Annotated in this window: 114 protein-coding genes, 3 tRNA genes and 1 other RNA gene (2 of these 118 running past the window's edge); 56 read left to right on the top strand and 62 right to left on the bottom strand. The window is 58.0% G+C overall.

All coding sequences use genetic code 11. The features are described 5' to 3' along the window. The 9 genes from ACR0C6_RS05105 to ACR0C6_RS05145 form a co-directional block, all read left to right on the top strand. On the top strand, window positions 1–83 hold the final stretch of the coding sequence (locus tag ACR0C6_RS05105) for a selenium-binding protein SBP56-related protein (RefSeq protein ID WP_480618516.1). 1,318 nt of this gene lie to the left of the window's left edge; 83 of the gene's 1,401 nt are visible here — the last part of the coding sequence; its start codon lies beyond the left edge, outside the window; it ends in the stop codon at window positions 81–83. Between the two features lie 13 nt (window positions 84–96). Next, the gene (locus tag ACR0C6_RS05110) at window positions 97–750 is read left to right on the top strand and encodes a hypothetical protein (RefSeq protein ID WP_172978476.1); all 654 of its coding nucleotides are present in this window, start codon (window positions 97–99) and stop codon (window positions 748–750) included. A gap of 59 nt (window positions 751–809) precedes the next feature. Continuing rightward, on the top strand, window positions 810–1,460 hold the full coding sequence (locus ACR0C6_RS05115; protein ID WP_480618519.1) for a TenA family protein: 651 nt from the start codon (window positions 810–812) through the stop codon (window positions 1,458–1,460). Window positions 1,461–1,477: 17 nt separating this feature from the next. Then, complete coding sequence (locus ACR0C6_RS05120; protein WP_480618520.1) at window positions 1,478–1,840, top strand: DUF4345 family protein; 363 nt, start codon at window positions 1,478–1,480, stop codon at window positions 1,838–1,840. Window positions 1,841–1,876: 36 nt separating this feature from the next. Next, window positions 1,877–2,224: a transfer-messenger RNA gene (ssrA, locus tag ACR0C6_RS05125) on the top strand. Between the two features lie 100 nt (window positions 2,225–2,324). After that, window positions 2,325–2,756 (top strand): ester cyclase, encoded by a 432-nt coding sequence (locus ACR0C6_RS05130; RefSeq protein ID WP_480618522.1) that lies wholly within the window; start codon window positions 2,325–2,327, stop codon window positions 2,754–2,756. Window positions 2,757–2,881: 125 nt separating this feature from the next. Next, entirely contained in the window at window positions 2,882–3,700 is an 819-nt protein-coding gene (locus ACR0C6_RS05135; protein WP_480618524.1) for a chromate resistance protein ChrB domain-containing protein, read from the top strand. Continuing rightward, entirely contained in the window at window positions 3,697–4,950 is a 1,254-nt protein-coding gene (chrA, locus tag ACR0C6_RS05140; RefSeq protein ID WP_480618526.1) for a chromate efflux transporter, read from the top strand. The genes ACR0C6_RS05135 and chrA overlap by 4 nt, the downstream gene beginning before the upstream one ends. Window positions 4,951–5,026: 76 nt before the next feature. Next, a complete protein-coding gene (locus tag ACR0C6_RS05145; protein ID WP_152457909.1) occupies window positions 5,027–5,485 on the top strand; it encodes an SspB family protein in 459 nt (152 codons plus the stop codon). Between the two features lie 27 nt (window positions 5,486–5,512). On the opposite strand, the gene ACR0C6_RS05150 is transcribed toward ACR0C6_RS05145, so the two are convergent. After that, window positions 5,513–6,076: a hypothetical protein gene (locus ACR0C6_RS05150; RefSeq protein WP_171328498.1), complete on the bottom strand. Its 564-nt coding sequence runs from the start codon at window positions 6,074–6,076 to the stop codon at window positions 5,513–5,515. 205 nt (window positions 6,077–6,281) lie between these two features. On the opposite strand from ACR0C6_RS05150, the gene fumC reads away from it, so the two are divergent. Genes fumC through ACR0C6_RS05170 form a run of 4 tightly spaced genes read left to right on the top strand, consistent with a single transcriptional unit; the run spans window position 6,282 to window position 8,731 of the window. Continuing rightward, window positions 6,282–7,676 (top strand): class II fumarate hydratase, encoded by a 1,395-nt coding sequence (fumC, locus tag ACR0C6_RS05155; protein WP_480618528.1) that lies wholly within the window; start codon window positions 6,282–6,284, stop codon window positions 7,674–7,676. Continuing rightward, window positions 7,676–7,852, top strand: a complete 177-nt coding sequence (locus ACR0C6_RS05160) for a DUF4169 family protein (protein ID WP_480445058.1) — start codon at window positions 7,676–7,678, stop codon at window positions 7,850–7,852. The genes fumC and ACR0C6_RS05160 overlap by 1 nt, the downstream gene beginning before the upstream one ends. Next, window positions 7,849–8,070 (top strand): ribbon-helix-helix domain-containing protein, encoded by a 222-nt coding sequence (locus ACR0C6_RS05165; RefSeq protein ID WP_152457905.1) that lies wholly within the window; start codon window positions 7,849–7,851, stop codon window positions 8,068–8,070. Before ACR0C6_RS05160 ends, ACR0C6_RS05165 begins: the two co-directional genes overlap by 4 nt. 58 nt (window positions 8,071–8,128) lie before the next feature. Continuing rightward, complete coding sequence (locus tag ACR0C6_RS05170; RefSeq protein WP_480445057.1) at window positions 8,129–8,731, top strand: DNA-3-methyladenine glycosylase I; 603 nt, start codon at window positions 8,129–8,131, stop codon at window positions 8,729–8,731. Between the two features lie 4 nt (window positions 8,732–8,735). Here the strand turns inward: ACR0C6_RS05170 and ACR0C6_RS05175 are convergent, their stop codons facing one another. The 4 genes from ACR0C6_RS05175 to ACR0C6_RS05190 form a co-directional block, all read right to left on the bottom strand. Beyond that, window positions 8,736–9,617 (bottom strand): fructose bisphosphate aldolase, encoded by an 882-nt coding sequence (locus ACR0C6_RS05175; RefSeq protein ID WP_480445056.1) that lies wholly within the window; start codon window positions 9,615–9,617, stop codon window positions 8,736–8,738. Between the two features lie 73 nt (window positions 9,618–9,690). Then, window positions 9,691–11,046: a cytochrome P450 gene (locus ACR0C6_RS05180; protein WP_480618530.1), complete on the bottom strand. Its 1,356-nt coding sequence runs from the start codon at window positions 11,044–11,046 to the stop codon at window positions 9,691–9,693. Further along, window positions 11,043–12,245 carry a hypothetical protein gene (locus ACR0C6_RS05185; RefSeq protein WP_480618532.1) on the bottom strand — a complete coding sequence of 401 codons (1,203 nt, stop codon included), beginning with the start codon at window positions 12,243–12,245 and terminating at the stop codon, window positions 11,043–11,045. Before ACR0C6_RS05185 ends, ACR0C6_RS05180 begins: the two co-directional genes overlap by 4 nt. A 62-nt stretch (window positions 12,246–12,307) precedes the next feature. After that, complete coding sequence (locus ACR0C6_RS05190) at window positions 12,308–13,060, bottom strand: cytochrome c biogenesis CcdA family protein (RefSeq protein ID WP_171228704.1); 753 nt, start codon at window positions 13,058–13,060, stop codon at window positions 12,308–12,310. 106 nt (window positions 13,061–13,166) lie between these two features. Here ACR0C6_RS05190 and ACR0C6_RS05195 point away from each other — a divergent pair, with 106 nt between their 5' ends. Beyond that, window positions 13,167–13,400, top strand: coding sequence for a sulfurtransferase TusA family protein (locus ACR0C6_RS05195; RefSeq protein WP_171228703.1), 234 nt, complete (start codon window positions 13,167–13,169; stop codon window positions 13,398–13,400). A 49-nt stretch (window positions 13,401–13,449) separates the two neighbouring features. Here the strand turns inward: ACR0C6_RS05195 and ACR0C6_RS05200 are convergent, their stop codons facing one another. From ACR0C6_RS05200 to purC, 8 genes are all read right to left on the bottom strand, one after another. Then, window positions 13,450–16,320: an Rne/Rng family ribonuclease gene (locus ACR0C6_RS05200; RefSeq protein ID WP_480618534.1), complete on the bottom strand. Its 2,871-nt coding sequence runs from the start codon at window positions 16,318–16,320 to the stop codon at window positions 13,450–13,452. A 508-nt stretch (window positions 16,321–16,828) separates the two neighbouring features. Continuing rightward, on the bottom strand, window positions 16,829–18,163 hold the full coding sequence (locus ACR0C6_RS05205) for a sigma-54-dependent transcriptional regulator (RefSeq protein WP_050603452.1): 1,335 nt from the start codon (window positions 18,161–18,163) through the stop codon (window positions 16,829–16,831). A gap of 12 nt (window positions 18,164–18,175) precedes the next feature. Continuing rightward, on the bottom strand, window positions 18,176–19,858 hold the full coding sequence (locus tag ACR0C6_RS05210) for a sensor histidine kinase (RefSeq protein ID WP_371807735.1): 1,683 nt from the start codon (window positions 19,856–19,858) through the stop codon (window positions 18,176–18,178). A gap of 132 nt (window positions 19,859–19,990) precedes the next feature. Next, complete coding sequence (gene purQ, locus ACR0C6_RS05215; protein ID WP_171116059.1) at window positions 19,991–20,659, bottom strand: phosphoribosylformylglycinamidine synthase subunit PurQ; 669 nt, start codon at window positions 20,657–20,659, stop codon at window positions 19,991–19,993. 11 nt (window positions 20,660–20,670) lie between these two features. Beyond that, complete coding sequence (locus ACR0C6_RS05220) at window positions 20,671–21,714, bottom strand: zinc-dependent alcohol dehydrogenase family protein (RefSeq protein ID WP_480445050.1); 1,044 nt, start codon at window positions 21,712–21,714, stop codon at window positions 20,671–20,673. A 4-nt stretch (window positions 21,715–21,718) separates the two neighbouring features. Continuing rightward, window positions 21,719–21,949 carry a phosphoribosylformylglycinamidine synthase subunit PurS gene (purS, locus tag ACR0C6_RS05225; RefSeq protein ID WP_117872765.1) on the bottom strand — a complete coding sequence of 77 codons (231 nt, stop codon included), beginning with the start codon at window positions 21,947–21,949 and terminating at the stop codon, window positions 21,719–21,721. A 115-nt stretch (window positions 21,950–22,064) separates the two neighbouring features. Further along, window positions 22,065–22,730: a MarC family protein gene (locus ACR0C6_RS05230; protein ID WP_480445048.1), complete on the bottom strand. Its 666-nt coding sequence runs from the start codon at window positions 22,728–22,730 to the stop codon at window positions 22,065–22,067. A gap of 139 nt (window positions 22,731–22,869) precedes the next feature. Continuing rightward, on the bottom strand, window positions 22,870–23,625 hold the full coding sequence (gene purC, locus ACR0C6_RS05235; RefSeq protein ID WP_117869044.1) for a phosphoribosylaminoimidazolesuccinocarboxamide synthase: 756 nt from the start codon (window positions 23,623–23,625) through the stop codon (window positions 22,870–22,872). A gap of 187 nt (window positions 23,626–23,812) precedes the next feature. Between purC and ACR0C6_RS05240 the strand changes: the two genes are divergently transcribed. After that, window positions 23,813–24,130, top strand: coding sequence for a DUF1476 domain-containing protein (locus ACR0C6_RS05240; RefSeq protein ID WP_152457893.1), 318 nt, complete (start codon window positions 23,813–23,815; stop codon window positions 24,128–24,130). Between the two features lie 122 nt (window positions 24,131–24,252). Beyond that, a complete protein-coding gene (gene bmt, locus ACR0C6_RS05245) occupies window positions 24,253–25,266 on the top strand; it encodes a betaine--homocysteine S-methyltransferase (protein ID WP_480618537.1) in 1,014 nt (337 codons plus the stop codon). Between the two features lie 11 nt (window positions 25,267–25,277). Here bmt and ACR0C6_RS05250 read toward each other — a convergent pair whose 3' ends face one another. From ACR0C6_RS05250 to ACR0C6_RS05295, 10 genes are all read right to left on the bottom strand, one after another. Further along, window positions 25,278–26,054: an enoyl-CoA hydratase-related protein gene (locus tag ACR0C6_RS05250; protein ID WP_480618539.1), complete on the bottom strand. Its 777-nt coding sequence runs from the start codon at window positions 26,052–26,054 to the stop codon at window positions 25,278–25,280. Window positions 26,055–26,129: 75 nt separating this feature from the next. Then, entirely contained in the window at window positions 26,130–26,585 is a 456-nt protein-coding gene (locus ACR0C6_RS05255) for a cytochrome c-type biogenesis protein (protein WP_480618541.1), read from the bottom strand. Beyond that, the gene (locus ACR0C6_RS05260) at window positions 26,582–28,546 is read right to left on the bottom strand and encodes a heme lyase CcmF/NrfE family subunit (protein WP_480618542.1); all 1,965 of its coding nucleotides are present in this window, start codon (window positions 28,544–28,546) and stop codon (window positions 26,582–26,584) included. Before ACR0C6_RS05260 ends, ACR0C6_RS05255 begins: the two co-directional genes overlap by 4 nt. Before the next feature lie 75 nt (window positions 28,547–28,621). Further along, on the bottom strand, window positions 28,622–29,200 hold the full coding sequence (locus ACR0C6_RS05265) for a holin family protein (protein ID WP_480445042.1): 579 nt from the start codon (window positions 29,198–29,200) through the stop codon (window positions 28,622–28,624). Continuing rightward, on the bottom strand, window positions 29,191–29,802 hold the full coding sequence (locus tag ACR0C6_RS05270) for a holin-associated N-acetylmuramidase (protein WP_480618544.1): 612 nt from the start codon (window positions 29,800–29,802) through the stop codon (window positions 29,191–29,193). Before ACR0C6_RS05270 ends, ACR0C6_RS05265 begins: the two co-directional genes overlap by 10 nt. A 118-nt stretch (window positions 29,803–29,920) precedes the next feature. Beyond that, window positions 29,921–30,367, bottom strand: a complete 447-nt coding sequence (ccmE, locus tag ACR0C6_RS05275; protein ID WP_171116077.1) for a cytochrome c maturation protein CcmE — start codon at window positions 30,365–30,367, stop codon at window positions 29,921–29,923. Between the two features lie 7 nt (window positions 30,368–30,374). Then, window positions 30,375–31,403 carry an N-acetyl-gamma-glutamyl-phosphate reductase gene (gene argC, locus ACR0C6_RS05280; RefSeq protein WP_480445040.1) on the bottom strand — a complete coding sequence of 343 codons (1,029 nt, stop codon included), beginning with the start codon at window positions 31,401–31,403 and terminating at the stop codon, window positions 30,375–30,377. A 94-nt stretch (window positions 31,404–31,497) separates the two neighbouring features. Continuing rightward, window positions 31,498–32,307, bottom strand: a complete 810-nt coding sequence (locus ACR0C6_RS05285) for a glutamate racemase (protein ID WP_171168294.1) — start codon at window positions 32,305–32,307, stop codon at window positions 31,498–31,500. An 8-nt stretch (window positions 32,308–32,315) separates the two neighbouring features. Next, on the bottom strand, window positions 32,316–33,194 hold the full coding sequence (locus ACR0C6_RS05290; protein WP_480445038.1) for a lysophospholipid acyltransferase family protein: 879 nt from the start codon (window positions 33,192–33,194) through the stop codon (window positions 32,316–32,318). Window positions 33,195–33,272: 78 nt separating this feature from the next. Next, entirely contained in the window at window positions 33,273–36,692 is a 3,420-nt protein-coding gene (locus ACR0C6_RS05295; RefSeq protein WP_480618546.1) for an indolepyruvate ferredoxin oxidoreductase family protein, read from the bottom strand. A gap of 169 nt (window positions 36,693–36,861) precedes the next feature. Between ACR0C6_RS05295 and ACR0C6_RS05300 the strand changes: the two genes are divergently transcribed. The 5 genes from ACR0C6_RS05300 to grxD all read left to right on the top strand — a co-directional run bounded on the left by ACR0C6_RS05300 (window position 36,862) and on the right by grxD (window position 43,427). Beyond that, window positions 36,862–37,770 (top strand): LysR family transcriptional regulator, encoded by a 909-nt coding sequence (locus ACR0C6_RS05300; RefSeq protein WP_171228688.1) that lies wholly within the window; start codon window positions 36,862–36,864, stop codon window positions 37,768–37,770. A 269-nt stretch (window positions 37,771–38,039) separates the two neighbouring features. After that, the gene (locus ACR0C6_RS05305) at window positions 38,040–40,286 is read left to right on the top strand and encodes a mechanosensitive ion channel domain-containing protein (RefSeq protein WP_480618549.1); all 2,247 of its coding nucleotides are present in this window, start codon (window positions 38,040–38,042) and stop codon (window positions 40,284–40,286) included. Between the two features lie 180 nt (window positions 40,287–40,466). Continuing rightward, a complete protein-coding gene (gene purL / locus ACR0C6_RS05310; RefSeq protein ID WP_480618551.1) occupies window positions 40,467–42,626 on the top strand; it encodes a phosphoribosylformylglycinamidine synthase subunit PurL in 2,160 nt (719 codons plus the stop codon). A gap of 135 nt (window positions 42,627–42,761) precedes the next feature. Beyond that, window positions 42,762–42,998 (top strand): BolA/IbaG family iron-sulfur metabolism protein, encoded by a 237-nt coding sequence (locus ACR0C6_RS05315; protein WP_152457878.1) that lies wholly within the window; start codon window positions 42,762–42,764, stop codon window positions 42,996–42,998. A 66-nt stretch (window positions 42,999–43,064) separates the two neighbouring features. Beyond that, a complete protein-coding gene (gene grxD, locus ACR0C6_RS05320) occupies window positions 43,065–43,427 on the top strand; it encodes a Grx4 family monothiol glutaredoxin (RefSeq protein WP_171116094.1) in 363 nt (120 codons plus the stop codon). A 6-nt stretch (window positions 43,428–43,433) separates the two neighbouring features. Here the strand turns inward: grxD and ACR0C6_RS05325 are convergent, their stop codons facing one another. From ACR0C6_RS05325 to ACR0C6_RS05335, 3 genes are read right to left on the bottom strand one after another with little or no spacing between them, the layout of a single operon-like run. Then, window positions 43,434–43,781 carry an MliC family protein gene (locus ACR0C6_RS05325; protein WP_480618553.1) on the bottom strand — a complete coding sequence of 116 codons (348 nt, stop codon included), beginning with the start codon at window positions 43,779–43,781 and terminating at the stop codon, window positions 43,434–43,436. After that, a complete protein-coding gene (locus ACR0C6_RS05330; RefSeq protein WP_171116096.1) occupies window positions 43,778–44,173 on the bottom strand; it encodes a cell division protein ZapA in 396 nt (131 codons plus the stop codon). Before ACR0C6_RS05330 ends, ACR0C6_RS05325 begins: the two co-directional genes overlap by 4 nt. Beyond that, on the bottom strand, window positions 44,173–45,027 hold the full coding sequence (locus tag ACR0C6_RS05335) for a hypothetical protein (protein ID WP_171204700.1): 855 nt from the start codon (window positions 45,025–45,027) through the stop codon (window positions 44,173–44,175). Before ACR0C6_RS05335 ends, ACR0C6_RS05330 begins: the two co-directional genes overlap by 1 nt. A 236-nt stretch (window positions 45,028–45,263) precedes the next feature. Between ACR0C6_RS05335 and tkt the strand changes: the two genes are divergently transcribed. Beyond that, complete coding sequence (gene tkt, locus ACR0C6_RS05340) at window positions 45,264–47,288, top strand: transketolase (RefSeq protein WP_480618555.1); 2,025 nt, start codon at window positions 45,264–45,266, stop codon at window positions 47,286–47,288. 56 nt (window positions 47,289–47,344) lie between these two features. Here the strand turns inward: tkt and ACR0C6_RS05345 are convergent, their stop codons facing one another. Next, a complete protein-coding gene (locus tag ACR0C6_RS05345; RefSeq protein ID WP_480445024.1) occupies window positions 47,345–48,304 on the bottom strand; it encodes a DUF808 domain-containing protein in 960 nt (319 codons plus the stop codon). A gap of 181 nt (window positions 48,305–48,485) precedes the next feature. On the opposite strand from ACR0C6_RS05345, the gene gap (ACR0C6_RS05350) reads away from it, so the two are divergent. The 3 genes from gap (ACR0C6_RS05350) to gap (ACR0C6_RS05360) all read left to right on the top strand — a co-directional run bounded on the left by gap (ACR0C6_RS05350) (window position 48,486) and on the right by gap (ACR0C6_RS05360) (window position 50,790). Further along, window positions 48,486–49,487, top strand: a complete 1,002-nt coding sequence (gene gap, locus ACR0C6_RS05350) for a type I glyceraldehyde-3-phosphate dehydrogenase (RefSeq protein ID WP_152457871.1) — start codon at window positions 48,486–48,488, stop codon at window positions 49,485–49,487. Between the two features lie 72 nt (window positions 49,488–49,559). Beyond that, entirely contained in the window at window positions 49,560–49,703 is a 144-nt protein-coding gene (locus tag ACR0C6_RS05355) for a hypothetical protein (protein ID WP_171116107.1), read from the top strand. Between the two features lie 82 nt (window positions 49,704–49,785). After that, window positions 49,786–50,790: a type I glyceraldehyde-3-phosphate dehydrogenase gene (gap, locus tag ACR0C6_RS05360; RefSeq protein ID WP_480618557.1), complete on the top strand. Its 1,005-nt coding sequence runs from the start codon at window positions 49,786–49,788 to the stop codon at window positions 50,788–50,790. Here gap (ACR0C6_RS05360) and coaD read toward each other — a convergent pair. From coaD to ACR0C6_RS05375, 3 genes are all read right to left on the bottom strand, one after another. After that, entirely contained in the window at window positions 50,782–51,273 is a 492-nt protein-coding gene (gene coaD, locus ACR0C6_RS05365; protein WP_152457869.1) for a pantetheine-phosphate adenylyltransferase, read from the bottom strand. The genes gap (ACR0C6_RS05360) and coaD overlap by 9 nt on opposite strands. An 85-nt stretch (window positions 51,274–51,358) precedes the next feature. Then, a complete protein-coding gene (locus ACR0C6_RS05370) occupies window positions 51,359–51,796 on the bottom strand; it encodes a CBS domain-containing protein (protein WP_171116112.1) in 438 nt (145 codons plus the stop codon). A 60-nt stretch (window positions 51,797–51,856) separates the two neighbouring features. Next, a complete protein-coding gene (locus tag ACR0C6_RS05375; protein ID WP_171168314.1) occupies window positions 51,857–52,759 on the bottom strand; it encodes a LysR family transcriptional regulator in 903 nt (300 codons plus the stop codon). A gap of 104 nt (window positions 52,760–52,863) precedes the next feature. On the opposite strand from ACR0C6_RS05375, the gene ACR0C6_RS05380 reads away from it, so the two are divergent. Next, window positions 52,864–54,363 carry a CoA-acylating methylmalonate-semialdehyde dehydrogenase gene (locus ACR0C6_RS05380; protein ID WP_152457866.1) on the top strand — a complete coding sequence of 500 codons (1,500 nt, stop codon included), beginning with the start codon at window positions 52,864–52,866 and terminating at the stop codon, window positions 54,361–54,363. Between the two features lie 203 nt (window positions 54,364–54,566). Then, window positions 54,567–55,151 (top strand): L,D-transpeptidase, encoded by a 585-nt coding sequence (locus ACR0C6_RS05385; RefSeq protein ID WP_480618819.1) that lies wholly within the window; start codon window positions 54,567–54,569, stop codon window positions 55,149–55,151. 68 nt (window positions 55,152–55,219) lie between these two features. Here ACR0C6_RS05385 and ACR0C6_RS05390 read toward each other — a convergent pair whose 3' ends face one another. Both ACR0C6_RS05390 and ACR0C6_RS05395 read right to left on the bottom strand, forming a co-directional pair. Then, on the bottom strand, window positions 55,220–55,696 hold the full coding sequence (locus ACR0C6_RS05390) for a fasciclin domain-containing protein (RefSeq protein WP_152457864.1): 477 nt from the start codon (window positions 55,694–55,696) through the stop codon (window positions 55,220–55,222). A 71-nt stretch (window positions 55,697–55,767) separates the two neighbouring features. Next, the gene (locus tag ACR0C6_RS05395; RefSeq protein WP_480618560.1) at window positions 55,768–56,619 is read right to left on the bottom strand and encodes a class I SAM-dependent methyltransferase; all 852 of its coding nucleotides are present in this window, start codon (window positions 56,617–56,619) and stop codon (window positions 55,768–55,770) included. A 137-nt stretch (window positions 56,620–56,756) separates the two neighbouring features. Here ACR0C6_RS05395 and ACR0C6_RS05400 point away from each other — a divergent pair, with 137 nt between their 5' ends. The 5 genes from ACR0C6_RS05400 to ACR0C6_RS05420 all read left to right on the top strand — a co-directional run bounded on the left by ACR0C6_RS05400 (window position 56,757) and on the right by ACR0C6_RS05420 (window position 61,315). Then, window positions 56,757–57,872: a carboxylate-amine ligase gene (locus ACR0C6_RS05400; protein WP_171204695.1), complete on the top strand. Its 1,116-nt coding sequence runs from the start codon at window positions 56,757–56,759 to the stop codon at window positions 57,870–57,872. Between the two features lie 112 nt (window positions 57,873–57,984). Further along, the gene (locus tag ACR0C6_RS05405) at window positions 57,985–59,127 is read left to right on the top strand and encodes an acyl-CoA dehydrogenase family protein (protein ID WP_171328540.1); all 1,143 of its coding nucleotides are present in this window, start codon (window positions 57,985–57,987) and stop codon (window positions 59,125–59,127) included. A gap of 7 nt (window positions 59,128–59,134) precedes the next feature. Further along, window positions 59,135–60,175 carry an enoyl-CoA hydratase/isomerase family protein gene (locus ACR0C6_RS05410; protein WP_480445012.1) on the top strand — a complete coding sequence of 347 codons (1,041 nt, stop codon included), beginning with the start codon at window positions 59,135–59,137 and terminating at the stop codon, window positions 60,173–60,175. 3 nt (window positions 60,176–60,178) lie between these two features. Next, window positions 60,179–61,051 carry a 3-hydroxyisobutyrate dehydrogenase gene (mmsB, locus tag ACR0C6_RS05415; RefSeq protein WP_480618562.1) on the top strand — a complete coding sequence of 291 codons (873 nt, stop codon included), beginning with the start codon at window positions 60,179–60,181 and terminating at the stop codon, window positions 61,049–61,051. A gap of 72 nt (window positions 61,052–61,123) precedes the next feature. Further along, window positions 61,124–61,315 carry a YgaP family membrane protein gene (locus tag ACR0C6_RS05420; RefSeq protein WP_171116124.1) on the top strand — a complete coding sequence of 64 codons (192 nt, stop codon included), beginning with the start codon at window positions 61,124–61,126 and terminating at the stop codon, window positions 61,313–61,315. Between the two features lie 38 nt (window positions 61,316–61,353). Here ACR0C6_RS05420 and uvrA read toward each other — a convergent pair whose 3' ends face one another. The 3 genes from uvrA to ACR0C6_RS05435 form a co-directional block, all read right to left on the bottom strand. Continuing rightward, complete coding sequence (gene uvrA / locus ACR0C6_RS05425; protein ID WP_480618564.1) at window positions 61,354–64,212, bottom strand: excinuclease ABC subunit UvrA; 2,859 nt, start codon at window positions 64,210–64,212, stop codon at window positions 61,354–61,356. A 177-nt stretch (window positions 64,213–64,389) separates the two neighbouring features. Beyond that, a tRNA-Asp gene (locus tag ACR0C6_RS05430) sits at window positions 64,390–64,466 on the bottom strand. A gap of 44 nt (window positions 64,467–64,510) precedes the next feature. Continuing rightward, a tRNA-Asp gene (locus ACR0C6_RS05435) sits at window positions 64,511–64,587 on the bottom strand. A gap of 180 nt (window positions 64,588–64,767) precedes the next feature. Between ACR0C6_RS05435 and ACR0C6_RS05440 the strand changes: the two genes are divergently transcribed. Next, window positions 64,768–64,842 (top strand) — tRNA-Val (locus ACR0C6_RS05440). A 112-nt stretch (window positions 64,843–64,954) separates the two neighbouring features. After that, on the top strand, window positions 64,955–66,541 hold the full coding sequence (locus tag ACR0C6_RS05445; protein ID WP_480618566.1) for an APC family permease: 1,587 nt from the start codon (window positions 64,955–64,957) through the stop codon (window positions 66,539–66,541). Between the two features lie 45 nt (window positions 66,542–66,586). On the opposite strand, the gene lon is transcribed toward ACR0C6_RS05445, so the two are convergent. The 4 genes from lon to ACR0C6_RS05465 all read right to left on the bottom strand — a co-directional run bounded on the left by lon (window position 66,587) and on the right by ACR0C6_RS05465 (window position 71,823). After that, window positions 66,587–68,995, bottom strand: a complete 2,409-nt coding sequence (gene lon / locus ACR0C6_RS05450; protein ID WP_480618568.1) for an endopeptidase La — start codon at window positions 68,993–68,995, stop codon at window positions 66,587–66,589. Window positions 68,996–69,218: 223 nt separating this feature from the next. Then, complete coding sequence (locus tag ACR0C6_RS05455; protein ID WP_152457854.1) at window positions 69,219–69,626, bottom strand: DUF6636 domain-containing protein; 408 nt, start codon at window positions 69,624–69,626, stop codon at window positions 69,219–69,221. A 91-nt stretch (window positions 69,627–69,717) separates the two neighbouring features. Beyond that, the gene (gene tgt / locus ACR0C6_RS05460; protein WP_480618570.1) at window positions 69,718–70,848 is read right to left on the bottom strand and encodes a tRNA guanosine(34) transglycosylase Tgt; all 1,131 of its coding nucleotides are present in this window, start codon (window positions 70,846–70,848) and stop codon (window positions 69,718–69,720) included. A 63-nt stretch (window positions 70,849–70,911) separates the two neighbouring features. Next, entirely contained in the window at window positions 70,912–71,823 is a 912-nt protein-coding gene (locus tag ACR0C6_RS05465; RefSeq protein WP_480618572.1) for a nucleoside hydrolase, read from the bottom strand. Between the two features lie 175 nt (window positions 71,824–71,998). Here ACR0C6_RS05465 and ACR0C6_RS05470 point away from each other — a divergent pair, with 175 nt between their 5' ends. The 3 genes from ACR0C6_RS05470 to ACR0C6_RS05480 all read left to right on the top strand — a co-directional run bounded on the left by ACR0C6_RS05470 (window position 71,999) and on the right by ACR0C6_RS05480 (window position 73,624). Then, window positions 71,999–72,889 (top strand): SPFH domain-containing protein, encoded by an 891-nt coding sequence (locus tag ACR0C6_RS05470; RefSeq protein WP_171168338.1) that lies wholly within the window; start codon window positions 71,999–72,001, stop codon window positions 72,887–72,889. Beyond that, window positions 72,889–73,167: an NfeD family protein gene (locus ACR0C6_RS05475; protein ID WP_480445001.1), complete on the top strand. Its 279-nt coding sequence runs from the start codon at window positions 72,889–72,891 to the stop codon at window positions 73,165–73,167. Before ACR0C6_RS05470 ends, ACR0C6_RS05475 begins: the two co-directional genes overlap by 1 nt. 94 nt (window positions 73,168–73,261) lie before the next feature. After that, window positions 73,262–73,624, top strand: a complete 363-nt coding sequence (locus ACR0C6_RS05480) for an SUF system Fe-S cluster assembly protein (RefSeq protein ID WP_152457849.1) — start codon at window positions 73,262–73,264, stop codon at window positions 73,622–73,624. Window positions 73,625–73,842: 218 nt separating this feature from the next. Here ACR0C6_RS05480 and ACR0C6_RS05485 read toward each other — a convergent pair whose 3' ends face one another. Further along, window positions 73,843–74,112: a hypothetical protein gene (locus ACR0C6_RS05485; protein WP_480445000.1), complete on the bottom strand. Its 270-nt coding sequence runs from the start codon at window positions 74,110–74,112 to the stop codon at window positions 73,843–73,845. Window positions 74,113–74,402: 290 nt separating this feature from the next. Between ACR0C6_RS05485 and ACR0C6_RS05490 the strand changes: the two genes are divergently transcribed. Together ACR0C6_RS05490 and tpiA are read left to right on the top strand one after the other, a co-directional pair. Beyond that, entirely contained in the window at window positions 74,403–74,768 is a 366-nt protein-coding gene (locus ACR0C6_RS05490; RefSeq protein WP_171362933.1) for a HesB/IscA family protein, read from the top strand. A gap of 148 nt (window positions 74,769–74,916) precedes the next feature. Then, window positions 74,917–75,666 (top strand): triose-phosphate isomerase, encoded by a 750-nt coding sequence (gene tpiA, locus ACR0C6_RS05495; RefSeq protein ID WP_480444998.1) that lies wholly within the window; start codon window positions 74,917–74,919, stop codon window positions 75,664–75,666. Window positions 75,667–75,707: 41 nt separating this feature from the next. Here tpiA and ACR0C6_RS05500 read toward each other — a convergent pair whose 3' ends face one another. The 7 genes from ACR0C6_RS05500 to ACR0C6_RS05530 form a co-directional block, all read right to left on the bottom strand. Then, window positions 75,708–76,064, bottom strand: coding sequence for a tRNA-specific adenosine deaminase (locus ACR0C6_RS05500; RefSeq protein ID WP_480618575.1), 357 nt, complete (start codon window positions 76,062–76,064; stop codon window positions 75,708–75,710). Between the two features lie 97 nt (window positions 76,065–76,161). Then, window positions 76,162–76,473 carry a DMT family transporter gene (locus ACR0C6_RS05505; protein ID WP_171328559.1) on the bottom strand — a complete coding sequence of 104 codons (312 nt, stop codon included), beginning with the start codon at window positions 76,471–76,473 and terminating at the stop codon, window positions 76,162–76,164. A 154-nt stretch (window positions 76,474–76,627) separates the two neighbouring features. Further along, complete coding sequence (locus ACR0C6_RS05510) at window positions 76,628–78,004, bottom strand: TRAP transporter large permease (protein ID WP_171228667.1); 1,377 nt, start codon at window positions 78,002–78,004, stop codon at window positions 76,628–76,630. Next, entirely contained in the window at window positions 78,004–78,681 is a 678-nt protein-coding gene (locus tag ACR0C6_RS05515) for a TRAP transporter small permease (protein ID WP_152457843.1), read from the bottom strand. Before ACR0C6_RS05515 ends, ACR0C6_RS05510 begins: the two co-directional genes overlap by 1 nt. Window positions 78,682–78,794: 113 nt before the next feature. Beyond that, on the bottom strand, window positions 78,795–79,796 hold the full coding sequence (locus tag ACR0C6_RS05520; RefSeq protein ID WP_171116152.1) for a DctP family TRAP transporter solute-binding subunit: 1,002 nt from the start codon (window positions 79,794–79,796) through the stop codon (window positions 78,795–78,797). Window positions 79,797–80,158: 362 nt separating this feature from the next. Beyond that, window positions 80,159–81,388 carry a sigma-54-dependent transcriptional regulator gene (locus ACR0C6_RS05525; RefSeq protein WP_480618578.1) on the bottom strand — a complete coding sequence of 410 codons (1,230 nt, stop codon included), beginning with the start codon at window positions 81,386–81,388 and terminating at the stop codon, window positions 80,159–80,161. Further along, a complete protein-coding gene (locus tag ACR0C6_RS05530) occupies window positions 81,385–83,166 on the bottom strand; it encodes a sensor histidine kinase (RefSeq protein ID WP_480618579.1) in 1,782 nt (593 codons plus the stop codon). Before ACR0C6_RS05530 ends, ACR0C6_RS05525 begins: the two co-directional genes overlap by 4 nt. On the opposite strand from ACR0C6_RS05530, the gene ACR0C6_RS05535 reads away from it, so the two are divergent. After that, window positions 83,165–84,346, top strand: coding sequence for a cytochrome P450 (locus tag ACR0C6_RS05535; RefSeq protein ID WP_480618581.1), 1,182 nt, complete (start codon window positions 83,165–83,167; stop codon window positions 84,344–84,346). The two genes, ACR0C6_RS05530 and ACR0C6_RS05535, sit on opposite strands and share 2 nt — an antisense overlap. A gap of 127 nt (window positions 84,347–84,473) precedes the next feature. Here ACR0C6_RS05535 and ACR0C6_RS05540 read toward each other — a convergent pair whose 3' ends face one another. Further along, window positions 84,474–84,956 (bottom strand): Lrp/AsnC family transcriptional regulator, encoded by a 483-nt coding sequence (locus ACR0C6_RS05540; RefSeq protein ID WP_117869097.1) that lies wholly within the window; start codon window positions 84,954–84,956, stop codon window positions 84,474–84,476. A 144-nt stretch (window positions 84,957–85,100) separates the two neighbouring features. On the opposite strand from ACR0C6_RS05540, the gene cobA reads away from it, so the two are divergent. The 7 genes from cobA (at window position 85,101) to infC (ending at window position 90,726) form a co-directional block, all read left to right on the top strand. Continuing rightward, window positions 85,101–85,877, top strand: coding sequence for a uroporphyrinogen-III C-methyltransferase (gene cobA, locus ACR0C6_RS05545; RefSeq protein ID WP_480618583.1), 777 nt, complete (start codon window positions 85,101–85,103; stop codon window positions 85,875–85,877). Further along, window positions 85,877–86,191: a DUF2849 domain-containing protein gene (locus ACR0C6_RS05550; RefSeq protein WP_152457837.1), complete on the top strand. Its 315-nt coding sequence runs from the start codon at window positions 85,877–85,879 to the stop codon at window positions 86,189–86,191. The genes cobA and ACR0C6_RS05550 overlap by 1 nt, the downstream gene beginning before the upstream one ends. A gap of 65 nt (window positions 86,192–86,256) precedes the next feature. Next, window positions 86,257–87,921, top strand: coding sequence for a nitrite/sulfite reductase (locus ACR0C6_RS05555; RefSeq protein ID WP_480618585.1), 1,665 nt, complete (start codon window positions 86,257–86,259; stop codon window positions 87,919–87,921). Beyond that, window positions 87,911–88,672 carry a phosphoadenylyl-sulfate reductase gene (locus tag ACR0C6_RS05560; protein ID WP_171116163.1) on the top strand — a complete coding sequence of 254 codons (762 nt, stop codon included), beginning with the start codon at window positions 87,911–87,913 and terminating at the stop codon, window positions 88,670–88,672. Before ACR0C6_RS05555 ends, ACR0C6_RS05560 begins: the two co-directional genes overlap by 11 nt. Next, window positions 88,669–89,076, top strand: a complete 408-nt coding sequence (locus ACR0C6_RS05565) for a DUF934 domain-containing protein (RefSeq protein WP_480444985.1) — start codon at window positions 88,669–88,671, stop codon at window positions 89,074–89,076. Before ACR0C6_RS05560 ends, ACR0C6_RS05565 begins: the two co-directional genes overlap by 4 nt. A gap of 109 nt (window positions 89,077–89,185) precedes the next feature. Next, a complete protein-coding gene (locus tag ACR0C6_RS05570) occupies window positions 89,186–90,019 on the top strand; it encodes a ferredoxin--NADP reductase (RefSeq protein WP_480618587.1) in 834 nt (277 codons plus the stop codon). A 245-nt stretch (window positions 90,020–90,264) separates the two neighbouring features. Then, window positions 90,265–90,726 carry a translation initiation factor IF-3 gene (gene infC / locus ACR0C6_RS05575; protein ID WP_437181686.1) on the top strand — a complete coding sequence of 154 codons (462 nt, stop codon included), beginning with the start codon at window positions 90,265–90,267 and terminating at the stop codon, window positions 90,724–90,726. Between the two features lie 58 nt (window positions 90,727–90,784). Here the strand turns inward: infC and ACR0C6_RS05580 are convergent, their stop codons facing one another. The 3 genes from ACR0C6_RS05580 to ACR0C6_RS05590 all read right to left on the bottom strand — a co-directional run bounded on the left by ACR0C6_RS05580 (window position 90,785) and on the right by ACR0C6_RS05590 (window position 93,339). After that, window positions 90,785–91,174 (bottom strand): hypothetical protein, encoded by a 390-nt coding sequence (locus ACR0C6_RS05580; RefSeq protein WP_480618589.1) that lies wholly within the window; start codon window positions 91,172–91,174, stop codon window positions 90,785–90,787. Window positions 91,175–91,252: 78 nt separating this feature from the next. Beyond that, window positions 91,253–92,569, bottom strand: a complete 1,317-nt coding sequence (locus tag ACR0C6_RS05585; RefSeq protein WP_480618591.1) for an aspartate aminotransferase family protein — start codon at window positions 92,567–92,569, stop codon at window positions 91,253–91,255. Further along, on the bottom strand, window positions 92,566–93,339 hold the full coding sequence (locus tag ACR0C6_RS05590; protein WP_480618593.1) for a beta-keto acid cleavage family enzyme: 774 nt from the start codon (window positions 93,337–93,339) through the stop codon (window positions 92,566–92,568). Before ACR0C6_RS05590 ends, ACR0C6_RS05585 begins: the two co-directional genes overlap by 4 nt. Before the next feature lie 88 nt (window positions 93,340–93,427). Here ACR0C6_RS05590 and ACR0C6_RS05595 point away from each other — a divergent pair, with 88 nt between their 5' ends. Beyond that, window positions 93,428–94,327, top strand: coding sequence for a MurR/RpiR family transcriptional regulator (locus ACR0C6_RS05595; RefSeq protein WP_480618595.1), 900 nt, complete (start codon window positions 93,428–93,430; stop codon window positions 94,325–94,327). A 65-nt stretch (window positions 94,328–94,392) separates the two neighbouring features. Here ACR0C6_RS05595 and ACR0C6_RS05600 read toward each other — a convergent pair whose 3' ends face one another. After that, entirely contained in the window at window positions 94,393–95,394 is a 1,002-nt protein-coding gene (locus ACR0C6_RS05600) for a molybdopterin-binding protein (protein ID WP_171231722.1), read from the bottom strand. Next, window positions 95,391–96,359 (bottom strand): XdhC family protein, encoded by a 969-nt coding sequence (locus tag ACR0C6_RS05605; protein ID WP_152457826.1) that lies wholly within the window; start codon window positions 96,357–96,359, stop codon window positions 95,391–95,393. The genes ACR0C6_RS05600 and ACR0C6_RS05605 overlap by 4 nt, the downstream gene beginning before the upstream one ends. Before the next feature lie 228 nt (window positions 96,360–96,587). Here ACR0C6_RS05605 and ACR0C6_RS05610 point away from each other — a divergent pair, with 228 nt between their 5' ends. Next, entirely contained in the window at window positions 96,588–97,088 is a 501-nt protein-coding gene (locus ACR0C6_RS05610; protein WP_171725295.1) for a hypothetical protein, read from the top strand. Window positions 97,089–97,092: 4 nt separating this feature from the next. Here ACR0C6_RS05610 and ACR0C6_RS05615 read toward each other — a convergent pair whose 3' ends face one another. After that, window positions 97,093–98,352, bottom strand: a complete 1,260-nt coding sequence (locus ACR0C6_RS05615) for a vWA domain-containing protein (RefSeq protein WP_480618598.1) — start codon at window positions 98,350–98,352, stop codon at window positions 97,093–97,095. Between the two features lie 6 nt (window positions 98,353–98,358). After that, window positions 98,359–99,267, bottom strand: a complete 909-nt coding sequence (locus tag ACR0C6_RS05620) for an AAA family ATPase (protein ID WP_480618600.1) — start codon at window positions 99,265–99,267, stop codon at window positions 98,359–98,361. A gap of 162 nt (window positions 99,268–99,429) precedes the next feature. Between ACR0C6_RS05620 and pyrC the strand changes: the two genes are divergently transcribed. Next, window positions 99,430–100,467, top strand: coding sequence for a dihydroorotase (pyrC, locus tag ACR0C6_RS05625; protein ID WP_480618602.1), 1,038 nt, complete (start codon window positions 99,430–99,432; stop codon window positions 100,465–100,467). Here the strand turns inward: pyrC and ACR0C6_RS05630 are convergent. After that, on the bottom strand, window positions 100,464–101,756 hold the full coding sequence (locus ACR0C6_RS05630) for an MmgE/PrpD family protein (RefSeq protein WP_480618604.1): 1,293 nt from the start codon (window positions 101,754–101,756) through the stop codon (window positions 100,464–100,466). The genes pyrC and ACR0C6_RS05630 overlap by 4 nt on opposite strands. Before the next feature lie 37 nt (window positions 101,757–101,793). Then, a complete protein-coding gene (locus ACR0C6_RS05635) occupies window positions 101,794–102,240 on the bottom strand; it encodes a type II toxin-antitoxin system RatA family toxin (RefSeq protein WP_171232045.1) in 447 nt (148 codons plus the stop codon). Between the two features lie 72 nt (window positions 102,241–102,312). Here ACR0C6_RS05635 and hpt point away from each other — a divergent pair, with 72 nt between their 5' ends. Both hpt and ACR0C6_RS05645 read left to right on the top strand, forming a co-directional pair. Beyond that, the gene (gene hpt, locus ACR0C6_RS05640; RefSeq protein ID WP_480618606.1) at window positions 102,313–102,855 is read left to right on the top strand and encodes a hypoxanthine phosphoribosyltransferase; all 543 of its coding nucleotides are present in this window, start codon (window positions 102,313–102,315) and stop codon (window positions 102,853–102,855) included. Between the two features lie 24 nt (window positions 102,856–102,879). After that, complete coding sequence (locus ACR0C6_RS05645) at window positions 102,880–103,332, top strand: hypothetical protein (RefSeq protein ID WP_480618608.1); 453 nt, start codon at window positions 102,880–102,882, stop codon at window positions 103,330–103,332. A gap of 11 nt (window positions 103,333–103,343) precedes the next feature. Here ACR0C6_RS05645 and ACR0C6_RS05650 read toward each other — a convergent pair whose 3' ends face one another. Then, complete coding sequence (locus ACR0C6_RS05650; protein ID WP_480618610.1) at window positions 103,344–104,495, bottom strand: amidohydrolase; 1,152 nt, start codon at window positions 104,493–104,495, stop codon at window positions 103,344–103,346. Then, window positions 104,492–105,442: a lipoyl synthase gene (gene lipA / locus ACR0C6_RS05655; protein ID WP_171228645.1), complete on the bottom strand. Its 951-nt coding sequence runs from the start codon at window positions 105,440–105,442 to the stop codon at window positions 104,492–104,494. The genes ACR0C6_RS05650 and lipA overlap by 4 nt, the downstream gene beginning before the upstream one ends. 263 nt (window positions 105,443–105,705) lie before the next feature. Here lipA and ACR0C6_RS05660 point away from each other — a divergent pair, with 263 nt between their 5' ends. After that, window positions 105,706–106,254: a redoxin family protein gene (locus ACR0C6_RS05660; protein WP_480618612.1), complete on the top strand. Its 549-nt coding sequence runs from the start codon at window positions 105,706–105,708 to the stop codon at window positions 106,252–106,254. A 48-nt stretch (window positions 106,255–106,302) separates the two neighbouring features. Here ACR0C6_RS05660 and ACR0C6_RS05665 read toward each other — a convergent pair whose 3' ends face one another. Further along, window positions 106,303–107,382 carry a DUF6456 domain-containing protein gene (locus ACR0C6_RS05665; RefSeq protein ID WP_480618614.1) on the bottom strand — a complete coding sequence of 360 codons (1,080 nt, stop codon included), beginning with the start codon at window positions 107,380–107,382 and terminating at the stop codon, window positions 106,303–106,305. A 240-nt stretch (window positions 107,383–107,622) separates the two neighbouring features. Between ACR0C6_RS05665 and ACR0C6_RS05670 the strand changes: the two genes are divergently transcribed. Beyond that, window positions 107,623–107,922, top strand: coding sequence for a DUF6477 family protein (locus tag ACR0C6_RS05670; RefSeq protein WP_152457814.1), 300 nt, complete (start codon window positions 107,623–107,625; stop codon window positions 107,920–107,922). Here the strand turns inward: ACR0C6_RS05670 and ACR0C6_RS05675 are convergent, their stop codons facing one another. Both ACR0C6_RS05675 and ACR0C6_RS05680 read right to left on the bottom strand, forming a co-directional pair. After that, a complete protein-coding gene (locus ACR0C6_RS05675; protein ID WP_152457813.1) occupies window positions 107,923–109,467 on the bottom strand; it encodes a trimethylamine methyltransferase family protein in 1,545 nt (514 codons plus the stop codon). Between the two features lie 123 nt (window positions 109,468–109,590). Beyond that, complete coding sequence (locus ACR0C6_RS05680) at window positions 109,591–110,040, bottom strand: GNAT family N-acetyltransferase (RefSeq protein ID WP_480444964.1); 450 nt, start codon at window positions 110,038–110,040, stop codon at window positions 109,591–109,593. A gap of 93 nt (window positions 110,041–110,133) precedes the next feature. Here ACR0C6_RS05680 and guaA point away from each other — a divergent pair, with 93 nt between their 5' ends. Both guaA and ACR0C6_RS05690 read left to right on the top strand, forming a co-directional pair. Continuing rightward, complete coding sequence (guaA, locus tag ACR0C6_RS05685; protein WP_171639596.1) at window positions 110,134–111,693, top strand: glutamine-hydrolyzing GMP synthase; 1,560 nt, start codon at window positions 110,134–110,136, stop codon at window positions 111,691–111,693. 204 nt (window positions 111,694–111,897) lie between these two features. Next, window positions 111,898–111,973, top strand: partial view of a DMT family transporter gene (locus tag ACR0C6_RS05690; protein ID WP_480618617.1) — the start only. 830 nt of this gene lie beyond the right edge of the window; the window shows 76 of its 906 coding nt (coding positions 1–76); its start codon is at window positions 111,898–111,900; the stop codon falls past the right edge of the window.

The following is a 111,973-nucleotide window of genomic DNA, read 5'->3' on the forward strand; positions in this document are numbered from 1 at the left end:
TTCCTATGGGCTATCGCAGCCACCAGATCCGGTTGGAGGGCGGAGACTGTTCAACCGACAGCTTCTGCTATCCGTCGGTCTGAGTTGGAATTTTTGATGTCATCAACGGCTGGCCTGTGGCTGGCCGTTGTTCTGAGCGGAGCCTATCACGGCCTGAACCCAGGCATGGGCTGGCCACTGGCGGTGTCTTCGGCTTTGATGGAACAACGCCAATCCGCGCTTTGGGGTGCACTCGCGGCTTTGGCTGGCGGGCATTTCGTAGCCATGCTCGGCGTACTTCTTCCTTTTGCCCTGATGGCCGTACTGGTCGATTATCAAAATGAAATCCGCATCGGCGCGGCTCTGGTCGTGATTGGCATGGGCCTGTACATCGCGATAACCCGCCGTCATCCCCGCTTTCTTTCGCGGATCCCGCCAAGCAGGCTCGCGCTGTGGTCTTTTCTTGTGGCGCTTGCCCACGGGGCCGCCCTGATGCTGGTTCCAATCTATCTGGGCCTGTGTGCCGTGGATGAACTGGACGCGGGCCATCAAGCGATTTCTCAGATCATGACCACGAACACCCTTTTGGTTCTGGGCGTCGCCGCGCTGCATACGGCCGCCATGGTTCTGGGTGGCGGTTTTTTGGCCTATGCGGTCTATCGTTGGCTCGGACTGCAATTCCTGTCGCGCAGCTGGTTCAACCTGGAGCTCATCTGGGCCCTGAGCCTCATTCTGGTCGGTGGTCTGGGTCTCTGGTCCGCACTTGGCTGACCTTGTACTTTGTTTTGAAACGCGCTTTGTCTGCATCGAAACAAAACTGGAGCTTCCGAATGCAGGACCAATCCCGCCCAACCGAAGTGCTGCGTCAAGGCAAAATCGACGACTGGACGGCCGCCACAACCCATGCTTTCCCCCGCGAGTTGTCTGACGGCACCCTGCCCGAGAACAAGATGCGATGGTATCTGCAACAGGATTATCAGTTCGTCGACGGTTTCGTGCGTCTTTTGGCCAGCGCCATCGCGCATGCGCCGACCCTTGCTGACAGCGTACCGGCCGCGCAGTTTCTCGCGGTGATCACTGGCCCCGAGAACACCTATTTCCTGCGCGCGATGGACGCTTTGGGCACTGAACCCAGCACCGAGCCCGCGCCCGCCACACGCGCCTTTCAGGATCTGATGGCCGAAGCCGCAGCCTCTGGCCGTTATCAGAACATGCTGGCGGTACTCGTCGTGGCGGAATGGGTTTACCTGAGCTGGGCCAGCCCGGAAAACCCGCCCAAAGACGGCTTGCCGTTCTGGTTTGCGGAATGGATCACGCTACATGCGGGAGAAGGGTTCGAAAGCGTCGTGGAATATCTGCGCAGTCAGCTGGACAACGTCTGGCCGACGCTGGATGCGGCCGAACAGGCCGAGGTCACGCGACTGTTCCATCGCGCTGTCGAACTGGAACGGGATTTCTTTGACGCCGCCTACGCGGCCTGAACCATAAGGGGGCCGGAATGGTCGCAACTGTGAACGTCATCGCGGCATTGCTGACCATCGGGTTCGGCGCATTCGGGTTTCTGGCCCCGGCCCACACCGCGTCGGCCCTGGATCTGGCCCCGACCAACAGCACGATGGGGTTGTCCGAGATGCGCGCCTCGGTCGGTGGTTTGTTTGTTGTGACGGGGATCGCCGTTATCTGGCTGAACAACCCAATGGCCTATGTCATGCTGGGCATTGTCTATTCCGGTGCAGCGCTGGGTCGGTTTGTGTCGGTCGCGCTGGACAATCCCCCCTTGGCCAAGGCGTTGATCTTTGGGGGAATCGAACTGGTTCTGGCCGTCTGGTTGATTGCTGCAAACTTCAACAAAACCACCTAACAGATTGGAAATGTTAAACACGGTTGCGTTCATTCTGAGTTTGCATCCCCCCATCACCTCACCTATATAAGAGTCGTCCTTCGGGACTATGGACATAAATGCGCTCGTAATAAGCGGATCGGACCCGGGGGCGGTACCCGGCGGCTCCACCAACCATCCTTCGTTTGGGGATTTTGGGGCCGAAACAGGATCGACGAACGTCTAAAGGGGTTAGCTTTGTCTCGGTTGTCTGCCACCGTTACCGGCGAAAACAGTACAATTGCAAACGACAATCGTGCTCCGGTTGCAGTTGCTGCGTAAGCAGTAGCAAGACCGAAACTTAAGCCCTTGCGCCTAGCCGCGTAAGGCGGGGTTCGCAGGTACCTGGCAACAGAAACCTGCATTAACCCCCACATGTCTGGTTTTAATTACCCACCCCTAGGCGGATTCAGAGTTTATTCATTCCTTTTTGCCATCTTGCCAGTACTTGGACAGGAGAACTGGGATGACGAATTCAGAGATACTCAGAAAGTGGTACTCCGAAGTTTGGGAAAACGGAAACACCAAAGCAATTGATCAGTTCTTCGCACCCGAAACGATGGCCGAGGGGCTGATTCCGGAAATGCAGGTCGGTGCGGACGATTTCCGGGATCTGGTCATGGCGTTCCGCCATATTCTGGGGGACATCAAGGTCGAATTGCCCAAGATCATCGAAAACGGCGACTGGGTGTCCGCCATTCTGCATGTGCGTACTTTTCGGGCTGACAATGGCGCGCCAATGGAAGTCACCGGCCAGGTCATGGCGCGGTTCAAGGACGAAAAGATGGTTGAAGCCTACAACCATTTTGACTTCATCTCGTTTTTTGAAGAACTGGGCCAGTTTCCATCGGACACCCTGCCCGTATGTATGACCGGGCAACGTCTGGACTGGGCGTGAACCCAAAGCAATCTTGACCCCCATGACCCTTGCGCGCTAGCAAGTGCCATGGGGTAAGATTGCGAACGCCCCGTGAGGCGACAGCCCAAGTTTCGCATGTATCCGCGGTCACAAGGAAACATGCCATGGCATCGCCCAACTCTATTTCTCCCAAACAGCTCCTGCGACTGATCGGTACTCCGAACGCGCCCGTTCTATTCGACGTCTGCCTGAATGACGATTTTGAAGAAGATCCCTATCTGATCCCCGCATCAATCCGGCACCCGGCCGCGGATCTTCGGGGGCTTTCGTGCAAGATCTCCGGCCGTTCAACCGTGATTATCTGTCAGAAAGGCAAAAAGCTGAGCCAGGGCGTTGTCTCCTGGTTGCGCAGCGAAGGGCATCAAGCCGAATATCTGGAAGGTGGAATGCATGCCTGGCGCCACATGGCCGATGATGCACCACGTGTGCCCGCAGCACGCATTCCTGATCGAATTGGTGGCCATACGCTGTGGGTCACGCGTCACCGACCCAAGATCGACAGAATCGCATGTCCCTGGCTGATACGCAGGTTTGTTGATCCCGACGCCAAGTTCCTGTTTGTGGCACCCGGCGAAGTCGAAAGCGTTGCGACTGTTTTCGGGGCGTCACCTTTTGATATCGAGAACACGTTCTGGAGCCACCGAGGGGACAATTGCACGTTTGACACCATGCTGGATGAATTCGGGCTTCACTCCCCTGCACTGGACCGGTTGGCGACAGTCATCCGGGCGGCGGACACGAACCGGCACGCGCTTGCGCCTGAAGCGGCGGGATTGTTGGCGGTGTCCGTCGGGCTTTCAAGGCAGTATCGCGATGACCATGAAAACCTGAAAGCCGGGATGAACCTTTACGACGCGATGTATCGCTGGGCGCGCGATGGATTTGACGAAAGCCATGACTGGCCCGCCGGGCGAACGTCATGACACCGACACTGGCCGAGATTTTCAAGATTTTTGGCAGGATCGGTCTGCTGTCTTTCGGCGGTCCTGCGGCTCAGATCTCCTTGATGCATCAGGAATTGGTCGAACGCCGACCCTGGCTGGATGAACAGACTTACCTGCGCGCCCTGTCTCTGTGCATGTTGCTGCCGGGCCCCGAGGCGATGCAGCTGGCAACCTATGCGGGGTGGCGTCTGCGCGGCGTTGCTGGCGGGCTGATTGCCGGCAGCTTGTTCGTTTTGCCCGGCGCGTTGGTGATTGCGGTTCTGGTCGCGCTCTATTCAGCATTTGGCGATGTCCCCTTGGTGCAATCGGCCTTCACGGGCATCAAGGCAACCGTCATCGTCATCGTTTTGCAGGCGCTCCGCAATCTTTCGCGCAAGGCATTGAATGATCGCGAGCATCGAACAATCGCAATCCTGTCCTTCCTGGCCATTTTTCTGCTGAACCTTCCTTTTCCGGCGATCATATTCGTTGCCGCAGCCTGGGGGTACGTGACCTTCAAAGGACCCGTAGAAACTCCCCCGCGAGAAGGAACACCACATCTGGCGCGGTCTCTGCGAACGATTGCTGTCTGGTTGCCCCTTTGGTTGGGCCCGCTCGTCGCTCTGAGCGTCACAGGCTATCAACTGCTGAGCGATCTGGGGTGGTTCTTTGCCCGACTCGCCGTTGTGACCTTTGGCGGCGCATATGCCGTATTAGCCTATATGACCCAAACGGTTGTCGGTCAGTACCACTGGATCAGCACGGATCAGATGATTGATGGGCTGGGGCTGGCGGAAACGACTCCGGGGCCGCTCATACTTGTCACACAGTTCGTCGCCATGCTGACCGGGCAACTGACCGGCGGGTTCACGCTGGCACTTGCAGCCGGTGCGGTTGCATTGTGGGCGACGTTCGTTCCGTGCTTTCTTTGGATTTTTCTTGCGGCCCCATATCTCGACCGTCTGGCCGCGCGTCCCCGCCTGTCTGCGGCCCTGCATGGAATCACCGCGGCCGTCGTCGGAGTGATTCTCAACCTTTCCGTGTGGTTCGCCCTGAATGTTCTTTTCGAATCGGTGTCTGAAAAATCATGGGGTCCTCTGGCAATCCCCACGCCGCAGATTTCCGCGTTGAATTTTACCGCATTCGGTCTGACTATCCTTGCTGGGGCCTTGATTTTTCGACTGAAATTAGGGATGGGAACCGTGCTTGCCCTGATGTCGATTGCCGGCCTGGCTGCACACAATATCTGATCAATCCGGTCGTACCCGCCCTTTCGTTTCCGAACAAAACCCCTATGCTGAGCATAACCACTTTTGAGGATCACACATGTCGCAAGGCATCGATTATGGAAACCTGATGCACACCGCCATGCGCGGCCTGATCAAAACAGTGCTGAAGGAAGTTTCTGAAACCGGTTTACCCGGGGCGCATCACTTTTTCATCACTTTCGACACACGTGAAGATGGTGTGGAAATCGCCGACTGGCTGCGTGAACGCTATCCCGAAGAAATGACCATCGTCATGCAGCACTGGTTCGAGAACCTCGAAGTTGGTGACCTCGGCTTTGGCATCACTTTGAACTTTGGCGATGCCCCAGAACCGCTGTACGTCCCCTATTCCGCAATCAAGACTTTCGTCGATCCTTCCGTGGAATTCGGCCTTCGCTTCGAAAGCCCGGAAGACGAAATCGAAGAAGATCAGATCATCGAAGACGACATCGAAGTCGAGGAAGAAGAAATACATCACGATGCGGATATCGTGTCGCTGGACAGCTTCCGGAAATGAACCTTCAAACCCCGCCCGGCGCGGGGTTTATCGTTTCATTAGGAAAGTCTCGACCGACCGTGATTTTTGACCATCTATGAATCGTGAAAACGCGAGGTTCAGCCCGCCTTCGGCAAGCGTGCGGTCGAATTGCTGCAACTCATATCCTCCGTCCTCGTCAATGAACAAAGAAAACACGGTCAGCGTTTCGTCGACGATGCGGCCCCATACAAATGGCTCGCCCTTCATCGGGTCCAGCGGGACTTCGTGACCAAAAACATTGCGCTTCATCGCCGCCGAAAACACATCCGGGCGGTCTGACGGAACAAAATCAATCGAGAACTTCTGTTCCTTTACGCGTCCATCCAGCTTGTATGTCGTCGTCCGCCAACTGACGTTGAAACCGTTCTTGGTCTCGACGATGGAAACGCTCATGTCGCGGGGCGTTGTCGTGCCATCCGCGTCCACGACTTCGGCTGAACCGATATAATCTCCTATGAACGGTGTAATGTCTGCCGCGCGAGCCGCTGCGCTCAGAACCGACAGCCACAAAGCGCAAACTGCAAGTATCGCGACTGCTTTTTCAAGCGTAAAGCGATGGAAATTTGGCATTTTGTCCTCCATGGCGTCTATTGCTCCATTGTAGCCCAGAGGTATCGGCAAACAATGCACATTCCCCGCCAATAACGATTAAAGTGACGCACCCCGCGCCTATACCTTTGACGCCCTTAAGTTTAAGGTGCGCGCAACTGGCCGATTGCGTCACGGCGTGGCTGCGGCTAAACGGCATACAACTGCATACCAGACGGAGTGACCGATGTCTCAAACCCGCACAGAATCCGACAGCTTTGGCCCGCTCGAGGTTCCTGCCGACAAGTATTGGGGCGCCCAAACGCAGCGCTCGATCATGAATTTTCCCATCGGCTGGGAAAAACAGCCGGTCGCCGTCGTGCGCGCGCTGGGCGTGATCAAGAAAGCCTGCGCCATGGAAAACAAGGCAACGGGCAAGCTGGACGCAAAGATAGCAGATGCGATCATCCAGGCCGCAGGCGAGGTGATCGAGGGCAAGTTCGACGACAACTTTCCGTTGGTCGTGTGGCAGACGGGTTCCGGCACCCAGTCGAACATGAATGCGAACGAGGTCATCGCCAACCGAGCCATCGAGATTCTGGGCGGCAAGATCGGATCCAAAGACCCGGTACACCCGAATGACCACTGCAACATGGGGCAATCGTCGAACGATACTTTCCCAACCGCCATGCATATCGCAACAGCGATGAGCGTACGCGACGTGCTGCTTCCCGGCCTTGAAAAACTGGCGTCCGGTCTCGAGCAGAAGGCCGAGGAGTTCAAGGACATCATCAAGATCGGCCGAACCCATACGCAGGACGCGACACCGCTGACCTTGGGTCAGGAGTTCAGTGGCTATGCCCACCAGATTCGTCAGGGGATCGCACGCGTGCATGCGGCGATGCCGGGGATTTACGAACTGGCCCAGGGCGGAACGGCCGTTGGCACCGGCCTGAACACCCAGCACGGCTGGGACAAAGCCGTCGCAGGCCATATGGCCCAGATCACCGACCTGCCCTTCGTGACGGCGCCGAACAAGTTCGAGGCGCTGGCCGCCCATGATGCCATGGTCTTCCTTTCGGGCGCTTTGGCGACGATTGCCGGCAGCTGCTACAAGATCGCAAACGACATTCGTTTACTGGGCTCCGGGCCTCGTTCCGGCCTGGGTGAGCTGATTCTGCCGGAAAATGAGCCCGGCTCGTCGATCATGCCCGGCAAGGTAAACCCGACGCAGGCCGAAGCGCTGACGCAGGTCGCCGCGCATGTGATGGGCAACAACGCGGCGATGAATTTCGCCGGATCGCAAGGCCATTTCGAATTGAACGTCTACAATCCGATGATGTCCTACAACCTGCTGCAATCGATCCAGCTGTTGGGGGATGCCACCGACAGCTTTACCGAGCGGATGCTGTTGGGCATCAAAGCGAACGAACCGCGCATCGACAAGCTGATGAAGGAATCGCTGATGCTGGTCACGGCGCTTGCCCCTACCATCGGTTATGACAATGCGACCACCGTTGCGAAAACCGCCCACAAGAACGGTACCACGCTCAAGGAAGAAGCCATCGCGCTGGGCTTTGTGGACGAAGCGACCTTTGATGCCGTCGTCCGTCCCGAACAGATGATCGGCCCAAAAGACTGATGGGCAAGCCGGTCAATCTGAACCGGTATCGAAAGGAAAAAGCGCGGGCCGAAAGAAAGGCCCGCGCTGACCGGAACGCCGTCGCGTTTGGGCGAACAAAAGCTGAAAAAGAAGTCGTGAAGCTTCAACAGAAAAAACAAAAGCGCGACCTCGACGATCATGAGCTGGACGAATGAGCGGCCGTCCCGTCAAACGCTCTCTGACCCTGAAAGGACACCGAACCTCGGTATCACTCGAGGATGAATTCTGGCGTGCTTTTCGCGAGATCGCTCAGGAACAAGGTAAGCCAATCAATGTCTTGGCGGCCGAAATAGATGTGGCCCGCGACCCGGAAACGGGTCTTGCATCGGCCATACGCGTCTTTGTGCTGAACTGGTTCCGCAACCCTGATTGAGACTTGTCACGCCCTCGCCTCGACGTGTAACGTGATTCGGAACAAAAGGGGTACAACCATGAGCGACACCATTACCGGGCCGGATGGGCAGCAAAGATGCGCATGGTGTCAGGCCGCGCCCGAATTCTTTGAATATCACGACAATGAATGGGGCTACCCTGTGGGCGACGACCAACGGTTGTTTGAAAAACTGTGCCTCGAAAGCTTTCAGTCAGGCCTTAGCTGGCGAACGATCCTGAACAAGCGCGAAAACTTCAGGAAAGCCTTTTGCGGGTTTGATTTCAACAGGATGGCGGCGTTTTCCGATGCAGATGTGGAACGGCTGCTACAGGATTCCGGGATCATCCGTCATCGCGGCAAGATTGAAGCGGTGATCAACAATGCGCGTTGCGCGCAGGATCTTGTGGCGGCCGAAGGATCTCTGGCGGCCTATGTCTGGCGTTACGAGGCTGAGACGCCTCCGCCTCCGCAAACGGCGTCCACATCGCCCGAGTCCGTGGCCATGTCGAAAGATCTCAAGAAACGGGGATGGAAGTTTGTGGGCCCTACAACCGTGTTTGCGTTCATGCAGGCCATGGGGCTGGTCAATGATCATGCCGAGACCTGCATCGGCAGAAAAAAAGCGGCACATTTGCGCCGCTCTTTCGTCAAACCTGTCTGACGGATCAGACCGAGGCTTTGTAAATCTTGTCGATGTTGGCACCCAGCGCCGCGTTGAATTCGGCATCTGACTGCTGCTTCAACAGACCTTCGGTCAAGGCCCGCGAGAAGGATGCAATCATCTTGCCATTCCGGCCCAGCAGATCACAGGCTTCTTCCGTCGAATAACCGCCCGACAGGGCCACAACGCGCAAGACCCGCGGGTGGTCGGCCAGCGCGTCATACAGGTTTGCCTGTGTCGGGATCGTCAGCTTCAGCATCACGTCCTGCCCCTCGGCCAGTTGATCGAGGTTCTTGAGGATTTCAGCCTTCAGGATGTCTTCCGCCTCGGCCTTGGTTGCCGAATGGATGTTCACTTCAGGTTCCACGATCGGAACCATACCGGCATCGGTGACTTCGCGGGCGACGTCGAACTGTTGGGCAACCACCGCCGCGATGCCATCGGCATTCGCTTCGTGAATGACCGAGCGTTCCTTGGTGCCGAACACACCATCGGCCTTGGCCAGGGTCTCGGCCAGACCGGGGATCGGTTTCATCATCTGAACGCCATTTGCCTGTTCTTCCAAGCCTTTGTCGATCTTCAGGAAAGGAACGATACCTTTGACCGACCACAGGTAGTCGGCAACCTTGCGGCCTTCGATCTCTTCGCCCAAGGTACGTTCGAACAGAATTGCGCCAATCACTTTGTCCTTTGTGAAATCGTCAGCCAGAATGATGCGGGCACGCATCTTCTGGATTTCACCGAACATCTCTTCCTCCGAGCTGTAGTCGGATGCCTCGACACCATACAACGCAAGCGCTTTCGGGGTTGATCCGCCGCTTTGATCCAGTGCCGCGATAAAGCCCGTGCCGTTGATCATCTGCGCGCGCTGTTCTGCTTTGGACATATTGTTTTCCTGTTCAATGATGATTCCGATGTTCTTCCCCGCATACAACAGGGCGTGAACCGATGGTAGGTTGTTAGCGCTCAACCAGGCGTAACCATATGCCATCTTTGGATCGAACCGTCAGGTGAGCGACCGGAACGGGTGTTTTTCCCGGGATTGTTTCGAACCGAAAGCGGCGCAAGAGCATCGACAGGATCAGCGGCCCTTCGACCATTGCAAACCCGGCCCCGGTGCACACTCGGGGGCCTGCTGAGAACGGGATGTAAGCGTCGCGCTGGCACCGCTTGCCGTTTTCCGTGCCCCAACGGTTTGGATCAAAACCGTCCGGATCGTCCCACAAACGCGCCTGACGGTGCAAATGCCACGGGCTGATCACGATCTGCGCGCCAACCGGCACATCCCGGTTACGGAACCTTTCAGGGCACGTGGTCTCGCGGACCATCATGGGCACCGGAGGATAAAGGCGCAGCGCTTCGCGGAACACATCCCGGCTGATCCGGAGTTTTGAAACAGAGGCAAATGAAGGATCATCCAGAACAGCGGCCTCCTCTGCAACCTTCTGCTGCCATTCCGGATAAAGCGCCATCAGGTACAGCGTCCAGGCCAAGGCTGACGCGCTGGTCTCATGCCCGGCAAGAAAAAAGATCGCCACCTGGTCAACCATCTCCTCGGGGTCGAAGAACTGCCCGGTTTCGGGATCAGCCGTCGTCATGATCTTGGTCGCAAGATCATCAGGTGCCGTTCCGTCCTTGATGGCCATTGCGCGTGTTCTGGTCAGTTCGGCAATCAGCGCCCTGATATCCCGCGCGTTTTGTTTGGTCGCCCCGGAATGAAACCGGGGCAGCCACTTTGGCAAGGGAACAAAAGCCGCCAGATTCAGCAAAGGTTGCGCGCGTTGATAGGCCCGGAACTTTTCGAACACCTGACTGGCGATAGCGTTGTCGATAGGAACGGAAAACAGGGTGCGAAATATCACGTCCGCCGCCGCATGGCTTGTCTGTTCTTCGAATTCGAGTTCCCCTCCGACATGAGGCCGCAGCCGTTCCACACACGCCTCGGCGGCGGCCAGCATGGCCGGGAATGTATCCTTCAGACGTCCCCCTTCGAACGCGGGATCGATAATCCGCCGCTGTCGTTTCCAGGCCTCGCCATTGGTCAGAAACACCGAATTGCCAAGCAACGGGCGCAGGCCTTCGCTGATCCTGCCGGATTTGGGGAATTCGTCAGCCCGTTTCTTGAGGACCGTTTGAACCAAATCCGGTTGATTGATCAGGAACGACCGGAAGAACGGGGTTTTGAATTCTGCCATCCACGCGCGATACAGCCGGGCTGGCTGCGCCGACAGCAGGTCATGTCTGAACAGTTTCACATAGCGCAGCAACGAAACCTTCTCGGGGCGCGGGTCTGGCTTGGGCGGCGTTATGGTCATGGCTGTACCGAGGTGAACTTGGAAACAGGCGTCTCGATGCGGCTGCGCGAAGCCTCACGATCCGCAAACCTTTGCCCCAGCGTCAACGGGCCAGCCGTTATCCGGAAATAATCATAGCTTTCCGGCTTGTCGAAGGCGCAAAGGTACTGAAAATGAAGGCGAAAAAAACGCCATCGCAGAGCTTTCCAGCGTTCCGGAGACAAGGTTTGCGAAAAAGCCGCCGACAGGACCAGCGGCCAGCGTTTATCAGCATCGGCCACCCCCGTGACCGCAACCGGATCGCAAAGCGCAAAGGCGCAGCCATCACCGGGGGCCGAGACATCGATCCAGCTGAGCTCGGACCGCGTGGACAGGAAATGCAGATCGGACCGCAAATCGTGTGCCTGGGGCAGAAACGAGACCATGGGAACCACCTGTCCCAAACTGAGAAACGACAGCACCGCGCCTTGCTCGTGCACTTTCGTTTTTCGGACCAGCTCGGCCAGAACAGACACCCCCAGATGCGCGCCCGAGCTGTGGCCAACGACCAGCACCTCATCCACATCGGAATTCAACGCGTCTTGGATCGCTTCACGAAACGAAGACAACCTTTCCCGCAGCTCGACCGGCATTTGCCCGCTCAACTGCGCTGAATAGGCGTAATCATGCATCAGGTAATACGCAAACAGCCGGTTATCGACCTTGCGAAACCACAGCAGTAACGCGACGGCGATGGCCGCTCCGGGGAATACCCCCCACCAACCAGCCATGGCTATGCATGCCCATGCCAACGCAAGCGCGATCAGCAGCTGAGACACCAACATCGCCACTGGATACAACGCAGCGATCACCGGGCCCTTGCGCAATCGCATCAGACGCCACAACGTACCGGTTGATGTGTAAATCCACGCCGTGCGGGCCAATTGCCAATAGGTCGCCGGGATCGAGACCGACATGCTGTCGCGCACGATGTCGGACCACACCAGAACCTCGAATTCCGTTTCAACAGTCAACCCATCTTGTTCCGAGGTCACACGCCACCCAAAACGCCCGTCCGTTGTCTTTTGGGATATGGCGATCTCGTACCCCGAGATCCGGGCCTGCTTCTGCGATTCACTGCGATATAGCTCGCGATATCGCCGGGGCGGCATCGGATCATAGCCGGGTATATAGAACACCCGACGTCTGCGCACCTGCGGCTGATTTGTGTGACTGCTCATGCCCTTACCTTCTGATGCGCAGGTTAACGCAGGCTTGAAGCCAAGGTAAGAGGGTCAGTTGATCACCCGAAACTTGCCAGCGCCGGAAAAGTCTCCAGCAACCACCAGCTGAAACGGGTGAAAAGCCCGGTTATCAGCATGATGCCCACAAACAGCAACAGCCCACCCATGATCTTTTCGATCGTGCCCATATACGGTTTGATCCGGTTCATCACGGTCATGGAGCGATTCAGGAACATGGCCGCCAACAGGAACGGAATACCCAAACCCGCAGCGTAAACCCCCAGCAGAAACGTGCCGCGCGCGACAGACGCTTCGTTCGCCGCCAGTGACAGGATCGCACCCAGTTGAGGACCAATGCACGGGGTCCAGCCGAATGCAAAAGCCAGGCCAAGGATGTAAGCGCCGAAGACCGACCCACCGGAATCACCGGTTTCAATCCGTGCTTCGCGATCCAGAAAAGGAATCCGGAAGACATTCAGAAAGTGAAGGCCAAAGACGATGACAACGGCACCGGACAACTTGGCGAACAGCACCTGATTTTGCAGCACAAACGCGCCAAAGGCCGATGCGGTAAAGCCAAGCAGCAGAAACACGGTCGACAGGCCCATGACAAAGAACAGCGCCGACATGGTCGCCTTGCGCCGCGCGCGGGCCTCGTCCTGCATCTCATGTATGGTAACGCCACTCATATACGCCAGATAAGGCGGTACGATTGGCAATACGCAAGGCGACAGAAAGCTGATCAGGCCACCCAGCAGCGCGACGAACATGGCGGGCAGCAGTCCCGCGTCTATGATTTCGATTCCGAACATGTTTCTGCACATATGTGATGAAGAGCGATCCGTCACGGGGCCAAACAGTCACATCCTCGTGCTCGGAATCTGGACAATATTACAACTTCACCCTATCCCGAAAATCATGTCAGAGAATACAGATACCCTGGACGCTTTGGGCCTGTTGTGCCCCTTGCCCGTCCTGAAAGCCCGCAAACGACTGAAATCCATGCCGGAGGGTGCCGTTCTGCGGGTGCTGGCCGATGATCCTGCGGCTATCGTGGATGTTCCGCATTTTTGTGCCGAGGCCGGGCATACACTGCTTTCGCAGGACACTGACGGCGCACATCAGATCTATCTGATCCAAAAATCCAGCTGACCTTCGTTGCAGGTCAGAAAAAGGCGGGCCGATCAGCCCGCCTTTTTGATTAACTTCCCAGCGACCACCAACCGCGTCGTTTGGGCTTGGCGGGTACGGGTTCAGGCTCTTCCGCCACGCTTTCAAGCACCGGCTCGGGCGTTGCTTCCGCTGGCCCGGCTTCGGCAGGATCTTCGGTTTCTGCAACGTCAGCGGCTTCTAAGGCTTCCGCAGATTGCTTTTCCGCCTCATCCGCTTCTTCAACCGCTTGTGCCGCATCCACACCGTTTGCAGGTTGCTCTTCCGACGGAGGAGCGTCAGCCTGGGCTTCGGCTGGTTCAGCGGCCTCCTCAACCGGCTCTGCCGCTACCTCGGCGCTTTCGCCCGCGATGCTCTCGCCGGTTTCCTCGGCTGCCGGCTCTTCCGTTGCAGCGTCGGCCGTCGTGGAAGATCGCTCTTCAGGCTGATCCGCAACTTCTTCGGCAACCGCATCTTTCTTGCGACGGCGCGGGGCGCGTTTGCGCTTGGGCTTTGCCGGTTTTTCTTCCTTCGAAGCCTCAGCTTCAGCCGGCTCAGCACTTTCGACGTCAGGCGTATCGCTCTCTGCGTCTTCTTGTGCTGGCGCGTCACCCTCTTCCGCGGCCTGCTCCGGCGCATCGCCATTGCCCGAACCTTTCTTGCGACGACGACGACGGCGCTTGCGCTTGGGCTTTGCCTCTTCTTCGGTCTGAGCGATTTCCTCTTCGGTCTCTTCCGCGTCCGATGAATCGACAAGATCCATCAGCGACGCATCGACAGAAACAACAGGCGCCGTGGCCTCGGGAACAATCCGGCTGGCCGTCTTGAACTTCTCCATCGAGAAGTCCGGGCTGACTAAATGGATATCCCCTTCGATCCTCACTGAAAGCCCATAACGCGCCTCGATCTGCGCAATATGCTCTCGCTTCTGGTTCATCAGGAAGTTGGCGATGCTGACAGGGCAGCGCACCAGGACTTCGCGCGAACGGCGGCGGGTACCTTCTTCTTCGATCTGACGCAGGATCGACAAGGCCATGTTGTCGTCCGAGCGGATCAGACCGGTGCCGTGACAGGCCGGGCACGGCTGTGTCGTTGCCTCGATCATGCCGGGGCGCAGACGCTGACGGCTCATCTCCAGCAGACCAAAACCCGAAATACGACCAACCTGGATGCGGGCGCGGTCCGTTTTCAGTTTGTCTTTCAAACGCTTTTCGACAGCCGAGTTGTTCTTGCGCTCGTCCATGTCGATAAAGTCGATGACGATCAGACCGGCGAGATCGCGCAGGCGCAGCTGACGTGCAACCTCTTCAGCGGCCTCGAGGTTGGTCTTGAGTGCGGTTTCCTCGATCGAACCTTCCTTGGTGGCACGGCCCGAGTTCACGTCGATCGCCACCAGTGCTTCCGTCACGCCGATTACGATATAGCCACCGGATTTCAGCTGTACGGTAGGATTGAACATCCCGGCCAGATAACTTTCCACCTGATAGCGCGCGAACAGAGGCAGCGCATCTTCGTACCGTTTCACGTTCTTGGCGTGTGACGGCATGATCATCTTCATGAAGTCCTTGGCGATGCGGTACCCGCCCTCGCCTTCGACCAAGACTTCGTCGATATCACGGTTGTAAAGATCTCGGATCGACCGTTTGATCAGATCACCTTCTTCATAGATCTTTGCCGGCGCGATGGATTCCAGTGTCAGCGCCCGAATCTGCTCCCACAAACGCTGGAGGTACTCATAGTCGCGCTTGATCTCGGATTTTGTTCGCTTGGCTCCGGCGGTTCGAATGATCAAACCTGCCCCAGTCGGCACATCGATATCCGTTGCGATTTCTTTCAGCTTTTTCCTGTCCGCCGCATTGGTAATCTTGCGGCTGATGCCACCGCCACGTGCGGTATTGGGCATCAGAACGCAATACCGTCCTGCCAGCGAAAGATAGGTCGTTAGCGCAGCACCCTTGTTTCCGCGCTCTTCCTTGACAACCTGCACCAGCAGAACCTGACGTACTTTGATGACTTCCTGAATTTTGTAGCGGCGCGGACGCGGTTTGCGCGGCGGACGAATGTCTTCACTGTCATCATCATCAGCAACCGATTCAATCGATGCGTCTTTTGATGCAGCGTCTGTGCTTTTGGTTTCGTCAACGTCCTCATCAGGGTCTTGTTCATCATCCGCAGCTTCAACAGGTTCTTCTGCTTGCTCCGGCTCGGATTGGGCTTCATCCCCTTCCGATTGAATGTCTTCAACGGCTTCCACTGGCTCTTCGGCCTGATCCTCCGCGTCGTCGTCCGACACCTCGACAGCCTGTTCAGTGGCTTCCTCGGCAACGTCGTCTAGTGCTGCCTCATCCGATGCGGTTTCGGTTGCTTCTTCAGTGGCCGGCGCGTCATCGTCAACCGGCTCCTCTACCGGAGTTTCAGCGACGACTTCCATCGGCGACGTTCCTTCCGGAACATCAACATTTGCTTCTTCACCCTCGTCCAGATCGATGGTTTCCATGCCGGTTGGTTCGGTCGAAACCTCCATCGTTTCAACCGGATCATCCGATTTCACGTCAGCAGCCTTCGCGCGAGACCGGGTCCGCCGCTTCTTGGATTTGGCCTCCTCAGCCTCATCCCGCGCCTTCATGGCCTCGGCATAGGCGCGCTCTTCCTCCATCAACGCCTCACGGTCGGCGACGGGGATCTGGTAATAATCCGGGTGAATTTCAGAGAATGCCAAGAAGCCATGCCGGTTCCCGCCATAATCCACAAAGGCCGCCTGAAGCGACGGCTCAACCCGCGTTACTTTTGCAAGATAGATGTTGCCGGCAAGCTGGCGTTTGTTTTCGGATTCAAAATCGAACTCCTCGACCTTGTTTCCGTCAACCACCACGACGCGGGTTTCCTCCGCGTGGGTGGCATCGATAAGCATTTTCTTAGCCATTTGTCCTTGGTGCACCGCGCCAAACGCGTTGTCCTGACCTGTCCAGGCGGACAGGCGCTTTTGGGGAGGTGTCTTGTCAGGGCGATATCAGACGGCGCGCGGCAGGGTCTGGCGCTGTGGCCCCCTGCCCGTTCTCTCAATCGTTGCGCGCGCGTCATCGCGGTTCTTCTCCGACAGGCGCGTCTGAACGCAGCCTGCCCATTTATTCCTTTCGCCCAGTGATCCCGGGCTCAGGTACTCCACTGCCCCTTGAGGGGCATAATCGGTCTGCTGAACCGCGAGGTCTTGACCCTCACCAACGGATCAGCAGCGAAACTCAAAGATTCGGGACTTGCAGGCGTCAAAATCGCCCGGCCCGTTCCGACACAATAAAAGCAACCCTGTGGAAAAGACAATGGGCAAACTTCATTCCGTGCCCAAACCAGCGTCGCCGCCCCCTTCTTCTGGCCAAAAATATCCCGGGGGAGGCGCCATAGGCGACGGGGGCAGAGCCCCTAAATCGCATCGCTTACAAATAGTCCGAACGCTGAAGGCCGTATTTGGCCATCTTCTCGTTCAGCGTCCGGCGAGGAAGGCAAAGCTCGTCCATGACTGAGGCGATAGAGCCTTTGTGCCTGCGCATCGTATTATCAATCAGCATTCGTTCGAACGCTTCGACATATTCCTTCAGCGGCTTGCCCTCGGTGGTCATCACCGGCTGCATCTCTTCGTGATCGGACATCAACAAAGACGCGATGGTGCCCGAACCACGGCGCGATTGCAGCACCGCCCGTTCGGCAATATTGATCAACTGGCGCACATTGCCGGGCCAAGGGGCCTGCAACAGTTGCGCAGCTTCCTGCGCGCTCACCTGGGGGGCATCACAACCGTATTCTTCGGCAAACTGCTCACTGAGACGGGTGAACAGGGTCAGGATATCCTCGCCCCGCTGCCGCAACGGCGGCATGGTGATGCGCAGCGCGGCCAGGCGATAGAACAGGTCCGGGCGCAGCACGTCTTCCGATGTCTTGCCCGCCTCCTGCAAGTTCGAAATGGCAACGATCCGCGTTTCCGCAGGTGTGCCCTGCTCGTTCATCACGCTCAGCAACTTGGCCTGCAACGTATCGCTCAACGCTTCCACATCTTCCAGCACCAGCGTTCCGCCGCGGGCTTCTTCGATGGCGGGCAATTGTGCATCCTCGGGCATCATGGGGCCAAAGAGACGCTTGGCCAGTGCATCCTCTTCAAGCGCGGCGCAGGACACCAATACAAACTTCTTGCCGGCACGGCTGCCAACGGCATGAAGCGCGTGAGCCACAAGCGTTTTCCCGGTACCGGTTTCACCGTCGATCAACACGTGGCCGTCAGCCTGGCCGAGATCCAGAATATCCTCACGCAGCCGCTCCATGACCGGGCTGGCGCCGATCAGCTTGTTCATGATCTGGGTGCCGCCGGACAGCTCGCGCCGCAAGGCGCGGTTGTCCAGAGTCAGACGGCGCGCATTGCTGGCGCGTTTGGCCAGTTCGGACATCCGATCGGGGTTGAACGGTTTTTCAAGGAAGTCGAACGCGCCAACGCGCATCGCTTCAACCGCCATCGGCACGTCGCCGTGCCCGGTGATCATGATCACCGGCAAGGTACTGTCGGCCCCCATCAACTTTTTCAGAAGCTGAATGCCGTCCATTCCCGGCATCTTGATGTCCGAGATCACGATTCCCGGATAATCCGGCCCCAGAACCTTGAGCGCGTCCTCGGCGCTGGCAAAGGTTTCCGTGTCATACCCGGACAAAGCAAGCCATTGGCTGATCGATTGGCGCATGTCCTGTTCGTCATCCACAATGGCGATTTTCATGGCCTGTGCCATAGTCATTCCTCGTTATTCCGCGGCCTCAAGGCCGTCGCTTCCCAGTGCTGGCAACTGCATTTCAAACACCGCGCCACCGTATTGGCCGTTGCGCGCAGTCAGCCGTCCCCCATGGTCGTTCACGATCCCCGATGAGATGGCAAGCCCCAGGCCCACCCCGTCTCCGGGCTGTTTGGTGGTATAGAACGGCTCGAACAGGTTCTCGATATCCTCGATCCCATGCCCGTTGTCGCGTACCGTCAGTACAGCCGTGTCACCCGCCGCCAAGATGATTTCCACATCCGGCTCTGCCACTGATTTGGTGGCGTCCAGCGCATTGCGCAAGAGGTTGACCATCACCTGCTCGATCCGCATCCGATCCCCCATCACCACCACCGGTTCTTCCGGCAGGATCTGGGTGATCTTCACATGGCGCTGACGCAACTGCGGCTCCATCATCGACAAGGCCGAGGCCAGCGCTTCGCCAAGATTTACAGGTGAAAACGCATCCGCCCCCTTGCGAGCGTAAGATTTGAGCTGCCGCGTAATCGCCCCCATCCGCTCGATCAGACCATCGATGCGACCGAAACTTGCAAGCGCTTCTTCCGGCCGGTTTCGACGCAACAGCAGACGGGCGCCGGCCAGATAGGTTTTCATTGCAGCCAGAGGTTGATTCAGCTCGTGACTGACCGCCGCCGACATCTCACCCAGAGCTGCAAGTTTCGAGCTTTGGGCAAGGGTCTGTTCGGCCAAATCCAACGTCTTTTCAACCCTTTCACGTTCAGCGATTTCCCGCTGTAGCCTGGCGTTCAATGCGCGAAGCTCTGCCGACTCGCGCTGAAACAAGGTCATGCGCAACGTCGCGCGTCGGCTCAGCGCGTAGAACGCCAGCGCCAGAAGAATCGCAAAGCCCATGATCTCGAGCGCCAGAACGCTGTTCACTTTCTCGCGGATCGAGGCATAGGTCGTGAAAGATGTCATTTGCCAGCCGCGGAACGGGATGCGCGTTTCCAGACGCATCACGGCCTCGCCTTGCAGGTAGGCGTCAGGTGGCAAAGCCGTCCAATCGGTCGTGGCGCGAATGGCCCGCTGGATCGCCCCTTGCGGCGGTTGACGCAGCAGGGCCGCCCCCTCATCCAGACCCCGCCAGCGCGGTTCGGTGGACAGAATGATGGTTCCGGTGCTGTCAGTGACCATCACCGCATCCGAAATACCGGCCCATGCCTGTTCAAACTTTTGCAGATCAACTTCGACAACGATCACGCCCAGTATTTCCGCGCTGTTTTCAAGCCGGCGCGAATAGACAAAGCTGTATCCGCCGGATTCCTTGGGAATAACGGAAAAGATCGTCGCATTTGACCGGATCGCGTCCACAAAATACGGAATATTCCTGTGCGCCTCGCCCAGCCTGTTCCGATCCGTCGCCGCAACCGTTCGCCCGTCACCATCCAACAGCATCAACGACGCCGCACCGATTTCCTCAACGAACGAAATCAAACGCTGCGTCGATAACGAATAGTCCCTGGATTGCAGCGCCGAAATCAGTGTCGGGTCCCGCGCCAGCAACTGGGGCACGATCGAGTTGCGGCGCAGTTCGCTCAGCAAATTGCCGGAATACAGTGCAAGGCGCAGCTCGGCCCGGTTGCGGGTGGATTCGGTGAACCTGTCGGTCAACAAACGGTTGGTGATCCAAACCGTTGCGATTGTTGCCACCATCAGAACAAGTACAGCCAGCCGCAACCGCCACCCCAACGGGGCGCCGCGAAACGGTTTCAGCAGCTTTGACCAGCCTGATCGCACGTCCGAGTTCATGATCAGACGTTACGCGTGGGCGCGCGTGACCTCAAGTCACGCCGCTTCAAACACACCTGACAATGCGCGGAACAGCGCCGCCCCGTCGGTGCCGCCATGCCCTTGATCGGCCGCACGCTCGGGATGCGGCATCATACCCAGAACACGACGGTTTTCGGAAAGGATCCCCGCGATATCACCGACCGAGCCGTTGGGGTTCTCGGTATAGGTGAATGCGATCCTGTCCTGATCTCTCAACGCCGCCAGCGTTGCGTCATCCGCGAAATAGTTGCCGTCGTGATGCGCAATCGGAATACCGATCACGTCGCCTGCGTTATAGCCACCGGTAAACACGCTGTCGCTGGTTTCGACTTTCAGGCCCACAGTCTTGCAGATGTATTTCAGCCCGGCATTGCGCAGCAGCGCCCCCGGCAGGATACCTGTTTCCGTCAGAACCTGAAATCCGTTGCAGATTCCGACCGCATAACCGCCGCGTTCGGTGTGGTTGACCACGGCCTTGCAGATCGGCGACTGCGCAGCGATTGCACCGCACCGCAGATAGTCACCGTAAGAAAACCCGCCCGGAACGCCCACGATATCGACACCGTCCGGCAGCGCCGCATCCTTGTGCCAGACCATGTCGACCTGAAAACCGGCCTGCTCAAAAGCGACCGCAAGGTCTCGGTCACAGTTCGATCCGGGGAAAACGATTACGGCTGCGCGCATGGCGGGCCCTCCTACGAGACAAAATCGGTGACGACCGCAACGCCCGGAGGGGTTGGATGGTCAAAGGCGGCAAGCTCGGCGCTCACCTGGTTGAGAGATATTTTTCGCGTGACCAACGGGCTCAGGTCAATTCCACCGCCCGCGATCAGCGACAACAAAGACGGATAGCGCCAGCTTGGCATTCCGCGTGTGCCAAAGACAGAAAGCTGGCCAGAGTAAAGCACATCCATCGGCAACGCCATCTGGGTGTGATCTCCGGCAGGCATCCCGATCTGCACCATGCGCCCCATTTTGCGCAGGGAACGCATAGCGGAAACGGTCGTAGCTTCGACGCCAAGCGCCTCGATCGCGACATGGGCACCGCCACCGGTGATATCCTTCACCGCCTGCGGCGCATCGCTGGTTGCCGCATTGACCACCGCATCTGCGCCCAGAGCCTTGGCATAGTTCAGTTTGTCATCCGTGATGTCGACAATTACCACACGTGCACCAAGCGCCTTGCCCAGCAGCAAAGTGGATATTCCGACACCGCCGCCGCCGAAGACGGCAATCCATTCACCGCCCTGAACCTGTGCCCGACCGACCAATGCCTGCCACGCTGTCGTCACGCGGCAACCCAACGCGGCCGCGATGTCCGGCGCGATGCTGTCCGGCAAGGATGTCAGGTTCGCGTCAGCATGGGCCACTGCGACATATTCCGCAAAAGCGCCGTCACAGGTGAACCCCGGCACAACCTGATCCGCGCAGATCGTCTGATGACCCTGCGCACAATCCGGACACCGGCCACAGGCCAGAATGAAAGGCGCAATCACCCGATCCCCGACACGCCACCGGGTGACGCGCGCGCCGACGGAAACCACCTCGCCGCAATACTCGTGCCCTGGCGTCATGGGCAGGATGACGTCCGGGTCCGAACCAGACCATGCGTGCCAGTCAGACCGGCACACGCCGCAGGCCAGCACCCGCACGACCACGCCGTCTTCCGCCGGTGCGGGATCCGGGATCGTCGTTACCTCAAGCGGCTGACGGTAGGTGATCAGACGCGCGGCCCGCATTCCATCAGACCAGTTCGATCTCGTAGCGTTCGATAACCGTGTTGGCCAAAAGCTTTTCGCACATCTCGGTCACATCTGCTTCGGTCGCGCCGTCGGCCAGTTCAAGGTCGATCACCTTGCCCTGACGCACACCTTCGACCTGATCAAAGCCCATTGCGCCCAATGCGTGCCGAACCGCTTCGCCCTGCGGGTCCAGCACCCCGTTCTTGAGCATCACATGAACCCGTGCTTTCATTTTGGCAACTCCACCTGCGGGCCGCAATCCGAGGCCCATTTCGTTGCGCGGGGGATAGCGCGCCAAATGGCTTTCGACAACCCTGTTTGCAAAGCAGTTTGCCGCAGCAATCCAACTATCCGCCTTCTTTGCCCAATCCCGGGTAATGCGCGTCAATTGCATGGAACGTGCCAGTCAGAACCATCTCGACCGCGACGGCGACCAGCAGGATGGCCATGATCCGGGTCAGGACGTTGATCATTGTCTCACCCAACAGGCGCGAGATCTGATCTGCGAACAACAATCCCAGCCCCACGATCGCGCAGGCAATCAGGATCGCCGAACCCAGCGTCACGATTTCGGCGCCGTTCGACAGTTGGTGCGAAAAAACGATCGTGATGGCAATCGTGCCCGGCCCTATGGTCAAAGGTATCGCCAGCGGTACGACCGCAAAATTCAGTTTCCGCTCGTGCCCGTCGTCCATCGCGGCCTGATCGCCCGGCGGCCGGTCCTCGGCCTTCAACATCGACATCCCGATTCCGAAAATGATGATCCCTCCGGCAATCCGGAAAGCCGGCACATCAATGCCAAAAACCCCAAGCACCTCTTCCCCGATCACGACAGCGGTCAGCGCAATGACGGTAACCGAGATCATGACAACAACCGCAACGTGCCGCCGCTCTGCCGCAGTGCAGTTCTTGGTCATGCTCAGGAAAATGGGGATGTTGTAAAGCGGATTGAAGATTGCAAGCACGGCGGCCAGAAACTTCAGAAATACTGTCTGATCAAACAGTTCCGCCATTTGACACCCATCCTGAACCTTTTGTGCCTGCCCGAGGCAAACATGCTGGGGAAACGAGAAACTGTCAATTTCAACCGCGAACGAAAAAGCGCCGCAAACACGGTTGCGGCGCTTTGGTATTATTCTAGTCCGGCCGTTCCTAGTTGATAAGCGTCGGCTTGGTGACATTGTTGCTGGGCAGGACACCCAGTCGGCGTGCAACTTCGGAATAGGCGTCGGTCAAACTGCCCAAATCACGGCGGAACACGTCCTTGTCCAGCTTCTGACCGGTTTCGATATCCCACAGGCGGCAGCTGTCGGGGCTGATTTCGTCAGCAACAATCAGGCGCTGATAATCGCCTTCAAACACGCGGCCGATCTCGATCTTGAAGTCGACCAGACGAATGCCCACCGCCAGCATCACACCGCTCATGAAATCGTTCACGCGCAAGGCAAGGCTGAGGATATCGTCCATGTCCTGCTGGCTGGCCCAGCCAAACGCGGCGATGTGTTCTTCGGTGACCAACGGATCACCCAGCGAATCGTCCTTGTAGCAGTACTCGACGATCGGGCGCGGCAGCTGCGTGCCCTCTGCAATGCCCAGGCGCTTGGACATCGATCCGGCGGCATAGTTGCGCACGATCACTTCCAGCGGAACGATTTCGCAGTTGCGAACCAGCTGTTCACGCATATTCAGGCGGCGAATGAAGTGGTTCGGAATGCCGATCTGGGTCAGGCCGGTCATGAAGAACTCCGACAGGCGGTTGTTGAGCACACCCTTGCCGTCGATCACGTCCTTCTTTTCCGCGTTGAAGGCAGTGGCGTCATCCTTGAAATACTGGACAATCGTTCCCGGTTCGGGGCCTTCGTACAGAATCTTGGCCTTGCCTTCATAGATTTTCTTGCGACGCGCCATAAGCGACCTTTCCACTCTGCACAGAGGGATTGAGTCCCCTCACGTTGGCGTCCTCATAGTCCAAGCACCCATTTCCCGCAAGTTCATGTACCCGAGAGGCTTTGACGCAGCGCAAATCCCTTGCGCATGGGACGTCGTATAGTCATATCATCAGGAAAGAAGACATAACCCAAGAGGTCCTTGCCCTATGACGACGTTCGACGAACGCGAAAACGCCTTTGAAGCCAAGTTTGCCCATGATGAAGAGATGCAGTTCAAGGCACAAGCCCGCTGCAACAAGCTTTTGGGTCTGTGGGCTGCTGAAAAACTGGGTAAATCCGGTGCCGACGCCGAAGAATATGCAAAAACGGTCGTGATTTCCGACTTCGAGGAAGCCGGGCACGAAGATGTCGTTCGCAAGGTTTCCGGCGATCTGGGCAACCTGTCCTCGGACGAGGAAATCCGCGCGAAAATGGCCGAGCTTCTGCCCGAAGCCAAGGCGCAGGTCCTGAGCGAGACCAACTGAGCCTTCAGCGTCCGACTCATGATCTTCATGAGTTTTATGAATTTGATTTGACGCCTTGGTCATGAGACACGGGGCGTCTCTTTTTTTAACGGCGTTTTTGCGCCATTTCCTGGAACAACCCTATGACAAACGCGCTGAGCAAGCTTCTGGAATCCAATGACGCCATTCTGGCCGATGGTGCCACGGGAACGAATCTGTTCAACATGGGCCTGCAATCTGGTGACGCTCCCGAACTCTGGAACGTGGATGCCCCGGACAAGATCCGGGCTCTGTATCAGGGGTCGGTTGATGCAGGCAGCGACCTGTTCCTGACCAACACGTTCGGCGGCACAGCGGCACGGCTGAAACTGCATGACGCGCACAACCGCGTGGGCGAGCTGAACCGCATCGGCGCCGAGCTGGGACGTGAAATCGCCGACAAGGCCGGACGACCAGTCGTCGTTGCAGGCTCGGTCGGCCCGACTGGTGAAATCATGGAACCGGTCGGCAGCCTGTCGCACGCGGAAGCCGTGGAAATGTTCCACGAACAGGCGGAAGCGCTGAAAGAAGGTGGGGTGGATGTTCTGTGGGTGGAAACCATCAGCGCCCCCGAAGAGTTTCGCGCCGCCGCCGAAGCCTTTGCCCTGACCGACATGCCCTGGTGCGGCACAATGAGCTTTGACACGGCCGGACGCACGATGATGGGTGTCACATCGGCCGATCTGGCCCAGCTGGTCGAAACCCTGCCGAATCCTCCCATCGCTTTCGGTGCCAATTGCGGCACCGGCGCATCCGACATTCTGCGCACCGTACTGGGCTTTGCCGCGCAAGGGACTGAGCGCCCGCTGATTTCGAAGGGCAATGCAGGCATTCCGAAATACGTGGATGGTCACATCCATTATGACGGCACGCCCGAACTGATGGGGCAGTATGCCGCCATGGCGCGGGATGCCGGCGCGACCATCATTGGCGGGTGCTGCGGAACCATGCCCGACCACCTGCGCAAGATGCGTGAGGCGCTGGATACCATGCCTCGTGGCGAACGCCCGACACTCGATCAGATCACTGATGCGCTGGGTCCGTTCACATCCGCCTCGGACGGGACGGATGACGATGCGGCACCGGAACGTCGCACACGCCGCCGCCGCCGCGCATGATGTCAGCCTGATCAGCGCCCTTCGAATTTCGGAGGGCGTTTTTCCATGAAGGCCACGACACCTTCGGCAAAGTCCCTCGAACGGCCACATTCGCCTTGCAGGTGCGCCTCGGTCGCAAGCTGCTGTTGCAGAGTGTTTTCATACGTTCCGCGAATGGCTTGCTTGATCGCGCCATAGGCGGCCGTGGGGCCTTTTGCCAGATACTCTGCCCTTTTGCGCCAATGATCGGCGAAAGCGTCATCCGGCACGGCTTCCCAGATCATGCCCCATTCATCCGCCTGCTTTGCCGTGATCTTGTCAGCAAACAAGGCCGCGCCCATTGCTTTGGCCAACCCCATCTGACGGGGCATGAACCATGTTCCCCCGGCATCGGGAAGCAGACCGATACGGGCAAATGCCTGTAGGAAATAGGCGCTTTCGGCGGCAATCACCACATCGGCACAAAGGGCAAGGTTCGCGCCTGCCCCGGCCGCCGGTCCGTTCACCGCAGCAATCGTGGGCACCGGGCAATTGTGGATCGTCTCCAGCATCGGTTCATATTCATCGCGCAGCGACCGTTCCAGATCGATCTTGCCGGTCGAAGACGCATCGCCCAGATCCTGCCCGGAACAAAACGCAGGGCCCGAACCGGTGATGACGACACAGCGCGCCTTGATCGCTGCATCTTTCATGGCGTGTGTAATCTCTGCCCGCATCTGGGTGGTCAGCGCGTTCATCTTGTCCGGCCTGTTCAGCGTCAGAACTGCCAGACCGTCTGCAATCTCCAGAGCAACCGTTTCGTAATTCATGAAAACCCTCCCGTCGCGCCATGTGTTTTTGCACACTTACTGGCCCGGACGGGACGGGAAAAGCAGAACCACGCGTCAGTCTTCAAGAATTTGACGCAGCCGTTCTTTTTCGTCCTCGCTCAACGCGGCAGTGTCCACCGAAGCACGGGCCTTGGCCCGGGTACGGAGAAAGTTCAACCCAACCGCGGCAGCGATCAACAGCATGATTGGCCCGGCCAGCCACAAAAACAGGTTCGAGCCGCTGGCAGTCGGTTTCAGAAGTACGTATTCGCCATACCTATCAACGATAAACGCGATCGCCTGTTCGTCCGTATCCCCAGCCACCAAGCGTTCCCGCAACAACACGCGCAGATCGCGCGCAAGATCCGCGTTGCTTTCGTCGATGCTCTCATTGCGGCACACAAGGCAACGCAGTCCGGCGCTGAGATCCCGCGCCCTCTGTTCCAGAACCGGATCGTCCAGAACTTCGTCAGGCTGCACCCCAAAGACGGGTGTTGCGAGCATCATCAGAATCAGAACAAGGCGTTTCATTCCGCAGGTACTCCGCCGACCGGGGTTTTTCTTGCGCCTGCGGCCACACGGAAGCGCCTGTCACACAGGCTCAGGACACCGCCAAGCGCCATCAGGATACAGCCGCCCCAGATCCAATTCGCCAGCGGCTTGATATAGGTTCGCATCACCCAGCCACCATCTGCCTGTTGATCGCCGATCACGACGTAAAGGTCCCCGAGGAAACGATAATCGATCGCCGCTTCGGTCGTGGGCATCCGCGCAACAGGGTAATCCCGTTTTTCCGGGTGCAATGTCCCGATCGGGCGGCCATTCTTTTCAACCAGGACATCCGCCGTGGTGGAAAAATAGTTCGGCCCCTCGACCCGACGGACATCTTGCAGCGTCAGCGTGAACTGTCCCACTTCGAAAGGTTGGTTGGGTTGGGCGACGCGAATATCCTCGTCCTCCCATGCAGTCAGGCCTGCAATGGCAAAGATGGTAACACCCAGCCCGGTATGAGCAACGGCCTTACCCCAATCCGCACCTGGCAGGCGGAACAAGCGTTTCAGGCTGCCGTTGCGCCCCGTACGGCTCCACAGATCAACGATGGCGCCAAATGTAATCCACGTCCCAAGGAACAGACCCACCGGCCCCAAAGCGCTGCGGCCGGTCTGCATCGCCCAAACCAGCAAGGCAATCGCCAGGGCCAGACCAAAGGCATAGCGCAGCGACCAGGCCGTTTTTCCAATCCGCCCGCGTTTCCACGGCAACATGGCCCCGATGGGAAGGATCAATCCCAGCAGAACCATGAATGGAGAGAATGCAGCGTTGAAAAACGGCGCCCCGACCGAGAGTTTGCGATCAAACATCATCTCGGCCACCATCGGCCACATGGTACCGACAAAGACCACGAAACAACTGACCGCCAGCAGGACGTTGTTTACGATCAGCGCGCTTTCGCGGCTGACCATGCCGAAAACACCCTTGGCCTCCATCGCCTGCGCCCGCGCGGCAAACAAAGTCAGCGCCCCGCCGATGAAAACCACCAGAATGAACAGGATGAACACCCCGCGTTCCGGGTCATTGGCAAAGGCGTGAACCGAGGTCAGCAGCCCCGAACGAACGATGAATGTTCCGATCAGCGAAAACCCGAAGGCAATGATTGCCAGCAGGATGGTCCAGCTTTTCAGCGCCTCGCGCTTTTCAACAACGATTGCCGAATGCAGCAGCGCTGCCGCCAGGAGCCACGGCATGAAAGAAGCGTTCTCAACCGGATCCCAGAACCAAAAACCGCCCCAGCCCAGCTCGTAATAGGCCCACCAGGACCCCAGTGCGATGCCGATTGTCAAAAACACCCAGGCGGCCAGCGTCCATGGGCGAACCCAGCGGCCCCACGCCGCATCGATACGCCCTTCGATCAGCGCGGCGATGGCAAAACTGAACGCCATGCTCAGCCCCACATAGCCAAGATACAGGAATGGCGGGTGGAAGGCCAAACCGGGATCTTGCAACAGCGGGTTCAGATCCCGCCCGTCAAACGGCGCAATTGCCAGCCGGTCAAACGGGTTCGAGGTAAACAAAATGAAAGCAAAAAACGCCACGGCAATGGCAGATTGAACCGCAAGCACACGCGCCTTCAGGCTTGGGGGCAACCCGCCCCCAAAGAACGCCGCCATCGCTCCGAACAGCGTGACAATCAGCACCCAGAGCAGCATCGATCCTTCGTGGTTTCCCCACGTCCCGCTGATCTTGTAGATCATCGGCTTGGCCGAATGACTGTTTTCGACCACGATCCGCAGCGAAAAGTCCGACACGATGAAAGCCCAGATCAGCGCACCGAAGGAAAATGCAGTCAGCAGAAACTGGACGATGGCAGCAGGCTCGGCAAAAGCCATCCAGCCGGTCCAGTTTTTTGACGCACCGATCAGAGGCACCACGCTTTGCACGATGGCGACGAAAAAGGCGAGGATGAGGGCGAAGTGGCCAAGCTCTGTAATCATGCCCCGGAATATACTGCGAGGCCGAACCGGGGGCCATTAACTTTCGCATGATCCGGGGGCACATAGTGTCGCGGGTCAAAGCCCCCGAAGCTTGCGCCAATCGGTCAATGCTGGATTCGCATCAGGACGCGAGGCGTTCTGTATCAGGTTGGCATCGGGGCCGGGGTCGGCGACGCCCGGGCTGTCGCTGCGCATGGCCCGCACCGTTTCTATGTTCCCCATGACCGTCGGCAACCGCTGCATGGCTGCGCCTATATCCCGCTGAAAATCCTGCATTTTGCTCTGATGGCGCGCGCCAAAATAAAAAGAGACAATCACGCCCAGCAACCACCAAAGAGGTTCCGGCACCAGCGCAATGCCCTGCATGCGTTCAGCGAACCACAGCGGATCCACCATCGCGGCAACAAACAATCCCAGCGTTCCAAGCGCCAAGGCCGGGCGCGGCAACCGGTTCACGCCATCCATGACGCGGTCGAACAGGCCTTTTTGAGGAACCGCGAACTCTCGGCCGAACTGCGTCATTGCCTGACTTTGCAACTCTGTCGCGCGCTCGGCACGGGACTCGGCGTTTTCCCGGTATATTTCAACCGTCTCACGCACAGCGTTGCGACCGCCCCCGAACAGCAGCGCCAATACCCCCGAGATCAACCCCATGCCGCAACCCTTTCCTTGAATTCACTTTCCGTCAGACGATAGCGTGGCGACAGAAACTCTTCGGCCCGTTTGATCCAGCCTCCTTTGCCACCGGATCGGGTGCACGCGTATTTTCTGGATGCCGGGCGTTTGTCGGCCAGCCGAAAGTAATAGTTCCGCCGCGCCACGCCGTAGGCATCGCGCAACGCGTTGGGATCTGGTTGGGCCGCGTCTTCGCACGCCTGCGCCGTTTGCGCGCCGATCACGCCATCTGCCACCACGTCAAACCCCATATCACGCAAAAGCCGTTGCAGGATTATAACTGCTTGCGCACCGGCATTGACATACATGTCGAAGACAGGGGCATGCAGAACATCCGGCAACAGCGCGATGCGTGGCTTTTCAAAGTAGTGCTGAACAAAGATATCGACCGCCTCGCGCTGAGTAAGCGCCCGGACATCCGCCACGTCAACCAGCCCATCCCCCGTCAGATCCAGCCCAAGCCTGCGCATCGTGTGGATCGTGACACCGAACTTGGTTGCCCCGCCCGGATCGTCCGGGTCATTCACGTACCCGCCTTCCCGGCGCACAATTTCATTGGCAATCTGCCGAACCGTTTGCATAGCGCCCTCATTTGGTTGAATGGCGCTGACGATCCCGAAAAAGAATTAACAAGCCTGAACGACCAAGGGCGCTGCCCGCATCCCGCGCGCAACGCCCTCAACACGAATGTGGGTCAGGTCAGCTTTCTTCAGCCTCTTTGTACACGCCCTGCTCTTTCAACGCGTCCACGACTTCCTTCGGCATATAGGTTTCGTCATGTTTGGCCAGAATTTCAGTGGCTTCAAAGACGCCGTTCACGTAACGTCCGGTGCCGACCATGCCCTGATTTTCCGAAAACAGATCAGGCAGAACCCCGGTGAAAGAAACCTTGACGCTTTCGCCGCCGTCGGTGACGACAAAATGTACGGTTTCGCCCTGCCCACGGATGATTGAACCTTCTTCGACCAGGCCGCCGATCCGAAAGACCTCGGTCGGCTTGGGTGGTTCGGCAATCACCTGGCTTGGCGAGCGGAAAAAGTTGATCCCGTCGCGCATGGCGTAACCAATCAACGCCGTCGATGCCACCAAGGCAACGACAGCTACCAGAATGACTTGTACTCGGCGACGTTTCTTGAGCGTTTTCATACCGTCCTCACGGAAATAACGGTGCCATCATCAGGCCCCGGGTTTCAGTCTCACCTAACATCAGATTGGCGTTCTGCAAGGCTTGGCCACTGCTACCTTTTGTCAGGTTATCCAGCGCCGCGATCACGATCGCGCGCCGTTCGATCCGGTCTGCCACAACCCCGATATGACAGAAGTTGGACCCGCGCACGTGGTGGGTCGACGGTGTCTCGCCCATCGGCAGCATCTGAATGAAAGGCTCATCCGCATAAGCCTTTGCAAGCGTTTCATAGATGCTATTCGGGTCACCTTTCACGTAGGTGGTGGCCAGAATGCCCCGGTTTGCAGGGATCAGGTGAGGAGTGAACTGCACATAAACCGTACGACCGGCCAGCTTGGAAAACTCCTGATCGAACTCGCCCAGATGCCTGTGGGTGCCGCCTACGGCATAGGCGTTGGTGCCCTCGCTCAGTTCGGCGTGCAGCAGGTTTTCCTTCAGCGACCGCCCTGCCCCGGATACTGCGCATTTCAGATCCAGCACGATATCGTCCAGATCAATCACCCCCGCAGAAACAAGCGGCCTCAGAACGTATTGACCGGTTGCCGCGTTGCACCCTGTGCCCGCCACCAGCCGCGCGCCCCGGATTTCGTCGCGATAAAACTCGGTCAGGCCATAAACGGCCTCTTCCTGCTGCTCGAGCGCGGTATGCGGGTTTCCGTACCACTTTTCATATTCATCCGGGTCGGTTAGCCGGAAGTCAGCAGACAGATCGATGATCTTCAGATCCTTGGGCAGAGCACTGATCACTTCCTGGCTTGTCTTGTGCGGAAGGGCACAAAAGCACAGATCGATCCGGGAAAAATCGATCTCGGAAATCTTGCACAGGTCCGGCAGATCCATGTGGCGCAGATGCGGGAAAACCTGCGCCATGGTCATCCCCGCCTTGCGTTCGGCGGCCAGCGCGGCGATTTCCATGTTGGGGTGTTCGGCGATCAGCCGCACCAGTTCCGCACCGGTATAACCCGAAGCGCCCAGAATTGCGATTTTATGGGTCATGTCAGACCTCTTCTCAACGTGTGTCACATGTTACGACCGCCGATGCGACGGTCTTGAATTAATGAAAGCAGAGCGGCCGCGTCCTTGACCGAAGTCAGGCGGCCTCGAATGTGATTTGTCGTCGGAGGAACTGTGTCGCCCGGTCGCTCACCACATTGGGTTTCCCCGTCGTCAGGAACCCTCCCGGGCCGTTACCCAGCATGTTGGGGTGGCGATGGAGATAATCCGCAAGGCTTTCCGCAACCAGTTCCCCCTGGCTATAGACCTGCACGTCAGGTCCCAATGCCGCCTGAAACACGTCAGCCATAAGCGGGTAATGCGTACAGCCCAGAATGGCCGCCTGCGGTTCAGGCATCTTGCGCTTGAGGGCTTCCACATGGCTGCGCACCAGCGCCTCGGCCAGGATCATGTCACCGTCTTCAATGGCATCCACGACGCCACCACATGCCTGCGCCTCGACATCCACGCCAATTGCCCGGAACGCCAGCTCGCGCTGAAAGGCCCGGCTGGATACAGTGGCTGGCGTGGCGAACAAGGCGACATGCTTGACCGCCACTTCGCGTGGGGGGGAATTGTCGCCCCATTGCCGTTCGGTCAGGGCCTCGATCAAGGGAACAAAGACACCAAGCACACGTTTGCCTTCGGGCACGCCCTCTTCCTGCATCCGGCGCAGCGCCGCCGCGCTGGCGGTGTTGCAGGCCAGAATCACCAAGTTGCAGCCACGATCCCAAAGGTCCTGCACGGCCTTTCGGGTCAGCTGATAGATGTCCTCGGCATCGCGCACACCGTAAGGGGCATGCGCGCTGTCCGCGTAATACAGGAAATCAACGTCAGGCAGACGTGTCTGCGCGGCGCTCAGGACGGTAAGACCGCCCAATCCGGAATCAAAGATACCTACTGCCATTAGCCCCTTCAGGCGCGATGCCGTTCCTCAAATTCATAGCCATAGTCATAAGACTTCAGCGGTGTCGGAGACAGCTCATACGTCGCTTTGCGCAGGAAATCCATCATCTTGCGCGTATCCTTGCCCAGCGGATCCAGAATGTCGCGCCCGATAGGCGTGCCAATCACCACTTTGACCGGAGTATCGACACGCTTTTTGAACTCTTTGATCAGCAACCCCATACGCAGGGTGTTGTGCATATGGCTTGCAATCTGGAACAGACGTGACGTGTGCCCGTCGAAGAACACCGGAACGACGGTGGCATTGGACTTGGCCACCATTCGGGCTGTGAAACCGCGCCAACCCGGATCCATGGGATGCGCGAACGGATTAACGCCAGTGCTGACCGTACCCCCAGGGAAAATCCCGATCGCGCCGCCATCGCCAAGGTAATTCAATGCGGTCTTCCGCGTATCCAGGTTCAGTTTTACCGCTTCTTTGGTTTCATCAAACGAAACAGGCAAAACGATACGGTTCAGGTCTTCGGCCTTGCGGAAAACGCGATTTGCGAGAATCCGGAAATCACCACGGGTCTGGGACAATATATGCCCCATCATCAGCCCATCCAGAATTCCATATGGATGGTTTGCAATCAGGATAAGCGGACCTTCCCTGGGGATACTCGCCAGTGCGCCACCAACGACATCCAAGGTCAATCCATAGCGATCGACCATGACCGACCAAAAATCCCGACCCTTTGCGACTTCTTGTTCGTATCCGTCGGCCCGTTTGATCAGACGCAACCGTCCCGTGGTGTTCTCCATCAGCCTGATGACCAACCGCCCCCCCTTGGTTTCGGCGGAATGCGCATACGAGATGTCACGAACGACATGACGACGAGAAGACATGAAGGGCTCCGTTTTGCTGCCCGCAAAATAAGTACAAGCAACAGGTTTGACCAGCTATCGTGACACCCTTGTGACGAATTACTCTGCCGCAGCTTGCAATTCAGGCCCACCGCTGCGGATGACGGCAAGTAGCTCCTCTCGCCGTTTCGCAGCCTTGGCCTCATTTTCCCGCAGTACCGGCCCAAATCCGCGGATATCCAGCGGCAAACGGGCCAGGGCGGCAATCGCATCACGGGTGTCCTGCGACACCAGGGGCAGAACCTCGCGCATGTCCTTTTCATACTGTCGGATCAGGGCGCGCTCCATCTTGCGTTCGGATGAATACCCGAAAATGTCCAGTGGAGTGCCGCGCAATGCCTTGAGTTTGGTCAACAGCTTCAATGCAGTCAGGATGGATTCGCTGAAGGCGCGCTTTTTCGGCCTGCCATTGCTGCCCGATCCGCCGAGTATCGGCGGGGCAAGGTGAAAGGTCATCTTGAAGTCACCATCAAACTCGGCCGCCGCTTTTTCCCGACTGGTCAGAAGAAGGCGCGCAACCTCGTATTCGTCCTTGTACGACAACAACTTGTGATACCCTTTTGCCACCGCTTCGCGCACATCCGTGTCCTCGACACTGTCCACAAGCTTGCGGTACCGCCTGGCCAGCCAGGCGCTTTGATATTCCGTCAGGTGCTGCGCGCGAAACGCGATGATCTGATCCAGTGTCTTGGGCATCTCGGCCATGGTCGGCGCAAGGATGGATTGCACGTCTTCCGGGTGCAGTATTGCCCAACGTCCAATATCAAACGCACGTTTGTTGCGTTCGACCGCCGTGCCGTTCAATTCGATGGCCTCAAAGATCGCCTTATGGCTGACCGGCAAAAGCCCGCGCTGCCAGGTCGCGCCGAAGATCATCATGTTGGAATAGATTGAATCCCCCATCACCGCGCGCGCCAGTTCGGTCGCATCAAACAGCGAGACATCTTCTTTCAGCCGCGCTTGCAGGGCCAGTTCCAGCTGATCCGCAGGAATGCGGAACTCGGTATCACGCGTGAAGTCGCCCGTCACCGTTTCATGGCTGTTCACGACGGCCCCCGTACGTCCGGTGCGCGTCAGGCCCAACGTCTTTGCGCCGGCCGAGACCACCAGATCGCCGCCGACCAGCGCGTGGGCCTCGCCAGTGGCGACGCGAATCGCGCTGATGTCCTCGGGGCGGTTGGCCAATCTACAGTGGATGTGGACTGCGCCGCCTTTCTGCGCCAGGCCGGCCATTTCCATCATGCCCGCGCCTTTGCCGTCAATTTGCGCCGCCTGCGCAAGGATGGCGCCAATGGTGACGACACCCGTACCGCCGACGCCGGTAATCACGACGTTGTGTGTGCCGGTGATCTTCGGCAGATCTGGTGTCGGCAAATCTGGCAGATCAATTTCGGTCGTCGCCTCTTTGCGAATTTTCGCGCCCTCAAGCGTCACGAAAGACGGGCAGAAACCGTTCAAGCACGAGTAATCCTTGTTGCAGCTCGATTGATCGATGGCCCGCTTGCGGCCCAGCTCGGTCTGTTTGGGTACGATCGACACGCAGTTTGACTGTACACCGCAATCACCGCAGCCTTCGCAGACATCGGTGTTGATGAACACGCGCTTGTCGGGATCGGGGAATGTGCCGCGCTTGCGGCGGCGGCGCTTTTCGGCAGCGCAGGTTTGTACGTAAACGATGACCGATACGCCCTCGATCTCGCGAAACTTCTCCTGCACCTGCATGAGATCGGCACGCTCGTATGTCTGAACGCTGGCAGGCAGAGCCTTGAAGTTGACGTCCTCTTTTTCATCGTAAACCAGGGCTACCTCTCGGACACCCATTGCCTTGACCTCGGCAACGATCCGTTCGGCGGTCAGGTCGCCTTCATTGTCCTGCCCGCCGGTCATGGCAACCGCGTCGTTGAACAAGATCTTGAAGGTGATGTTCGTTCCTGCGGACAATGCAGCCCGGATCGCCTGAACGCCCGAATGGTTGTACGTGCCATCGCCAAGGTTCTGGAACACGTGCTTGGTCGTCGAAAACGGAGCCTCGCCGATCCAGTTGGCGCCTTCCCCACCCATCTGAGTGAAACCGGTCGTCTCGCGATCCATCCATTGAACCATGTAGTGACAGCCGATACCGGCATAGGCGCGGCTGCCTTCCGGTACCCTGGTCGAGCTGTTATGCGGGCAGCCGGAACAGAAATACGGAAGCCGCGTCGCTATTTCCTGTGCGTTGTCGGCCCGACGCGCTTCTGACAAAGACGCCAGCCCGGCCCGGATACCATCGGTCTCGCGCCCCTCTTCAATCAGGATCTCGCCCAGCTTTTCAGCGATCATGATCGGGTCAAGCGCACCGCGCGTCGGGAACAGTTCTTCGCGGTGCAATGTCCCGGCACCGCCTTTGTACCAGCCATAGACCCGGCGTCCGCGCCGGTCGTCAAAGATGGCCTCTTTCACCTGAACCTCGATCAGCTTGCGCTTTTCCTCGACGATCACGATCAGGTCCAGCCCCTCGGCCCAGTCGTGGAATCCGGCCATATCCAGCGGGAATGTCTGCCCCACCTTGTATGTGGTAATCCCCAGACGCTCGGCCTCGGCTTCGTCGATATTCAGAAGCGAAAGCGCATGTGTCAGGTCCAACCAGTTTTTGCCTGCCGCGACAAAGCCGATCTTGGCGCCGGGTTTGCCCCACATCCGTTTGTCCAGCTTGTTGGCGTGTGAAAACGTTTCGGCCGCGAACCTTTTGTAATCGATGACACGCGTTTCCTGTAGATGCGGCGTATCGCCCAACCGGATGTTCAACCCACCTTCCGGCATATCGAATTCTGGGATGACCATTTGCATCCGGTCCGGACTTCCATCCACGACCGAGGTGACTTCGATCGTGTCTTTCATCGTCTTCAGGCCTACCCAGACCCCCGCGAAACGGCTGAGTGCAAATCCATAAATTCCATAATCAAGGATTTCCTGAACGCCAGCCGGGCTGACGATCGGCATGTACATGTCGACCAGCGACCATTCCGACTGATGCAACACCGTCGAGCTTTCGCCGGTATGGTCATCGCCCATCGCCATGAGTACACCGCCATGTTTAGCTGTCCCTGCCATGTTTGCGTGGCGCATGACGTCACCGGACCGGTCAACGCCCGGCCCCTTGCCATACCAAAGCCCGAAGACCCCATCGAATTTGCCGTCGCCGCGCAGACCCGCCTGCTGGCTGCCCCAGAGCGCGGTGGCTGCCAGGTCTTCGTTCAAACCGAACTGAAACGTGATATCGCTTTCGGCCAGTGGCTTTTGGGCCCGCATCATTTGCTGATCCACTGCCCCCAAAGGCGACCCGCGGTACCCGGTGACCAATCCCGCCGTGTTAAGACCCGCTTGCCGGTCTCTGGCCTTTTGCATCAGCATCAAGCGCACAAGCGCCTGCGTTCCATTCAGAAGAACCGGGTTTTTCTCAAGATCGAACCGGTCGTTCAGCGTTATCTGTGGCTGGCTCATCAGACGTCTCCCCTCGTCAGATCAGTGTGCTTTACTTGGGTTCATTTTAGGTCATAATTTCTGACCTGTATAGAATTTATCCACTGATATGTAACGATTTCGTCCTTTGAATGTAGAACTTGTTACCTATTTCATATAGGGCTTCTGAAAGATAACGAAAGTTGCGGTGATGGATTGGGACAAGCTTAGAATATTTCACGCGGTGGCCGATGCGGGCAGCCTTACGCACGCCGGAGACAAGCTGAACCTGTCTCAATCCGCCGTAAGCCGACAGATCCGCGCATTGGAAGAGTCTCTGGATGCCACCCTGTTCCACCGTCACGCGCGGGGGCTGATTCTCACCGAACAGGGCGAGTTGTTGTTCGACGCCACATCCGCCATGTCGAAACGGCTGGATGCCGCAGCAGCGCGTATTCGGGACAGCGAGGAAGAAGTCTTTGGTGTTTTGCGTGTCACAACGACCTTCGGCTTTGGAACACTCTGGCTGGCACCACGTTTGCCCAAACTGTACGAGCAATACCCTGACCTGAACATCGACCTGATGCTTGAAGAACGCGTTCTGGATCTTCCGATGCGCGAAGCGGACGTCGCCATCCGCATGAAAGAGCCCAGCCAGGCTGATCTGGTGCGCAAGCGCCTTATGACCGTTCAGATGATGTTGTATGCAACCCAAGATTATATCGAAAACCACGGCGGCATGTTGCAGTCCCTGGAAGAGATCAAGGACCACCGTCTGATTTGTCAGACCCCTGCGGCGCCGCAGGTTGGGGCCAGTGCCGCCATGGTGCGCCACCTGATGACCTATAATCCCGGGTCCTTGCTGACTGTGAACAACTATTTTGGTGTGCTTCAGGGCGTTTTGCACAATCTGGGCATCGGTGTTCTGCCCGATTATGTCACTCAGGATTTTCCGCACCTCGTGCCCATCCTGTCAGACATCGAAACCGCAGATGTTCCGGTCTATCTGGCCTACCCGGAAGAATTACGGCATTCAAAACGCGTTGGCGCGTTTCGCGATTTCGTGCAGGACGAAATCATCGAACAGCGTAAACAACTGAAACAGATGGGAAAACTGTAGCTATGCGTAAATAGCATAACGGACATGAAGTGTTCACAGGGTTAATTGCCTTGAACGTTCACAAACTGACCCCTAAATGAGCACTCGAAGGCGGTGATGCTGAAACGCTCATCATCTTCATACCTCCCTGTTGGACTACGGCCGAGCTTATAGCTCGGCCTTTTTTTTGGCTGGACCCTGCATTAAGTCAGCGAAAGCTCTGGGAAAAATACACGCATAGGCATATGATCCCCAAAAAACGATACAATTTCGTGTTTGAGGGAAAATACATGTTCCACCCACTCCGCCTGGTTTTGGCGCTCGTCTCCGCGTTATTCATGGCAGTGCCACTATATGCACAGGACTCAGGTTCAACTTCAACAGTGACCATTCCGGAAGACCTGACACCCGAGCAGGTCGACGATCTTGTTGCTCGCATGTCCGATGATCAGGTTCGCGCAATTCTATTGGAGCGCCTTGATGCCGTGGCGGAAAAACAAGCCGCCGAAAAGGCGGACGTAGAAGACCCGTTGACCGAGATAAGTGAGATTTGGGCAGCCATGGTCGCATCTTGGACGCATGTTCTGACCACTGCTCCCAACATTATCACCGCGCAGATTACCGCGTTCAGCAATTTTAGCGATACATTCGGAACGACCGGTGTCTTTACCCTTATGGGGCTTGTCCTTTCTGTACTTGTTGTCGGTTTCATTGCGGAAAAGCTGTTCATCTTCCTGACACGTCGCTGGCATGAAGCGACCGAAGCTGCGGACGAGGCCGACCTTTGGGGAGCCGTCAGATACCTGTTTCGTCGGTTCTGCCGCGAAATCGCCGGGCTGATCATTTTCTATGTCGTGATCCGCGCGGTTGGCCGCGGTCTTCTGACGACGGAACAGATCACCTATGCTGCACCGTTTGTATTCTATCTTATCTGGGTGCCGCGATTGGGTGCAGCAGCGTCCCGGTTTGTTCTGGCACCGGAAAAGCCGCAATTTCGGCTGGTCAATATCGACGACCACTGGGCAAAGTACCTGCACCGCAACCTGATCGGCCTGTTGATCCTGATCGGGTTCACGCTGTTCGTCGTTCGGTTCAACGCGCTCAATGGCATCACGGGTGACGATACCCGCATCGGCTTCTGGCTGAACGCTGCAATTCACGTCTATATCGCCGTAATCGCGTGGACCGCGCGCGAAGGACTGTCGCAGATGATGCTTGGGACAGACCCGGATCACACGAAATTCGATGAGGAAGTTGCGCATTATTACCCCTATTTTGCCATCGGCGTTTCGGTGGCAATCTGGCTGCTGGTCGAGTTCCTGGTCGCACAGCGTGATCCGGCAACACTGAGATTGCTGACCAGCGGTGCGCATTTCACGACGATGTTCTGGTTGTTGATTGCGCCTGCGCTGGATACGCTGATCCGCGGTCTCGTGCGGCATTTGCAACCGCCAATGTCGGGCGAAGGCCCCCTTGCCGAACGCGCCTACCGTTCCGCGAAACGCAGCTATATCCGGATTGGTCGCGTTATCGCCGGCTTGGTCGTGGTTTTCATGATTGCACGCGCATGGCATCTTGACCTGCGCAATGTCGCTTCGGCCGGTGTCGGTGCCGAAGTCGGCGGGGCTGTGATCGAATTCCTGCTGATCATCGCCATCGGCTATATCCTGAACGAGGTCGTCTCGCTCTGGATCAACCGCCGACTGGCCAGGGAACAGACTGCGGCCGAGGCCCTGGACGAAGAAGCAGGCGGTGAAGGCGGCGGTGCCGGCGGCTCTCGTCTGGCGACGGTTCTGCCTCTGATGCGGATCACGGCCCAGATTACGATTGCCGTGATTTTTGGCCTGCTGGCGCTGGGCGCATTGGGCATAAATATCACGCCGCTTTTGGCCGGTGCCGGTGTTCTGGGTCTGGCGATCGGCTTTGGTGCGCAGAAGCTGGTTGCTGACATCGTGGGCGGGGTTTTCTTCCTGATCGACGATGCCTTCCGCGTCGGAGAATATGTCGATGTCGGCGGCACGATGGGAACTGTCGAGAAGATCTCAGTTCGCTCGATGCAGTTGCGTCACCATCGCGGCCCCGTACACACGATTCCCTACGGTGAGATTCAGAAGCTGACAAATTTCAGCCGCGACTGGGTGATCATGAAGCTGAAATTCACCGTGCCGTTCGACACCGATCCCAACAAGGTCAAGAAGATCTTCAAGAAAATCGGTGCTGAGATGATGGAGGACGAGACCCACAAGGATGGCTTCCTGCAACCGTTCAAATCGCAAGGTGTGTTCGATTTTGACGATGTCGGCATGATCATCCGTGGCAAGTTCATGGCCAAGCCCGGCAAGCAGTTCACGCTGCGCAAGGAGATCTTCAACCGGGTCAAGGCGGCCTTCAAGGAAAACGGCATCGACTTTGCCCGCCGCGAGGTGCGCGTTGCGATTCCGGGTCTGGACGACAATGAAAACCTGACCCCGGAACAGAAGACGGCTGTTGGCGCCGCGGCCGCAGCGCAGCTCAACAAGGATCAGGGATCGGCGTAAGCTTCGCGGTTCACGCCAGCTGCATGCACCCATTTCGGGGCGCATTCACCCGGAACCGGCAGTGATGCCGGTTCCGTTTTTCTTTGAAAGACACAACCTGCGCCGTCTTGACCCTTTCCACACGCGCGCGCTTGCCCTACAAGGCGCGCAATCTCGGCCCACTTGGACACAGGACAGAAGATGCAAGAGCCCGCCATCACACCCGATCTGATTGCCGCACACGGGCTCAAGCCCGAGGAATATGACATGATCCTCGAGATCATCGGGCGTGAACCCACTTTCACCGAGCTCGGCATTTTCTCGGCCATGTGGAACGAGCACTGTTCCTACAAGTCTTCGAAGAAATGGCTGCGCACCCTGCCCACCTCTGGGCCCCAGGTGATCTGCGGACCCGGTGAAAACGCAGGCGTGGTGGACATTGGCGACGGTCAGGCCGTGGTTTTCAAGATGGAAAGCCACAACCACCCGTCTTACATCGAACCCTATCAGGGTGCGGCGACCGGCGTGGGGGGCATCCTGCGCGACGTCTTTACCATGGGCGCGCGTCCCATTGCGTCCATGAACGCATTGTCCTTTGGCGAGACTGGCCATCACAAGACCCGCCAACTGGTCAACGGCGTGGTCGAGGGTATCGGTGGCTATGGCAACTGCTTCGGCGTGCCTTGCGTCGGTGGCGAAGTGCGCTTTCACCCCGCATACAATGGCAACTGCCTTGTGAACGCCTTTGCGGCCGGTCTGGCTGACAGTGACAAGATTTTCTATTCGGCCGCGTCGGGCGTGGGTATGCCAGTCGTCTATCTGGGCGCAAAAACCGGGCGAGATGGCGTGGGCGGCGCCACCATGGCATCCGCCGAATTCGACGACACGATCGAAGAAAAGCGCCCCACCGTTCAGGTCGGCGACCCCTTCACCGAAAAACGCCTGATGGAGGCGACGCTGGAACTGATGCAGACCGGTGCGGTGATCTCGATCCAGGACATGGGCGCGGCGGGCCTGACCTGCTCGGCCGTTGAAATGGGTGACAAGGGTGGCCTTGGCGTGCGTCTTGATCTGGAAAACGTTCCTCAGCGCGAAGAAAACATGACAGCCTATGAAATGATGCTGTCCGAGTCTCAGGAGCGTATGCTGATGGTCCTCAAGCCCGAGCTTGAGGCCGAGGCCCGCGCCGTGTTCGAAAAATGGGATCTTGATTTCGCAATCGTTGGCGAAACCATTGCCGAAGACCGCTTTCTGATCATGCATAACGGTGAAGTCAAAGCCGATCTGGTTCTGTCCAAACTGTCTTCCACCGCGCCGGAATACGACCGCCCATGGGAGCCTACGCCACAGGCCGAGGAACTGGCCGAAGTGCCCCAGATCGACCCGATTGATGGGCTGCGCGCCCTGCTCGCATCGCCCAACTACGCCGGCAAGCAGTGGGTCTATGAACAATACGACACCATGGTGATGGCGGATTCCGTCCGCACGCCGGGTCTGGGTGCGGGCCTGGTCCGCGTCCACGGGACCGACAAGGTGCTTGCCTTCACATCCGACGTGACCCCGCGCTATGTGCGCGCAAACCCTTTCGAGGGCGGCAAACAAGCCGTGGCCGAAGCCTATCGCAACCTGACCGCCGTCGGAGCCAAGCCGCTGGCCACCACGGACAACCTGAACTTCGGCAACCCCGAAAAGCCCGAGATCATGGGCCAGTTTGTCGGTGCCATACAGGGCATCGGCGCCGCAGTCGGCGCGTTGGATATGCCGATCGTGTCGGGCAACGTCTCTCTGTACAATGAGACCGACGGACAGGCCATTCTGCCGACCCCCACCATTGGCGCAGTCGGCTTGTTGCAGCACTCGGACGAGGTCATCGGCAACGAGGTGCGCGAAGGCCACGTCGTGCTGGTGATCGGTGAAACCAAGGGGCATCTGGGTCAATCCGCCCTTCTGGCCGAGGTGTTCAACCGCGAAGACGGCGACGCCCCGCATATCGATCTGGATGCCGAAAAGCGCAACGGTGATTTCATCCGCGCCAACCGCGAGATGATCAAGGCCTGCACCGACCTCAGCGATGGCGGCATCGCTCTGGCTGCCTTCGAACTGGCAGAAGCCGCAGGCGTTGGCGTATGTCTTGACGACGCCCCGACTGAATTCCTGTTCGGTGAAGATCAGGCCCGCTATCTTGTAGCGTGCAATTTCGATCAGGCCGAGGCATTGATGATTGCGGCCGGTCAGGCCGGCGTTCCTCTGAATGCGGTTGGTCGTTTCACCGGCGATACGGTGAAGATCGGCAGTTCGGAAGCCTCGCTTGATGAACTTGCCGCGATTTACCGCAACAGCTTTGCCGAAGCTGTCGCCTGACAACGCAACGCGAACGCCAATCGAAACCGGCGTCGTGACCCGGTGCGGGATTGGTTGTTTTTGCATGTGCCAGTGCTCTTGCACGCCCGGTTCATGCGCTCTACATCTTGGGAAAGACCTTCTGGAGTTACCTACATGCCGATGAGCGCCCACGAAATCGAACACCTGCTGCGCGAAGCCTTTCCCGACGCCGAGATTCAGGTCGGCGGAAATGACGGTGTTCATATGTCTGCCATGGTGGTGGATGAAAGCTTTCGCGGCAAAAACCGGGTTCAGCAACAGCGCGCTGTTTACGCAGCTCTGAAGGGCAAGATGGACGGCCCGGACGGAGAATTGCACGCGCTGGCGCTGACCACCAAAGTGCCGGAATAAGCTTCTCGCCTTCTTTCGAGGCGAACATATGACTCTCCCGTTGGAGAAACGAATAGGAAACGCAAAATGACCGATGTGAAAACCCAGATCGACGAAACCGTCAAAGCCAATGACGTGGTGCTGTACATGAAAGGCACCAAGGAAATGCCGCAATGTGGTTTCTCGTCCCGCGTGGCCGGTGTTCTGAACTATATGGGCGTCGAATACACCGACGTGAACGTGCTGGCCGACGAAGACGTGCGTCAGGGCATTAAGGATTATTCCGACTGGCCGACCGTGCCGCAGCTGTATGTCAAAGGCGAATTCGTAGGCGGTTGCGACATCATCACCGAGATGACCCTTTCGGGTGAGCTGGACACGCTTTTTGATGAAAACGGTGTCGGCTACAACAAAGAAGCAGCCGACAAAATCCGCGAAGCAAACGCGTAATCCTGCCTACCGGCTGGAACAGTCCCGATAAATCGCCTGCTCATTGGCGGCGCCCGCCGCCAAATAGCTGATTGACGCGTTCCAGCCTTTTGAGCGCAGGATATAGGTTCCTTCGGCTCCGAGAGATTCATAGCGGATGCCCGATCCGCTTTCGACCTGGCGCATCGCGACCAGAGTATTGTCCACCATCGTCGCCGCTGCGCCTGAAATGTCGGGCGCGTTGAAATAGGTCACCGGCAACGGCACGCCGTTCTCGCAGGTAAAGGTGACAGACAGAATGTCGATTTCGGCGAGTGCCGCCGTTGCCGAAAAAACAAGCAAAGCACCGCAGAAGAAATTGCGCAGATAGGTCATTGTGCCTTCTTCTCCTCGACGACCGAAGCCAGCGCTTCCGCACGTGCTGCCAGCTCGGCCAGCGTATCCGTGACGGATGGCGGCACCACCGCGACTTCAATACGTTCAGGTTCCGGCGCGGGCGCGTTTCTCAGCGATTGAAGCTCGGCCTCGGCCTCGGCCAGCCTGGCCTCCAGCGACTTGACCTTGTCTTCCGTTGCCGCCGTCTTGTCAGCCAGCAGCAGACCGGCCATCAGCAACATGCGCGCTTCCGGCATCCGCCCAATCTGATCGGACAGAACCTGCGCTTCGTCATCCAGCATTTTGGCGGCCGCGTGCAGAAAGGGTTCTTCCCCGTCCCGGCAAGACACATCAAAACCCCGCCCGCCAATATGAATGGTTACCTCGGGCATTACTCTACCTCACCTTCTACAAGTTTTGCCTGCGACAGCAGAGGTTCCAACCGTGCCAACACGGCCTGCGCTTCGGCTGCATCCGAAGCCTGCGCCGCACGCGTTGCCTCAAGCTCGGCAACGGTGGCGCGGTTCAGCAATTCAGCGTCCGTCAGCCCTTCTGCGGCCGCGGAACGCAACTCTTCGACCGAATTCCGCAACTGCTCGTTCGCCTTGCGCATACGTTGCAGATCGTCATCCAGGCGGGACATCGCAGCGCCATGGCTGGCCCGTTCGGCCCGCAGCATCTCAAGCTCGGCGCTCAGATCATCGACCCGTACCGTATCTTCAAGCTCTGCCTTGAGGCGGCTGTTTTCCGCCTCGACTTCTTTTGCCTGAGCAAGCAATTCACGCAATTGCTCAAGCTCGGCTTTCACCGCCGAAGGATCTTCGATGCCGTCAAGTTCGGCGCGCAGCCTTTCGTTCTCGGCCTTCAACGCGTCCAGTTCGGCACTGTTGTCCAAGGCCGCCTTGGCCTCGGCCAGCTCGGCGCGGGCCGCTTCGACAGACGCGATTTTCGCCCGGGCTTCCTCCAGCTCTGCGCGCAGCGCATCCGCGTCTGGGGCATCCGCTGGTTCCGTGCGCAACTCTTCCAGATCAGCACGCAACGCGTCCACTTGTTTTTCGTGCTGCTCTTTCAGGGTCTTCAGTCGTTCCTGAAGCTGCGCATTGGCAACTCTTTCGTCTTCAAGTTCGGCCTGAAGCCCCTCATTTACTTCAGCGTTCCGGGACGCACCGCCCAACCCTTCGACGCCCGCACTGATACGGTCCATCGCAGCAATAATACGGTGCTGTAGTTCCTCTAACTGGCTCATGCCCCTGTCACCTCTTTATCAAGGTTCATTCTGTCGCGAAGTGATCCGAATCAATACCGAATCCCGCTTACCGACAGTCTAACGGAATGCGACAGAAAATACCCACTGTTTGGTTTCAATCACTTGGGCCGCGCTCTTCACCTATCGGGCGTTGCCAAAGCCCGGTTCCGCTTGCACTTTGGGTGTTGAATGGTATTGAGCGCGCAATCTGCTTTTTATCCAAAGGAACAACGCCCGTGGACCTGACTGCGCTGCGCAAAGCCAACCCCGAACACTGGGACAAAGCTGCGGCCATCCGCACCCTGACCCTTGACGCCGTCGCCGCCGCAAATTCCGGCCATTCCGGTATGCCGATGGGCATGGCCGATGTTGCGACCGTTCTGTTCGAAAAGCACCTGAAATTCGACGCCTCGGCCCCGAACTGGCCGGACCGCGATCGGTTCATCCTGTCGGCTGGTCACGGTTCGATGCTGGTCTATTCACTTCTCTATCTCACCGGTCATGCCGACGTGACGCTGGAAGAGATCAAGAATTTCCGCCAGTTGGGCGCCAAGACCGCGGGCCACCCTGAAAGCTTTCTGATCGACGGTGTTGAAACCACGACCGGCCCGCTTGGTCAGGGTATCTCGAACGCCGTGGGTTTTGCCATGGCCGAGGAAATCCAGCGCGCGCATTACGGCAAGAAGGTCGTGGATCACTATACTTACGTGATCGCGGGCGACGGCTGTCTGATGGAAGGTGTCAGTCAGGAAGCGATCACATTGGCCGGCCGTCATGAGCTGAGCAAACTGATCGTCTTCTGGGACAACAACAACATCACCATCGACGGCACTGTCGATATCGCCGATCGCACCGATCAGGTCCGCCGGTTTGCGGCCTCTGGCTGGCACGTGATTGAGATCGACGGTCATGACCCCAAAGCCATCGATGCGGCCATTGTTCAGGCGAAAAAGTCCAAGAAACCAACCATGATCGCCTGTGAAACCCATATCGCTCTGGGTCATGCTGCGCAGGACACCTCGAAAGGTCATGGGGCGCTGACAGATCAGGATCAGCTGAAAGCCGCGAAAGAGGCCTATGGCTGGCCGCACGACACATTCGAAGTTCCAGCCAACGTCAAAACCGCCTGGGAAGCCATTGGTGCACGCGGTGCAGACGAACGTGCGGCTTGGGAAGAACGTTTCGCGCAGCTTTCCGAGAGGAAACAGGCCGAATTCAAACGCGCCTATGCGTTTGAGGCCCCCAAGCGGCTGGCTGGCGCCATTCGTGCGTTCAAAAAGCAGATGTCTGAAGAGCAGCCGAAACTGGCCACCCGCGCCTCGTCCGAAAAAGTTCTGAACGTCGTGAACCCGATCATGACCGAGACTGTTGGCGGCTCAGCCGACCTGACCGGATCGAACAACACAAAATCGGCTGATATGGGCGTGTTCCTGCCGGAAAACCGCAAGGGCCGCTATATCCACTACGGCATTCGCGAACACGGCATGGCCGCAGCGATGAACGGTATGGCGCTGCACGGCGGTATCCGCCCCTATGGCGGTACCTTCATGGCCTTCACCGATTATGCCCGCCCATCCATGCGGCTGGCGGCACTGATGAAGATCCCGTCGGTTTTCGTAATGACCCATGACTCGATCGGTCTGGGCGAGGACGGCCCGACCCACCAGCCGGTGGAACATCTGGCCATCTCGCGCGCGACGCCGAACACCTATGTGTTCCGCCCCGCCGATACGATCGAAACCGCCGAAGCCTGGGAACTGGCGCTGACCTTCAAGGACAGCCCCTCGGTCCTGTCGCTGACCCGCCAGGGCGTGCCGACCGTGCGCAAGGATCACAAGACCAAGAACCTGACTGCGCAAGGCGCCTATGTTCTGGCCGAAGCCGAGGGCAAGCGTCAGGCGATCCTGATTGCAACTGGTTCAGAGGTTTCGCTGGCCATGGAAGCCAAAGCGATGCTCGAAGCCGAAGGCATCGGCACCCGCGTCGTCTCGATGCCCTGCATGGAGCTGTTCGCCGAGCAGGACGAAGCCTATCGCAAGCGGGTACTGCCTGCCGGTCCGGTCCGTGTCGGCATCGAGGCCGCCGTGCGCGCCGGTGGCTGGGATCGCTGGCTGCTGGGCGAGCGTGGCCGCGAAGCCAAGGCAGGCTTCATCGGCATGTCCAGCTTTGGCGCCTCGGCCCCTGCCGGTGAGCTGTACAAGCATTTCGGCATCACGGCCGAAGCAACTGTGGCCAAGGTCAAGGAACTGTTGGGACTGTAAAACAGTCCCTTCTGATCGAGCAAAGGGCGGCCTTGGCCGCCCTTTTCATTTTGGTTTCAATGCGTTTCGGATTTGCTGAACAGGGGCATGATTATCTTGGTTGCCACCGGGATCAAAACCAATCCCCAGGCCAAACCAAATAGGCCATCCATCGTGGCCTTGGATACCCACTCAACCGCACCAACCCATTGTTCAGAGACGGAATGCCCAATGGCATAGGCCCAATCATGGATATGATGGCCCAGCCAGCCAAAGCCCAGAACTTCCATCCCGTGGATGACGATCGAGCCCCCCACCCACAGCATCGCCGCAGTTCCGACAATGGACAGTGTTTTCATCACTCCGGGCATTGCCTTGACCAACCCTCGGCCCAAACCGCGACCGATAGGTGTTGGCGCGTTCTGCGCCAGATAAAGCCCCACATCATCCATTTTCACGATCAACGCGACGGACCCATAGACCGCCACCGTCACGCCGATCCCGACAACGGCCAGCGTCGCGGCCTGCATCCACAGGTTCGGGGCTTCGATCGCCGCCAATGCAATGGTCATGATCTCGGCAGACAGAATGAAATCAGTCTTGATGGCGCCCTTGACCTTTTGCTCCTCCAGGTGGCCCGGATCGCGGTTTTTCATGTCGTCCTCAATCACATGGCTGCCATGAGGAAACAGCACATGAAAAATCTTCTCGGCCCCTTCAAAACATAAATATGACCCGCCAAGCATCAACAAGGGCGTGATCAGCCACGGCGCAAAATTGGCCAGCAACAAGGCGACGGGCAGCAAGAGTATGATCTTGTTGAAGATCGACCCGCGCGCAATGCGCCAGATGATCGGCAACTCGCGCGCGGGGGCGAAACCTTGCACGTATTTCGGCGTCACTGCTGCGTCATCTATGATCACACCGGCGGTTTTGGCCCCCGCTTTGCCTGCCGCCGCAACCACATCGTCCACTGATGCCGCCGCAACTTTGGCAATGCCCGCCACATCATCCAACAGGGCCAAAAGACCACTCATCGCGTTTCCCTTCAATCTGCTGTCGCCAACCGGACCCTACCTGATCCAACGGCTAGCGCAAGCGTTAGCGCAACCGGCGCAGGTTTGCGCTAACACCTTAAAAATATGCCGTTTTTGCCCTTTTGAGATTCCCTTTTCGCCGTTATATGGCCCTCAAAGCAAGCGCATCTGGAGACGTCATATGACCATCAAGGTCGGTATCAATGGTTTTGGCCGTATTGGCCGCTGCACCCTGTCGCACATCGCCGCGTCCGGGCGCAACGACATCGAAGTGATCAAAGTCAACGCAACTGGCCCGTTGGAAACCTCGGCTCATCTGCTGAAATATGACAGTGTTCACGGGCGTTTTCCGCGCGACGTCACCATTGACGGCAATACCATGGATCTGGGTCGCGGCCCGATGCAGATGTTCTCGACCTACGACATGACCGAGTTGGACTGGGAAGGCTGTGACGTCGTTCTTGAATGCACCGGCAAGTTCAACGATGGCCTGAAGGCCAAAACACATCTGGAACGTGGTGCTGGCAAGGTACTGCTGTCGGCTCCGGGCAAGAACGTGGACAAGACCATCGTTTTCGGCGTCAATCACAACACGCTGGCCGCAAATGACAACATGGTTTCGAACGGTTCGTGCACGACCAACTGCCTCGCCCCGCTTGCCAAGGTGCTGGACGAGGGCGTCGGTATCGAACACGGCATCATGACGACCATCCACGCCTACACGGGCGACCAGCCAACACTGGACCGTCGCCACAGCGACCTCTACCGCGCCCGCGCTGCTGCAATGTCGATGATCCCGACCTCGACCGGCGCCGCCAAGGCGCTGGGTGAAGTTCTGCCAAACCTGAAAGGCCGTCTTGACGGTTCCGCCATTCGCGTCCCTACCCCGAATGTTTCAGCGGTGGACCTGACGTTCCGTGCCTCACGCGACACAAGCACGGCGGAAATCAACGCCATCGTCGAAGAGGCCGCCAAAGGCCCGATGCAGCGCGTTCTGGGATATGAGCCCGCTCCGCTGGTGTCGACCGACTTCAACCACACCGAGGAAAGCTCGATCTTTGCACCGGATCAGACCCGCGTTGTCGATGACCGCATGGTCCGCGTTCTGGCCTGGTACGACAATGAATGGGGCTTCTCGGTTCGTATGGCCGACGTAGCTGTTGCGATGGGCCGCCTTAACTGACCCTTCGGACTTCGCTTGTACCTTGATGCCCGCTCAGGTTATCTGAGCGGGCATTTTACGTTCGGGACAGCCATGACCAACCAAATCGCTATCTGGCTCGGCCTTCTTCTTCTCGGCGGTATTATGCTGGATGTTGCGCTGTACGGCACCGAACATCTGCTTTTCCTCGGCAAGAAGCTTTACGACTTTCTGGACTGGCTCGCTTTCTGGCGGTGACAGAGGTTTTCCTTGACATTTCGCTTGATCTGTCATTGTTAGCGCTAACTCATCTTGCTGAGACATTTGGACGGAGCAGACCATGACCTTGAAACTGGCGATCAACGGATTTGGACGGATCGGGCGCGGGGTTCTGCGCGCGGTGATGGAAAGCGGACGTACGGACGTCGAGATCGTCGCGATCAACGATCTTGGCAAACCCGAAATGAACGCGCACCTGTTTGAATTTGACAGCGTTCATGGCCGCTACCCCAACCCGGTTACGCTCAGCGATGCAGGTCTGGACGTGGGTCGTGGTCCAATTCGGCTGAGCAGCGAGCGCAACCCCGAGGATCTGCCCTGGTCGGACATCGACGTCGTTCTGGAATGTACGGGTGTGTTCCGTACGCGCGAGGCGGCGGAACGTCACTTCAAGAACGGATCCCGGAAAGTTCTGATCTCTGCTCCGGCCAAAGGTGACGGCGGTGTGAAAACCATCGTCTTTGGTGTCAACGATGGCGAACTGACCGCCGATGATCTGGTGGTCTCAAACGCATCCTGCACCACCAACTGCCTGTCTCCCGTTGCGGCCGCTCTGGATGCCGGCCTTGGTATCAAGCACGGCAACATGACCACTGTTCACGCTTACACTGCCAGCCAGCCGGTGCATGACACAGTGGGAAAAGATCCCTACCTGTCCCGAGCGGCGGCGCTGTCGATGATCCCTACGACAACCGGTGCGGCCGCTGCCGTGGGGCTGGTGCTGCCGCAACTCAAGGGAAAACTGACCGGTCAGGCCATCCGCGTTCCAACCCCCAATGTCTCGGTCGTTGATCTTGTGGCCGAGGTTTCACGCCCGACGACCGAAGAAGAGGTCAACCAACTGTTCGTCGATGCGGCTGCCAAAATCCCCGGTGTTCTTGCCGCGGAAAGCCGTCCTCTGGTTTCCATCGACTTCAATCACGACCCGCACAGCTCGACCGTGTCACTGGCTGAAACCAAAGTCACTGATGGCACGCTGGTTCGTGTGCTGGCGTGGTATGACAATGAATGGGGCTTTTCGAACCGGATGCTGGATACGGCGGCCGCAATGGGTGCCCTAGCCTAACCTTTTTTTCAGCGCATCATTGACACGGGGCGTGACGAATTTCGACACGTCCCCGTTCAGCCGGGCGATTTCCTTCACCAGCTTGGACGCGATCGCCTGATGGCGCGCTTCGGCCATCAGGAACACGGTCTCGATCGAATCGTCCAGAGCCCGGTTCATGCCGACCATCTGAAATTCGTATTCGAAATCGGCAACCGCACGCAGGCCGCGCACGATGATTTGCGCGCCTACATCCCGCGCACAATCAATCAGCAGGTTTTCGAAAGGATGCGCGATGATTTCGGTTCCGGTCTGCTCGGACAGCCGGGCGCATTCCGCTTCGATCATGGCCACGCGCTCTTCCAGCGAGAATAGAGGGCCCTTGTCCCGGTTGATGGCCACACCGATAACCAGTTTGTCCACCAAAGCTGCCGCCCGACGGATGATATCGATGTGCCCCATGGTGATGGGATCAAAGGTTCCAGGATACAATCCAACCCGCATCGCGCCCTCCTGCGCAACAAAATTTCTGCGCAAGCAAACATAACTTTGCTGCAGGTGCAAGTAATTGCTTGGGCAACCCTTGTCGTCAGTGCCCCATTATCATGCCTTCAAGGGCGTCTTTTTCCATCGCAAGTTCGGAAAGCTGAGCCTTCACCACATCACCCAAAGTGACAATGCCTACGAGTTTTCCATCTTCAACCACCGGCATGTGGCGAAAGCGCCCCTCTGTCATACGGGACATGATGTCTTCCACGGTGGTCTGGCGCGTCGCCGTGACGAGGTCCTGGGTCATATAAGACTTTACCGGTTGGTTCAGACAACCACTGCCGCTGGCCGCCAATTCCCGGACGATGTCGCGTTCCGAAAGGATGCCGACCGCGGTATTGCCACCATCGTCGGAAACAACGACCGTACCGATGCGCTTGTCCGCAAGAATCTTCGAGGCCTCTGAGACTGTCGCCGTTGACGCCACGGTCACGACACCATCTGTCGCTTTGGACTTCAGGATGGCCTGAACTAGCATGAAGAATACCTCCGGAATAATAACACTTATTCCAAAGCGTTGCGCGATTGCCGCGACCTGTCAAGCGTCGGGGCCTGCTTCCAAACGAAGCACTTCATCGCGAATACCGCGTGTCAGGGCATCCGCAAAGCGGTTCAACCGCTCGTTGCGCTGGTCACCCTGATGCCTGACCAGATAGAAGCTGCGCGTCAAACTCACTTGATCCGTCAGGATTTTCCGAAGCCCCGGGTGGAACGGTAACGTGAAATCATGCGCCACGCAAACCCCTGTTCCCAGGCAGACCTGCCGCAGTTGAACCGATACCGAATTCGATGCAAGAGCGACACGGTCAACGCCAATGTCATTCAGGTAGTCGAGTTCCCGGTCAAAGATCATGTCAGGGATATAGCCGATCAACCTGTGGCCCTTCAGGTCAGCTATGCTCCGGATCGGATCATGTCGCTTCAGATACTCTTCGGTCGCGACCATGTGCAGCTTGTAGTCGCTGACCTTCTTCACCAACAGCTGTCCGGCGGTCGGCGCACTGACCGTAACCGCCATATCCGCCTCGCGACGGGACAGGTTGATCACACGCGGAAGCGCAAGGATCTGAATGTCCAGATCAGGGTTTGCGTCGCTGATTTTGGCACACACCTGCGGCAGCAGGTAGTTGGCACTGCCGTCCGGCGCACCAATCCGGATTTGCCCGCTTAGCGTTTTCGTTGGTCCTGTTACCGCCCCGGCCGCCGCGCGCATCGCCTCTTCTGCGTGCAGCCCGTGTTCCAACAGCCGCTGTCCCGCCGGGGTCAGAACATAGCCTTGCTGCGACTTGGTGAACAATGTGGAATCCAGCGTCGCCTCCAGGCGCGCAATGCGCCGACCGACGGTGGCAGGGTCGATCTTCAGGATACGACCAGCGGAAGACAGGCTTTCCTCGCGCGCGACAGCCAGGAAAATCCGCATATCATCCCAATTTGGGGTCATTTTGATCCCTTTTGCATTTTTGCAAAACTCTTTTGAGACATTGCCTCTGTTCGCGGGATTTCTGCAAGCCTATTCTGCGCGCAAATCTATCGGAGGAGCTATTGATGCAAGACCTGACCCATTTCCTGAACGGCGAAATGGTCGCCGGAACGTCCGGTCGTTTCGACGACGTCTACAACCCGGCAACTGGCGAAGTTCAATACAAGTGCCCGATGGCCAGTGCGGCGGAAACCACCGCCGCGATCGAGGCCGCCGCCGCCGCCCAGCCCGCATGGGGCGCAACCAACCCGCAGAAGCGCGCGCGCGTCATGATGGCCATGGTCGGCCTGATGAACCGCGACATGGACAAACTGGCCGAAGCGCTGAGCCGCGAGCACGGCAAAACCATCCCCGACGCCAAGGGTGATTTGCAGCGTGGTCTGGAAGTGATCGAATACTGCATTGGCGCACCTCAGATGCTGAAGGGTGAGTTCACCGACAGCGCGGGCCCCGGCATTGACATGTATTCCATGCGCCAGCCTTTGGGTGTTGTCGGCTCGATCATGCCGTTCAACTTTCCGGCCATGATGCCGCTCTGGCACGTTGGCCCTGCCCTGGCCTGCGGTAACGCCGTTGTTCTGAAACCGTCCGAACGCGACCCGTCCGTACCCCTGATGCTGGCTGAACTGTTCGTCGAAGCAGGCCTGCCCAAAGGCGTTTTCCAGGTCGTGAACGGCGACAAGGAAGCGGTCGACACCATCCTCGACAGCGAGATCATTCAGGGCGTCAGCTTTGTGGGTTCAACCCCGATCGCACAGTATATCTACAGCCGCGCAACCGCGAATGGGAAACGAGCACAGTGCTTCGGCGGTGCCAAGAACCACATGATCGTCATGCCCGACGCCGATCTGGATCAGGCGGCGGACGCGCTAGTTGGCGCCGGTTTCGGTGCGGCTGGCGAACGTTGCATGGCCGTTTCGGTTGCTGTTCCCGTGGGTGAAGAGACCGCGGACGCACTGATCGAAAAACTGGTGCCTCGTATCGAAAAGCTGAAGGTTGGCCCCTATACTGCCGGCGATGATGTCGACATGGGCCCGGTTGTGACCGCCGCCGCGAAGCAGCGCATTCTCGGCCTGATCAATTCAGGCGTCGAACAGGGTGCGAAACTGGTTGTCGACAACCGCGACTTCAGCCTGCAAGGCTATGAGGACGGCTTCTTTGTCGGCCCGCACCTGTTCGACCACGTGACGCCCGAGATGGACATCTATAAACAGGAAATCTTTGGCCCGGTTCTGTCCACCGTGCGCGCGGGTTCGTACGAAGAGGCCCTTAAACTGGCGATGGATCACGAATACGGCAACGGCACAGCGATCTTTACCCGCGATGGCGATACCGCACGTGACTTTGCCAGCCGTGTGAACATCGGAATGGTCGGCATCAATGTTCCGATTCCGGTTCCGCTGGCCTATCACACCTTCGGCGGTTGGAAGAAATCCATGTTTGGCGATCTGAACCAGCACGGCCCGGACAGCTTCAAGTTCTACACCCGCACCAAAACCGTGACCGCACGCTGGCCGTCGGGCATCAAGGAAGGTGGCGAGTTCAACTTCAAAGCAATGGACTGATCCCACAGTTTCCTGACGCTTGAAGCCCGGCCCGTTCAATGGCCGGGCTTTTTGCATCTTTCCGCCGAAAACCAGCTTTCGTCCGCTCGGTCACAGGAAATTCAAGTGGTTCACTCTGGAAAAATTCACTCAACACCCATATTTTGGCGTGAACGATGTACTGAGCAGTGAACTTATCGGAGGCAACCTTGTCCCAATCCCGTATGACCCGTCGCTCTGCCTTGCTGGGCGTGGCCTCTTTGGTGGCAACACCTGCCCTTGTTCGGGCACAAAGCACGGATGCTTTCCCGGAAACGGAAGAGGCGATCAGTACGCAATTGCCAGTCCGACGCAATATATCGTCCTTCTCGCAGCAGAACTGGCAGGACCATTTCGATGAATTGGGCGTTGGTTGCCTGTTGGCCGATATCACCAGCCGCGCCGTCCATTACTGGGGGCCTGACGGCACATACAAACTGTACCCAAGTTCCGTGCCCATGAGCGAAGAGCTTACCAAACGCGGGTACACGAAAGTTGTGCGTAAGACGGAATTCCCAAGCTGGACACCTACGGCATCAATGCGCGAACGTGATCCTTCTCTGCCGCTTCGGATGGAAGGTGGCGATCCTGGCAACCCACTGGGAACCCGCGCCATGTATCTGGGTTGGCCTGCCTATCTTGTCCATGGCACGCACGACACCCGCAAGATCGGTCGTCAGAGCTCGTCAGGTTGTATTGGCCTGTACAACCAGCATGTAGAAGAGCTGTATCCGCTGGTAAAAGTTGGCACGCAGGTTCGACTAGTCTGATCCACCCAGGTTGAAAAGCAAAAGCCCCGGTCGTTCGCCGGGGCTTTCTTGTCTTCGGAAGACGGCGTTTATTCCGGCAGGATGACCGCGTCGACGACGTGGATGACACCATTGCTGGCTTCGATGTCGGCCTGCACGACTTTGGCGTCGTTCACTTTCACACCGTTTTTGGCGTTGACGCTCAGCCGGTCACCCTGAACGGTCAGAACCTTGGCGCGTTTGCCCGCGATATCACCGGACATAACCTTGGCCGGTACCACGTGATAGGTCAGGATCGCGACCAGTTGATCTTTGTTTTCTGGTTTCAAAAGCGTCTCGACAGTACCTTCAGGAAGCGCAGCAAAGGCTTCGTCTGTGGGGGCAAATACTGTGAACGGACCGTCACCTTTCAGGGTGTCAACCAAGCCTGCAGCCTGAACGGCGGCGACCAGAGTGTTGAACGACCCGGCGGCAACGGCGGTGTCGACGATATCAGCGGCCTGAGCCTTGAGCGGCATAGCGAATGCAAGTGCGGCGGCTGCGCCCATGAATGTACGACGGAACATAGCTGTCTTCTCCTCTCCAGCGTGTTATGGAAAGGGTTACGGACCTTTTGCCGCAATGGATCACTTTGGTTTCAGTTTTCTTTGAGCTGCACCCAGATGCTTTGCGCCCGCCCCTCGGCCAGGAACGGCAAGGCAACAACGGCATCAGGCCGATCCTGTTGCAGGTAATATCCCGGCCAAAGCATTGAATACGCGCCAGATTGCAGCAAGCTGTGCAATACGTACTGCTCTCCCCAGCCCGGGCAATCATAGAAGAAGCGCTTGGGATATTCGTAGGGCAAAAAAACATCGTGAACGTGGATCACCACCCCGGGATTAAGCGACGGTATAATGCGGCAAAACAGATGGGCGACATCGTTGCTCATCCGCACAACATGGCTGGAGTCGATGAACAGAACGTCTCCGGCCTCCAGTTCTGCGAACAATGCCGGGTCTGTTTCTTCAAGACGTTTTTGTTCGAACCGGTCGACCACATGGGCGATATCGGCGCGTGGGTACGGATCGACCGCGGTAATGGTGGTATCCAGATTGCCATCGATGATTGCCTGACGGGTCACACGGGTGGAATTGCCACACCCGACCTCGATCACGCGTTTGGGCTGAAAGCGGCGGATCATCAGATACAACGCGTCCGCATCCGGGCTGTCATAGTAACCATTGCCGGTACGATAACCGTTCTGGTTGCGTGCGGGATCTTTCAGCGCCTCCAGAGCAGCCTTGTGACGCTCGAATTCCGCCACAAGTTGAGAGATGTCGAACCCCTCCATCCCTGGCGACAACGCATAAGCGGGGCGCGTCAACCCACCCGCCGCTTCGAAGGCTTCCAGCCGCGCCCGTTCATCCTGTTCCGCAACTCTGTCGACCAGTTTCACCCCCAATTCTTTAAGGGCGGCGTTGATCTTCGGGAATTTTCTGGGTTTCAAGGCGCTGGCTCCGCGATCTGTGATGCAATGTTCCTTACCGTTGCGAACCGTTTCTCTGCAAGGGCAAGCCTGTCAAACCCTTGGCAAAACGTAAATTTCCGTATTCACTGATGGAACTGACAACTGCGAGGGGCTCCATGCAGCAGGAATTTACACTCGGGATCGAAGAAGAATACCTGTTGGTGGATCGTGACAGCCTGCAATTGTCCGAAGCCCCCGAAGCGCTGATGGCGGCCTGCCAAAGCGATTTCGAAGGTCAGGTCAGCCCCGAGTTCCTGCAATGTCAAATCGAGGTTGGCACCAGACCGCACGCCACGGTCGCTTCGGCGCGCGAAGACCTGAAGCGGCTGCGGTCATGCGTTTCGAAACGGGCCGCCGAATACAACCTGTCCCCTATCGCCGTCTCGTGTCACCCGTTCGCCAACTGGAAGGATCAACACCACACCCGGAAAGAACGGTATGACGCGCTACAACATGCATTGGGCGGCGTTGCCCGGCGGATGCTGATCTGCGGGATGCATGTACATGTCGGAGTCGAGGACCCTGCCCTGCGTGCCGATCTGATGCCGCAACTGTCATACTTTCTTCCTCATCTTCTGGCGTTGTCCACATCTTCGCCCTATTGGAACGGCGAGGATACCGGCCTGTCTTCATACCGGCTGACGGTGTTCGACAACCTGCCCCGCACCGGGCTGCCGCCCGTGTTCGCCAGCTGGGGCGAGTATGAACGGAACACAGGCATTCTGGTCGAGCTTGGGGTCATCGAAGACACCACCAAGATCTGGTGGGATCTGCGCCCCTCGCATCGTTTCCCAACTTTGGAAACGCGGATCATGGATGTTCAACCCCGTCTGGAACACGCTTTGTCCTTGGCCGCACTGGTTCAAGCATTGACCCGGATGCTGTGCCGTCTGAAAGACCGCAACCTGCGCTGGCGGCAATATGATCGTTTCCTGATCGGGGAAAACCGCTGGCGCGCGCAGCGCTACGGAGTGGGTGAAGGGCTGATCGATTTCGGCGACCGTTCGGTCAAGCCCATGTCTGAACTGATCGGCGACCTCATGGGGTTGTTGGCAGAAGACACCGAAGCACTTGGCACGATGACCGAGCTTGCACGGCTCAGGCAGATTGCTGAAAACGGCACTTCCGCCACGCGCCAACGCCGTATTCATGCCGAGGCATCAGCGCGCGGTGATGATCCGGGGCAAGCCGTCGTGCGCCACCTGATCGAGGAGTTTCACGCCGATCTCTGAACGTTTCCGGCTTGTGACCCGTTTCAACCGACTCATTGTTGCGCCTGCAAAATTTCTGTAAGAATTCAGAAATAAACAACCGTTCAATTCATTGCCGACGGGAGGGAGCGTCATGGATTTCGCACTCAGCGAGGAGCAAACAGCCATATTCGACATGGCGCACGCGTTCGGGCAGGAAAACATCGCCCCCTTTGCGCGCCAGTGGGAAGCGGACGGAACCATTCCCAAAACCCTGTGGCCCCAGATAGGCGAGCTTGGTTTCGGCGCGCTGTACGTATCCGAGGAAAGCGGAGGGTCAAATCTGACCCGCCTGGATGCCACGCTGGTTTTCGAGGCGCTGTCGATGGCCTGCCCGTCGGTCGCCGCCTTCCTGTCGATCCACAACATGTGCGCCAAGATGTTGGACAATTTCGCGGATGACGACCTAAAGGCGCGCATCATGCCGGATGTTCTGAGCCTGAATACGGTTCTGAGCTATTGCCTGACCGAACCCGGTTCCGGCTCTGACGCGGCGGCCTTGAAAACCCGCGCCGAACGCACCAACGAAGGATATACGTTGAACGGTACCAAGGCGTTCATTTCGGGCGGTGGCTATTCGGATGCCTATGTTTGCATGGTACGCACAGGTCAGGACGGGCCCAAGGGGATCTCGACCGTATATGTCGAGGACGGCACGCCGGGGCTCAGCTTTGGGGCGCTGGAGCAGAAAATGGGCTGGAAAAGCCAACCCACTGCGCAGGTTCAGTTCGACGACTGCAAAATTCCCGCAGGCAACCTCGTGGGCACCGAAGGCGACGGCTTCAAATACGCGATGATGGGCCTCGATGGCGGGCGACTCAATATCGCGGCCTGTTCTCTTGGGGCTGCTCAGGCCGGGCTGGATATGACCCTGCAATACATGTCCGAGCGCAAGGCGTTCGGCCAATCCATCGATCAGTTCCAGGCCCTTCAGTTCCGTCTGGCGGATATGGAGATCGAATTACAGGCGGCACGCACCTTCCTGCGTCAGGCGGCATGGAAACTGGACAACGGCGCGCCCGATGCCACGAAATTCTGTGCGATGGCGAAGAAATTCGTAACCGAAGCCGGGTCGAAAGTGGTGGATCAGTGCCTGCAACTGCATGGCGGGTACGGATATCTTGCGGATTACGGCATCGAAAAGCTTGTGCGCGATCTTCGCGTGCATCAGATTTTGGAAGGCACGAACGAGATTATGCGCGTGATCGTCGCGCGCCAACTGCTCGCCAATCGCTGAGGCCCCGATGTCAGACATTGAAATCCGCAACACAGGCCGTGCCGGTCGCATCACCCTGACCCGTCCCCATGCGCTGAACGCGTTGAGCTATGACATGTGCATGGCCATCGACACGGCGATGCGCAACTGGCGGGAAGACGATGCCGTTGACCTGATAGTTCTGGACGCCGAGGGGGAAAAAGCCTTTTGTGCAGGGGGTGACATTGCCGAACTTTATGAAACGGGCACAGAAGGCAATTATGCGTATGGCCAGAAGTTCTGGCGGGACGAATATCGTCTGAATGCCCTGATCTTCGAATATCCCAAACCAGTCATCAGTTTTCTTCAGGGGTTTACAATGGGCGGGGGTGTCGGCATCGGCTGCCATGGCAGCCACCGTGTCGTCGGAGAAAGCTCCAGGATTGCCATGCCCGAATGCTCGATTGGCTTGATTCCGGATGTCGGCGGGTCATTGATGCTGGCCCTTGCACCGGGGCGACTGGGTGAATTCCTTGGGACCACGGGCTTCAGGATGGGGCCTGCGGACGCGATCTTTGCGGGGTTTGCCGACCATTTCATCCCCCAGTCGCAATGGTCTGACCTGATCGAAATTCTGGAAGCGTCTGGAAATGCCGAACTGGTGGCCGAACATTCCGAAACGCCACCCAGTGGTGAATTGGCAGTGGCGCTGACGGATATCGACAATCATTTTTCCGGTGAAACTCTGGGCGACATCCTGATCAGCCTGCGCAATGACGGTCAGGAATTTGCAGACAAAACTCTGGAAAAAATAACGAAAAACGCACCGCTTTCCGTAGCCTGCACGATCGAGATGCTGCACCGTCTGCGTGGCCCCTCGCTTACCATGCGGCGCGCGTTGGAGATGGAATACCGCTTTACCCACCGAGCGATGGAGCATGGTGACTTTCTGGAAGGTATCCGCGCGCAGATCATAGACAAAGACCGCAACCCGAACTGGCAGTTTTCCGATATGGACGTCCCCCTGGTGGCCGTCTCGAAAATGTTGCAGCCATTGGGTGCGGACACCCTGACATTCGAGGAGGACTGAGAGATGCAGATCGGGTTCATAGGGCTGGGAAACATGGGGGCACCCATGGCGGCCAATCTGGCAAAGGCCGGCCATCAGGTTCTCGGATTCGACACGGCCGGCGTTGCCGTTGACGGGGTGACTCAAGCCGGTACCGCGACCGAAGCCGTCGCCTCTGCCGATGCAGTCATAACCATGCTGCCGAATGGCGCCATCCTGCGGGCCGTTGCAGATCAGATCATTCCCGCCATGGCGAAGGGTGCCGTGCTGATCGATTGCTCGACAGTTGACGTGGACAGCGCACGCGCAGTCGCGGAACAGGCCAGCGGCGCCGGTCTGCTGTTCGTGGACGCTCCGGTTTCGGGGGGGGTCGGCGGCGCGGCAGGTGGCACCCTGACATTCATGGCCGGCGGGTCAGACGACGCCTTTGCAAAGGCGGCTCCTCTGTTCGACATCATGGGGCAGAAAGCGGTTCACTGCGGCGAAGCCGGAGCCGGCCAGGCCGCCAAGATCTGCAACAACATGATCCTCGGCGTGACCATGATCGCCACGTGCGAGGCCTTTGCCCTGGCCGACAAACTGGGTCTGGACCGCCAAAAGATGTTCGATGTGGTCAGCACTTCATCCGGGTACAGCTGGACGATGAACGCCTATTGCCCTGCCCCGGGCGTTGGCCCGCAAAGCCCAGCCGATAATGACTATACTCCTGGATTTGCAGCAGAGTTGATGCTGAAGGACCTGCGCCTCAGCCAACAGGCCGCATCCAGTGCGGATGCGGATACACCTATGGGACAGGCCGCGACTGCACTTTACGAGCAATTCGTCGAAAACGAGGACGGTCTGGGCCGCGATTTCAGCGCCATGCTGCCTCGGTTTGAAAAGCGTGGGCGAAGTTGATCCAAGTCATATTCCACTCACGGAATATTTGATATCCGAAGGGTGCAACCTTTTGGAAAGGATTCTTACGTGATGACCAAAAACATGGGTGGGCTCGACAAAACGCTTCGGATTGCAATAGGCGCCGCGCTTATTCTGGGCGCTCTGTTGGGATACGGAACCTGGATGTGGATCGGCATCGTGCCGTTGGTCACCGGTCTGCTGAATTCATGCCCGATATACTCGGTGTTGGGCATCAGCACCTGCCCAACCAAGAAAAACTAGATTGGACAGGCGGTGGAGCGAAGACAGCCTGAAGCTGCCTACTCCGCCGCCACCCGATCCGGATTGAGCATGGTTTTCAGATACCGACCGGTATGGCTGCGTTCGACTTGAGCGATCTCTTCGGGTGCTCCGACGGCTACGATCTCACCACCGCCGTCGCCGCCTTCAGGCCCGATGTCGATTATATGGTCGGCGGTTTTCACCACGTCCAGATTGTGTTCGATCACCACGACGGTATTGCCCTGATCGACCAATTCATGCAGCACTTCCAACAGCTTGCGTACATCTTCGAAATGCAGACCCGTGGTCGGTTCGTCCAGAATATAGAGCGTCCGCCCGGTTGATCGTTTCGACAGTTCCTTGGACAGTTTGACACGCTGCGCCTCACCACCCGACAGCGTGGTCGCCTGTTGACCCACCTTGATATAGCCAAGACCAACGCGGGCCAGCGCATCCATCTTGTCGCGAATCGAGGGCACGGCCTTGAAGAATTCCTGCGCGTCTTCCACCGTCATATCAAGCACATCCGCAATGGACTTGCCCTTGAACTTGATCTCGAGCGTCTCGCGATTGTACCGCGCGCCCTTGCAGGTTTCGCAGGTGACATAGACGTCGGGAAGGAAGTGCATCTCGATCTTGATGACGCCGTCCCCCTGACAGGCCTCACAGCGGCCGCCCTTCACGTTAAAGCTGAAACGGCCCAGCTTGTATCCCCGCGCTTTCGCCTCGGGCAGCCCGGCGAACCAGTCGCGGATCGGGGTGAAGGCCCCGGTATAGGTTGCCGGATTCGACCGCGGAGTCCGCCCGATCGGGCGTTGGTCGATATCGATGACCTTGTCCAGATGCTCCAAACCCTTGATTGTCTCACACGGCGCAGGCGTCTGCCGCGCGCCATTCAGGCGCATCGAGGCGGTCTTGAACAACGTCTCAATCGTCAGGGTCGACTTTCCGCCGCCAGATACACCCGTGACACAAACAAACTTGCCCAAGGGAAACTCGGCCGTCACGTCCTTGAGGTTGTTGCCCGAAGCCTTTACCACCGTTACCTTTTTCTTGTTTCCCTTGCGCCGGTCGGCGGGCACCGGAATCTCGCGTACACCTGACAGATACTGCCCCGTGATCGAGGCCGCATCCGCTGCGATCTGCTCGGGCGTGCCGTGGCTGACCACCTGCCCGCCGTGCACGCCCGCACCGGGGCCAATGTCGAACACATAATCGGCTTCGCGGATGGCTTCCTCGTCATGTTCGACGACGATCACGGTGTTGCCCTGATCCCGCAGACTCTTGAGCGTACCAAGCAACCGGTCATTGTCACGCTGGTGCAAACCGATCGAGGGCTCGTCCAATACATAAAGCACCCCGGTCAGGCCCGATCCAATCTGGCTTGCCAGACGAATACGCTGACTTTCGCCGCCTGACAGGGTTCCACTTGAACGAGATAGCGTAAGGTATTCCAAACCAACATTATTCAGGAAACCCAACCGCTCGCGGATTTCCTTCAGAATGGCCCGGGCGATCTCATTCTTCTGAGCGCTCAGATGGTTCGGAGCATCCTCGATCCAGGCAAGCGCTTCGCGGATGGACATTTGTACCACCTGACCGACATGCAGCCCCGCGATCTTCACGGCCAAGGCTTCGGCGCGCAGACGATACCCTTCGCAGGTGCCGCACGGGCGGTTGTTTTGGTACCGTTCGAATTCCTCGCGTATCCACGCGCTATCCGTTTCGCGATAACGCCGTTCCATATTCGGAATCACGCCTTCGAAGCTGCGTGTCACCTGGTACACCCGTCCGCCCTCGTCATAGCGGAACTGGATCTCCTCATCGCCCGAGCCCCGCAGGAACACCTGCTGCACTTTGCTGGGCAGGTCTTTCCAAGGCGTGTTCTTGTCAAACTCATAATGACGCGCGATGGCCTCGATGGTCTGAAGGAAATACGGCGACTTGCCTTTCCTCCATGGTGCCAGGGCCCCGTCATACAGTTTCAGCGTCTGATCCGGCACCACGAGACGCTCGTCAAAGAACAGCTCGACCCCCAAGCCGTCACAATCCGGGCAGGCTCCGAATGGCGCATTGAACGAAAACAGGCGCGGTTCAATCTCCGGGATGGTGAAACCGCTGACCGGGCAGGCGAAGTTTTCGCTGAAGGTAATCCGTTCCGGCTCTCCTTCTCGTGGGGCCGTTTCCAGAATCGCGATTCCGTCCGCCAGATCCAGAGCGGTGCGCAGGCTATCGGCCAAACGCGTTTCCATGCCTTCACGAACAACCAGGCGGTCGACCACAACGTCAATATCGTGACGGAACTTCTTGTCCAATGTCGGGGGCTGATCCAGCTCATGGAACTCACCATCCACCTTCACGCGCTGGAACCCCTGCTTGCGCAGTTCCAGAAATTCCTTCCGGTACTCACCTTTGCGGTCGCGCACGATCGGAGCCAGCAGATAACCCCGCGTGCCCTCCTCCATCGCCATGATGCGGTCGACCATGTCCTGCACCTGTTGCGCCTCGATCGGCTGGCCGGTGGCCGGGCTGTACGGCGTACCTGCGCGGGCGAACAACAGACGCAGATAGTCATAGATCTCGGTTACGGTTCCCACAGTCGAACGCGGGTTCTTCGAGGTCGTTTTTTGTTCAATGGAGATCGCCGGAGACAGTCCACTGATATGGTCAACATCGGGCTTTTCCATCATGTCGAGAAACTGCCGCGCATAAGCGGACAGGCTTTCGACATAACGGCGCTGACCTTCGGCATAAATCGTGTCGAACGCCAGCGACGACTTGCCCGAACCGGACAGCCCGGTGATCACCACCAACTGATCCCGAGGGATGTCGACATCGATGCCTTTGAGGTTATGCTCGCGCGCGCCGCGCACCTCTATATTCTTCAGCTCAGCCATTTCCGGCCCCCAACAAACAAGTGGTTTAGAGATAGGCGAGCTTGCCCGAGTCTCCAACAGAAAAGTTAGAACATTTAGTGAACGTACAGGTTTTCGCCGACCAAATCAAACGATGGGCATGGAATCGAACAGCTCAATGCCTGGCTATCTGGCGGATCCATGATCTTGAGGAGAAAATGGCGCGGTTGACGGGGCTCGAACCCGCGACCCCCGGCGTGACAGGCCGGTACTCTAACCAACTGAGCTACAACCGCGCATCTATTTCATGGCCTTTATCCTGGACCAAGGTTGGCAGCGATGGCGCGGTTGACGGGGCTCGAACCCGCGACCCCCGGCGTGACAGGCCGGTACTCTAACCAACTGAGCTACAACCGCCCGCTGCATGTTCATTGCTGAACGTTTGGGTGTATTATGGCCACGGTCGGGCAGCGTCAAGCGGCGTTTTGCAGTTTTTTGTCAGAATCCAGTTTTTTGTTTGCCCGCTGTTTTTTGCCCTCGCGAATTGTTCAATTTCCCTTGCAGCGCACCCCCGCGGAAGATATGACCGCATGTCATGGGTGATTAGCTCAGTGGTAGAGCGCTTCGTTCACATCGAAGATGTCAGGAGTTCAAATCTCTTATCACCCACCATCCCATTTTCGGATTTTCGCTTGGAACCAGCGGGCTTGCCATGTCGCGCGTTCGGCGGCTATCGTGCCCTATTTGGCCCGATTAAAGGCCACACACTAAGGCTGAGGTCACCATGACGGGGTTAAAGCGCGACATCGGCCTGCTGGGACTGACCTTCATTTCAGTCGGAGGAATCATCGGTTCGGGCTGGTTATTCGGCCCCCTTCTGGCCGTTCAGCATGCAGGGCCCGCGGCCACGATCTCGTGGATTATCGGCGCGGTTGCCATGTTCATTTTGGCCATCACCTTCGCAGAGATTTCCGCCATGCTGCCCATTCCCGGAGGGATCGCGCGCGTGCCTCAGTTTTCGCATGGCAATATCGTTTCGATGGCCATGGGATGGACCGCCTGGATCGGCTACAACACCACAGCGCCCATCGAAGTCGAGGCCATGCTGAAATACCTGGCGCCGTATGCGCCTTGGTTGCATACGGCCGAGACAGGTGATTTGACCGGGGCGGGTATTTTCGTTGCGCTGGTTTTCATGCTCCTGTTCGTCGCGGTGAATGCGCTTGGGGTCAAGTTCTTCACGCGCGTCAATGCTGCGCTGACCTGGGCCAAGATCGCCATACCAGTTGTCCTGTCGATTCTGCTTGTCGCAAGCCGGTTCAACTTCGAGAACTTCACCCAACCGGATGGTTTTGCGCCCTACGGCGCGCAGGGTATCATGGCCGCCGTTTCCACCGGGGGCGTTATTTTTTCATTCATCGGCTTTCGCCATGTGGTTGATATGGCTGGCGAAGTTCGAAATCCAAAATTTGCAATTCCGGCCGCATTGGTGTTGTCGATTGTTCTTTGCGCCGTCATCTACCTTGGCTTGCAAGTGGCCTTCATCGGTGCGCTGGACCCATCCATGCTGTCCAAAGGATGGGCACAGTTGAGCTTTGGGGGCGAAGGACCACTGGACGCCGTCATCATGTCTGTCGGGCTGGTCTGGTTTCTGAGCCTGCTGAATGTCGGATCCGTGATAGGCCCCTTTGGAAACGGGCTGGTCGCAACCGGGTCAAACGCCCGTATCGCCCTCGCCCTTTCAAAAAACGATTTTCTGCCCAAACGGTTGCAGGTTTTGTCGTCATTCGGGGTTCCGCTGTGGGCGCTGGGGCTGAACTTTCTGATCGGAACGGTTTTCCTGCTGACAGTACCCTTTACCACCGTCATTGCCCTGAACGGTGCGGCCATCGTCTTGTCATTTGCGGTCGGGCCCATAGCCGTGGTTTGCCTGCGAAACCTTATGCCAGATCATCCCAGATCGATCCGAATACCGGCCGTGCGACTTGTCGCGCTGTCCGCTTTCGCCATCGCCACGCTGATCGTCTATTGGAGCGGATGGGACACGGTCTGGCGGCTTGGCATCGCGCTGATTGTCGGGAAAGCTCTGTTGCTGATCCGGTTCCGAGGACGTTTGGACGAAATGGACGTTACCGAGGCCCTGTGGCTTGTGCCTTATTTCTCAGGCCTTGGGCTGATCTCATTCCTTGGGCAATTCGGAGCCGGTTCGTTGAAGCAGATCCCGTTTGGGTGGGACCTTCTGCTTTGCATCCTGTTTTCGTCGATCATTTTCGTTCTTGCCGTCCGCTCGGCTCTGCCACCCGATAAGTTCAATGAATACATAGCCGAAGAAGAAATACTTGATCCAAAGCAACCCGTCATTGGATTGTAAAAAAGGCAGGGCATTCGCCCCGCCTTTTTCATTCGCTCAATCTACTTAGTGTGCCGTGGCCGATGGCCCCGTCGCCTCTGACGAGGCTGCTGCGGCTGCGGCGGCCTCCTCGGCGGCTTCGTCCCATTCAACCGGCTCCGGTGTACGAACCAGAGAATGCTCAAGAACCTCCGAGACGTGCTTGACCGGGATGATTTCCAGCCCTTCCTTTACGTTATCCGGGATATCCGCCAGATCCTTTTCGTTTTCCTCTGGGATCAGGACCGTCTTGATACCACCGCGCAACGCAGCCAGCAGTTTCTCCTTCAAGCCGCCAATCGGCATTGCGTTCCCGCGCAACGAAACCTCGCCCGTCATGGCGATATCCTTGCGTACGGGAATGCCCGTCAGAACCGATACGATCGATGTCACCATCGCCAGACCCGCTGACGGACCATCCTTGGGCGTTGCGCCATCCGGCACGTGCACATGGATGTCGATCTTGTCGAACTGAGGCGGTTTGACTCCGATCTTGGGAGAAATCGACCGCACATATGACGACGCCGCGTCGATCGATTCCTTCATCACATCGCCCAGCTTACCAGTGGTCTTCATCCGCCCTTTGCCGGGCAGTTTCAGAGCCTCGATATGCAGCAGATCACCACCGACCGAAGTCCAGGCCAAGCCAGTGACTACACCAACCTGATCGTCCTGTTCAGCCAAGCCATAACGGAACTTGGGCACTCCAAGAAAATCATCCAGATTGTCGGGCGTCACCTTTACGGTCTCCGCCTCTTTCTTGATGATCTTGGTCAACGATTTCCGCGCCACTTTGGCGATTTCGCGCTCGAGGTTCCGCACACCCGCCTCGCGGGTATAGGTGCGGATGATCGATTGCAGCGCCTCATCGGTCAGCTCAAACTCCTTGGCTTTCAGACCATGGTTTTTGACCTGTTTGTCGATCAGGTGTTGCTTGGCGATCTCGCTCTTTTCCTCTTCGGTGTAACCGGCCAGCGGGATGATCTCCATCCGGTCTAGCAGAGGCCCAGGCATGTTGTAGCTGTTAGACGTGGTCAGGAACATCACGTTGGACAGGTCATATTCGACCTCAAGATAATGATCCATGAACGTGTTGTTCTGTTCCGGGTCCAACACCTCTAGCATCGCCGAGGCTGGATCGCCACGGAAATCCTGCCCCATCTTGTCGATTTCATCGAGCAGGATGAGAGGGTTTGTGGTTTTCGCCTTCTTCAGCGCCTGAATGATCTTGCCGGGCATCGACCCGATATAAGTCCGACGGTGGCCACGAATCTCAGATTCGTCGCGCACACCACCCAGCGAGATGCGAATGAATTCGCGCCCCGTGGCTTTTGCGACCGATTTACCCAGCGAGGTTTTACCCACACCCGGAGGGCCAACAAGGCACAGGATCGGGCCTTTCAGCTTTTTCGAGCGCTGTTGAACCGCCAGATATTCGACGATCCGCTCTTTGACCTTCTCAAGTCCATAGTGATCGGCATCCAGAATGTCCTGCGCGCGACCCAGATCCTTTTTAACGCGAGATTTGGTGCCCCACGGCAGTGACAGGATCCAGTCCAGATAGTTGCGCACAACGGTCGCTTCAGCCGACATGGGCGACATGTTCTTGAGCTTCTTCAGCTCGCCTTCCGCCTTCTCGCGCGCTTCCTTCGACAGCTTGGTCTCGGCGATCTTGGCTTCCAGTTCGGCGATCTCGTTCGCGCCGTCCTCGCCATCGCCAAGCTCTTTCTGAATGGCCTTCATCTGCTCATTCAGATAATACTCGCGCTGGGTCTTCTCCATCTGGGATTTGACGCGGGTCTTGATCTTTTTCTCGACCTGCAAAACCGACATTTCGCCCTGCATCAGGCCATAGACTTTTTCAAGCCGCTCGCTGACGCTGAGTGTTTCCAGCAGGTCCTGCTTTTGTTCGACCTCGATGCCCAGATGGCCCGACACAAGGTCGGCCAGCTTTGCCGGCTCGGTGGTTTCACCAACGGCCGTCAGCGCTTCTTCGGGGATGTTCTTGCGCACCTTGGCATAGCGCTCGAACTCGTCCGCGACGGTGCGCAACAGGGCTTCGGTCGTGGTGACGTCACCCGGGATTTCGGTCAGATATTCCGCCCGCGCCTCGAAAAACTCTTCGTTTTCAAGAAACTCGGTGATCTGCACGCGCGCCTGCCCTTCGACGAGCACTTTGACGGTGCCGTCGGGCAGTTTCAGCAGCTGCAACACATTGGCCAGAACACCGGACTGGTAAATACCGTTCTCATCCGGGTCGTCGACGCTGGGGTCAATCTGGCTGGACAGCAGAATTTGTTTGTCATCCTGCATCACCTCTTCCAGCGCGCGGACCGATTTGTCTCGGCCCACGAAAAGCGGCACGATCATATGTGGGAACACCACGATATCGCGCAGCGGCAGGACGGGGTATGAGGAATTCAGAGGCTCTTGCATGCTCTATCCTTATCGTTGGCAAGATGGCGCTTGTCCCTCATCGAGGCAACATCCGGCCATCTCCTGTCTTGGACGATAAAGGTGGGGCCTCATCGCCCTTTTTCAACCTTATCGCCATGTATCGTTTCGCAGCATGAACCGAGGTTTTCGGGACTGCAAGATGTCCCGGGAACATATCCACCGAAATTAGTGTAGCATGCATATGCAATGCGCAATTTCGGGGTCAGAACACCTGCTGCACTGCCCGGGACAGAAAAAAACCGTGGCCATCCAGGTTGCGACATTCCAGACCTTTCGTGGAGGAGGTGCAGGTAAATCCTCCGAACCGACCGGTTACACCGTATTCCGCACGGTCAAATCCGTCCCGGCTCCGGTTCAGTGGCTGGCACAGCAATTCCACGGGACCGGTGTCGAACATCTGAAAATCATGCCCCCAGTCAGATTGACAGTTCGCGGGGCGCGGCAACGCCGGAGGGCCGTATCTTTCTATGATCGTACACCGAATGTCCGAGGTCTCGGCGCTTTCCCCCACCGAACACTGAATGTTTTCGGATGGGGTCTCAAAGGTCCAGACGTCAGCAACGGCAGGGGATGCGCAAAAAATGACTGCGCCGAGGAAAAAGCGGAACATCAAAAATTCTCCGGGTCACAAACAAAACAACTTTGAACAAAGTGGTTTCAGAATACCGGAAAACCCCGCAATTGTCACCTGAACGGACAGGTTACAGGGGTTCGATGTCGCCCTGTGCGCGTTGCGCGTGGAACGCGGCCTGCCACGCCTCGAAGGAGCCTTCAGCGATCGCGTCCCGCATGCCCTGCATGATTTCCTGAAAGTAATGCAGGTTGTGCCAGGTCAGCAACATGCCCGAGATCATCTCGTTGGCGCGGAACACATGGTGCAGATAGGCACGTGAATAGTTCGAACAGGCCGGGCAAGTACAGTTTTCATCCAGCGGGCGCGGATCATCCGCATGACGCGCGTTCTTGATGTTCACCACGCCATGGCGCGTGAACACCTGACCGGTACGGCCCGAGCGCGAGGGCAGAACGCAATCCATCATATCGATCCCGCGCGCCACTGCTCCAACTATGTCATCCGGCTTGCCAACGCCCATCAGGTAACGCGGCTTGTCCATGGGCAGGAAATCAGGCGCGTAATCGAGACAGTCGAACATGGCCTCCTGCCCCTCGCCCACTGCCAGACCGCCAACGGCGTAGCCTTCGAAACCAATCTTCTTCAACGCCTCGGCGCTTTCTTCCCGCAGATCCCGCTCCAGACCGCCCTGCATGATTCCGAACAGAGCATGCCCCGGACGATCCCCGAATGCGTCACGGGACCTCTCGGCCCAACGCATCGACAAACGCATAGACTCGGCGATCCGGTCGCGATTTGCAGGCAATGCAGGGCATTCGTCAAAGCACATCACGATGTCGGAACCCAGAAGGCGCTGAATTTCCATTGATCTTTCTGGCGTCAGCTCGTGCTTCGATCCATCAATATGGGATTTGAAGGTCACACCCTTTTCGGTCAGCTTGCGCAAACCGGCCAGCGACATGACCTGAAACCCCCCCGAGTCCGTCAGGATCGGCCGGTCCCAGTTCATGAACTTGTGCAACCCGCCCAGGCGATCAATCCGCTCGGCCGTGGGGCGCAGCATCAGGTGATAGGTGTTGCCCAGCAGAATGTCGGCCCCGGTGGCCCGGACGCTTTCCGGCATCATCGCCTTGACTGTCGCCGCGGTACCAACCGGCATGAAGGCAGGTGTCCGCACCTCGCCACGCGGAGTGCTTATAACACCGGTGCGCGCCTTGCCGTCTGCAGCCTTGAGCTTGAAAGAGAATTGCTGGGTCATGTCATCGCCTCGGATCGCCGAACCGGGCAGGATTTGCCCGATCCGATCGGTCTTTGCAACCCGTCAGGGCAAGGATGCAACGCGGTCAGTAAACAGACGCACGACACCCGCCCCATCCACATCACGACAAACATGAACTGCGGGACGATCCCGGTCAGGTTGCGTCGCACCTATCCGGTCGCCTTCCGTCACAACACGCAGCCCGGTTTCGACCATGTCGAACATGGCCCCGTGCGAACAGGCGATCACGGCGGTTGAATCATGCAGGCCGCACCCTTCCAATCCGCCGATTTCCTTATAGAATTTCAGGTAAAATCCAGAGATATCACGCAGAAAAGATCCCATGCCGGGCGATTTTTGAGCCAGCGCGTCGAAATCCGCGGTCTCGTAAAGTGTTTTCAGGGTGACGTCCAAACCAACCAGCACGGTCTCGGGCGGTGCGGAAAAGACCGCATCTGCGGCAACCGCATCGTGATAGATGTTGGCTTCCGCATGGTCGGTAACGTTGCCCTTGCAGTAGACGGCACCGCCCATGATCACCAAACGGCCGAGATTACCGGCAAATTCCGGGTCCAATCGCATGGCGTTGGCAATATTGGTCAGCGGTCCGACCGCACACACGACCAGTTCGTTTTTGTGCTTCCGGGCCATCTCGGCCAGAAACTCTGCGGCGGGAAGATCATGGTTCCGACCGATCTCGGGAATTTCAGTCAGGTCACCAAACCCTTCGGGACCATGGACATGGTCCGATGGGACGTGCATGTCAGCCCCCAGAGGGAAAGGCGCGCCTTCCGCCACCGGAAGGTCCAGGCCCAGCTTGTCCAGCAGGAAACGGGCATTGCGGCTGGACTGATGAACATGCGCATTGCCGAACACCGTGGTCAGGCCGATCAGGTCAAATTCAGGCGCAGCGGCGGCATAGGCGATCGCCATGGCATCGTCGATGCCGGGGTCTGTATCGATTATCAGTTTCATCCCCGCCCGATACCGCAAACAAGCCGGGATGCAAAGCAGTCACAAAACTTCTGGTCCAGGCCGAGTTCCTGTAGTGAAGCGTTTGCATCTGCCGGTTTTCCCTCCATACCAGAGTTGAAATCGAGCGACTCGATCCCCATATGTATACCATAGTACACAATAAAAAGAGGACAGAATGACCGAAGATCAGATCATCGGACTGCTTTCGTCAAACATCATTTACCTGCTGGCCGCCGTGCTGGTGGTCATCGTTATTTTCAAAGGCATCAAGATCGTTCCGCAATCCGAAAAATACGTGGTTGAACGGTTTGGAAGACTGCATTCGGTGCTTGGCCCCGGCATCAATTTCATCGTTCCGTTACTGGACGTTGCGCGCCACAAGATCTCGATCCTTGAACGCCAGTTGCCGAACGCGACGCAGGACGCGATCACCAAGGACAACGTGCTGGTGCAAATCGACACCTCTGTCTTCTACCGCATTCTCGAACCGGAAAAGACGGTCTATCGTATCCGCGACGTTGACGGAGCGATTGCCACCACGGTTGCCGGTATCGTTCGCGCCGAGATCGGCAAGATGGATCTGGACGAAGTGCAGTCGAACCGTGCGCAGTTGATCACACGCATTCAGGAAAGCGTTGAAACCGCAGTGGATGATTGGGGAATCGAAGTGACCCGGGCCGAGATTCTGGATGTGAATCTGGATCAGGCGACCCGCGATGCCATGCTGCAACAGCTGAACGCAGAACGCGCCCGTCGTGCGCAGGTGACCGAAGCCGAAGGCCAAAAACGCGCCGTCGAACTGCACGCCGATGCCGAGCTGTACGCAGCCGAACAAACCGCCAAGGCGCGGCGCATTCAGGCCGAGGCAGAGGCCTACGCGACAGGCGTCGTCGCCAAGGCCATTCAGGACAATGGCATCGAGGCTGCGCAGTATCAGGTTGCGCTGAAACAGGTTGAAGCCCTTAATGCATTGGGCAACGGTTCCGGCAAGCAGACCATAGTCGTGCCTGCCAATGCTCTCGAAGCCTTTGGTGACGCGTTCAAGATGCTCAAAGGAGGTAGATGATGGCTGATCCCTTTTGGCTGACCTGGTGGATCTGGCTGGCCGCCGCGCTGGCTCTGGGGATCCTGGAAATCGTTCTGCCCGGTTTCATCTTTCTGGGCTTTGCGATCGGGGCCGCGATCACCGGTCTCATCCTCGTCATCCCCGGCCTGACACTGTCATTGCATGTGCTCGCGCTGATCTTCGCAGTTCTTTCGTTGATCGCATGGCTTGTCCTGCGCCGGCTTTTTGCCTTGCCGCATGGTCAGGTCAAGACCTTCACGCATGACATCAATGACTAAGACACAGTGACGCTCACCCGAGCGTCACGCCCCTACTGGACGCTGTTGCAGGTATTCCCTATATAATCACTCAGGCAACTGACCCGAGGCAAAGATGACCCACCCGAGCGAACAGTTTGAAGGCACCCCGCTGATTGCGCCGTCAACGATTGAACACCCGCTGTACGAGGCTGTCGTCGAAGCGTGCCGCACGGTTTACGATCCGGAAATTCCGGTCAACATCTATGACCTGGGCCTGATCTATACGATCGACATTTCTCCGGACAACGCCGTGAAAGTCATCATGACCCTGACGGCACCCGGATGTCCGGTCGCGGGCGACATGCCCGGCTGGATTGTCGAGGCGATTGAGCCTGTTGCGGGCGTCAAGGAAGTCGATGTCGAACTGACCTGGGAACCGCCCTGGGGCATGGAGATGATGTCTGATGAGGCGCGCCTGGAATTGGGCTTTATGTAGCCATCAGGCACTTGCCCTGCCAACTGTCACGAAAGCTTGGCATTTTCGTCACCTTATCGTGCAGCCCCTGTCACACTCCTGACGGATAACATCTGAAGGTGGCATTCGCGTATGCGGTGCCGTCGGCTGGGTATGCCATGACCGCCCCCCGCTTCCCAGCTCAAGAATATGGGCCGTTCTTGCCCGAGAGCGGTCCTTTTTTGTTCCGACAACGACGATCAATTCAGATTGCAGGTTTCCTTGATCTCTGCCGCTCTGGCATCCAATTGCTTGACGTAGTCACCTGACAGCATTTGCAGCCTTTTTTGCTCGGTTCCCGTGACCAGCCCCAACAGAGCCCCGGCAGGTGTTATGGCAGCAATGCTTTCCAGTTGTTTGTCTTCCGCATGTTTCTTTTCCGATGCAATCGCGCGCAGATCCCCTTCCGCCGTTGCACAATTCACCGGGTGCCGTTCGGATCCCGTGGCCGCCCAAGCTTCGTTGGACATCACACACACGCTTACAGAAAAAAGTGCGGCCGCAAGAAAAGCTACTTTAACTTTCGACTCTAAATTATTCATTTTTCTACCACTTCATGTCTTTCCATCTATTCGGACGGGGTTCCAAAACTTCATTAGACCGATGCTAACCCCGCCTCCCGTATCAAAGCAAGTTTGCGGAGCGGCTGTGCGGACACGCCAGAGCTTTCCAGCGAATTCAAATTCTTTGCGCCACATTGCCTTGAGCAAAACAGCCTGGGACCCTAGATTGGGTGTAACGCGCGACAACGGAGATTTACATGTTCGGCATCCCCGGCAAACAGGCTGTGACCATGACGCCCAAAGCCGCAGAGCAGATTACCCGCCTGATGAATTCGGGCGGCCACGCTGGTTTGCGCATCGGCGTCAAAAAAGGCGGCTGTGCAGGCATGGAATACACCATGGAATATGTCGATCAGGCAGATCCTCATGACGAAGTCGTCGAACAGGACGGCGCGCGCATCATGATTGCGCCAATGGCCCAGATGTTTCTGTTTGGAACCGAAATCGATTACGAAGTGTCGTTGTTGGAATCCGGCTTTAAGTTCAAGAACCCGAACGTCGTCGACGCCTGCGGATGCGGAGAGTCGATCAAATTTGACGAAAGCATCGGCCAACAAGGCTAAGCCCGCCTCATCCCTTTTCATTTGAATGTCGCATGCGGACCGATCTTCGATGTTTCCGTCCGGGATCAGCATGCGAGCAGAATTGTAAGATGATGCCGACAATGCTATCCGCATGCTAAAATCATCGGATGATCAGGGAGATACCAAAATGCGGCAGAAGCTGGCGGCTGGAAACTGGAAAATGAATGGGACCGGCGCTGAATTGACCGAGTTGAAGGCGCTGTCTCAGATCTACCCGGCAGCATCGGTGGAAATCCTGATTTGCCCACCGGCAACATTGCTCAGCCGCGCATCAATTGCCGTTCAGGGCACTGCCATCTCTGTCGGTGGTCAGGACTGTCATGCCGCAAAATCAGGCCCGCATACCGGAGATATCAGTGCGGATATGCTGGTGGATGCCGGTGCAACATCGGTCATCCTGGGCCATTCCGAGCGCCGCGTGGACCACAGTGAACATGACGAAGATGTGCGGGCCAAGGCGCGCGCAGCAATGGATGCAGGTCTGAAGGCGATCATTTGCGTCGGCGAAAGCCTTGAGCAGCGCGAAGCGGCCAATACGCTCGACATCATCGGCGGCCAGATGTCCGGGTCGATCCCGGATCAGTCAACCGGCGAGAACTTGATCGTTGCATATGAACCGATCTGGGCAATTGGCACCGGCAAAGTTCCCACCCTGGAAGAAATCGGGGAAGTTCACGACTTCATGCGCGCCCGGCTGGAGCGCCGCTTCGGCGAAGGCGTGGGCCGTTCCGTCCGCCTGCTCTATGGCGGTTCGGTAAAACCCGACAATGCGGCGGATATATTTTCAGTTTCCAACGTCGATGGCGCACTTGTGGGCGGGGCCAGCCTGAAAGCGTCTGATTTCTCAGGAATCATTCAAGCGCTGGAAGGCGCCTAATTTCAGACTTCGTCCCGCAGTTTCTTCGGCCCAAGGATCGGTTATTCAATAGATCGTCGCTTCAACGCGTTGCGGTCAGGGTTGTTCACTACAACAGGCCCGTCCCCTTTGATCGTACAAAAATCCTGCCTTGCGCACGAAACTCCGTGAGTTGACGAAGATACGCGGGATTCCGAACTGAGCGATGGGAAGCGAACAAAATTACACAGGGTAATGGCGCGATATGTTTTCTGACGCCCCGCCTTGCGCAGGGCATCCAGCTCTTCCAGCACGGTCGGGTTGCCGCCCTGTACAGGCTGATTGCGACCTTGTGAGACAAATCCGCCATCCCGCGCCAGAACCGATCCGATGCGAAATCCGCCGTTAACAAATCCGGCCTTTGCCTTTTTAGAAGCCACACAAAATGCGTTTGTCAGAGCCGGTCAAAATTCCAAGCTCCGCTTCGTGTGTGTGCTGCAAACTGCCGAAGTACTTTGGCTTGGCCAGTCAAGGGCTTCAGGAAAGCTTCATCACCACAAGGCCTGTCACGATCAGAACCGCAGCTGCGATCCGCGCAGGTGTCAGGGCTTCGCCAAGAAACAGAATACCGACACTGAACGCCCCCACCGCACCGATCCCAGTCCAGATCGTGTATGCGGTGCCCAACGGTAAGTCGCGCATTGCAAGCGCCAGCAGACCAAATGAACCCAACATCGAAACGCCCATCACGGCCGTCGGCCACAATCTGGTGAAACCGGCCGACTGCTTCATGGCAACCGCCCAGACAATTTCCAAAAGGCCAGCAAACAGAAGAAAGATCCAGGGCATAAGACAACCTCATATCCGTACGGGTCGTCCCGAATGATGTCCCAGAAAGCAGAGGTCGTCCTCTTTGCCTCAGATAAGAACCCATCGCGCGGTTTCAAGACACGAAAAAGCCGGGCAGTTGACACCACCCGGCTTTGTTCAGTTTTCAGACAGTCTAGTTGGTTATTATTTCCGGCCCCATGAACGTGTTGGGCAGGAAGGTCGATATCCACGGAATATAAGTCACCATGATCAGGAAGACGAACAGCACCGCAAGGAACGGCAGCGCCGCCTTCACAACGCTCATCATCGGCATACCCGCAACACCCGAAGTCACGAACAGGTTCAGACCGACCGGAGGCGTGATCATCCCGATCTCCATGTTGACCACCATGATGATACCCAGATGGATCGGGTCGATGCCCAGCTCGATAGCGATCGGGAACACCAGGGGCGCCACGATGACCAGCAGGCCAGACGGTTCCATGAACTGACCGCCGATCAGCAGGATCACGTTTACCACGATCAGGAAAGCCACCGGGCCAAGGCCCGCCGACAGCATCGCTTCGGCGATATGCTGCGGCACCTGTTCGTCGGTCAGAACATGCTTGAGGATCAGCGCGTTGGCGATCACGAACAGCAGCGTGACCGTCAGCTTGCCAGCCTCGAACAGCGTATGCTTGGTGTCCGGGTGAAAGAAAGCCGTGATCAGCGCATGGGGTTTTTTCAGCAGCGGCAGGTTCTGGGTGCCTTCTTCCGTGCTCAGCGGGCCCATGTCCTTGTACACAAAGCTGGCAATGAAGAACGCGTAGACTGCGGCGACTGCGGCGGCTTCGGTCGGCGTGAAGATGCCACCATAGATACCACCCAGAATGATGACGATCAGGAAAAGACCCCAACCGGCCTCACGGGCCGAGGTAAAGATCTCTCCCCAGCCTTTCCATTCGCCCTTGGGCAGGTTCTTGACCTTGGCCATGACATAGATGGTGATCATCAGCATCAAACCGGCCATCAGACCGGGAATAACACCTGCAAGGAACATGCGCCCAACCGAGACTTCAACAGCGGCGGCATATACGACCATGACGATGGACGGAGGGATCAGAATACCCAGCGTCCCCGCGTTGCAGATCACACCGGCGGCAAATTCCTTGGAATAGCCCACCTGACGCATCCCCGCGATGACGATCGAGCCAATGGCGACCACGGTCGCCGGAGACGACCCGGACAGGGCTGCGAACAGCATGCAGGCAAAGACGCCCGCAATTGCCAGCCCGCCGGGCAAATGCCCGACACAGGCGATCGAGAACCGGATGATCCGTCGTGCGACACCACCTGTAGTCATGAAGGACGACGCCAGGATGAAGAACGGGATCGCCAGCAGGGTAAAATGCCCTTCAAAAGCCTCGAACAACGTGCCCGCGACAGAAGCGAGTGAACTGTCTGAGTAGATCAGCAGAAACAGGGTCGAGCTGAGGCCAAGCGCAACCGCAATCGGCACACCGATCAGCAGCAGGCCGACGACCATCGAGAAAAGAAGTACGACGTCCATTAGTTGTGCTCTCCTTGCTGAGCGCGGACTTCTTCGATCTCGTCCTCGACTTCGTGGCTGGCGACAAGGCGATCCGTTTCGCCACGCCATATCTGAACGGCAACCTGGGCGAACCGGATCACCAGCAGCAGCATCGATACCGGCAGCACCAGATAAGGCACCACCTTGGGAAGCTTCTCGTACCCTTCGCCATAGTTGATCAGGTCTTCCAGAAACCGCAGCGGAGCGACCATCGGGATATCGTCCACCTCATAGAAGCTCTGGCTGCGGGCGTCGAAGTTGAACCCGGTCGGGAACCAGCGTCCGGATGTCGGCGGCAGATCCGCGAAAACCGCCCAATAGTCATAGGCGCCCTTCAGCAGCAGCAACGAAAACACCAGACAGCACCCCACAGCGATGAGCGCTAGGATGCGACGCGGCGCTGGGGCCAGCATGTTCAGGATCGCATCAACACCCAGATGAGAATGTTTCTTGACCGCGTAAGAGGCGCCAAGCAGCACCAGCCAGCCAAAAGTGAACACCGTCAGTTCAAGCGCCCACAGGATATTGGAATTGAAAACAAACCGCGCGATCACGTTGGCAAATGTCACGACCGTCATCAGGCCCAACAGACACGCGATCAGGGTTTCTTCGATATGGTCGACCAGCCCGCCTTGGCCGGAATTCGCACCAGACATCTTTCTGTCCCCGCATTTTTTGTGATGAGAGAGTGTTGGGCGGGCTTGTTCAGCCCGCCCGGCCAGCGCGTCGAATACTCCCCAGTCCCCGGACGCGCGGCCTTTAGCCAGATTCAGAAGCCGGCGTTGATGGCCTGAGCCGCGTCGATCTTGTCCTGACCCACGTCACCTGCGAACTGGTCCCAAACAGGCTTCATCGCATCAACCCAGGCCTGACGCTGTTCCGGGGTCAATTCGCGGATGACACCGCCTGCTTCAACGATCGAAGCTTTGGCTGCTTCGTTCACGGCAAAGGCCTCTTTGTTCCGTGTTTCCGTGACTTCAGCCAGAATGGTCTGGAACTGGTCACGTACGTCCGGATCCAGGCTGTCCAGCCAGTCGACAGAGGTTACGACCAGATAGTCGATGATGCCGTGGTTGGTCTCGGTGATGCCGTCCTGCACCTCGAAGAACTTCTTGCCATAGATGTTCGACCAGGTGTTTTCCTGACCATCCACAACCCCCTGTTGCAGCGCGCCGTAAACTTCCGAGAACGCCATTTTTTGCGGGCTGCCACCAATGGCCTCCATCTGTGCCACCAGAACGTCCGAAGACTGCACGCGGAACTTCAGACCGTTTGCATCCGACGGATCGACCAGCGGCTTGTTGGCCGACATTTGCTTCATGCCGTTGTGCCAGAAGGCCAGACCCTGAAGGCCACGGCGCTGCATGCTGTCCTTCATCGCCTGACCATCAGCCGAAGCCTGGAATGCATCCACTGCATCGATGTTCTTGAACATGAACGGCAGGTCAAACAGGCGGAACTGCTTGGTGAACTTCTCGAACTTCGACAGTGACGGCGCGGCCAGCTGAACGTCGCCCTGCAACATCGCTTCCAGCACCTTGTCGTCGTTGTACAGGGTCGAGTTCGGATAGACCTCCATGCACATCACGCCGTTCATCTCATCATTGACGCGCTGTTCCAGCAGCGATGCGGCGATGCCCTTGGGGTGTTTGTCAGTGTTGGTCACATGCGCGAACTTGACGACGATTTCACCATCGTCACAGGCTGCCATGCCTGCGGTGGCTGTGACTGTCAGCGCCAGAGCGGTTGCGGCCGTTGTCAGGAATTTCATCTGTCTTTTCCTCCCAGACTTCCTTGAAACTGTCCTTCGACACCAATTCGGTGTCAGATGAAGCGAAGTGAAACGAATCGGCACGATCCACTCAACGATTTGTTTTTTGCCCCTCAATTTTCTATTAATATTATTTATTTCAAAATGTTATGAAGCGTTTTGCAATGTATACTCGATCCATTCGAAACCCCGAGTGCGAGATTCCGCACAGCAATCTTCCAGTTTGTGCGGAAATCCGCACACCCTGCGAATCAAAACACCCGAATCAACTGGTGCGAAACCGCAGCCCGCGACAGCGGGCTGCCCGGCCCAACAGCTTTAGACGCATGTTAATGCGGAAAAAGGTGGCGGGAGCCCGACCGTTACCGCCGGTAATCCTCGGCCCGAATCTGGTACCGTGCCAGCTTGTCGTAAAATGTCTTGCGCGGCAGTTTCAATGCCTTCGCCGCATCTGATGCCTTGCCGTTGTGACGACCCAGCGCCGCGATGAGCAGCGACCGCTCCACCCGCGCCATCTGTTCGCTGAGCCCCAGATCAGTTGCCTGCGCGACTTCTTCCGGCATTCCCAGCACGAAGCGCATCGCGGCTGACATCAGGGATCGCGCATTCCCCGGCCAGTCGCTGGCCATTAGCGACGCCAGATGCTCGGACGAGATTTCCGGCGCCACGATCCCCGCCTGTTCTGCGGCCTGTGCAACGTAATGGCGGAAGATCACCGGAATGTCGTCGGGGCGTTCTGCCAGCGATGGAATACGCACCCGCATGACATCCAGCCTGTAAAACAGGTCTGCATTGAACCGGCCTTCAGAACTCAGCGCTGAAAGATCAGCGGTCGTTCCCGCAATGATACGCCCGCCTGGTCCATGCTCGATGATCTCCAACGCCGCAAATTGCGTGGCATGGGGCATGGCCGAGACTTCGTCCAGAAACAATGACCCACCTGCCGCATCTTCACAGCTCTCGGCCAAGTCGTCGGGGCTGAGGCTTGAGGCCGTGCGTTTGACAAATGGTCCCTGCCCTGCTGGCGACATCAGATGCACGACCTCGGCGACCTTCGAGATGCCGCTGCCTGGCGGTCCCGTCACAAGAACTTCGGCACCTGTTGGCGCAACGGTCCGAACCCGTTCGCGCAGGGCCTCGGCCTGCGGCGACAGTCCGAACAGCAAACGCGCGGCGGGGTCTCCTCGTTCCAGCTCGGATTTCGCCGCTCTTTGCTCCAACACCTGCGAACGGGCTGCAAAGGCGCGTTCAAGCACCTCCAGAAGATCGGACGCGGCGCACGGCTTTTCCAGAAAATCGAACGCACCCTTTCCCATGGCGTCGACGGCCATGGGAATATCGCCCTCACCCGTCAGAAGAACCACGGGAAGATCCGGATCGACCTCTCGGGCATAAGACAAAAGGTGGAACCCGTCCCGCCCCGGCATACGGATATCCGAGATGATGACACCGGGAAACGCGCGGCTGATGTGATCCTTGGCCGCCACAAAGGATCCAGCGGTCGTTGGCTGATAGTCCGCCAATTCCAGAGTTTGAGACAGGGCCTCGCGTACGGCGGCATCATCATCGACCAACAAAACCCTGCGCATCACGCGGCCTCTTCCTTGTCGCAGGGTTCCAGTTCGACGGTAAACATGGCCCCATCCGCCGTGTTCGCGCCGCGTATGTCCCCACCAAAGCTTTGAACCAGCCCGTAGGAAATGGAAAGCCCCAGCCCCAAACCTTCTGACGATCCGACGCTTTTCGTGGAATAGAAGGGCTCGAACATCCGGTCGGGGTCTTCAATGCCCGGGCCAGTATCCTGCAAGGAAACGCTCAATCGTGCGCCTTTTCGCAGCGTTATCGTAATAATCCGTTTTGGTCGCCCCAGCATTGCATCCGCCGCATTGTTGATCAGGTTCACGAACACCTGCACCAAACGTACTTCACCCCCCCAAACATACACAGCGCCATTCGGGGGGGTCCAGTTCAGGGTTACATCGTCGTCGCGCAGGCGGGCCTCGGTCAGTTCAACAGCGGTGTTGAGAACCTGTATCAGGTCAACCCGCCCCATCGGTTCGCTTTCGTTGCGGGCAAAGGCGCGAAGGTTCTTGATGATCCGCGCCATCCGCGCCGCCATTTCCGATATCCGGCCCAGATTCTCGGCAGCCATTTCAGGTTTTCCCCGCATCATGAACGCTGAACCGTTATCCGCAAATTGTCGTATGGCCATAAGCGGCTGGTTCAGTTCATGGCTGATCCCCGCCGACATTTGCCCCAAAGCGCTGAGCTTTCCCGCCTGCACCAGGTCTGCCTGGGCCCGCCGCAGCGCCGCTTCGGCTTCTTCCCGTTCCGCCACTTCCTTGCGCAAACTGGCATTTGCCACTGTCAGGTCATGGGTTCGTTTGGCCACACGGCTTTCCAGAACGGCATTCGCTTCGGCCAATGCCCGCCGCCGCTCCATGGCTAGAAAGAGCATGGCCCCAAAGGCCAGACAGATCGCTGCGACGGCCGCCGCCTGAAGCCTGGCAAGCTGAAGGGCCGGCGCCACGTCCACCAGAACCTCGGCAGTCATGTCGATCACCGGCAAATCAAGGGTCAGATGCAGCGCATCACGCGGCAGGTAACGCCCCCAGTTCAAATGCCACAACTCGTGCCTGCCGACCTGTTTCGAAGAAAAATCAACGGCGGCACCATCTGGCGGCGTCAATCCCGCCTCACCGTCCGCCCGGCGCCAGAACAGCAGGTCGGATCTGTTGGAAATGAAAACGACGCCATCTGAGTCGACAAAGAAAACCGCCTCGGTACTGCCGCGCCACGTTTGTTCAACGTCCTGAACATCAGCAACGACCATCAACGCGCCTTTGATCTGGCCAGACGGGCCAAAAGCGGGGGCGGCATAGGAATAGATCCGGTCTTCGCCCGACGGCACGACCTCATGCGCACTGCCCAAGGCGCCCTGCATCGCACGGCGGAAAGCCGGATGATGGGCCATGTTGCGCTGGGACACAGGCTGCGCCGATACCAGCACCTGCCCGTTCGTATCCAGGTACATCATGTTTACGGCGGCCGTTTTGTCAGCGACGTCCAGCAGCGTTGACCGGGCTTGGCGAAGACCGGCCTGCGTATCCAATTCGCGCAAGACGGGATGAGTTGCCATCAGCACGGCAAGTTCCTGGTACACTTGCATCTGCGTGCTCAGCCGGTCAGCCGCCAGCTCAAGATCTGCCTCTGCCTTCTCGCTCAGCTGAGACAGGGCCTGTCGATAGCCATAAGACCAGACAAACCCCGACAACAGCCCAACGGCGAGCAAAAAACCGGAAATGAACCAAACCCTGTGCATAGACAGGGTCTTGCATTCAAAGCGCCGCATGGCAAGTGTGCGGCGCATGAAGTCTTTTTCGCAATCACCGACAGACCCGGGTTTCGTCCAAAACCCCTACCCATTCTACGACAAGGCGCGAGGCTCGGGCGATCTGTTCTATTGGCAGAACTACGGTATGGTCGCCGCGGTTTCATACCGCGCGGTTCGCGCCCTGTTTCGGGACCGCAGATTTGGCCGCGAGGTACCGCCCGAACTGGCAGAGCAAGGTCCCGCCCATCTGGCGCCCTGGCTGGCCATCGAGGCCCATTCACTGCTTGAGGCAGAACCGCCAAGGCACACACGCCTTCGGTCATTGGTGATGCGCGCCTTCACGTCACGGGCGATTTCTGCGCTGCAACCTTCCATCGAAGATCTGTGCCACGGCCTGATCAAGGAATTCCCTCGGAACACGTTCGACCTGTTGGAAGCCTATTGCACTCAGGTTCCGGTGGTCACGATCTGCCGGCTTCTGGGCGTCCCCGAAGCCATGGCGCCCGATCTGCTACGGTGGTCTCACGATATGGTCGCCATGTATCAGGCCAATCGCACGCAGGACACCGAAGACACGGCCGCCAAATCATCTCGGGAGTTCACCGAATTCCTGAAGGAATACATAGAGCTGCGGCGCAATGATCCACGGGACGACCTGATAACCCGGTTGATAAGCGCCGAGGAAGAAGGCCAGAAACTGTCACTGGACGAGCTGGTTGCCACCTGCATCCTGCTGCTCAACGCAGGCCATGAGGCCACCGTGCATTCACTGGGGAACGGGGTGAAAACCCTGTTGCAGACCCGTACCGCCCCCGACGCCCTGGCACCGGATGGACTCGACGCAACCATCGAAGAAATCCTGCGCTATGACCCGCCTCTGCACATGTTCACACGTTACGCGTATGAGGACGTGGATCTGTTCGGCCATTCATTCAAACGTGGCGATCAAGTGGCACTGTTGCTTGGCGCGGCCAACCGCGACCCCGCTGTCTGGGCGGAACCGAACACGTTTCAGCCGAGCCGTCCGATTGAAGTCAACACAAGCTTTGGGGGAGGAATTCATTTCTGCGTCGGCGCACCTCTGGCGCGTCTTGAAATGCGGATTGCTTTGCCGATCCTGTTCGAAAGCTGTCCAAACCTGAAACTGGCTGCGCCGCCGCTTTACTCGGACAGCTATCACTTTCACGGGCTGAATCAGCTGCTGGTCAGACGTTAGCCATCACCTTTCGCATTTCTACACGACGCTTCCGGCGATTTTGCTTCCGGCCGGATGAAAACACCCATCAGTTCATCTGGCTCAAAGCCCCATGAAAGACACAGGCAGAAGGGTATGGCCGTGGGTTCTAAGCCCCCTCTGCCAACGCATTCAGCGGCAGCATCGTCGTGGACTTGATCTCTTCCATGGACAACAACGCCGTGACATTGTGCACACGCACCTCCGAGATGAGCGACTGATAGAACTGATCATAGGCACGTGCGTTCTTGACCCGGACTTTCAGGATATAGTCGATATCACCCGCCAACCGGTGCGCCTCTTGCACTTCGGGGTGATCCTTCAATGCTTTCAGGAATTTACGTTGCCAGTCCGCCTCATGTTCCGAGGTGCGGATCAAAACAAAAAAGGTGGCTTCGAACCCAAGTGCCTCGGCATCCAGCAGCACCGTTTGCTGGCCGATGATTCCCGCCCCCTTGAGCTTGCGAATGCGATTCCAGACAGGCGTCTTTGAACTGCCGACCCGAGCCGCAATTTCGTCCAATGATTGGCCCGCGTCCCGTTGCAGCTCGGCCAGAATTTTTCGATCCGTGTCATCTATCCGCACCGACATTCCAATTTTCCTTCTGTTTCGACACCTCTGTTCCGGTTTTCCCGAAAATCGGAACATTTGTCCTTATTTCAGCGGCGATATGGCGCTTTGGTGGGAATATTTCCTATATTGAGGGTCAAGTCAAACAATGTCCGAGACGATCCGATGCAGGATTTTCACACAACCAAGCCCAAAGGTCATGTCGACTTTGTCGGCGCCGGACCCGGTGACCCCGAATTGCTGACGCTCAAGGCGTTGGCCGCATTCGAGCGCGCGGATGTGGTGCTGCATGATCGCCTGATCAGCAAGCCTGTGCTGGACATTGCCGCCCAGAACGCCGCTTTGGTCGATGTCGGCAAGGCCGGGTTCGGCCCCTCGTGGAAGCAAAGCGATATCGACGCGCTTCTGGTTGAACACGCCCTGAATGGCAACCGTGTGGTGCGCCTGAAGTCGGGGGATCCCACGGTTTTTGGTCGTCTGGACGAAGAAATCGAAGCCGTCGATGCGGCCGGCATATCCTGGCAGATCATTCCCGGCATCACGGCGGCCTCTGCCGCAGTGGCTGGCATCGGTCAAAGCCTGACCCGCCGTGGACGCAACTCATCGGTGCGTTTTTTGACCGGGCACGACATGCAAGGATTCGCGGATCACGATTGGAACGCTCTGGCTCAGGCCGGTTCCGTGGCGGCAATCTACATGGGCAAGAAATCCGCTCGGTTCATTCAGGGCCGTCTGATCATGCACGGCGCCGATCGCACCACCCCCATTACCCTGGTCGAGAATGCCTCGCGTCCCGACCAACGGATTTTGGCCACCACCTTGGACCAGTTGCCCACCGATCTGGCCGCCGCCGAAATGGATGGACCGGCCCTGACCTTCTATGGCCTTGCCCCGCGCGAAGCGGCGCAGGCTGTAACCGAATTCAACAAGGAGCTTGCCTGATGGCCCGCGCTTTTACCCCCAAAGTCGTCACTGCAAATGACTTGCTCGAAGGTGACGTGATTTATCTGACGGAAGATGACCGCTGGTCTCGTGACCTGAGCGAAGCAGAACTGATCACCGACGAGGCGCATGCGCAGGTTCGCCTGCTGGATGCCGCGCGTCAGGCAAACAAAATCGTGGGCGCTTATCTGGCCGATGCCGTCGCTGGCGAAAACGGCCCCGAGCCCACCCATTTCCGGGAAGACTTCCGCCGCACTGGTCCGTCCAACTATGCCCACGGCAAACAGGAAACTTCCCCGCAGCCCCGGGCCTGACCTCTGGCCCTTCTCTCTCCCCTTCAAGGCCCCAGGTTCGGGGCTGCAACCAAGGACAGCTAGACATGTATCGCTACTCCGAGTTTGACAAAGATTTTCTGGCAGAGCGTAACGCGCAGTTCCGCGCTCAGGTCGAGCGCCGCATTGACGGTTCGCTGACCGAAGATGAATTCAAGCCGCTGCGCCTGATGAACGGCCTGTATCTGCAATTGCACGCATACATGCTGCGAGTCGCCATTCCCTACGGCACGCTGAACAGCGCACAAATGCGCCAACTGGCCCTGCTGGCTGAAAAGTGGGACAAGGGATATGGTCATTTCACCACCCGTCAGAACATCCAGTACAACTGGCCGAAACTGAAAGATGTGCCAGACATGCTGGACGCGCTGGCCGAGGTCGGCATGCACGCCATCCAGACCTCGGGCAACACCATCCGCAACGTGACCGCCGACCATTTCGCCGGTGCCGCCGCGGATGAGGTCGCCGACCCGCGCCCCTATGCTGAGCTTTTGCGCCAGTGGTCGACCGACCACCCGGAATTCCAGTTCATGCCGCGCAAGTTCAAGATCGCCATCACCGGTTCGGAAAACGACCGCGCCGTGATCAAAGCGCATGACATCGGCCTGCAACTGGTCGAACGTGACGGCGTTCTGGGTGCGCGCGTCATCGTCGGTGGCGGTCTGGGCCGTACACCGATGATCGGCAAGGAACTGTCCGAATTCGTCGCCTTCGATGATCTGCTGGCCTATCTGGAAGCCACCGTGTCGGTCTGGAACCAGATCGGTCGCCGCGACAACAAGTACAAGGCGCGCATCAAGATCACCGTGCATGAACACGGCATCGACGCCATCCGCGCCAAGGTGAATGAACGTTTCTTGCAGGTTCGCCCACAGTTCAAGGGCGCCGACATGGCGCTGCTGGATGAGATCAAGGGCCATTTTGCGCCTCCGGCCTTTCGCGAAGGTTCGGTTGCGTCGTTTGAAAGCGCCTATTCCAACGATCCGGTCCTCCGGTCGTGGGTCGATACCAACATCGCGCCCCACAAGAACGCGGACCACGCGATCGTTACGATCTCGATCAAGAAACACGGTCAGACACCGGGTGATGCGACCGCCGAGCAGATGCGCGTGATGGCCGATCTGGCCGAAGAATTCGCCTATGATGAGCTGCGTATCAGCCACGAGCAGAACGTGATCCTGCCGCATGTCCACAAATCGGACCTGCCCGCGATCCACGCCAAGCTGAAACAGCACGAACTGGCCACCGCCAATATCGGCCTGATCAGCGATATCATCGCTTGCCCCGGCATGGATTACTGCGCGCTGGCGACGGCGCGTTCGATCCCGGTTGCTCAGGAAATTGCAACCCGCTTTGAAGAGTTGAAGCTGGAGCATGACATCGGGCACCTGAAGATCAAGATCTCGGGCTGCATCAACGCCTGCGGCCACCACCATGTGGGCCATATCGGCATCCTGGGCCTGGATCGTGCAGGCGTCGAAAACTACCAGATCACCCTGGGTGGCGACGCCACCGAGACGGCCGCGATCGGCGACCGCACCGGTCCGGGTTTTGCCTATGACGAGATCGTGCCGGCCGTGGAACGCATCGTCGACACCTACCTGGATCTGCGCGAGAGTGCTGAAGAAACCTTTCTTATGACCTATCGCCGCGTCGGCATGGAGCCATTCAAGGCCGCTCTCTACCCCGAGGCTCGGGCGAATGCCGCTTGATCTGATCCAAACGGAACTGGGCAAAGACCGCAGCGACCTGACCGAGAAGGTCAACGCATTGAATGCCCGGTTCCGTCACCACAGCGCCCATGACGTGATGCATGGCGCCCTTGAAGAGATCGATGCGCTTGCTCTGGTCTCAAGCTTTGGTGCGGAATCGGTGGTGCTGCTGCACATGGCTGCGGTGATCGACAAGATGACGCCGGTGTTGTTCGTGGATACCCAATTGCTGTTCACCGAAACGCTGGAGTACCAGCAGGAAGTCAGCGAGCGCCTGGGGCTCAGGAACATCCGGATCATCCGGGCGGATGACGAAGAACTGCAACGCGAAGACCCCTATGGCGCGCTGCGCCTGCGGGATACGGATGCGTGCTGCAACCTGCGCAAGACCTTTCCGTTGCAGCAAGCCCTGACCGGGTATTGCGGTTGGATTACCGGCCGAAAACGGTTTCAGTCCGGCACGCGCGCCGCGCTCGAGTTTTTCGAGGTCGAAGACGGCACGGGCCGGATCAAGGTCAATCCGCTGGCCCATTGGGCGCCGGACGATGTGCGCGCCTATATGGAAGAAAACAACCTGCCCCGGCATCCGCTGGTGGCCAAAGGATACCCTTCGATCGGCTGTGCGCCCTGCACTTCACCGGTGAAGGAAGGCGAAGACCCCCGCGCCGGGCGCTGGCGCGATCAGAACAAGGAAGAATGCGGCATTCATTTTGTCGATGGCAAGATGGTGCGCATCGGAGAGAAAACATGAACGTAATCGTAACGGATGAGGGCTTTTCGCCCGATGACTGGACCGACGGCTTTGTCACTCTGGATGATGCCGCAAATGACGTGGTTGCGCTGGACGTCAGCTCGGACACGGACCCGGATGAGCTTTTTGACCGCTTGGGCAGTGCCAAGCTGGTCCGGGTGGATTTTCCATCCTTTGCCGACGGTCGCGGCTTTACCATCGCCCGCACCCTGCGCCTTAAGGGCTATACGGGACGCTTGCGCGCCAAGGGTCATGTTCTGGCAGACCAATATGCCATGGCACGTCGCTGCGGCTTTGACGAAGTTGAGATTGACGGAGACCTGGCAGATCGCCAGCCCGAAGATCAGTGGCTTTCCCGGGCCAACTGGCAAGAGAACAACTATCAGGCGCGTTTGCGCGGTTAAAAGCCGCCCATCGCCAGCTTGAAACGCAAAGGGGGCAATCTGTCCCCTTTTCCTGACTTGGATCAAAGATTAAACGGAGATGTCGGTTTAGCAGACCGGCAGGTAAACGATGACAGAGATGAAGCCCGTGAGCGAAGCAACTGCCGTGAAGGCCCCGGTCCTGCCGGACGCGCAAACTGTAACCGAGGTCAAGCATTGGACCGACAGCCTGTTCTCTTTCAAGGTGACGCGCCCCGCCACGCTGCGTTTCCGCTCGGGCGAGTTCGTGATGATTGGTCTGCTGGGCGACAATGGCAAGCCATTGCTGCGCGCCTATTCAATCGCTTCGCCGTCGTGGGACGATGAGCTGGAGTTCTATTCGATCAAGGTTCAGAACGGCCCGCTGACGTCGAAGCTTCAGCATATCAAGCCCGGCGACCAGATCATCCTGCGCCCCAAGCCGGTTGGCACGTTGGTGCATGACGCCCTGCTGCCGGGCAAACGCATCTGGTTCTTTGCCACCGGCACTGGCTTTGCCCCGTTTGCTTCGTTGTTGCGTGAACCGCAAACATATGAAGATTATGACGAGGTGATCATCACCCATACCTGCCGCGAAGTGGCCGAACTGGAATATGGCCGCCAATTGATCGACAGCATCCGTCAAGATGAAATGCTGGCCGAACTTATTGGCGAAGGCTTTGCTAACAAGATCCGCTACTACCCGACAACCACGCGCGAAGAGAGCCCCAAGATGGGCCGGATCACCGACCTGCTGAAGGACGGCACCGTGCTCAGCGATCTGGGCATCGAAGGCGGGATCAAGCCCGAAACCGATCGCGCCATGGTCTGCGGTTCGCTGGCTTTCAACCTGGACATCAAGGAAATCCTTGAAGGTTTTGGTCTGCGCGAGGGCGCGAATTCCGAACCCAAAGAGTTCGTGATCGAAAAAGCCTTTGTCGGCTAAAGGCACCATGCGTTCGGAGCTTTGCAGCCCCGAACGCAAAAATCAGCGGACAAAACACTGTTTTTTCGCAACTGCCGGTGTTTATGCCGCTTGAAGTGTGGCCCGGCCCGGTTTAAATTCCGGGCTCGAAATTCTGCAATTATCAAAGGAATGAACCCATAGCTCGCAGACCTCACAACGCGCCGCCACAACGAGACACCGGCCCGCGCGTCAATGATAAGATCCGTGCCCCCGAAATTCGCCTGATTGGCGCCGAAGGTGAAAATGTCGGGGTGGTTCATCCCGCCAAAGCCATGCAGATGGCCGCTGACGCAGGTCTTGATCTGGTCGAAATTTCGCCCAATGCGAACCCACCGGTCTGCAAGATCATGGACTTCGGCAAATTCAAATACGAAACGCAGAAACGCGAAGCCGAAGCCCGCAAGAAGCAAAAGATCATCGAGGTGAAAGAGGTCAAGTTCCGACCCAACACTGACACGCATGACTATGACGTCAAGATGCGCAACGTCTTCAAGTTTCTGGAAAACGGCGACAAGGTCAAAGTTACCCTGCGTTTTCGCGGTCGCGAAATGGCACACCAGAACCTGGGCCGCGAATTGCTGGAGCGCGTTGCCGAGGACGTCAAGGACTTGGGCAAGATCGAAAACATGCCCAAGATGGAAGGCCGTCAGATGATCATGATGATCGGCCCGCTGCCGCAGAAATAATCCGGTCCAAAGATCGAAACGGTCCAAGCCCCTTCTCTCTTGAAGGGGCTTTTTTTGCTCAGGGCGCGTGCCTGCTGCGCAACCAACGGGCCGCGTCCCGGAAATCGAACACCAGCGAGGTGATATCGACGATCAGAAGCACCCGGAGAAAGCCGGCAAAGGCTGGGCTCAGGGGGTCTTCGGAAAACAGCAAAAGCGTCACGATGATGACCAACGGTACCCAGCACAGAATGTGCGGCAAGGCCATCGCACCGCTCATCCCGCGTGCACCCAACATGATAGGCACGTTCAGCGCCATGCCTGAAATTGCAAGCAATGCAATCAGGTGCCCCTGTGGCTGATCCAGAAATGCCAACGGAAGCAGGTTTACCGGTACCAAAACAACGGCGACCCAGACCTGCACCCACACAGGGAGCGTTCGGAAACTGCGCCAGATATCCAGCACCATGGACGTCGCCTTTTCCAATTCCGTTGCCCACGACACATAGCAAACGCGTCGCAGGCAAACAGGGTGCTCACGGTTTTGTCAGAGAACGGCTGAAAAAGAGCGTTCCAGTTTGCTGACAAGTTCGCCTATCTGCTCGTCATCTATGATGAATGGCGGCGCAAGAAGTATATGGTCTCCGTTCCGGCCATCCCGGGTGCCCGCCATGGGATAACAGATCAACCCTTCGGCAAGTGCTGCCTTCTTTATCTTTCCGGCAATGCCCAAAGATGGATCAAAGGGGGTCTTCGTCTCGCGATCCGCCACCAATTCCACACCCCGGAACAGGCCACGGCCACGCAAATCGCCCACGTTCGGGTGCTGTCCGAACGCGGCTTCCAGTGCGGAATGCAGTTTGCTGCCCATGCGTCCGGCGCGCGCCGGTAACTCACCCTCTGTCAGTTCACGGACCACCGCAAGAGCCGCAGCCGTGGCGACGGGATGGCCGATATAGGTATGCCCATGTTGGAAAAACCCTGATCCATCGCGAATTGCGCCGAAAATTATATCTGTGCACAGCATCGCCCCGATCGGTTGATAGCCTGCGCCCAACCCTTTGGCAATGCACAGAATATCCGGTGCAACTCCGTCGTGATCGCAGGCGAACAGATGACCGGTGCGCCCCATGCCACACATCACCTCATCCAGAATCAGCAGCACGCCATATTGGTCGCAGATTTCCCGGATGCGTTTGAAATACCCCTCAACCGCCGGAACCGCGCCAAGCGTAGCACCGACAACCGGCTCGGCCATGAAAGCCATAACCGTTTCGGGACCAAGGCGCAGAATTTCCGTCTCCAGCTCGTTGGCGACGCGCTGACCATAGTCAAAGCTGCTCTCACCCTCGGGCTTTTCGGCATATTCATAGCAGGCCGAGATATGTGTCATTTCGATCAGCATCGGCGCGAATTGGGCCCGTCTCCAGGCGTTTCCCCCGGCAGACAAGGCCCCCAGAGTGTTGCCATGATAGCTTTGCTTGCGCGCGATCACGTGGCGGCGCTCGGGCTGCCCGATTTCCAGAAAATACTGGCGCGCCAATTTGATGGCCGCTTCGGTCGCCTCGGACCCGCCCGATACGAAATACACCCGGTCCAGATCCCCCGGCGCGTGCTGGATCAGCAGATCGGCCAATGCCTCGGCCGGTTCCGAGGTCATGAACCCGGTATGGGCAAATGCGATCTGTTCCACCTGCTGTTGCACGGCCCGGATCACTGCCGGGTTGGAATGCCCCAGACAGGACACGGCCGCATCGCCGCAATCCAGATATCGCTTGCCGTCGGCATCGATCAGATAAGCGCCGTCGCCACCCGCCGCGACGGGAAGTTCAGATTTGGTGTGGCGTGGGAAAACATGACTCATGTTCCGGTCCTTCCAAGTGTTTCAACCAAAGCCGCGACCGAGGCCGCGTTATCCGCCCAGAGCGTGCCATCCGGTGCCGTCAGGCTGTTTTCGAATCCAACACGCAAGTTACCGCCGCGCCGCGCGGTTTCGACCAGACAGTCATGTTCCTGCGTTCCAAAGGCGCACACCATCCAATTGGCCGGGCTGGACGGAAACGCATCCAGATCCGCTGGCACGGATTGCTGATTCTGACTGTAGCGCCCCAACACAAGCAACCGGTCTGTCTGGTCCGGCTGGACGATACCTTTTGACAGCCAGTCTTCCAGCAGCTTCACATCTTCCGTGTCGTAGAGAATATGCTGAACCCGTGTGCCCTGAGCCGCACATAGCGCATAGACCCGAGGTGCAAGATCAAGGGCCCGCGCGATTTCCCGGACTGAAATCGAGGCCCATTCAGGCCGGACCCATTGCAGGCAGTCAAACTGCGACGGGACGTCGAACACGCCTGCTGCCTCGGTGGTGATCTGAACATCCATGCCCGGCACCACCCTTTTCAGTTCCGCGATTGTTTCGCGATACAATCCGGCATCCAGCGTGTGATGTCCGTCAGCATCCCGTACATGCAGGTGTATGCCATTCGCCCCGGCCGCGTGGCAGCCCCGCGCCGTTGCGACGATCTGATCCGTCGTGACTGGCAAGGCCGGGTGATCCGCGCGGCCCCGCCGGGCCCCGTTCGGAGCAACCAGTATATATGGTTTTCCGATGGTTTTCGCTGTGCTCTCGGTCATTGCGCCCTCGTGTTCGTCTGTCCTCAGCTAATGAACTCAAGATTCGTTTTCAATTTACCAATTAGAAAACATATGTTTTGTTTGCCGCATGACCCGCGCTCTAACTGCCATCGTTACGCAAATGCGCCGCGAGATCGATGAAATGCCTGCGCAAATGCAGGTCGCTGTAAAGTACATCATCGATCATCCCGCCGATTTCGCGTTGAATTCGATCCGCACCACCACCGATCGCATCGGCATCAGCTCGAACGTTCTGATCCGGCTGGCGCAACGCATGGGGTATGACAGCTTTGACGCTTTTCGGCGCCCATTTCGAAACGCTCTGACAACCGATGGTGAGGACAGGTTTGGGCAGGATTGGCTGGAACACCTAAAGGAACAAGGACAGTTTGGTGCGGCGCAAACACGATTTGCGCAGAACGAAATAAATGTCGTGGCCAGATCGCTGCGTCTCATGGCCCCCCATTTGACGGAACAGGCCGTCGCGCACATCAGATCGGCGCGTCGCTGTTATGTGACGGCCACACGATCCAGCCACGCGCTGGCCTATTACTTTCACTACGCCGCCCGTATGGCCCATCCCGGGCTTCAGCTGGTGCCCCGCCACATGGGTTCGGCCATCGATGATCTGGTCGAAGCCACCGCCGAGGATTGTCTGTTTGCCATCACGGTTCACCCCTATTCCGCCGACACGATTCAGGCGATGCGGTATGCTCGGGGCCGGTCGATGCGCATCGTCCTGTTGTCGGATAGCGAGGTCATCGCCCCGGGGGTTGAACCGGATGTCGTCCTGCCTGTCAGCACGCGAACCTTGCACCCGTTTTCCAGTTTTTCGGGGGCAATGGCCGTTCTTGAATGCCTGCTGGGCCATTTGTTTGACGCCGGCGGAGAGACCGCCAGAGAAAGAGTGGATGCCTATCAGAAAGCACGGGAAGACACCGGAGCGTATTGGCGACCCGGCGTATTGCCAAAGCTTAGAAAACCATAAGCCGGTTCGGTCAAAGCCTCTGGGGTCAACCTCAGAATTCAGCCCCGTTCAGGATCAGCGGCGGATCATTCTTTTCGTTTGGCGCGCGGCTGCGGTCTGGTCGGGATTTCCTTCAACAATCCTCCGACCCCCATTCCGGCAATATCCGATCCGGTCGTTTCGATCCCGCAGGCAACCCGTGACAGAACCCAATCCGCCCCGTTCAACGCCGGAGATCGTGCGCACCCGGGCAACCCGATCACCGGTCGATCCTGCATCGCACCCAGAAACAGCAGGTTTCCCGGATCAACCGGCATCCCGAACCGATCCACCCGCCCACCGGCAAACCGAACAGCAGACGGGGCAACATCGTCCGGGTCCGAGGTCGCGGATCCGGTCAGGATCATGAGCAGATCACCGGTCGTTCTGGTAACCGCCTTGGCCAGCGCATCCACGCGATGCGGCACGATCTGCACATCACACAAATCCAGACCCAGTGCTTCGGTCCGTCCGCGAATGGCGGCGATCCCCTTGTCGTTGGGCGGGCCGCCGGGGATATCCGTAACGATCAAACCTGCCGTCTTGTGAACGGGTCTTGCCAGGCGCACGGCCCCTTGCGCCAAATTGGCGGCCCGCCGAACATCAGCCTCTGGCACGGCATATGAGATGACCTTGATGGTGGCGACCATGCCATTCGGGCCCATCTGCTGGTATTGCGGAACCGTCGCAACCGTGATCATCGGGTTGACCTGATTGAACATTTCCAGCGCATCCACATCCAGAACCGCCACGCCCGGCCCGTCCGCCAACAGGTTGACCCGGCCGGTGAACGCGTCTGTCACGCGCAGATTGGCCGACGCCGCATCTGGTGCAAGAGCCGCGGCCAAACGACGTGCGGCCTCGTCTTCGTGACAATCGCCGGGTTCAAGGCGCGCAACGATCACTTCGCGGATGTCCGCCTGCGTCAACTGCGCCATATGCTCTGCTTGCAGTGACAGCCCCTTGCGCAGCTTTTGACCGTCAGCTGTCACCGAATGGGCCAGAATGGCGCCTTTTGCTTCGGAGACGGGTACCGGACCAAACCTCATGCCTTGCCTCGCAGAACGGCCGTCATCTGCGCCAGAATTGCAACGGCAATCTCGGATGGGCCGGCAGCCCCGATATCCAACCCGATTGGCCCATGAATCCTCGAGATTTGCTGTTGGCTGAAACCGGCTGCTTTCATACGCTCGACGCGTTTGGCGTGGGTACGTGTCGATCCCAATGCACCAATGTAAAACACGCCCGCATCCAGTGCAGCTTGCAACGCCGGATCATCCAGCTTTGGATCATGTGTCAGCAGGACAATTGCGGTGCGCGCATCCAACCCGAGTTTTGCAACGGCCTCATCCGGCCAATCCGTAAGGATCGTTTCCCCCGGAAAACGGGCGCTGGATGCAAACGCGTCGCGCGGGTCTATTATGGCCGGATCATACCCGGCAATTCGCGCCATCGGCACCAATGCCTGTGCGATATGCACCGCACCAACAACGATCAATCGCAGCGGCGGGTTGTGAACAGCCACAAAGGTCTGACCATCTTCTTCAAAACCGGACCGATCCATGCGCAGCCGTTCCGCATAGGCGTTACGACGCAAGGCTCTGTGCCCGGTATCGATATTGACTTCGTAAGCGATGGGTTCACGCGCTGCGCGGGCTGCAACCAGTTCCGCAAGCATAGGTTCGGGCAGAACCTTTCCAACGGGTTCGACAAGAACGCGAATGGTCCCGCCACAGGCCAGCCCGACCGCAAAGGCATCTTCGTCGCTCACTCCGAATTCCAGCAAGCGGGCTTCGCCTTCGTCAATGGCCTCAAGCGCCTCGACGATCACCGCGCCTTCGACACAGCCGCCAGACACAGAGCCTTCGATCCGGCCATCGCCGCCGATAACCAGCTGGGAACCCACCCGGCGTGGCGCGCTGCCCCAGGTTTCGACAACCGTGGCAAGCGCGGCGCCGCTGCCATTGCGGTGCCACTTCAATGCCGTTTCCGGGCTGTTGTCGAATCGTTCCATCAGGACCTCCAGACGTCGTCTGTCTCCAACATAGGCAGGATTGGCGGGATGAAAAGCGCAACGCCCCTGTCAAAACGTCCATGTTGAGCCCTGCAAGCCGATGCTAAAGCCTGAACAATATTCAATAAATCATAGTATTGATTGTTATGGGCCCGGGTTTTAGCTTGTGCGGGCAGCGGGCCGGTTGCCCAAGCTGCATACCAAACACATTTTTTCGGAGACAAGCAGTTGAAACATTATCTTGCACTGGGCGCAGTGGTTGGCCTTTTGGCTTCGACCGCAGCGTGGGCTGACACATTCGAACGTTATGGAGAGGTCGAGGGCTGGAAAGTCTTCATCGACAACGAAAAGAAATCCTGCCTGATCGAGGCCGTGGACGATGCGGAAAACGTCGTTCAGATGGGCCTGACCGAAGATCGCGGCGTGGGGTATGTGGGGGTATTCACCAAAGCCGATACCGACATCAAACGTGGCGAAACACAAGAAGTGGCCATCCTGATCGGGGACAACATCTATCTGGGTGAAGCCACAGGTATGAAAGGCAACATCACCAAGGGTTATTCCGGCGGCTATGTTCTGTCAGACAACCCACAATTCGCGGATGATCTGGCCAAGAAAAAGGTCATGATCGTGTTCCCCGAGACATCCTATGCATTTACCGTCGATCTGACCGGCACCTACAAGGCCATGGAAATGGCCCGGAAGTGCAACGAAGAACAGTTGTCGTAACGGTCTAATCGGAAAGCGCGGCCATCAGCCGTGCTTTCTGCCCCTGGTCGTCAGGTTGCGAAATCACGGCGGCCAGATCCTCGAGCGAGGCAATCGAGTGCCCTGCCCTGAAACTGTCGACATGGGGCAGCATGGCCGCCACCCCCTGGGCCTTGGGGGCAAACCCGTCCCAGCGCAGCAGAGGGTTCAGCCAGATCAGGCGTTTGGAGGACAGGTGCAGCCGCTCGATCTCTTTCTCAAGGCACTCCGGGTCACCCCGTTCCAAACCGTCGGTGATCAAAAGAACAACCGCACCTTGCCCCATGACACGTCTTGACCAGTCTCTGTTGAACTGATGCAGACAGTCGCCGATGCGTGTGCCCCCTTCCCAGTCCTGCGCCTCGGCCCCGGCAGCGGCGAGCGCTGCGTCGACGTCCCGATGATGCAAATGGCGGGTTATGTTGGTCAGGCGCGTGCCGAACGTGAAGGCATGAACCTTGGCCCAACCCGCCCCCTTGGCGTTCGAGACCGTGTGCAGGAAATGCAGAATGACTCGGCTGTATTGGCTCATCGAACCCGAGATATCGCAAAGCGCAACTAGATTTGGCCATCGCGGTTTGGGTTGCAGCCGGGCGATATCACGCAATTCGCCCCCTTGCCGCATGGCTGCGCGCAAGGTGCGGGCGCGGTCGATACGGTGCCCCAGATGGCTGGCCTGTCCGCGGCGCGATTCAATGGGTTTGACCGGCAGGGTCATCCGCGCCAATACGCGTTTGGCTTGCGCGATTTCTGCGGTGCTCATCTGTTCGAAGTCCAGGTTGCGAAGACGCTCTTCGGACGATGCCGTTTGCGTGGCGTCAATCTCGATTTCGGTTTCGCCTTCATCTTGCGCAGCCGGTTGGGGCGCGTCACGTTCGACACCATCCAGCAGGGCCTCGGCTGCGCGCTTTTCACCGGCATCCGCCTTGCGCTCCTCTTGCACGCCCCGAATGGCAGGAAGCATCATGGCCATCATGTGTTCCATGTATCGCGGGTCGCGCCAGTACATTCGGAAGACCTGCGCAAACACCGTGCGATGTTCGGGGCGGTTCACGAAACAGGCGTGCAGCGTCCAGTAGAAATCCCGTTTCCGGGTGAAACCTGCCGCCTGCACGGCACGAATTGCGTCGACCACGCGACCGGGTCCGATTGGCAGCCCTGCCTTTCTGAGTGCGCGGGCAAAATGGGTGATGTTCTGCGCCAGCTTCGGGTTGTCGGGAATCTCCAGCGGGATTTGCTCGGCCATAGCGCGTCAGGCCGGTTCAAGCGTCGCTTTGGCCTCATCCAGAATGCGCTTAGCCTCAGACCCTTGCAGCTTCTGGATGTCGTCCTGATATTTCAGAATCGCCCCCAGCGTGTCACCGATCACCTCGGGGCTAAGGTTCATCACGTCCAGCGCCAGCAGACACTTGGCCCAGTCAATGGTTTCGGCCACGCCGGGTTTCTTGAACAGGTCCTCGGTGCGCAGACGCTGGACGAAAGCCACGACTTCGCGGCTGAGCGCATCGGCGGCCTCCGGCGCGCGCGCGTGCAGAATTTCGATCTCGCGTTCGAAATCGGGATAATCGACCCAGTGATACAGGCAGCGACGCTTGAGGGCATCGTGCACTTCGCGGGTTCGGTTCGACGTGACAATCACAATGGGTGGTTCGGGTGCTGAAACAGTTCCCAATTCAGGGATCGTGACCTGAAAATCACTGAGAGCTTCCAGCAGAAAGGCTTCGAACGGTTCATCGGTCCGGTCCAGTTCGTCGATCAGAAGAACCGGTGCTCCGTTTTCGTCGGGGCGCATTGCTTGCAGCAAGGGGCGTTCGATCAGGTATTCATCCGAAAACAGTTCCGCCTGCAACGCGCCCCTGTCGGCCCCGCCCGAAGCTTCGGCCGTTCGGATCGCGACCATCTGCGCCGGAAAGTTCCATTCGTAAACGGCCGAGGACGCGTCCAGACCTTCGTAGCACTGCAACCGGATCAAACGGCGGTTCAGACCGGATGCCAGCGCCTTGGCGATTTCCGTCTTTCCAACTCCGGCCTCGCCTTCCAGAAACAACGGGCGTCCAAGCTTGAGCGACAGGAACACAACCGTGGCAAGGGCCCGTCCGCAGACATAGCCCTGACGTCCCAGCATCTGCTGCACGGCATCGATGGAATTTGGCTGCGTCATGGAAATCCTCTCTACTTCGCGGACAAACAGGTCACGCAAGCGCCTTTGCGTCAAGGCCCCAGCCCCTGTCAGAGCTACGACGTTCCGGTTGGTTGACAAGTTTTTTCGGCAACTCGTTCCGGGCTGGTTGGTCTTTCGGGGCAGCTATGCTAGCGGAAGGCCATGACTGATACCCTCACGATCCGCCGCCCCGACGATTGGCATCTGCATCTGCGCGATGGCGCCATGTTGCAGGCCGTTCTGCCCGAAACTGCACGTCATTTCGCCCGTGCAATCATAATGCCGAACCTCGTGCCGCCGGTCGTGCGCGGGGATCAGGCCGCCGCTTACCGCGACAGAATCCTGGCCGCCCTGCCCGACGGCATGGTGTTCGAGCCACTGATGACCCTGTACCTGACCGAGGATACAGACGCGCAGGACGTCGCCGCCGCCCATGCCAGCGGGCTGATAAAAGCGGTCAAGCTGTACCCCGCAGGGGCCACGACCAATTCGGCCTCGGGCGTGCGCGACTTTGACAAAGTGCGCCCGGTTCTGGAGAAAATGGCCGAGATCGGCCTGCCCATGTGTGTCCATGGTGAAGTGACCGACGCCGAGATCGACATCTTTGACCGCGAGGCCGTGTTCATCGACCGCGTTCTGGACCCGATCCGAAAATCGACGCCGGGTCTGCGCGTGGTGATGGAACATATCACCACGTCCAATGGCGTGGACTATGTCAAAGCCAACGAAACGGATCTGGGCGCGACGATCACCGCGCACCACCTGATCATCAACCGCAACCATATTCTGGTGGGCGGGATCAAACCGCATTACTATTGCCTTCCGGTCGCCAAGCGCGAGGAACATCGCCTGGCCCTGCTGGCTGCCGCAACGTCGGGCGACCCGAGGTTCTTCCTGGGCACGGACAGCGCTCCGCACACGGATGCAAACAAGGAAATGGCCTGTGGCTGTGCGGGGTGTTTCACCGCGACGAATACCATGTCTCTGGTGGCCGAGATGTTCGACCGCGAAGGAGCGCTGGAAAAGCTCGAGGCGTTCGTCTCGCTCAACGGGCCGGGCTTTTACCGCCTGCCTGTGAACGAAGAGACGATGACCCTGACCAAAGGCGAGCCGGTTGCATACCCGTCAAAGATCGACACGGGCGATGGACCTGTCACGGTGTTCGACCCGGGCTTTCCACTGCACTGGAGCGTGGCTTAACCCGCCATACGTTCGGCCAGATCACGGGCGCGACCGCCGGTGCGCAGCATCGACCAGATCGCGTCCGCCTCATCCGTTCCGATCAGCTTCGACGCTTTGGCGCGCACACGATCCTCGCGGTCAGACAGCGACATTGGGGTCAGCAGGTCATGCGTCGCCTCGCGGCGGATACCGTCGCGACGCAGCAAGGCCAGATGCGCCTGCGTTTCCGACAGGTTTTCATCTGCTTCGACCGTGATGCGATCTTGCAGAGACTTAATCCGCGGGTCCGCGCAGACCTTGTCGGTATAGCTGTCCGGCAAAGCCGTATCATGCCCCAGCGCCTGCATCGCGATGACCGTCCGGTAAGAGAACTTGGCCCCCAGCCCGGTTGTGGGCGACAACTGATTGCAAACACTCATCCAACGCGGATGGGTTTTGATTTTGATCTCGGCCACTTCGGGTTCCGCGATGTCCAGCGCGCGCGCCGCCTCCAACGCCGCGTGCAGGCCGTGACAACAGGCGTGGAACTTGTGGCTTACCGTTTCGAACAACCATTCATCGCCCAAACCATCCAGCGCGCCTTGATCCGCTGCACCCTGATGTGTCGCGCCAAATCCATACGTGCCTTCCAGCGCGTCGGCGTTGGGTTGAAATCCACGCTGAACAAGCACAGCCGCCTCGACCCCTGCCGAAGCGGCAAGCCCGGCATTGTAAGGCTTGCCCATTGTTCCGAACTGGGCCTTCAGCCCGGCCGCGCGCGTTGCCGTCAAACCCAATACGGACCGCATCTGAACCTTGTCGAATCCAAGCAACCGCCCCACGGCGACAGCGGCCCCGAATGCACCGGATGTCGCTGTCTGGTGAAACCCGGCCTGATAATGCCCCCTGCCCAGCCACAGGCCGACACGGATTGACGTTTCCATACCGACCAGCGCGGCTTCGAGCAGATCGACCAGAATGCGGTCATCCCACTCGGCCACGGCAAGGGTCGCAGGCAGGATGGCGACTGACGGATGCCCGATATGCGCGAAATGCGTGTCATCGTAATCCAGCGCGTGGGATATCGTTCCATTCACCAAAGCTGCGCCGCGCAATGGGGCCGCGCCCCCTCCGAACAGATGGGCCTGAGCGTTCCCGCCCTCGGCCAGAACCATATCGCGAACTATGCAGGACACCGGCTCGGACGCCCCTGCGCGACCAACTGCCATCCAATCCAGAACGGACAGCGACGTGACAATCCGCGCCTGAGCCGTCGTTGAAACCGGGCCCGCCGCGAAGGTGGCCAATGCTGCTGTGAAATCCGTCATGAGCGCAGTCTAGCGTGCGCCCTTGCCGCGTAAAGACCTAGCCGTAGAGTTCTTTCGCACGCGCCTCGAAGGCGCGGACGATCCGCTGCATGGCTTCGTTGAACACTACGCCGATGATCCCCTGAAGGATGGCGTTCTTGAATTCGAAATCCACATGGAACGAGATGTTGCAGCCCCCATCGGGCGCGTCCTCGAACTGCCAGTCGGATTTCATGTATTTGAAAGGCCCGTCCAGATACTCGGTATCGATCTTCTTCTGATCTGCAAACAGGGTCACCCGGCTGCCGAACCGTTCGCGGAACACCTTGAACGAGATGACCAGATCGGCCTCCATCACCTCGGCCTCACCAACCGCGTAGGTCTTGCGGATCCGGGCCGCGGCGCACCAGGGCAGAAACTTTGGGTAGCTGCCCACATCCGCAACAAGATCATACATCTGCTGGGCTGTGTATGGCAGGTGGCGGGTTTCCGAATGGATTGGCATGATGTCCGGTATTTGCAGGTGACAATGGCGCGTCATGTCGTATGTTGCGCGCCAAAGATCAAGGGGGCTGCGATGACTAACCGCGCATATGTGATAGATGAGATGATCTCGGCCAAGGCCATCGCGGCGCGGATCGAAGAGCTATGCCGCGAAATTACGGATGAGTTCGGCGATACGGACAAGCTTGTCGTCGTGGGATTGTTGCGCGGCAGTTTCGTCTTCATCGCCGATCTGGTGCGGGAACTGGACCTGCCGATCGAAGTGGATTTCCTTGAGGCGTCCTCGTATGGCGATTCGATGGAGAGCAGCCGGGAAGTGCGCATTCTCAAGGACTTGCGCGGCGCGATCGAAGGCCGCGACATGCTGGTGGTCGAAGATATCGTCGACACCGGGCACACGCTGAACCACGTCACCAACCTGCTGCGCAGCCGCAAGCCGAAACGGCTCAAGTCGATTGCCCTGCTCGACAAACCCAGCCGTCGCGAAGTTGATTTCCGGTCAGACTGGATCGGCTTTGAAATTCCGGATGAATTCGTCGTGGGTTACGGAATCGATTACGCTCAGCGCAACCGCAACCTGCCGTTTATCGGTAAAGTCCGGTTTACCGAGGACTAGCCGCACTTTACCCGGGCAATTTGAGTGGCTACCCAGCGCCCCAAATTCAAAAACCAGAATAATAATAGACAAACTTATTTGCGCGCCCGTACTCTTCCTATCAGCTTGGGAGGATTATGGATGAAGCGTGTAGTTGCGACAGCTGCTGTCGTTATGGCGATCGTGGCACTTGCAAGTTCGGGTGCCGCAAAAGACAACAAGGGCAAAGGGCAAGGCGCCAATAAAAACAAAGTAGAGAAATCTATCAAGTCAAACGGCAAAGCCGTACCGCCCGGTCAAATCAAAAGATACACGCGTGGGCAGAAGCTGCCGGGTGATCTGAGTTTTGACTATATCGACGATCTCGACAACTGGAAGCTCAAGCCTTTGGGGCCCGGCCAGCGCTATATCCGGGTGGATGATGAAATACTCTCGATATCTGATGATACGAAGACAGTTATAGAAGCCGTTGGAATCGTTGGCGATCTGGTCAAATAAGTGGATCGTGACTAGCAGGTTTTGCCAAGCACGACATCAATCGCGCTCAGGAAAATCCCGGTTCCAATCGGAATAAGCGCATCCGGGAAATCGTAATCCGGGTTGTGCAGTTGCGGATGGTCCTGCCCCGCCCCCAACCAGAACATGGCCACCTGCGCGCCTTTGCCAAATTGGCCGAAGTCTTCGGAAAAACGCTGTGGCCGATCGACCAGCCGGCACGCGACGTCCCGATCGGCACAGGCTTTGGCCAAAACCGAAACGGTTTCACGGTCATTGACGCAGGCTTCGAACACCTCGTCATAGCTGATTTCGAACGCCAGTCCCTCGGCCTTCGCCGTGTTCTTGACCAGAGTTTCCGCCTCGGCCATCAGGCTTTCCATCCGCGCGTCCGAAACCGTACGCAGGGTCACCCACAGTTCGGCCTGCCCCGGTGCGACACCGACTGTGCGCTCGCCCAGAGTGGCATGGGTGATCGTGGTCAAAGCGTAGGTGTCATCCAAGTCGCCACCCGCCCCCAAGTTGGCCAATGCCGGAATCAACGTGGACAAAGCACCTGCCGGTGACACGCCGTCCTGAGGGGCGGCTGCGTGTGAGGTTTTGCCTGTCAGAAGGATTTGCATCCCGCGCGAAGCACAATTAGCGGGACCTTCACACAGTTCCACGGCGCCCAGCTCCAGCCCCGGCAAATTATGCAGAGACAGCACGATGTCAGGGGCAACCTCAGCGAACTGAGGATCGGCCCGATAAGCAATCGCACCATGTCCGGTTTCCTCGGCGGGTTGGAAGATCAGAACCACGCGGCCAGATTTTGGGCGCTGTTCCTTCAACGCCTCCGCCACCCCGAGAACCATCACCATGTGGCCATCATGGCCGCACAGATGACCCTTGCCTGCAATCTGAGACGCATATTCCAGATCCGAGAGTTCCTGAATTGGCAGCCCATCCAGCTCGCATCGAATTCCAACCGTGGGTCCGGCAATACCGCTTTCGTAAACGGCCGCAACACCGTGCCCGCCGATGCCGCACAGAACCCTGTCCGCACCCGCTTGGCGCAAAAGATCCGCAACCCGCGTTGCGGTATGCTCCTCTTGCCCCGAAAGCTCCGGCTGTTGGTGAAACTCGTGGCGCAGGCGGATGAGCTGCGCGATCCGCTCGGGTGTCACGCTTGCTGTAGCTTTGCTTGCCGGGCCGCGCGAAGCCGAGCGAAATCGTCACCCGCGTGGTACGAAGACCGGGTCAGAGGCGTTGCGGATACCATCAGGAACCCCTTGCCATAGGCCGCCTTTTCGTAAGATGCGAATTCTTCCGGGGTTACGAACCGATCCACTCCGTGATGTTTCGGAGTCGGTTGCAGATACTGGCCGATGGTCAGGAAATCGATATCCGCCGCGCGCATGTCATCCATGACCTGGCGCACTTGCTGTTCGTTTTCGCCCAACCCGACCATGATGCCCGATTTGGTGAAGATCGACGGATCAAGCTCTTTCACCCGCTGTAGCAGGCGCAGGGAATGAAAGTACCGCGCACCCGGGCGCACTTCGGGGTAGAGACCCGGCACCGTTTCCAGATTGTGGTTGAACACATCCGGTTTCGCTTCGACCACAATCTCAAGGACAGTGTTGTCGCATTTCAGGAAATCCGGCGTCAGAATCTCGATCGTGGTTTTCGGAGAACGATGACGTACCGCGCGGATTGTCTGCGCAAAGTGCTCGGCCCCTCCGTCTTGCAGGTCGTCACGGTCCACCGAGGTGATCACCACGTGGTTCAGGCCAAGTTTTTCGACCGCATGGGCCACGCGACCGGGTTCAAATGCGTCAAGATCGTCGGGGCGACCGGTTGCAATGTTGCAGAAGGTGCAGCCGCGCGTACAAATCTCGCCCATGATCATCATGGTGGCATGACCCTGGCTCCAGCATTCTCCTACGTTGGGGCACCCTGCTTCTTCGCAGACCGTCACCAGATTGTTGTCACGCATGATCCGCCGCGTATCCGCATAGCCCTTGCCACCGGGTGCCTTGACCCTGATCCAATTTGGCTTTTTGGGCTGTGCATTGTCCGGACGATGGGCTTTTTCCGGGTGGCGCTCTTCGGGGATCTTCAGATCTCGCACGGTCGTTTTCCTGACTTTGGGTCAACTCTTGTTACTCATAACATAGACAGAAGCGCGGTGTTACACCAGCGGCGCATAGCCGCTATGCATTGCATCCTCGCAAGTGCAGAAAGGCATCATGCGCGTATTCGTATTTGCGATTTAATTTCAATATTTAGCAAGAGGTTGACCTTATTCGCAATCGCAGCGTTTACGCGATTGAATGCGGTTTAGAACTGTTTTAATTCACACCAAAATCATATGTGAATCACAGGAGCTTGACTATGAAAACCGGCGCGAAACTGCCCGACGTGACCTTTCACACCCGTGTCCGTGACGATTCAATCGAAGGACCAAACCCATTCCGTTGGGAAGACAAGACGACAGCCGACTATTTCGCCGGTAAGCGCGTGATCCTGTTCTCATTGCCGGGTGCGTTCACCCCGACCTGTTCGACTTATCAGCTGCCTGGGTTTGAGAACGGCTATGCCGATTTCAAGGCCATGGGGATCGACGAAATTTACTGCATGTCCGTCAACGACAGTTTCGTGATGAACAAATGGGCCCAGGATCAGGACCTGAAGAACGTGAAAGTCATCCCCGACGGATCGGCGGAGTTCACCCGGAAAATGGGCATGTTGGTCGACAAGGACAATCTGGGTTTCGGAATGCGCTCGTGGCGCTATGCGGCCATCGTCAATGATGGCGTTGTCGAGGCGTGGTTCGAAGAGCCCGGCCTGATGGACAATTGCCCGGACGACCCCTATGGCGTGTCCTCGCCGGATAACCTGATGAAACATCTGAAGGCGTCAGCAGAACCTGAAATGGCCTAAGCCGCAAATCCAAAGAAAAGGCCCGCATACACCGGGCCTTTTTTCTGTTCAGCCGATCATCCGATCTCGTTCTGCCTGATCCTGATAATGCCGTTTCAGCCGTTGCAGGGCGATCCGCAGGACGATCTTGCCGGACCGCGCTGACCAACCCATTCGCTTTTCCGCCAGCTCCAACCCCTCCAGATAGCAGCAGCATCGCAACGCAACATCACTCAGACCCGGCCCCAGGTCGGACAAGGCCCGTGCAACGCGGTCCTTCGCATCAGAAGCCCCCTTTCCCCCATGGCTTTCACTGTCAAAGCTGCTTCGACCACCTGTCGTCAGAAAACGATCCCAGTTCTGCGAAACCTGAGGGCCGATCTGTGCCAGCTCAAAATCTTCGCGCAAGCGCTCGCCGGCGCTGACGAGGGAGTCATCCAGAAACGGTTTTCCGTCACGATCCCGTCTGCGCGACAATGCAATCAGCGGGCTTTCCGCAGCACTGTACCGAATGCGCTTGACCCGCTCGGCGGACCCGCCCGAAGGCTTGCCCTGAAAACTGCTCTGAGCTTCGGCAAAACCAAAGTCAGTCCCGGCACGCGCCTTGTTTTCTGCCTTGGCGATCAAATGACTTAGCGCCGTTCGTCCCGCTGCGGAAATCCGATATCGCGAAATGCGACCGGGATTGTCGCAGGTGATCCAGTCTTTCAAAGCCAGGGCCTGCGCTATCCTGCACTCTACGACTGCGGTTCTTGTTGCCCCGGCGTTGCCGGTGTCGCGCACGACGACCGCCTTGTCCATTTCCTCGGCCACGGCAAGGACCGAACCCGTCTCGCTCAGGCGGCGCAACACACGCAGTGCCTCATTTTCAAATTCTTCTTCAGCCGCGTTTTCTGATCCGCTTGTCGGGCGGTCGGCGCACTCCGAAGCTAAAAAATGTGTCTCTGCGAGCGATTGCAAGGCTGCATCCACCAATGGATCGTCGCGGCGCATTTCGATGCGTCGAATTTGCCTGAGGATAGTTGACGCATGGCACCCGGCTGATCGCGCGATATCGCGGATCGAACGACCCGTCTCGGTATGAGCAAGGTATCTTTGCGCCCCTTCTGGAACCCATGCCGGAATGGTGAAAGCCATGTTGTTTTCCATAATTATTTGCCCTCGTCGACAAAACAAACTGCCACTTTTCGCCCTCGGAATGTGGGTTAACCAAATCTAACTAGAGGTCCATTCGTTACTCGTTCGTTAACCACACAAGGCAAGAACCAGATTTGATTCAAAAAGATAAACAGTCGTGAAACCATCGTTCGGGGAGACTTCGACTAAGGCAACACCCGCTTAGGTTGTGCAAAACAGGACCCATCAATTTTCGAAAAAGGGACACATAACATGCAGGACCTGATGACAATGATCGCAACCCTCCGCCGCCCACGCATGTTGGCGCGTGCTGCCAGATTCGGGGCGCGGGATTACAATCGGGACAGGCATCTGCAACGCATTCTGGGATACGGGTCGCTGCCCGGTTCAGGTCAGGCGCTGCTGCGTTTGCTCGAGATGGAGAAAGAGGTAAATGAACTGCGAAAAGAAGATGATGCCGCCTATTCATTGGTGCGGCATCTGGATCTGCTTATTGCGCTGTTGGGTGAGGCGCAGCTGTATCAGGCCAGCCGCGCCTCGGTTCTTCAGTAATCAGGCGAAAGCATCCGGCATGGAGGCCTTTTTCTCGGCGATATAGGCTTCCAGTGCCGCCGCGGTATCCGGGTCCATCTGCGGTTGCTGATAATTGGCCAGCAAGTGTTCTACACGCGCCGTGGCCAAGGCCCGCGTGTCACGCGCACCCTCTTCCTGCCAGGTTTCGTATGGCTTGTAGTCCAGCACTTCGGATTTCCAGAAGGATTCCTTGAAGTTGGCCTGCGTGTGGGCACAGCCGAGATAGTGACCACCCGGCCCTACTTCGCGGATTGCGTCCATGGCCTGCGCGTTTTCGTCATAAGCAACGCCCTTGGCCAGTGAATGCAGCACTCCCAACTGATCCGCATCCATGACGAACTTTTCGAAATCGGCAACCAGACCGCCTTCCAACCAGCCGCAGGAATGCAGCATAAAGTTCACGCCCGAAAGCAGCCCCATGTTCAGCGAATTCGCTGTTTCGTAGGCCGCCTGCGCATCCGGCAGTTTCGAGCCGCAGAACGACCCTGCCGAGCGGTATGGCAGGTTCAGACGACGCGCCAGCTGGCCTGCACCATACGTGATATGCGCGGCTTCTGGTGTGCCGAAGGTGGGTGCGCCCGAGTTCATATCGATCGACGTCACGAACGCGCCGAAAATCGCGGGGGCACCCGGCCGGATGATCTGGCTGTAGGCAACACCGGCCATGACCTCGGCCAGAACCTGTGTCAAAGTACCAGCCACCGAGACCGGCGCCATCGCTCCGCCCACGATGAAGGGCGAGATGATGCAGGCCTGATTGTTGCGCGCATAAACCTCCAACGACCCCATCATCACATCGTCGAATGTCATCGGCGAGTTGATATTGGTCAGCGAGGTCATCACGGTGTTTTCCTGCACGAACTCCTTGCCGAACAGGATTTCGCACATTTCAACCGAATCCTGTGCCCGGCTGGGATCGGTTACCGAGCCCATGAAAGGTTTGTCCGACAAGGTCATATGCGCCTTCAGCATGTCCAGATGGCGCTTGTTCACCGGAATGTCGGTCGGCTCGCACACCGTACCGCCCGAGTGGTGCAACCACTTGGACATGTAGGCAAGTTTCACGAACTTGTTGAAATCGTCCATGGTTGCATATCGGCGCCCACCCTGTGCATCACGCACGAACGGAGGACCGTAAACCGGGGCCAGAACCATGTTGCGGCCACCGATCACAACCGATTTTTCGGGGTTGCGGGCGTGCTGGGTAAACTGGCTGGGGGCTGTCTTGATCAGTTCACGCGCCAGACCACGCGGAATGCGCACACGCTCACCGTCAATATCTGCGCCCGCGTCACGCCACCGTTCCAAAGCTGCTGGATTGTCGACAAAGTTGACGCCGATTTCTTCCAACACGGTTTCAGCGTTGTTTTCGATAATCTCAAGCGCCTCTTCGTTGAGGATCTCGAAATTCGGAATGTTGCGTTCGATGTATTTCGCAGTCTCGATACGAACTGCGGTACGCTCGGCACGGCGGGCAGCGCCACCGCCACCTCTCGCCCTGCGCCGGGTGTTTGCCTCTGCCATGAGAAAATCCCGTCTGATTGGTTAGATTGAGCGTTTTGATACAGGTTTGCCGGAACTCAAGCATAGGGATTGCGGCGCTCTGGGGGGAAAAGCGACATTGCCGCCCCACCAAGAAGCAACCGGTCAGTCAGGATCGGCCGCCAACGCTTTCTCCATGGTAAGGCCGTTGCCCGCCTGATCCGTCACTTTCCAGCCCATGTGCCGATACATCGCAATCGTGTCCTTCATCATTTTATGAGTTCGCAACTTCAACTTGGACAGATTCCGCGCCTGTGCTTCTTCTTCGGCAAACTGCATCAATTGCCGCGCGACCCCCTGCCCTTGGGCTTCGGGCGCAACCGCAAGGTTGAACACCATGATTGCGTCGCCAACCTGGTCAAAAACGATGACCCCGACTGTACCGCCGGATATCGCAAGCATGACGCGGTGGGTCTTGATGTCATCCACGATCCCGGCAGTGACGTCCGGCAGATCCTCGATCCGGCTCATCGCATCTGCATAAGCCCTTTCCAGGCACCGCGTTACCTCATCCGCATCCACCACAGCGGCCGTTCTGAACTCGATCTTCGACATGGCACCTGATCTTTCCGCCGGTTTGACTCAGCTTTTGCTCCAAATGACGCCATACCGCTTGCACATGCAAGGCTTGCAACTTATGAGCCGGTTATGACCCAGACATCCCACGACCGCCTTCTGATCATCGACTTCGGCAGCCAGGTTACGCAGCTTATCGCCCGCCGCCTGCGCGAGCTGAATGTCTATTGTGAAATTCACCCTTACCAGAATGTCACGATGGATTTCGTGCGGGAAATGGCGCCGCGCGCCGTGATTTTCTCGGGCGGTCCGGACAGCGTGACGCGCGAGGGCTCGCCCCGTGCCCCGCAAGAGATTTTTGATTATGGCGTTCCGATTCTTGGCATCTGCTATGGTCAACAGGTGATGATGCATCAGCTTGGCGGCAAGGTCGAAAGTGGCCATGGCACAGCCGAGTTTGGTCGGGCATTTGTTACACCCAAAGACAAACTGGATATTCTGGAAGGCTGGTTCGCGGACGGCGATGAACAAGTCTGGATGAGCCACGGCGACCATGTCAGTGAAATCGCACCGGGGTTCGAGGTATTCGGAACCTCGCCCAACGCACCTTATGCGATCACGGCCGATCCATCGCGGCACTTCTATGCCGTGCAGTTTCACCCCGAGGTACACCATACGCCGAAGGGTGCGAAACTGTATGAAAACTTCGTTAAGCTGGCCGGGTTCAAGGGCGACTGGACCATGGGTGCCTATCGCGAAGAGATGATCCGCAAGATCCGCGAACAAGTCGGAGACAAAAAGGTCATTTGCGGATTGTCCGGTGGCGTTGACAGCTCGGTTGCCGCGATCCTTATTCACGAAGCAATCGGGGATCAGCTGACTTGCGTCTTTGTCGATCATGGGCTGCTGCGCAAGAATGAGGCCGAAGAAGTCGTTGGTATGTTCCGGGACAACTACAACATTCAGTTGATCCACGCCGACGAATCCGAGTTGTTCCTTGGCGAACTGGAAGGTCAGAGCGACCCCGAAACCAAACGCAAAATCATCGGAAAGCTGTTCATCGACGTGTTCCAGAAACACGCCGATACCATCGACGGCGCCGAATTCCTGGCGCAGGGCACTCTCTATCCTGATGTGATCGAATCGGTGTCGTTCTCGGGCGGGCCTTCCGTAACGATCAAGTCCCACCACAACGTGGGCGGCCTGCCGGAAAAGATGGGCTTGAAACTGGTCGAACCGCTGCGCGAATTGTTCAAGGACGAAGTCCGTGCCTTGGGTCGCGAACTTGGTCTGCCGCAGAGCTTCATCGGGCGTCATCCCTTCCCCGGACCGGGTCTGGCCATTCGCTGCCCCGGCGAGATCACCCGCGAAAAGCTGGAGATTCTGCGCGAAGCTGACGCGATCTACATCGATCAGATTCGCAAACACGGGCTTTATGATGACATCTGGCAGGCCTTCGTTGCCATCCTTCCCGTCCGCACCGTCGGCGTGATGGGCGACGGGCGCACCTATGACTATGCCTGTGCGTTGCGGGCCGTCACCTCGGTCGACGGGATGACGGCGGATTATTACCCGTTCAGCCATGAGTTCCTTGGCGAAACGGCAACCCGGATCATCAACGAAGTCAAAGGCATCAACCGATGCACATATGACATCACCTCGAAACCCCCCGGAACCATCGAGTGGGAATGATCCGGCAAAACGCAACCGCGTTCGACGCCAAAACGACCCGATCCCGGGAAATCTTGCCAAGCCGTGCCTGAAAAAGTCGGGCACGGCCTTGAACCTGACGCTTCATAAGCGTTTCAATGATTCAACGAATTCAATCTTATTGATCGCGTAGCGAAAGCCCCGGTACCGAGGCCGTGACCGCGCGGCCAGGCCGGGGTGCGGTACGTGAATCAGACACAAAAAAACACATTCAAGGCCGCCTTGTGGATGACCGGAGCCATCGCGTCCTTCTCCTCGATGG

It is taken from the genome of Ruegeria sp. AL12, assembly GCF_056540885.1.

Bases quoted from the DNA above. Each gene is read 5' to 3' on its own strand.
- ACR0C6_RS05110 (WP_172978476.1), top strand. From the start codon at position 97: ATGTCATCAACGGCTGGCCTGTGGCTGGCCGTTGTTCTGAGCGGAGCC.
- ACR0C6_RS05115 (WP_480618519.1), top strand. From the start codon at position 810: ATGCAGGACCAATCCCGCCCAACCGAAGTGCTGCGTCAAGGCAAAATC.
- ACR0C6_RS05120 (WP_480618520.1), top strand. From the start codon at position 1,478: ATGGTCGCAACTGTGAACGTCATCGCGGCATTGCTGACCATCGGGTTC.
- ACR0C6_RS05130 (WP_480618522.1), top strand. From the start codon at position 2,325: ATGACGAATTCAGAGATACTCAGAAAGTGGTACTCCGAAGTTTGGGAA.
- ACR0C6_RS05135 (WP_480618524.1), top strand. From the start codon at position 2,882: ATGGCATCGCCCAACTCTATTTCTCCCAAACAGCTCCTGCGACTGATC.
- chrA (WP_480618526.1), top strand. From the start codon at position 3,697: ATGACACCGACACTGGCCGAGATTTTCAAGATTTTTGGCAGGATCGGT.
- ACR0C6_RS05145 (WP_152457909.1), top strand. From the start codon at position 5,027: ATGTCGCAAGGCATCGATTATGGAAACCTGATGCACACCGCCATGCGC.
- ACR0C6_RS05150 (WP_171328498.1), bottom strand. From the start codon at position 6,076: ATGCCAAATTTCCATCGCTTTACGCTTGAAAAAGCAGTCGCGATACTT.
- fumC (WP_480618528.1), top strand. From the start codon at position 6,282: ATGTCTCAAACCCGCACAGAATCCGACAGCTTTGGCCCGCTCGAGGTT.
- ACR0C6_RS05160 (WP_480445058.1), top strand. From the start codon at position 7,676: ATGGGCAAGCCGGTCAATCTGAACCGGTATCGAAAGGAAAAAGCGCGG.
- ACR0C6_RS05165 (WP_152457905.1), top strand. From the start codon at position 7,849: ATGAGCGGCCGTCCCGTCAAACGCTCTCTGACCCTGAAAGGACACCGA.
- ACR0C6_RS05170 (WP_480445057.1), top strand. From the start codon at position 8,129: ATGAGCGACACCATTACCGGGCCGGATGGGCAGCAAAGATGCGCATGG.
- ACR0C6_RS05175 (WP_480445056.1), bottom strand. From the start codon at position 9,617: ATGTCCAAAGCAGAACAGCGCGCGCAGATGATCAACGGCACGGGCTTT.
- ACR0C6_RS05180 (WP_480618530.1), bottom strand. From the start codon at position 11,046: ATGACCATAACGCCGCCCAAGCCAGACCCGCGCCCCGAGAAGGTTTCG.
- ACR0C6_RS05185 (WP_480618532.1), bottom strand. From the start codon at position 12,245: ATGAGCAGTCACACAAATCAGCCGCAGGTGCGCAGACGTCGGGTGTTC.
- ACR0C6_RS05190 (WP_171228704.1), bottom strand. From the start codon at position 13,060: ATGTTCGGAATCGAAATCATAGACGCGGGACTGCTGCCCGCCATGTTC.
- ACR0C6_RS05195 (WP_171228703.1), top strand. From the start codon at position 13,167: ATGTCAGAGAATACAGATACCCTGGACGCTTTGGGCCTGTTGTGCCCC.
- ACR0C6_RS05200 (WP_480618534.1), bottom strand. From the start codon at position 16,320: ATGGCTAAGAAAATGCTTATCGATGCCACCCACGCGGAGGAAACCCGC.
- ACR0C6_RS05205 (WP_050603452.1), bottom strand. From the start codon at position 18,163: ATGGCACAGGCCATGAAAATCGCCATTGTGGATGACGAACAGGACATG.
- ACR0C6_RS05210 (WP_371807735.1), bottom strand. From the start codon at position 19,858: ATGGTGGCAACAATCGCAACGGTTTGGATCACCAACCGTTTGTTGACC.
- purQ (WP_171116059.1), bottom strand. From the start codon at position 20,659: ATGCGCGCAGCCGTAATCGTTTTCCCCGGATCGAACTGTGACCGAGAC.
- ACR0C6_RS05220 (WP_480445050.1), bottom strand. From the start codon at position 21,714: ATGCGGGCCGCGCGTCTGATCACCTACCGTCAGCCGCTTGAGGTAACG.
- purS (WP_117872765.1), bottom strand. From the start codon at position 21,949: ATGAAAGCACGGGTTCATGTGATGCTCAAGAACGGGGTGCTGGACCCG.
- ACR0C6_RS05230 (WP_480445048.1), bottom strand. From the start codon at position 22,730: ATGGCGGAACTGTTTGATCAGACAGTATTTCTGAAGTTTCTGGCCGCC.
- purC (WP_117869044.1), bottom strand. From the start codon at position 23,625: ATGGCGCGTCGCAAGAAAATCTATGAAGGCAAGGCCAAGATTCTGTAC.
- ACR0C6_RS05240 (WP_152457893.1), top strand. From the start codon at position 23,813: ATGACGACGTTCGACGAACGCGAAAACGCCTTTGAAGCCAAGTTTGCC.
- bmt (WP_480618537.1), top strand. From the start codon at position 24,253: ATGACAAACGCGCTGAGCAAGCTTCTGGAATCCAATGACGCCATTCTG.
- ACR0C6_RS05250 (WP_480618539.1), bottom strand. From the start codon at position 26,054: ATGAATTACGAAACGGTTGCTCTGGAGATTGCAGACGGTCTGGCAGTT.
- ACR0C6_RS05255 (WP_480618541.1), bottom strand. From the start codon at position 26,585: ATGAAACGCCTTGTTCTGATTCTGATGATGCTCGCAACACCCGTCTTT.
- ACR0C6_RS05260 (WP_480618542.1), bottom strand. From the start codon at position 28,546: ATGATTACAGAGCTTGGCCACTTCGCCCTCATCCTCGCCTTTTTCGTC.
- ACR0C6_RS05265 (WP_480445042.1), bottom strand. From the start codon at position 29,200: ATGGGGTTGATCTCGGGGGTATTGGCGCTGCTGTTCGGGGGCGGTCGC.
- ACR0C6_RS05270 (WP_480618544.1), bottom strand. From the start codon at position 29,802: ATGCAAACGGTTCGGCAGATTGCCAATGAAATTGTGCGCCGGGAAGGC.
- ccmE (WP_171116077.1), bottom strand. From the start codon at position 30,367: ATGAAAACGCTCAAGAAACGTCGCCGAGTACAAGTCATTCTGGTAGCT.
- argC (WP_480445040.1), bottom strand. From the start codon at position 31,403: ATGACCCATAAAATCGCAATTCTGGGCGCTTCGGGTTATACCGGTGCG.
- ACR0C6_RS05285 (WP_171168294.1), bottom strand. From the start codon at position 32,307: ATGGCAGTAGGTATCTTTGATTCCGGATTGGGCGGTCTTACCGTCCTG.
- ACR0C6_RS05290 (WP_480445038.1), bottom strand. From the start codon at position 33,194: ATGTCTTCTCGTCGTCATGTCGTTCGTGACATCTCGTATGCGCATTCC.
- ACR0C6_RS05295 (WP_480618546.1), bottom strand. From the start codon at position 36,692: ATGAGCCAGCCACAGATAACGCTGAACGACCGGTTCGATCTTGAGAAA.
- ACR0C6_RS05300 (WP_171228688.1), top strand. From the start codon at position 36,862: ATGGATTGGGACAAGCTTAGAATATTTCACGCGGTGGCCGATGCGGGC.
- ACR0C6_RS05305 (WP_480618549.1), top strand. From the start codon at position 38,040: ATGTTCCACCCACTCCGCCTGGTTTTGGCGCTCGTCTCCGCGTTATTC.
- purL (WP_480618551.1), top strand. From the start codon at position 40,467: ATGCAAGAGCCCGCCATCACACCCGATCTGATTGCCGCACACGGGCTC.
- ACR0C6_RS05315 (WP_152457878.1), top strand. From the start codon at position 42,762: ATGCCGATGAGCGCCCACGAAATCGAACACCTGCTGCGCGAAGCCTTT.
- grxD (WP_171116094.1), top strand. From the start codon at position 43,065: ATGACCGATGTGAAAACCCAGATCGACGAAACCGTCAAAGCCAATGAC.
- ACR0C6_RS05325 (WP_480618553.1), bottom strand. From the start codon at position 43,781: ATGACCTATCTGCGCAATTTCTTCTGCGGTGCTTTGCTTGTTTTTTCG.
- ACR0C6_RS05330 (WP_171116096.1), bottom strand. From the start codon at position 44,173: ATGCCCGAGGTAACCATTCATATTGGCGGGCGGGGTTTTGATGTGTCT.
- ACR0C6_RS05335 (WP_171204700.1), bottom strand. From the start codon at position 45,027: ATGAGCCAGTTAGAGGAACTACAGCACCGTATTATTGCTGCGATGGAC.
- ACR0C6_RS05345 (WP_480445024.1), bottom strand. From the start codon at position 48,304: ATGAGTGGTCTTTTGGCCCTGTTGGATGATGTGGCGGGCATTGCCAAA.
- gap (WP_152457871.1), top strand. From the start codon at position 48,486: ATGACCATCAAGGTCGGTATCAATGGTTTTGGCCGTATTGGCCGCTGC.
- ACR0C6_RS05355 (WP_171116107.1), top strand. From the start codon at position 49,560: ATGACCAACCAAATCGCTATCTGGCTCGGCCTTCTTCTTCTCGGCGGT.
- gap (WP_480618557.1), top strand. From the start codon at position 49,786: ATGACCTTGAAACTGGCGATCAACGGATTTGGACGGATCGGGCGCGGG.
- coaD (WP_152457869.1), bottom strand. From the start codon at position 51,273: ATGCGGGTTGGATTGTATCCTGGAACCTTTGATCCCATCACCATGGGG.
- ACR0C6_RS05370 (WP_171116112.1), bottom strand. From the start codon at position 51,796: ATGCTAGTTCAGGCCATCCTGAAGTCCAAAGCGACAGATGGTGTCGTG.
- ACR0C6_RS05375 (WP_171168314.1), bottom strand. From the start codon at position 52,759: ATGACCCCAAATTGGGATGATATGCGGATTTTCCTGGCTGTCGCGCGC.
- ACR0C6_RS05380 (WP_152457866.1), top strand. From the start codon at position 52,864: ATGCAAGACCTGACCCATTTCCTGAACGGCGAAATGGTCGCCGGAACG.
- ACR0C6_RS05385 (WP_480618819.1), top strand. From the start codon at position 54,567: ATGACCCGTCGCTCTGCCTTGCTGGGCGTGGCCTCTTTGGTGGCAACA.
- ACR0C6_RS05390 (WP_152457864.1), bottom strand. From the start codon at position 55,696: ATGTTCCGTCGTACATTCATGGGCGCAGCCGCCGCACTTGCATTCGCT.
- ACR0C6_RS05400 (WP_171204695.1), top strand. From the start codon at position 56,757: ATGCAGCAGGAATTTACACTCGGGATCGAAGAAGAATACCTGTTGGTG.
- ACR0C6_RS05405 (WP_171328540.1), top strand. From the start codon at position 57,985: ATGGATTTCGCACTCAGCGAGGAGCAAACAGCCATATTCGACATGGCG.
- ACR0C6_RS05410 (WP_480445012.1), top strand. From the start codon at position 59,135: ATGTCAGACATTGAAATCCGCAACACAGGCCGTGCCGGTCGCATCACC.
- mmsB (WP_480618562.1), top strand. From the start codon at position 60,179: ATGCAGATCGGGTTCATAGGGCTGGGAAACATGGGGGCACCCATGGCG.
- ACR0C6_RS05420 (WP_171116124.1), top strand. From the start codon at position 61,124: ATGACCAAAAACATGGGTGGGCTCGACAAAACGCTTCGGATTGCAATA.
- uvrA (WP_480618564.1), bottom strand. From the start codon at position 64,212: ATGGCTGAGCTGAAGAATATAGAGGTGCGCGGCGCGCGCGAGCATAAC.
- ACR0C6_RS05445 (WP_480618566.1), top strand. From the start codon at position 64,955: ATGACGGGGTTAAAGCGCGACATCGGCCTGCTGGGACTGACCTTCATT.
- lon (WP_480618568.1), bottom strand. From the start codon at position 68,995: ATGCAAGAGCCTCTGAATTCCTCATACCCCGTCCTGCCGCTGCGCGAT.
- ACR0C6_RS05455 (WP_152457854.1), bottom strand. From the start codon at position 69,626: ATGTTCCGCTTTTTCCTCGGCGCAGTCATTTTTTGCGCATCCCCTGCC.
- tgt (WP_480618570.1), bottom strand. From the start codon at position 70,848: ATGACCCAGCAATTCTCTTTCAAGCTCAAGGCTGCAGACGGCAAGGCG.
- ACR0C6_RS05465 (WP_480618572.1), bottom strand. From the start codon at position 71,823: ATGAAACTGATAATCGATACAGACCCCGGCATCGACGATGCCATGGCG.
- ACR0C6_RS05470 (WP_171168338.1), top strand. From the start codon at position 71,999: ATGACCGAAGATCAGATCATCGGACTGCTTTCGTCAAACATCATTTAC.
- ACR0C6_RS05475 (WP_480445001.1), top strand. From the start codon at position 72,889: ATGGCTGATCCCTTTTGGCTGACCTGGTGGATCTGGCTGGCCGCCGCG.
- ACR0C6_RS05480 (WP_152457849.1), top strand. From the start codon at position 73,262: ATGACCCACCCGAGCGAACAGTTTGAAGGCACCCCGCTGATTGCGCCG.
- ACR0C6_RS05485 (WP_480445000.1), bottom strand. From the start codon at position 74,112: ATGTCCAACGAAGCTTGGGCGGCCACGGGATCCGAACGGCACCCGGTG.
- ACR0C6_RS05490 (WP_171362933.1), top strand. From the start codon at position 74,403: ATGTTCGGCATCCCCGGCAAACAGGCTGTGACCATGACGCCCAAAGCC.
- tpiA (WP_480444998.1), top strand. From the start codon at position 74,917: ATGCGGCAGAAGCTGGCGGCTGGAAACTGGAAAATGAATGGGACCGGC.
- ACR0C6_RS05505 (WP_171328559.1), bottom strand. From the start codon at position 76,473: ATGCCCTGGATCTTTCTTCTGTTTGCTGGCCTTTTGGAAATTGTCTGG.
- ACR0C6_RS05510 (WP_171228667.1), bottom strand. From the start codon at position 78,004: ATGGACGTCGTACTTCTTTTCTCGATGGTCGTCGGCCTGCTGCTGATC.
- ACR0C6_RS05515 (WP_152457843.1), bottom strand. From the start codon at position 78,681: ATGTCTGGTGCGAATTCCGGCCAAGGCGGGCTGGTCGACCATATCGAA.
- ACR0C6_RS05520 (WP_171116152.1), bottom strand. From the start codon at position 79,796: ATGAAATTCCTGACAACGGCCGCAACCGCTCTGGCGCTGACAGTCACA.
- ACR0C6_RS05535 (WP_480618581.1), top strand. From the start codon at position 83,165: ATGAAGTCTTTTTCGCAATCACCGACAGACCCGGGTTTCGTCCAAAAC.
- ACR0C6_RS05530 (WP_480618579.1), bottom strand. From the start codon at position 83,166: ATGCGCCGCACACTTGCCATGCGGCGCTTTGAATGCAAGACCCTGTCT.
- ACR0C6_RS05540 (WP_117869097.1), bottom strand. From the start codon at position 84,956: ATGTCGGTGCGGATAGATGACACGGATCGAAAAATTCTGGCCGAGCTG.
- cobA (WP_480618583.1), top strand. From the start codon at position 85,101: ATGCAGGATTTTCACACAACCAAGCCCAAAGGTCATGTCGACTTTGTC.
- ACR0C6_RS05550 (WP_152457837.1), top strand. From the start codon at position 85,877: ATGGCCCGCGCTTTTACCCCCAAAGTCGTCACTGCAAATGACTTGCTC.
- ACR0C6_RS05555 (WP_480618585.1), top strand. From the start codon at position 86,257: ATGTATCGCTACTCCGAGTTTGACAAAGATTTTCTGGCAGAGCGTAAC.
- ACR0C6_RS05560 (WP_171116163.1), top strand. From the start codon at position 87,911: ATGCCGCTTGATCTGATCCAAACGGAACTGGGCAAAGACCGCAGCGAC.
- ACR0C6_RS05565 (WP_480444985.1), top strand. From the start codon at position 88,669: ATGAACGTAATCGTAACGGATGAGGGCTTTTCGCCCGATGACTGGACC.
- ACR0C6_RS05570 (WP_480618587.1), top strand. From the start codon at position 89,186: ATGACAGAGATGAAGCCCGTGAGCGAAGCAACTGCCGTGAAGGCCCCG.
- ACR0C6_RS05580 (WP_480618589.1), bottom strand. From the start codon at position 91,174: ATGGTGCTGGATATCTGGCGCAGTTTCCGAACGCTCCCTGTGTGGGTG.
- ACR0C6_RS05585 (WP_480618591.1), bottom strand. From the start codon at position 92,569: ATGAGTCATGTTTTCCCACGCCACACCAAATCTGAACTTCCCGTCGCG.
- ACR0C6_RS05590 (WP_480618593.1), bottom strand. From the start codon at position 93,339: ATGACCGAGAGCACAGCGAAAACCATCGGAAAACCATATATACTGGTT.
- ACR0C6_RS05595 (WP_480618595.1), top strand. From the start codon at position 93,428: ATGACCCGCGCTCTAACTGCCATCGTTACGCAAATGCGCCGCGAGATC.
- ACR0C6_RS05600 (WP_171231722.1), bottom strand. From the start codon at position 95,394: ATGAGGTTTGGTCCGGTACCCGTCTCCGAAGCAAAAGGCGCCATTCTG.
- ACR0C6_RS05605 (WP_152457826.1), bottom strand. From the start codon at position 96,359: ATGGAACGATTCGACAACAGCCCGGAAACGGCATTGAAGTGGCACCGC.
- ACR0C6_RS05615 (WP_480618598.1), bottom strand. From the start codon at position 98,352: ATGGCCGAGCAAATCCCGCTGGAGATTCCCGACAACCCGAAGCTGGCG.
- ACR0C6_RS05620 (WP_480618600.1), bottom strand. From the start codon at position 99,267: ATGACGCAGCCAAATTCCATCGATGCCGTGCAGCAGATGCTGGGACGT.
- pyrC (WP_480618602.1), top strand. From the start codon at position 99,430: ATGACTGATACCCTCACGATCCGCCGCCCCGACGATTGGCATCTGCAT.
- ACR0C6_RS05630 (WP_480618604.1), bottom strand. From the start codon at position 101,756: ATGACGGATTTCACAGCAGCATTGGCCACCTTCGCGGCGGGCCCGGTT.
- ACR0C6_RS05635 (WP_171232045.1), bottom strand. From the start codon at position 102,240: ATGCCAATCCATTCGGAAACCCGCCACCTGCCATACACAGCCCAGCAG.
- hpt (WP_480618606.1), top strand. From the start codon at position 102,313: ATGACTAACCGCGCATATGTGATAGATGAGATGATCTCGGCCAAGGCC.
- ACR0C6_RS05660 (WP_480618612.1), top strand. From the start codon at position 105,706: ATGAAAACCGGCGCGAAACTGCCCGACGTGACCTTTCACACCCGTGTC.
- ACR0C6_RS05665 (WP_480618614.1), bottom strand. From the start codon at position 107,382: ATGGAAAACAACATGGCTTTCACCATTCCGGCATGGGTTCCAGAAGGG.
- ACR0C6_RS05670 (WP_152457814.1), top strand. From the start codon at position 107,623: ATGCAGGACCTGATGACAATGATCGCAACCCTCCGCCGCCCACGCATG.
- ACR0C6_RS05675 (WP_152457813.1), bottom strand. From the start codon at position 109,467: ATGGCAGAGGCAAACACCCGGCGCAGGGCGAGAGGTGGCGGTGGCGCT.
- ACR0C6_RS05680 (WP_480444964.1), bottom strand. From the start codon at position 110,040: ATGTCGAAGATCGAGTTCAGAACGGCCGCTGTGGTGGATGCGGATGAG.
- guaA (WP_171639596.1), top strand. From the start codon at position 110,134: ATGACCCAGACATCCCACGACCGCCTTCTGATCATCGACTTCGGCAGC.